104 protein-coding genes and 1 tRNA gene are annotated in these 114,952 nt (G+C 32.3%); 62 read left to right on the forward strand and 43 right to left on the reverse strand.

Going from position 1 to position 114,952, the window contains the following annotated elements:
- Positions 1–73: 73 nt before the first annotated feature.
- From OIU80_RS07450 to OIU80_RS07460, 3 genes are read left to right on the forward strand one after another with little or no spacing between them, the layout of a single operon-like run.
- Positions 74–1,186, forward strand: coding sequence for an NAD(P)/FAD-dependent oxidoreductase (locus OIU80_RS07450; RefSeq protein ID WP_264286408.1), 1,113 nt, complete (start codon positions 74–76; stop codon positions 1,184–1,186).
- Positions 1,186–1,947 (forward strand): monofunctional biosynthetic peptidoglycan transglycosylase, encoded by a 762-nt coding sequence (gene mtgA / locus OIU80_RS07455; protein ID WP_264286409.1) that lies wholly within the window; start codon positions 1,186–1,188, stop codon positions 1,945–1,947. The genes OIU80_RS07450 and mtgA overlap by 1 nt, the downstream gene beginning before the upstream one ends.
- Positions 1,944–2,891, forward strand: coding sequence for a lipid A deacylase LpxR family protein (locus OIU80_RS07460; RefSeq protein WP_264286410.1), 948 nt, complete (start codon positions 1,944–1,946; stop codon positions 2,889–2,891). Before mtgA ends, OIU80_RS07460 begins: the two co-directional genes overlap by 4 nt.
- A gap of 156 nt (positions 2,892–3,047) precedes the next feature.
- On the opposite strand, the gene OIU80_RS07465 is transcribed toward OIU80_RS07460, so the two are convergent.
- A complete protein-coding gene (locus OIU80_RS07465) occupies positions 3,048–3,443 on the reverse strand; it encodes a helix-turn-helix domain-containing protein (protein WP_264286411.1) in 396 nt (131 codons plus the stop codon).
- A gap of 721 nt (positions 3,444–4,164) precedes the next feature.
- Positions 4,165–4,238, reverse strand: a tRNA-Ala gene (locus OIU80_RS07470).
- Positions 4,239–4,344: 106 nt separating this feature from the next.
- Between OIU80_RS07470 and OIU80_RS07475 the strand changes: the two genes are divergently transcribed.
- Genes OIU80_RS07475 through OIU80_RS07490 form a run of 4 tightly spaced genes read left to right on the forward strand, consistent with a single transcriptional unit; the run spans position 4,345 to position 6,553 of the window.
- Positions 4,345–5,112 (forward strand): enoyl-CoA hydratase/isomerase family protein, encoded by a 768-nt coding sequence (locus tag OIU80_RS07475; protein ID WP_264286412.1) that lies wholly within the window; start codon positions 4,345–4,347, stop codon positions 5,110–5,112.
- A 5-nt stretch (positions 5,113–5,117) separates the two neighbouring features.
- Entirely contained in the window at positions 5,118–5,294 is a 177-nt protein-coding gene (locus OIU80_RS07480) for a hypothetical protein (protein WP_264286413.1), read from the forward strand.
- A 32-nt stretch (positions 5,295–5,326) separates the two neighbouring features.
- A complete protein-coding gene (locus OIU80_RS07485; protein WP_264286414.1) occupies positions 5,327–5,779 on the forward strand; it encodes a 6-pyruvoyl trahydropterin synthase family protein in 453 nt (150 codons plus the stop codon).
- A 15-nt stretch (positions 5,780–5,794) separates the two neighbouring features.
- Entirely contained in the window at positions 5,795–6,553 is a 759-nt protein-coding gene (locus tag OIU80_RS07490; RefSeq protein ID WP_264286415.1) for a UDP-2,3-diacylglucosamine diphosphatase, read from the forward strand.
- 117 nt (positions 6,554–6,670) lie between these two features.
- Here the strand turns inward: OIU80_RS07490 and OIU80_RS07495 are convergent, their stop codons facing one another.
- The 6 genes from OIU80_RS07495 to OIU80_RS07520 form a co-directional block, all read right to left on the reverse strand.
- The gene (locus OIU80_RS07495) at positions 6,671–7,027 is read right to left on the reverse strand and encodes a PH domain-containing protein (protein ID WP_264286416.1); all 357 of its coding nucleotides are present in this window, start codon (positions 7,025–7,027) and stop codon (positions 6,671–6,673) included.
- Positions 7,028–7,255: 228 nt separating this feature from the next.
- Positions 7,256–8,536 carry an MFS transporter gene (locus OIU80_RS07500; protein ID WP_264286417.1) on the reverse strand — a complete coding sequence of 427 codons (1,281 nt, stop codon included), beginning with the start codon at positions 8,534–8,536 and terminating at the stop codon, positions 7,256–7,258.
- Position 8,537: 1 nt separating this feature from the next.
- Positions 8,538–10,226, reverse strand: coding sequence for a single-stranded-DNA-specific exonuclease RecJ (gene recJ / locus OIU80_RS07505; RefSeq protein WP_264286418.1), 1,689 nt, complete (start codon positions 10,224–10,226; stop codon positions 8,538–8,540).
- A gap of 384 nt (positions 10,227–10,610) precedes the next feature.
- Positions 10,611–10,955, reverse strand: coding sequence for a HopJ type III effector protein (locus tag OIU80_RS07510; protein ID WP_264286419.1), 345 nt, complete (start codon positions 10,953–10,955; stop codon positions 10,611–10,613).
- Positions 10,956–11,075: 120 nt separating this feature from the next.
- Positions 11,076–11,807: a 16S rRNA (cytidine(1402)-2'-O)-methyltransferase gene (rsmI, locus tag OIU80_RS07515; RefSeq protein ID WP_264286420.1), complete on the reverse strand. Its 732-nt coding sequence runs from the start codon at positions 11,805–11,807 to the stop codon at positions 11,076–11,078.
- A gap of 104 nt (positions 11,808–11,911) precedes the next feature.
- A complete protein-coding gene (locus OIU80_RS07520; protein ID WP_264286421.1) occupies positions 11,912–12,967 on the reverse strand; it encodes a hypothetical protein in 1,056 nt (351 codons plus the stop codon).
- Between the two features lie 244 nt (positions 12,968–13,211).
- Here OIU80_RS07520 and OIU80_RS07525 point away from each other — a divergent pair, with 244 nt between their 5' ends.
- Entirely contained in the window at positions 13,212–13,802 is a 591-nt protein-coding gene (locus tag OIU80_RS07525; protein WP_264286502.1) for a thymidine kinase, read from the forward strand.
- 48 nt (positions 13,803–13,850) lie between these two features.
- A complete protein-coding gene (locus tag OIU80_RS07530; RefSeq protein WP_264286422.1) occupies positions 13,851–14,288 on the forward strand; it encodes a hypothetical protein in 438 nt (145 codons plus the stop codon).
- A gap of 77 nt (positions 14,289–14,365) precedes the next feature.
- Here the strand turns inward: OIU80_RS07530 and rpoN are convergent, their stop codons facing one another.
- The 4 genes from rpoN to OIU80_RS07550 form a co-directional block, all read right to left on the reverse strand.
- Positions 14,366–15,829, reverse strand: a complete 1,464-nt coding sequence (rpoN, locus tag OIU80_RS07535; protein WP_264286423.1) for an RNA polymerase factor sigma-54 — start codon at positions 15,827–15,829, stop codon at positions 14,366–14,368.
- 139 nt (positions 15,830–15,968) lie between these two features.
- Positions 15,969–17,417: an asparagine--tRNA ligase gene (asnS, locus tag OIU80_RS07540; protein WP_264286424.1), complete on the reverse strand. Its 1,449-nt coding sequence runs from the start codon at positions 17,415–17,417 to the stop codon at positions 15,969–15,971.
- A 368-nt stretch (positions 17,418–17,785) separates the two neighbouring features.
- A complete protein-coding gene (locus OIU80_RS07545) occupies positions 17,786–18,472 on the reverse strand; it encodes a zinc metallopeptidase (protein ID WP_264286425.1) in 687 nt (228 codons plus the stop codon).
- Between the two features lie 336 nt (positions 18,473–18,808).
- The gene (locus tag OIU80_RS07550; protein WP_264286426.1) at positions 18,809–21,919 is read right to left on the reverse strand and encodes a leucine--tRNA ligase; all 3,111 of its coding nucleotides are present in this window, start codon (positions 21,917–21,919) and stop codon (positions 18,809–18,811) included.
- Between the two features lie 269 nt (positions 21,920–22,188).
- Between OIU80_RS07550 and OIU80_RS07555 the strand changes: the two genes are divergently transcribed.
- The 8 genes from OIU80_RS07555 (at position 22,189) to OIU80_RS20900 (ending at position 28,988) form a co-directional block, all read left to right on the forward strand.
- On the forward strand, positions 22,189–22,536 hold the full coding sequence (locus tag OIU80_RS07555; protein ID WP_264286427.1) for a winged helix-turn-helix domain-containing protein: 348 nt from the start codon (positions 22,189–22,191) through the stop codon (positions 22,534–22,536).
- A gap of 262 nt (positions 22,537–22,798) precedes the next feature.
- A complete protein-coding gene (locus OIU80_RS07560) occupies positions 22,799–24,799 on the forward strand; it encodes a TonB-dependent receptor plug domain-containing protein (RefSeq protein ID WP_264286428.1) in 2,001 nt (666 codons plus the stop codon).
- Between the two features lie 17 nt (positions 24,800–24,816).
- Complete coding sequence (locus OIU80_RS07565) at positions 24,817–25,413, forward strand: molybdopterin-dependent oxidoreductase (protein ID WP_264286429.1); 597 nt, start codon at positions 24,817–24,819, stop codon at positions 25,411–25,413.
- A gap of 291 nt (positions 25,414–25,704) precedes the next feature.
- Entirely contained in the window at positions 25,705–26,580 is an 876-nt protein-coding gene (locus OIU80_RS07570; RefSeq protein WP_195736032.1) for a cell division protein FtsX, read from the forward strand.
- 48 nt (positions 26,581–26,628) lie between these two features.
- Positions 26,629–26,880 carry a DUF3098 domain-containing protein gene (locus tag OIU80_RS07575; protein WP_195736033.1) on the forward strand — a complete coding sequence of 84 codons (252 nt, stop codon included), beginning with the start codon at positions 26,629–26,631 and terminating at the stop codon, positions 26,878–26,880.
- An 87-nt stretch (positions 26,881–26,967) separates the two neighbouring features.
- The gene (locus OIU80_RS07580) at positions 26,968–27,765 is read left to right on the forward strand and encodes an undecaprenyl-diphosphate phosphatase (RefSeq protein ID WP_264286430.1); all 798 of its coding nucleotides are present in this window, start codon (positions 26,968–26,970) and stop codon (positions 27,763–27,765) included.
- A 2-nt stretch (positions 27,766–27,767) separates the two neighbouring features.
- On the forward strand, positions 27,768–28,469 hold the full coding sequence (gene truB, locus OIU80_RS07585) for a tRNA pseudouridine(55) synthase TruB (protein WP_195736123.1): 702 nt from the start codon (positions 27,768–27,770) through the stop codon (positions 28,467–28,469).
- 243 nt (positions 28,470–28,712) lie between these two features.
- Positions 28,713–28,988: a type II toxin-antitoxin system RelE/ParE family toxin gene (locus OIU80_RS20900; protein ID WP_404827361.1), complete on the forward strand. Its 276-nt coding sequence runs from the start codon at positions 28,713–28,715 to the stop codon at positions 28,986–28,988.
- Positions 28,989–29,396: 408 nt separating this feature from the next.
- On the opposite strand, the gene OIU80_RS07590 is transcribed toward OIU80_RS20900, so the two are convergent.
- On the reverse strand, positions 29,397–29,999 hold the full coding sequence (locus tag OIU80_RS07590) for a thioredoxin family protein (RefSeq protein ID WP_195736035.1): 603 nt from the start codon (positions 29,997–29,999) through the stop codon (positions 29,397–29,399).
- A gap of 197 nt (positions 30,000–30,196) precedes the next feature.
- On the opposite strand from OIU80_RS07590, the gene pyrH reads away from it, so the two are divergent.
- The 3 genes from pyrH to OIU80_RS07605 all read left to right on the forward strand — a co-directional run bounded on the left by pyrH (position 30,197) and on the right by OIU80_RS07605 (position 34,152).
- The gene (pyrH, locus tag OIU80_RS07595) at positions 30,197–30,904 is read left to right on the forward strand and encodes a UMP kinase (protein WP_129540656.1); all 708 of its coding nucleotides are present in this window, start codon (positions 30,197–30,199) and stop codon (positions 30,902–30,904) included.
- 75 nt (positions 30,905–30,979) lie between these two features.
- Positions 30,980–31,543, forward strand: a complete 564-nt coding sequence (gene frr, locus OIU80_RS07600) for a ribosome recycling factor (protein WP_264286431.1) — start codon at positions 30,980–30,982, stop codon at positions 31,541–31,543.
- Between the two features lie 107 nt (positions 31,544–31,650).
- Positions 31,651–34,152, forward strand: a complete 2,502-nt coding sequence (locus OIU80_RS07605) for a DUF5686 and carboxypeptidase regulatory-like domain-containing protein (protein WP_264286432.1) — start codon at positions 31,651–31,653, stop codon at positions 34,150–34,152.
- A 44-nt stretch (positions 34,153–34,196) separates the two neighbouring features.
- Here OIU80_RS07605 and OIU80_RS07610 read toward each other — a convergent pair whose 3' ends face one another.
- The 5 genes from OIU80_RS07610 to OIU80_RS07630 all read right to left on the reverse strand — a co-directional run bounded on the left by OIU80_RS07610 (position 34,197) and on the right by OIU80_RS07630 (position 40,631).
- Positions 34,197–36,467 carry a cation:proton antiporter gene (locus OIU80_RS07610; protein ID WP_264286433.1) on the reverse strand — a complete coding sequence of 757 codons (2,271 nt, stop codon included), beginning with the start codon at positions 36,465–36,467 and terminating at the stop codon, positions 34,197–34,199.
- A gap of 112 nt (positions 36,468–36,579) precedes the next feature.
- A complete protein-coding gene (locus OIU80_RS07615; protein WP_264286434.1) occupies positions 36,580–37,299 on the reverse strand; it encodes a LytR/AlgR family response regulator transcription factor in 720 nt (239 codons plus the stop codon).
- A complete protein-coding gene (locus tag OIU80_RS07620; RefSeq protein ID WP_264286435.1) occupies positions 37,265–38,023 on the reverse strand; it encodes a sensor histidine kinase in 759 nt (252 codons plus the stop codon). Before OIU80_RS07620 ends, OIU80_RS07615 begins: the two co-directional genes overlap by 35 nt.
- Positions 38,024–38,027: 4 nt before the next feature.
- A complete protein-coding gene (locus OIU80_RS07625) occupies positions 38,028–38,357 on the reverse strand; it encodes a DMT family transporter (RefSeq protein WP_129540661.1) in 330 nt (109 codons plus the stop codon).
- Positions 38,358–38,360: 3 nt separating this feature from the next.
- Positions 38,361–40,631 carry a cation:proton antiporter gene (locus tag OIU80_RS07630; RefSeq protein ID WP_264286436.1) on the reverse strand — a complete coding sequence of 757 codons (2,271 nt, stop codon included), beginning with the start codon at positions 40,629–40,631 and terminating at the stop codon, positions 38,361–38,363.
- 198 nt (positions 40,632–40,829) lie between these two features.
- On the opposite strand from OIU80_RS07630, the gene OIU80_RS07635 reads away from it, so the two are divergent.
- Positions 40,830–43,196 (forward strand): efflux RND transporter permease subunit, encoded by a 2,367-nt coding sequence (locus OIU80_RS07635; RefSeq protein ID WP_264286437.1) that lies wholly within the window; start codon positions 40,830–40,832, stop codon positions 43,194–43,196.
- A 156-nt stretch (positions 43,197–43,352) separates the two neighbouring features.
- Entirely contained in the window at positions 43,353–44,057 is a 705-nt protein-coding gene (locus OIU80_RS07640; protein ID WP_264286438.1) for a JAB domain-containing protein, read from the forward strand.
- Between the two features lie 212 nt (positions 44,058–44,269).
- Here OIU80_RS07640 and OIU80_RS07645 read toward each other — a convergent pair whose 3' ends face one another.
- From OIU80_RS07645 to OIU80_RS07665, 5 genes are all read right to left on the reverse strand, one after another.
- The gene (locus tag OIU80_RS07645; RefSeq protein ID WP_264286439.1) at positions 44,270–44,812 is read right to left on the reverse strand and encodes a hypothetical protein; all 543 of its coding nucleotides are present in this window, start codon (positions 44,810–44,812) and stop codon (positions 44,270–44,272) included.
- 4 nt (positions 44,813–44,816) lie between these two features.
- Positions 44,817–45,590: a hypothetical protein gene (locus tag OIU80_RS07650; protein ID WP_264286440.1), complete on the reverse strand. Its 774-nt coding sequence runs from the start codon at positions 45,588–45,590 to the stop codon at positions 44,817–44,819.
- Between the two features lie 347 nt (positions 45,591–45,937).
- Positions 45,938–46,408: an Lrp/AsnC family transcriptional regulator gene (locus tag OIU80_RS07655; protein WP_229989717.1), complete on the reverse strand. Its 471-nt coding sequence runs from the start codon at positions 46,406–46,408 to the stop codon at positions 45,938–45,940.
- Positions 46,409–46,883: 475 nt separating this feature from the next.
- Positions 46,884–47,633 (reverse strand): uroporphyrinogen-III synthase, encoded by a 750-nt coding sequence (locus tag OIU80_RS07660; RefSeq protein ID WP_264286441.1) that lies wholly within the window; start codon positions 47,631–47,633, stop codon positions 46,884–46,886.
- 15 nt (positions 47,634–47,648) lie between these two features.
- On the reverse strand, positions 47,649–48,317 hold the full coding sequence (locus OIU80_RS07665) for a DUF4271 domain-containing protein (protein ID WP_264286442.1): 669 nt from the start codon (positions 48,315–48,317) through the stop codon (positions 47,649–47,651).
- Between the two features lie 105 nt (positions 48,318–48,422).
- On the opposite strand from OIU80_RS07665, the gene OIU80_RS07670 reads away from it, so the two are divergent.
- Genes OIU80_RS07670 through OIU80_RS07680 form a run of 3 tightly spaced genes read left to right on the forward strand, consistent with a single transcriptional unit; the run spans position 48,423 to position 50,973 of the window.
- Entirely contained in the window at positions 48,423–49,148 is a 726-nt protein-coding gene (locus OIU80_RS07670) for a polyprenol monophosphomannose synthase (RefSeq protein ID WP_264286443.1), read from the forward strand.
- 10 nt (positions 49,149–49,158) lie between these two features.
- A complete protein-coding gene (locus OIU80_RS07675) occupies positions 49,159–50,499 on the forward strand; it encodes a dihydroorotase (protein ID WP_264286444.1) in 1,341 nt (446 codons plus the stop codon).
- Between the two features lie 3 nt (positions 50,500–50,502).
- A complete protein-coding gene (locus tag OIU80_RS07680; RefSeq protein WP_264286445.1) occupies positions 50,503–50,973 on the forward strand; it encodes a DUF4296 domain-containing protein in 471 nt (156 codons plus the stop codon).
- A gap of 13 nt (positions 50,974–50,986) precedes the next feature.
- Here the strand turns inward: OIU80_RS07680 and OIU80_RS07685 are convergent, their stop codons facing one another.
- Positions 50,987–51,988: an NAD-dependent epimerase/dehydratase family protein gene (locus tag OIU80_RS07685; RefSeq protein ID WP_264286446.1), complete on the reverse strand. Its 1,002-nt coding sequence runs from the start codon at positions 51,986–51,988 to the stop codon at positions 50,987–50,989.
- 132 nt (positions 51,989–52,120) lie between these two features.
- On the opposite strand from OIU80_RS07685, the gene tyrS reads away from it, so the two are divergent.
- The gene (gene tyrS / locus OIU80_RS07690) at positions 52,121–53,413 is read left to right on the forward strand and encodes a tyrosine--tRNA ligase (RefSeq protein ID WP_264286447.1); all 1,293 of its coding nucleotides are present in this window, start codon (positions 52,121–52,123) and stop codon (positions 53,411–53,413) included.
- A gap of 54 nt (positions 53,414–53,467) precedes the next feature.
- On the opposite strand, the gene OIU80_RS07695 is transcribed toward tyrS, so the two are convergent.
- The 4 genes from OIU80_RS07695 to OIU80_RS07710 all read right to left on the reverse strand — a co-directional run bounded on the left by OIU80_RS07695 (position 53,468) and on the right by OIU80_RS07710 (position 59,189).
- A complete protein-coding gene (locus tag OIU80_RS07695; protein ID WP_264286503.1) occupies positions 53,468–54,448 on the reverse strand; it encodes a LuxE/PaaK family acyltransferase in 981 nt (326 codons plus the stop codon).
- 85 nt (positions 54,449–54,533) lie between these two features.
- Complete coding sequence (locus tag OIU80_RS07700) at positions 54,534–54,872, reverse strand: T9SS type A sorting domain-containing protein (RefSeq protein WP_264286448.1); 339 nt, start codon at positions 54,870–54,872, stop codon at positions 54,534–54,536.
- Positions 54,873–54,983: 111 nt separating this feature from the next.
- Entirely contained in the window at positions 54,984–56,174 is a 1,191-nt protein-coding gene (locus tag OIU80_RS07705; protein WP_264286449.1) for a hypothetical protein, read from the reverse strand.
- Between the two features lie 255 nt (positions 56,175–56,429).
- Positions 56,430–59,189: a TonB-dependent receptor gene (locus tag OIU80_RS07710; RefSeq protein ID WP_264286450.1), complete on the reverse strand. Its 2,760-nt coding sequence runs from the start codon at positions 59,187–59,189 to the stop codon at positions 56,430–56,432.
- A 232-nt stretch (positions 59,190–59,421) separates the two neighbouring features.
- Here OIU80_RS07710 and OIU80_RS07715 point away from each other — a divergent pair, with 232 nt between their 5' ends.
- The 3 genes from OIU80_RS07715 to OIU80_RS07725 all read left to right on the forward strand — a co-directional run bounded on the left by OIU80_RS07715 (position 59,422) and on the right by OIU80_RS07725 (position 62,747).
- Complete coding sequence (locus tag OIU80_RS07715; RefSeq protein WP_035617332.1) at positions 59,422–60,105, forward strand: response regulator transcription factor; 684 nt, start codon at positions 59,422–59,424, stop codon at positions 60,103–60,105.
- A gap of 74 nt (positions 60,106–60,179) precedes the next feature.
- Positions 60,180–61,259 (forward strand): sensor histidine kinase, encoded by a 1,080-nt coding sequence (locus OIU80_RS07720; protein WP_264286451.1) that lies wholly within the window; start codon positions 60,180–60,182, stop codon positions 61,257–61,259.
- 168 nt (positions 61,260–61,427) lie between these two features.
- Positions 61,428–62,747 carry a porin gene (locus OIU80_RS07725; RefSeq protein ID WP_264286452.1) on the forward strand — a complete coding sequence of 440 codons (1,320 nt, stop codon included), beginning with the start codon at positions 61,428–61,430 and terminating at the stop codon, positions 62,745–62,747.
- A gap of 19 nt (positions 62,748–62,766) precedes the next feature.
- On the opposite strand, the gene OIU80_RS07730 is transcribed toward OIU80_RS07725, so the two are convergent.
- From OIU80_RS07730 to OIU80_RS07750, 5 genes are all read right to left on the reverse strand, one after another.
- Positions 62,767–63,837 carry a glycosyltransferase gene (locus tag OIU80_RS07730; protein ID WP_264286453.1) on the reverse strand — a complete coding sequence of 357 codons (1,071 nt, stop codon included), beginning with the start codon at positions 63,835–63,837 and terminating at the stop codon, positions 62,767–62,769.
- Positions 63,838–64,002: 165 nt separating this feature from the next.
- A complete protein-coding gene (locus OIU80_RS07735) occupies positions 64,003–64,560 on the reverse strand; it encodes a hypothetical protein (RefSeq protein ID WP_264286454.1) in 558 nt (185 codons plus the stop codon).
- Positions 64,561–64,623: 63 nt separating this feature from the next.
- A complete protein-coding gene (locus OIU80_RS07740; RefSeq protein WP_264286455.1) occupies positions 64,624–68,055 on the reverse strand; it encodes a hypothetical protein in 3,432 nt (1,143 codons plus the stop codon).
- 646 nt (positions 68,056–68,701) lie between these two features.
- A complete protein-coding gene (locus OIU80_RS07745) occupies positions 68,702–69,961 on the reverse strand; it encodes an aspartate kinase (protein ID WP_264286456.1) in 1,260 nt (419 codons plus the stop codon).
- A 31-nt stretch (positions 69,962–69,992) separates the two neighbouring features.
- Positions 69,993–70,466, reverse strand: coding sequence for a GNAT family N-acetyltransferase (locus OIU80_RS07750; RefSeq protein ID WP_264286457.1), 474 nt, complete (start codon positions 70,464–70,466; stop codon positions 69,993–69,995).
- A gap of 174 nt (positions 70,467–70,640) precedes the next feature.
- Between OIU80_RS07750 and fbp the strand changes: the two genes are divergently transcribed.
- Positions 70,641–71,648, forward strand: a complete 1,008-nt coding sequence (gene fbp / locus OIU80_RS07755) for a class 1 fructose-bisphosphatase (protein ID WP_264286504.1) — start codon at positions 70,641–70,643, stop codon at positions 71,646–71,648.
- A gap of 168 nt (positions 71,649–71,816) precedes the next feature.
- Here the strand turns inward: fbp and OIU80_RS07760 are convergent, their stop codons facing one another.
- Positions 71,817–72,248: a TerB family tellurite resistance protein gene (locus OIU80_RS07760; RefSeq protein WP_264286458.1), complete on the reverse strand. Its 432-nt coding sequence runs from the start codon at positions 72,246–72,248 to the stop codon at positions 71,817–71,819.
- A gap of 194 nt (positions 72,249–72,442) precedes the next feature.
- On the opposite strand from OIU80_RS07760, the gene OIU80_RS07765 reads away from it, so the two are divergent.
- The 5 genes from OIU80_RS07765 (at position 72,443) to OIU80_RS07785 (ending at position 75,864) form a co-directional block, all read left to right on the forward strand.
- Positions 72,443–73,036, forward strand: a complete 594-nt coding sequence (locus OIU80_RS07765; protein ID WP_264286459.1) for a HupE/UreJ family protein — start codon at positions 72,443–72,445, stop codon at positions 73,034–73,036.
- 2 nt (positions 73,037–73,038) lie between these two features.
- On the forward strand, positions 73,039–73,470 hold the full coding sequence (locus tag OIU80_RS07770) for a deoxycytidylate deaminase (RefSeq protein WP_264286460.1): 432 nt from the start codon (positions 73,039–73,041) through the stop codon (positions 73,468–73,470).
- A gap of 81 nt (positions 73,471–73,551) precedes the next feature.
- Complete coding sequence (locus OIU80_RS07775) at positions 73,552–75,129, forward strand: S41 family peptidase (protein ID WP_264286461.1); 1,578 nt, start codon at positions 73,552–73,554, stop codon at positions 75,127–75,129.
- A 16-nt stretch (positions 75,130–75,145) separates the two neighbouring features.
- A complete protein-coding gene (locus OIU80_RS07780) occupies positions 75,146–75,511 on the forward strand; it encodes a nuclear transport factor 2 family protein (protein ID WP_264286462.1) in 366 nt (121 codons plus the stop codon).
- 41 nt (positions 75,512–75,552) lie between these two features.
- Positions 75,553–75,864, forward strand: a complete 312-nt coding sequence (locus OIU80_RS07785; RefSeq protein WP_264286463.1) for a hypothetical protein — start codon at positions 75,553–75,555, stop codon at positions 75,862–75,864.
- A gap of 172 nt (positions 75,865–76,036) precedes the next feature.
- On the opposite strand, the gene OIU80_RS07790 is transcribed toward OIU80_RS07785, so the two are convergent.
- From OIU80_RS07790 to OIU80_RS07800, 3 genes are all read right to left on the reverse strand, one after another.
- The gene (locus OIU80_RS07790) at positions 76,037–76,642 is read right to left on the reverse strand and encodes an NAD(P)/FAD-dependent oxidoreductase (protein ID WP_264286464.1); all 606 of its coding nucleotides are present in this window, start codon (positions 76,640–76,642) and stop codon (positions 76,037–76,039) included.
- A gap of 2 nt (positions 76,643–76,644) precedes the next feature.
- The gene (locus OIU80_RS07795) at positions 76,645–76,848 is read right to left on the reverse strand and encodes a hypothetical protein (RefSeq protein WP_264286465.1); all 204 of its coding nucleotides are present in this window, start codon (positions 76,846–76,848) and stop codon (positions 76,645–76,647) included.
- Between the two features lie 127 nt (positions 76,849–76,975).
- The gene (locus OIU80_RS07800; RefSeq protein ID WP_264286466.1) at positions 76,976–77,554 is read right to left on the reverse strand and encodes a MarC family protein; all 579 of its coding nucleotides are present in this window, start codon (positions 77,552–77,554) and stop codon (positions 76,976–76,978) included.
- A 255-nt stretch (positions 77,555–77,809) separates the two neighbouring features.
- Between OIU80_RS07800 and OIU80_RS07805 the strand changes: the two genes are divergently transcribed.
- The 14 genes from OIU80_RS07805 (at position 77,810) to queA (ending at position 92,587) form a co-directional block, all read left to right on the forward strand.
- Positions 77,810–78,379 (forward strand): DUF3109 family protein, encoded by a 570-nt coding sequence (locus OIU80_RS07805; protein ID WP_264286467.1) that lies wholly within the window; start codon positions 77,810–77,812, stop codon positions 78,377–78,379.
- A 342-nt stretch (positions 78,380–78,721) separates the two neighbouring features.
- Positions 78,722–79,711, forward strand: coding sequence for a ribonucleotide-diphosphate reductase subunit beta (locus OIU80_RS07810; protein WP_264286468.1), 990 nt, complete (start codon positions 78,722–78,724; stop codon positions 79,709–79,711).
- A 281-nt stretch (positions 79,712–79,992) separates the two neighbouring features.
- The gene (locus tag OIU80_RS07815; RefSeq protein ID WP_264286469.1) at positions 79,993–82,407 is read left to right on the forward strand and encodes a ribonucleoside-diphosphate reductase subunit alpha; all 2,415 of its coding nucleotides are present in this window, start codon (positions 79,993–79,995) and stop codon (positions 82,405–82,407) included.
- Between the two features lie 243 nt (positions 82,408–82,650).
- The gene (locus OIU80_RS07820) at positions 82,651–83,097 is read left to right on the forward strand and encodes a Panacea domain-containing protein (protein WP_264286470.1); all 447 of its coding nucleotides are present in this window, start codon (positions 82,651–82,653) and stop codon (positions 83,095–83,097) included.
- Positions 83,098–83,496: a hypothetical protein gene (locus OIU80_RS07825; RefSeq protein ID WP_264286471.1), complete on the forward strand. Its 399-nt coding sequence runs from the start codon at positions 83,098–83,100 to the stop codon at positions 83,494–83,496. It begins immediately after the preceding gene.
- A 316-nt stretch (positions 83,497–83,812) separates the two neighbouring features.
- Positions 83,813–84,652 carry a prephenate dehydratase gene (locus tag OIU80_RS07830; protein WP_264286472.1) on the forward strand — a complete coding sequence of 280 codons (840 nt, stop codon included), beginning with the start codon at positions 83,813–83,815 and terminating at the stop codon, positions 84,650–84,652.
- An 87-nt stretch (positions 84,653–84,739) separates the two neighbouring features.
- Complete coding sequence (locus OIU80_RS07835; RefSeq protein ID WP_264286473.1) at positions 84,740–85,885, forward strand: pyridoxal phosphate-dependent aminotransferase; 1,146 nt, start codon at positions 84,740–84,742, stop codon at positions 85,883–85,885.
- A gap of 84 nt (positions 85,886–85,969) precedes the next feature.
- Positions 85,970–86,827 carry a prephenate dehydrogenase gene (locus OIU80_RS07840; protein WP_264286474.1) on the forward strand — a complete coding sequence of 286 codons (858 nt, stop codon included), beginning with the start codon at positions 85,970–85,972 and terminating at the stop codon, positions 86,825–86,827.
- 12 nt (positions 86,828–86,839) lie between these two features.
- A complete protein-coding gene (locus OIU80_RS07845; protein ID WP_264286475.1) occupies positions 86,840–87,922 on the forward strand; it encodes a bifunctional 3-deoxy-7-phosphoheptulonate synthase/chorismate mutase type II in 1,083 nt (360 codons plus the stop codon).
- Between the two features lie 212 nt (positions 87,923–88,134).
- The gene (gene rsgA / locus OIU80_RS07850; RefSeq protein WP_264286476.1) at positions 88,135–89,112 is read left to right on the forward strand and encodes a ribosome small subunit-dependent GTPase A; all 978 of its coding nucleotides are present in this window, start codon (positions 88,135–88,137) and stop codon (positions 89,110–89,112) included.
- 181 nt (positions 89,113–89,293) lie between these two features.
- Complete coding sequence (gene dtd, locus OIU80_RS07855; RefSeq protein ID WP_264286477.1) at positions 89,294–89,746, forward strand: D-aminoacyl-tRNA deacylase; 453 nt, start codon at positions 89,294–89,296, stop codon at positions 89,744–89,746.
- A gap of 26 nt (positions 89,747–89,772) precedes the next feature.
- Positions 89,773–90,099: a nucleotide pyrophosphohydrolase gene (locus tag OIU80_RS07860; protein WP_041518431.1), complete on the forward strand. Its 327-nt coding sequence runs from the start codon at positions 89,773–89,775 to the stop codon at positions 90,097–90,099.
- Positions 90,100–90,179: 80 nt separating this feature from the next.
- Positions 90,180–91,409 (forward strand): 3-phosphoshikimate 1-carboxyvinyltransferase, encoded by a 1,230-nt coding sequence (locus OIU80_RS07865; RefSeq protein ID WP_264286478.1) that lies wholly within the window; start codon positions 90,180–90,182, stop codon positions 91,407–91,409.
- Positions 91,410–91,537: 128 nt separating this feature from the next.
- Positions 91,538–92,587 carry a tRNA preQ1(34) S-adenosylmethionine ribosyltransferase-isomerase QueA gene (gene queA / locus OIU80_RS07870; protein WP_264286479.1) on the forward strand — a complete coding sequence of 350 codons (1,050 nt, stop codon included), beginning with the start codon at positions 91,538–91,540 and terminating at the stop codon, positions 92,585–92,587.
- A 66-nt stretch (positions 92,588–92,653) separates the two neighbouring features.
- Here queA and OIU80_RS07875 read toward each other — a convergent pair whose 3' ends face one another.
- Positions 92,654–93,388: an SIMPL domain-containing protein gene (locus OIU80_RS07875; protein ID WP_264286480.1), complete on the reverse strand. Its 735-nt coding sequence runs from the start codon at positions 93,386–93,388 to the stop codon at positions 92,654–92,656.
- 125 nt (positions 93,389–93,513) lie between these two features.
- On the opposite strand from OIU80_RS07875, the gene kynU reads away from it, so the two are divergent.
- Together kynU and OIU80_RS07885 are read left to right on the forward strand one after the other, a co-directional pair.
- Positions 93,514–94,788, forward strand: coding sequence for a kynureninase (gene kynU / locus OIU80_RS07880; RefSeq protein WP_264286481.1), 1,275 nt, complete (start codon positions 93,514–93,516; stop codon positions 94,786–94,788).
- A 165-nt stretch (positions 94,789–94,953) separates the two neighbouring features.
- Complete coding sequence (locus tag OIU80_RS07885) at positions 94,954–95,388, forward strand: glycine zipper family protein (RefSeq protein ID WP_264286482.1); 435 nt, start codon at positions 94,954–94,956, stop codon at positions 95,386–95,388.
- A gap of 109 nt (positions 95,389–95,497) precedes the next feature.
- Here OIU80_RS07885 and OIU80_RS07890 read toward each other — a convergent pair whose 3' ends face one another.
- Both OIU80_RS07890 and OIU80_RS07895 read right to left on the reverse strand, forming a co-directional pair.
- Positions 95,498–97,297 (reverse strand): hypothetical protein, encoded by a 1,800-nt coding sequence (locus tag OIU80_RS07890; protein ID WP_264286483.1) that lies wholly within the window; start codon positions 97,295–97,297, stop codon positions 95,498–95,500.
- Positions 97,298–97,403: 106 nt separating this feature from the next.
- Entirely contained in the window at positions 97,404–98,966 is a 1,563-nt protein-coding gene (locus OIU80_RS07895) for a hypothetical protein (RefSeq protein ID WP_264286484.1), read from the reverse strand.
- A 122-nt stretch (positions 98,967–99,088) separates the two neighbouring features.
- Here OIU80_RS07895 and OIU80_RS07900 point away from each other — a divergent pair, with 122 nt between their 5' ends.
- Positions 99,089–101,476 carry a penicillin acylase family protein gene (locus OIU80_RS07900; protein ID WP_264286485.1) on the forward strand — a complete coding sequence of 796 codons (2,388 nt, stop codon included), beginning with the start codon at positions 99,089–99,091 and terminating at the stop codon, positions 101,474–101,476.
- A 262-nt stretch (positions 101,477–101,738) separates the two neighbouring features.
- Positions 101,739–103,079 (forward strand): FAD-dependent oxidoreductase, encoded by a 1,341-nt coding sequence (locus OIU80_RS07905; RefSeq protein ID WP_264286486.1) that lies wholly within the window; start codon positions 101,739–101,741, stop codon positions 103,077–103,079.
- Positions 103,080–103,174: 95 nt separating this feature from the next.
- Here OIU80_RS07905 and OIU80_RS07910 read toward each other — a convergent pair whose 3' ends face one another.
- The gene (locus tag OIU80_RS07910) at positions 103,175–104,689 is read right to left on the reverse strand and encodes a DUF853 domain-containing protein (RefSeq protein ID WP_264286487.1); all 1,515 of its coding nucleotides are present in this window, start codon (positions 104,687–104,689) and stop codon (positions 103,175–103,177) included.
- 378 nt (positions 104,690–105,067) lie between these two features.
- On the opposite strand from OIU80_RS07910, the gene OIU80_RS07915 reads away from it, so the two are divergent.
- The 7 genes from OIU80_RS07915 (at position 105,068) to OIU80_RS07950 (ending at position 111,529) form a co-directional block, all read left to right on the forward strand.
- Complete coding sequence (locus tag OIU80_RS07915) at positions 105,068–105,889, forward strand: MotA/TolQ/ExbB proton channel family protein (protein WP_264286488.1); 822 nt, start codon at positions 105,068–105,070, stop codon at positions 105,887–105,889.
- A 45-nt stretch (positions 105,890–105,934) separates the two neighbouring features.
- Entirely contained in the window at positions 105,935–106,546 is a 612-nt protein-coding gene (locus tag OIU80_RS07920) for an ExbD/TolR family protein (protein WP_264286489.1), read from the forward strand.
- Positions 106,547–106,565: 19 nt separating this feature from the next.
- Positions 106,566–107,123 carry an ExbD/TolR family protein gene (locus OIU80_RS07925; RefSeq protein ID WP_264286490.1) on the forward strand — a complete coding sequence of 186 codons (558 nt, stop codon included), beginning with the start codon at positions 106,566–106,568 and terminating at the stop codon, positions 107,121–107,123.
- Between the two features lie 39 nt (positions 107,124–107,162).
- Positions 107,163–107,957, forward strand: a complete 795-nt coding sequence (locus OIU80_RS07930) for an energy transducer TonB (protein ID WP_264286491.1) — start codon at positions 107,163–107,165, stop codon at positions 107,955–107,957.
- Between the two features lie 232 nt (positions 107,958–108,189).
- Positions 108,190–109,110, forward strand: coding sequence for a PstS family phosphate ABC transporter substrate-binding protein (locus OIU80_RS07940; RefSeq protein ID WP_264286492.1), 921 nt, complete (start codon positions 108,190–108,192; stop codon positions 109,108–109,110).
- Between the two features lie 16 nt (positions 109,111–109,126).
- Complete coding sequence (locus OIU80_RS07945; protein ID WP_264286493.1) at positions 109,127–110,794, forward strand: tetratricopeptide repeat protein; 1,668 nt, start codon at positions 109,127–109,129, stop codon at positions 110,792–110,794.
- Between the two features lie 102 nt (positions 110,795–110,896).
- Entirely contained in the window at positions 110,897–111,529 is a 633-nt protein-coding gene (locus tag OIU80_RS07950; protein ID WP_264286494.1) for a 7-carboxy-7-deazaguanine synthase QueE, read from the forward strand.
- 150 nt (positions 111,530–111,679) lie between these two features.
- Here OIU80_RS07950 and OIU80_RS07955 read toward each other — a convergent pair whose 3' ends face one another.
- Together OIU80_RS07955 and OIU80_RS07960 are read right to left on the reverse strand one after the other, a co-directional pair.
- Complete coding sequence (locus OIU80_RS07955; RefSeq protein ID WP_264286495.1) at positions 111,680–112,228, reverse strand: YfiT family bacillithiol transferase; 549 nt, start codon at positions 112,226–112,228, stop codon at positions 111,680–111,682.
- A 15-nt stretch (positions 112,229–112,243) separates the two neighbouring features.
- Positions 112,244–112,951 (reverse strand): class I SAM-dependent methyltransferase, encoded by a 708-nt coding sequence (locus OIU80_RS07960; RefSeq protein ID WP_264286496.1) that lies wholly within the window; start codon positions 112,949–112,951, stop codon positions 112,244–112,246.
- 74 nt (positions 112,952–113,025) lie between these two features.
- Here OIU80_RS07960 and OIU80_RS07965 point away from each other — a divergent pair, with 74 nt between their 5' ends.
- Both OIU80_RS07965 and OIU80_RS07970 read left to right on the forward strand, forming a co-directional pair.
- Positions 113,026–113,520, forward strand: coding sequence for a YkgJ family cysteine cluster protein (locus tag OIU80_RS07965; RefSeq protein ID WP_264286505.1), 495 nt, complete (start codon positions 113,026–113,028; stop codon positions 113,518–113,520).
- Between the two features lie 102 nt (positions 113,521–113,622).
- On the forward strand, positions 113,623–114,858 hold the full coding sequence (locus OIU80_RS07970) for an ABC transporter permease (protein ID WP_264286497.1): 1,236 nt from the start codon (positions 113,623–113,625) through the stop codon (positions 114,856–114,858).
- The last annotated feature ends 94 nt before the right edge of the window (positions 114,859–114,952 follow it).

Consider the following 114,952-nt stretch of genomic DNA (forward strand, 5'->3'; position numbering starts at 1 on the left):
TAAAAGGCTTAATCTGTAAAAGTCTTCTTATTGTAAATACTCAAAAAAACACTATTTTTATAAAAAATATCAAATGGAATTAAGTTATTGGGAACTTAAAAATTGGTTTACTAATGTAGACTTTACTATTGTTGGTAGTGGAATTGTAGGCTTGCATGCAGGATTACGCTTACGCGAAAAATTTCCCAAAGCAAAAATTCTGATTCTCGAAAGAGGAATGTTACCCCAGGGAGCAAGTACAAAAAATGCTGGTTTTGCTTGTTTTGGAAGCCTGTCGGAAATAGTTGATGACTTAAAATCGCATACCGAAGAAGATGTAATCAAGCTTATAGAAAAACGTTGGAAAGGATTGCAATTATTACGTAAACGATTGGGAGATCATGCAATCGATTTTAAACCTTATGGAGGATATGAATTATTTTTAAAAGAAGATGAAAAAGGATATAATGAATGTTCGAGTAAATTACCTTTTGTAAATGAAATCCTTAAGCCTTTTTTTAAGACAGATGTTTTTGCTAAAGAACTAGATTGTTTTGAGTTTAAGGGCATTCATGAGTATTTGGTTTTTAATCCTTTTGAAGGACAATTAGATACTGGTAATATGATGCAAGCATTGTTGAAAGAGGCAATTGAAGCTAATATATTGATTTTGAATCAGCAAACTGTTACTTCCTATTTTGATAAAGGAAATCTTGTTGAGGTTGCGTTAGGAGATTTTATCTTCACTACAAATAAAATTCTTTTTGCGACTAATGGGTTTGCAAATAAGCTTACAGATGTAGCAGTGAAGCCAGCAAGAGCTCAGGTTCTTATTACTGAACCGATTCATGATTTAGAAATTAAAGGCACATTTCACTTAGATAGAGGATATTATTATTTTAGAAATGTGGGTGATAGAATTTTATTAGGTGGTGGTCGAAATCTGGATTTTGAAACAGAAACAACAACCGAATTTGGACATACAGAAATAATACAAAATAAATTGGAAGATTTATTGAAAAATGTAATTTTACCAAATCAAAAAATAGAGATTGCTCACCGATGGAGTGGAATAATGGGAGTAGGAGATAGTAAAAACCCAATTGTAACCCAATTATCTGAAAACGTATATTGTGGCGTTCGATTAGGAGGAATGGGAGTAGCAATAGGTAGTTTAATAGGAACAGAATTAGCAGATTTAATATAATGGCGACTAAAAAAGCAGCACCAAAAAAAACAACAACAAGTAAAGCAAAACCAACTTCTAAAAAGAGTAATAGGTCGTTTGGCAGTAAAATAATCCGTTTTTTTTGCAAATTACTTTTGTGGTTCTTTGGAGTTTCAATATTTTTTGTGGTGCTTTTTAAATTTGTTCCTGTCCCTTTTACGCCTTTAATGGTAATTCGTGGTATTGAAAATAAAATAGCAGGCAAAGAGAATTATTTTAGTCACGATTGGGAGCCAATTGAGAATATATCCATGAATTTACAAAAAGCAGTTATTGCTAGTGAAGACGGAACTTTCTTGAAACACAATGGTTTTGACTTTAAGGCATTACAAAAAGCATATAAAAGTAATGAACGCGGTAGAAGAATAAGAGGAGGAAGTACCATATCGCAACAAACTGCCAAAAATGTTTTTTTATGGCAAGGAAAAAGTTATTTCCGTAAAGGACTTGAAGCTTATTTTACAGTCATGATCGAATTAGTTTGGGGAAAAGAACGTATTATGGAAGTATATCTTAATAGCATCGAAATGGGAGATGGAGTTTATGGAGCCGAGGCTGCAGCGCAACATTGGTACCGCAAGAGCGCAAAAAGTCTTACACCTATACAAGCTGCTGGAATTGCTGCTATCTTGCCAAATCCACGTAAATTTAAAGCAACTGGATCTTCAAGCTACATTAATAAAAGGAAAAATAAGATTGTAAAAGTGATGCGCAGCGTTGGTAAAATTGATTATGAATGATACCAAAAAAAGCATTAAGCATCATCTTGATTTTTATTGTAACTTTTGGTTTTGCTCAAAGCAGAACTCAAGAGATAGGTCTTGTTACAGATAATGATTTGTATACATCATCTAAAAATGATAAGTATTATACAAATGGGCTGGAGCTTTTTTATAGATTTTTATCTGAAAACAATAATGAAAAAGTAAATAAAAAAATCACTGAATTTCGATTAGGGCAGTATATTTATAACCCGCATACTATAAACGCTGATGACATTGCTTTAAACGATAGACCATTTGCAGGCTATCTTTTTGCAGGAGTAGGTCGAAATACCTTTTATCAAAATGAGTCTGTATTAAAGGTTGATTTTCAATTGGGTTTTGTTGGTAAAAACTCATTTGGGAAAGAGATGCAAGAGCAATTTCATAATTTTTTCCAATATAGAGCAGTTCATGGATGGCAACATCAGATTCAAAATGCTTTAGCAATTCAAACTCATTTTTTATATTCTGCCAAGTTGTTTCCAAAGGCAAATTACAACTATATAGATTTTAATTTTCAATCAGAAGCTAATCTGGGGACTATTTTTACAGGAATAAAAGCAGGGTGGATGACAAGGATTGGTTTTAAAAAACTACTACCAATTTATGATTCCAATCTTCATGGAGCCTCAATGAATGCTAATCCAGCATTGAAACAAAGCGAATTTTATTTTTATGCAATTCCTAGTATTAATTGTCAAGTGTATGACGCTACAATTCAAGGAAGTTTGTTTAATGATAATAGCCCAGTAACATATAATTTAATTCCGCTTCGTTTTAATGCCGAAGCAGGCTTGAAATACAGAAAGAACAGTCTTAATTTATCTTATGCATTTGTTTACAGAAGTAAAGAATTAAAACATAAAGATAATATGGGATATTTTTATGGTTCAATACAAGTATCGTATTTGTTGAAATAGGATGTTATTTTTAAAGTATATAATTAATTTAGATTAGACTTTGTTCTGTAAAATAGTATCAAAACGACCTTAAACAGAATTTAACAAAACTCTAAACCAAAAAAGCCATTCTAACAATTCAGAATGGCTTTTTTGATTTTATTTCAAATATAAATCTTATTTCTCCTTTAATAATTTCTCTAAGTATTCCACTTTTTCTTTTTCAGCCTGAACCAAACGTTCGTAAAGCTCAACTACTTTATCAAGAGGATTAAAGTTACAGATAGAACCATTAGCAAAGTGTCCAAAATTTCCATGACTATCTGTAAAAGTATTAAAATAGTTAATCATATTTTCTTCTGAAAAATTTGTTATTGCTTCGGTAGTTATACCAAGGGCATTTGCAATTTCTAAAAGTTTTTCGTCATCAATCGTTTCACTTCCTTCAATATTAGAAATAGATTGTTGACTTATGCCCATTGCCAGAGCAAGTGCTTCTTGTTTCATTCCTTTTAGCTCTCTGATTCGGCCGATATTTCTGCCAATATGTTTTGGTTTTGTTGCTGTGCTCATAATTCAAAGGTATTTAAAATTCTTTTACAAAATAGTTTTTAGTAAAAAGAGGTTGCTTCGATACAATATAATTTTTGATACAAGTATTGTAAGATGAAAGTAGTTTCTTTTTATTATTTTGCCAAATATATCAGGATTATTTAATTGTCGTTTTGTAAAAGCAATAAAAAAAACCGCAATCGCAATTTAAAATTGGATTACGGTTTAACATTTGTTTTTCTTTTATTAAACACTTTTTATGGTGTTTATATTTCCACTTACTAATTCAGAAATATATTTAAAATATGTAATATTTTATTCGAAAAACAAATATTTTTCATTTGTGGTTTTCATAGGATTCTATTGAATCAAGTTGGTTAGTTGGTATAATCTTAATGTTGCTATTATCTCTTTAAATAAACTTTTTGTTATAATATAAAGTGTACTGATTGACTTGTAAACTTTAATAAAAATCAAAATTAGGTATTTTTTCTTATATTAAAAAGTAAAAAGTTATTAATTTGTAAGTTTATGATTATTTTTTACGCAATCATGTGTTGTTGTTTGTGCTTTTATGTTTTTGTTGTTTATGGGAGATATTATTTAAACTCAAAAAGTAATGTGATTTTGTGAATAAACTTACGTTTAGGGAGAATGGGGTTAAGTCGGAGGCAATAAGAGTTTTTTGTCATAAAAATACCCCTTGTAAAAACTGATTTACAAGGGGTATTGTTTTATTGTGTGGAGAATATCGGATTCGAACCGATCACCTCTTGCCTGCCAGGCAAGCACTCTAGCCAAATGAGCTAATCCCCCAATTCGATAGCAAATAAAGTCATTTAATTGGCAAAAAGCAAATTTCAAAAGGCATCACCTTAAAATAGTTGCCAAAATTGTAACTTTACATTCAAAACTAATTTTTATGAGTTCAGAAAATCAATACGGTTCACTTCATACCATAATTCAAAATAATATAGCAACAGTTGAGTTTGGTCATCCGGCAAGTAATTCTTTTCCTAGAACATTGCTTAATAAACTAACTGCCGAAATCGATAATTTGAGCAAAAATGATGCGGTTACGGTTATTATTTTAAGAAGTGAGGGAAATGGTGCTTTTTGTGCAGGAGCTTCTTTTGATGAGCTTCTGGCAGTTGAAAATGAAGAGCAAGGAGCTGAATTTTTTTCAGGATTTGCGCATCTTATCAATGCAATGAGAAATTGTTCTAAAATAATTGTCGGACGTATTCATGGTAAATCTGTTGGAGGAGGAGTTGGTATTGCAGCAGCTTGCGATTATGCTTTTGCTACACAAGAAAGTGCAGTAAAACTCTCAGAACTTGCTATCGGAATTGGACCATTTGTTATAGAACCAGCAGTTTCTAAAAAGATTGGAAAAACAGCTATGACTGAGTTAACTCTTGCTGCCCATGAATGGAAATCGGCAACTTGGGCAAATCATAAAGGGCTTTTTGCAAAAGTGCTTGAAAATGAAGTCGAATTAGACGAAGAATTATCTCATTTTGCATTAAGATTGGCAGGTTACAATCCAGAAGCATTAGGGGAGATGAAGAAAATTATTTGGCAAGGCACTGAAAATTGGGGTTCATTACTTTTGGAACGTGCTCAGATTTCGGGAAAATTAGTGTTGTCTGATTTTACAAAATCAGCGCTATTACAATTTAAAAAATAATTAATATGAATGTTATTTTATTCTTTCAGCAAATAGATGTTGCAGAGAAAATGAAGACCGCTCCTGATGGTAGTTATCAAATAGGAGTAGTGATAGGTTCGTTTGTTCCATTTGTTATTTTGGTTGGAGTTGCGTACTGGATGTATAACCGAGCTAAAAAAAGAGACCAAAACGGTTTTTAATTTAGTAAATTTGCAACCTAAAATACAACTCGATGAGTAATATCAGAATTACAAAACAATTTAGTTTCGAAACAGGACATGCACTTTATGGTTATGATGGAAAGTGTAAAAATGTTCACGGACATAGTTATAAACTATCAGTAACAGTTATTGGTTCGCCAATTACAGACCGCGATAATGTAAAGCACGGAATGGTAATCGATTTTTCGGATCTAAAGAAAATTGTAAAAGAAGAAATCGTAGATCAGTTTGATCATGCTACGGTTTTTAATGAAACAACACCGCATATAGAATTGGCAAATGAACTAAAAAATCGTGGACACCATGTGATTTTAGTTGATTATCAGCCAACAAGTGAGAATATGGTTGTCGATTTTTCAGAAAGAATTATCAAAAGATTACCAACAAACATTTCTCTTTTTTCTTTAAAACTTCAAGAAACTGAATCATCATTTGCAGAATGGTATGCAAGCGATAATTTGTAATCGAAATATATTTTCATGCAATTACCCAATAATAAAAAAGTTTATTTTGCTTCCGATCAACATTTTGGAGCACCTACACCCGAATTAAGTTTTCCCAGAGAACAAAAATTTGTTGCGTGGCTCGATGAGGTAAAAAAAGATGCTGAGGCAATTTTTTTATTAGGTGATTTATTCGATTTTTGGTTCGAATATAAAACGGTTGTCCCAAAAGGATTTATTCGTGTTTTGGGTAAATTGGCAGAAATTCGCGATAGCGGGATTCCGGTATATTTCTTTGTAGGAAATCATGATTTATGGATGAATGATTATTTTGAAACAGAACTTAATATTCCTGTCTATCATGATAATAAAGAATTTACTTTTGGAGGAAAAACATTCCTGATCGGTCATGGAGACGGAAAAGGTCCTGGAGATAAAGGGTATAAAAGAATGAAAAAAGTCTTTACAAACCCATTCTCGAAATGGATTTTCAGATGGCTTCATCCAGATGTTGGTGTGAAATTAGCACAATATTTATCAGTAAAAAATAAATTGATTTCTGGAGCCGAAGATGTGAAATTTTTAGGTGAAGAAAATGAATGGTTGGTATTATATGCCAAGCGTAAATTAGAAACTAAACATTATAATTACTTTGTTTTTGGCCACCGTCATTTACCTATGATTCTTCCTGTAGGTGAGGATTCTAATTATGTGAATCTTGGTGACTGGATAGGATATTTTACCTACGGAGTTTTTGATGGAGAAACTTTTGAACTTAAAGAATTTGGAAAATAATCTGTTAGAGAAAAACAGTTAGACTCACAATCTTATTTAATAGTACAATAAAAATGTTAGCTATGTAAGTTATGCAACTCCCTTATTTTTAAAACATTTAAAAATAAGGGAGTTGTATTAATTTAAACCAACTCCATAGACATATTCTTCTAGCTGAATTTTAAATAAAGAGCCTTTTACCAAATCTTCAATCGCTTTTAATTCGTCCATAGAAACGGCCAAATCTATTTGAGTGCAAGGAGTTTTTAATAAAAATTTATGGCATTTATTTTTTAAGGCGCATTCGTCGCAACAAGCATTTGTCATTAAGCTGTCCTCAATTAAATCATCAAAATCTTTTAATTCGGATACAGAAAAGTAAAATCCAGTTTCTTTAAATATCAATTGTATTTTATCAAATAGAGTTTCATTATGGCTCTTCCAATAAAAAGAAATTCCGAAGTCGTTATGATATATTTGTTCTATTTCTCTCATGATCATCAATTATAGAAACAAATATAATTATTATTTATATCAATTCTAAATAAAAAAATCATAAAATAGGTTAATTTTTGTTAACGACAGAGGTAACCTAAATTTAGACTAGCTTATCTACATGAATCTTTATGTGAACTTAGTTTGCTTATAGGGTTTAATGAAGTCAAATTTTGAGCTTTAGCCAGTTTAGTTATGGTATTTTGTTTTCCAACAATACTTTATTTATTAGTTCATATTTTGATGGTCTTCCATGTCTTTTTGTAAATCTAGGTTTCTAAAAGTTGGTGACTTTATTCCAAAGCCTAAAACAGTTAAAAGTGTCATGCTTCCTCCAAAAACAACCGAAGTAACAGTTCCCATAAGACGGGCGGTTAAACCACTTTCAAAAGCGCCAAGTTCATTAGAAGAACCTACAAACATAGAGTTTACAGCAGCAACACGACCACGCATATGATCTGGAGTTTTAAGTTGTAGAATGGTTTGACGTATAACGACTGAGATTCCATCGGCTACACCACTTAAAAATAAAGCAGCAACCGAAAGCCAGAAAATAGTAGATATACCAAATGTAATTATACAAAGTCCGAAAATAAAAATTGCAGCCAAAAGTTTCATTCCTGCTTTTTTATATAAAGGAACATAGGCAGAAATTAGCATAGTGATAAAAGCACCTACTGCAGGAGCAGCTCGTAATATACCAAAACCTTCGGGGCCAACTTTTAAAATATCTTGAGCAAATATGGGTAACAAAGCTACAGCTCCACCAAAAAGAACGGCTACCATATCAAGGGACAATACACCTAAGATAGTTTTGTTATTAAATACAAACTTGATTCCTTCTTTTAAACTTTCCATAACTGGCTCCCCAATTTTTGGATTCAAAATAGGTTTTTTGCTAATTTGTGATAGTGCGATTAATGCAAAAAGTGAACAGGCAAAAACGGAACACATAGACCAATGAACACCGATGTAGTTAATTGAAAATCCTGCAATAGCCGGACCCAAAACAGAACCTACTTGCCAAACCGAACTGCTCCAAGTAGCAGCGTTAGGGTATAATTTTTTAGGTACAATTAAGGATAAGAGAGAGAAAATTGTTGGACCTAAAAATGCTCTTACTAATCCACCTAAGAAAACCAAAAAATAAATAGAGTATAAAATGGCGTCTTTAGAAAAACCACTTACTATTTTTGGCCATGTTAGTAAAAATAAGCCAAAACTAATAACCGAAAAGCCCAGAATACATTTTACTAGTAGCCCTTTTTTTTCCTTTTGATCTACAATATGACCAGCAAATAAAGCCATCGAAACAGCTGGAATTACTTCCATTAAACCGATAATTCCTAACGAAAGTGGATTTTTGGTTAAGCTATATACTTCCCATTCGATAACGATAAATTGCATAGACCAGGCAAAAACCATGGCAAAACGCAATAGTAAAAAAACATTAAATTCTCTATAACGCAGCGCAGCGTATGGGTCGTTTTTTTTGATTTTATCTGTCATCTTACTGAATGTCTTTTAACATTAATTGAGTAGAAATAGTGCCATTCCATTCATTTTCTGAGATGCAATAAGCGGCTTGAAATGATTTTTGATGCGTTACAAGGTCTAGTTTTTTTCCTAAACCAAATCCTATTGCCGAAATTCCTTCGGAGTTGTTTTGCTTTACAAAAAGTTTAAGATGGTCTTCATCTGCTCCCATCGCTTTTGCATAACCTGTATCTTTTATGTTTTTTGTCATAAAAACAGGAGTCATGTTGAGAGGGCCAAAAGGTTCGAACTGTTTTAAAATCCGAATTAGCTTTGGCGTAATATCTGTAAAATTAATCTCGGCATCAATTTCGATTTCGGGAGTTAACATTTCGGGTAGGATCGTTTTTTCTACCTGTTTTTCAAAGGCTTCTTTAAACGTTGGATAATTTTCTTCTTTTAGAGTCATTCCTGCTGCATACATATGTCCTCCAAATTGTTCCAAATGTTCAGCACAGGCATCGAGAGCATTATATACATCAAAACCTTTTACAGAACGAGCAGAAGCAGCGTATTTATCACCACTTTTTGTAAAAACAAGCGTTGGTCGGTAATACGTTTCTATTAATCTAGAAGCTACAATACCTATGACTCCTTTATGCCAATCCTCCTGAAAAACTACAGTTGAAAATCGATTCTGTTCTTGATTTTTTTCTATTTGCTGAAAGGCTTCTTTAGTGATTTGTTTGTCCAGATCTTTACGATCAGCATTGTATTTTTCTATTTCGGATGCAAATTGTTGCGCTTGTTCAAAGTTGAATTCAGTCAACAATTCTACAGCATGATTACCATGTTTAATACGGCCAGCTGCGTTAATTCGTGGAGCTATAATAAAAACGACATCGGTAATGTCAAGTGATTTTTTCTTTACTTGGTGAACCAAAGCTTTGATTCCAGGTCTTGGATTACTATTGATAACTTGTAAGCCATAATAGGCTAAAACTCTATTTTCGCCAGTCATGGGTACAATATCTGCAGCAATTGCAGTTGCAACTAAATCTAAGTAAGGAAATAAATCATGAATAGTTTCATTGCGATTAGTTCCTAAAGCCTGAATTAATTTAAAACCTACACCACAACCACATAACTCATCATAAGGATAAAAACAATCCTCTCTTTTTGGGTCTAAAACTGCAACTGCATCAGGAAGAGTATCTCCAGGGCGGTGGTGATCACAAATAATGAAATCGATATTTCGTTCTTTTGCGTAAGCGACATGGTCAATAGATTTTATACCACAATCTAGCGCAATAATGAGTGAAAATCCATTATCATCGGCAAAATCAATTCCCATAAACGAAACTCCGTATCCTTCGGCGTAACGATCCGGAATATAGGTTGCTACATTTGGATAATATGATTTTAAATAAGAAGAAACTAAGGAAACAGCAGTTGTACCATCGACATCATAATCTCCAAAAACGAGGATGTTTTCCTGATTAGCAATTGCTTTCTCTATTCGGGAAACAGCTTTGTCCATATCTTTCATCAGATAGGGATCATGGAGATGTTCTAACGACGGACGGAAAAAATTTTTAGCATCATCAAAAGTTTCAATTCCGCGTTGGATTAAAAGTGTTGCAACAAAGTTTTCTACATTTAGTGCTTGTGCTAAATGGTTGATTTTATCTTCAGAAGGTTTTTCTTTTAATGTCCAGCGCATTTAGATTTCAGATTTTAGGTGTTGATTTTATATTTGTCAAAGTTTTGAGCCAAGAGTGAAAGGAATTTCATAAAAGTTCAAGTTTAAAGCAGGTTTTACACAAACTTGTCATTTCGACGAAGGAGAAATCTCCACGAGTAGCTCGACAATTTAAGAAAAAAACTGTGAGTTAGTTTCTTACGAAGATTTCTCCTTCGTCGAAATGACAAGTTTGGGACTGTTTTGTGTAAAACTAAAGTTTCTTTCAGTCTTGGTTTTGAACTTTGACAAAGATTATGAATGAGAATATTGTAAACTTTGTCAAATCGAGCGGAGTCGAGATTCTTTATTTAACTAGAGCAGTTTCGACTCCGCTCAATCTGACAAAAGTAAATACCTGTTTTTTTATTTCAATTCCAAAGCAGTTCCTTCAAACTTAATTCCGTTCCAACCAGTGTTTATGAAATTACGTATGTTCTGATGATTGGTTCCGTTTGGATCTCCAAGAACTTCTTCGAAGTAATAAGCACCAAAGCAAGCTAAGGTTTCTTGTACAGACAGATTTTGTAATTGTGCGAAAGCAAATAGTTTACAAGAACCTGAGTTTTCACCTGCAGCATTGTGTTGCGTTCCGTTTTGGAAAGCAGCTGGAGTAAATGTGTAGTTTTCTTCGATTACTGCAATAGTTTCAGGAAAAGTTATTTCGGTTGGAGTTTGTTTTAGTTTTTCTAAAAAGGCTTGTATACTCATATTATGTTGTATTAATATCTTTAAAATGATCTTAATTGTCTGTTCGAGCGGAGTCGAGAACCAATTGCTGCATCTCGACTTTGCTCGATGTGACAAAATGGTATTTGAACTAACATCGTGTTAATTTTCTTCTTCTTCTTCTGTATCCTTAGAAAATTTACTTTTCTTAGGTTCTTTTATTATTGTTTTTCCAGCAACTACTACGACAATTTCTCCGCGTGGTGCTGTTTTTTCAAAATGAGCTACTACTTCTTTAGCAGTTCCGCGAACATTTTCTTCATGTAGTTTTGATAATTCTCTGCACACGCAAACTTGTCTATCTTCGCCAAAATAAATGATAAATTCAGCCAGTGTTTTTACTAATTTATGTGGAGAAACATACAAAATCATGGTTCTGGTTTCTTCGGCAAGAGCCAAATAACGAGTTTGTCTTCCTTTTTTATCAGGCAAGAAGCCTTCAAAAACAAACTTATCATTTGGTAATCCGCTATTTACCAATGCAGGAACAAAAGCCGTTGCGCCTGGTAAACATTCTACTTCGATTTTATTTTCGACACAAGCACGAGTAAGCAAAAAACCAGGATCGGATATTGCAGGAGTTCCCGCATCCGAAATTAAGGCAATGGTTTCTCCAGCTTTTAATCTTGCAATTAAATTTTCGGTAGTTTTATGTTCGTTATGCATGTGATGGCTGTACATATGGGTACCGATCTCAAAATGTTTTAAGAGTTTGCCACTTGTACGAGTATCTTCGGCTAAAATTAAATCTACTTCTTTAAGAATGCGAATGGCTCGAAAAGTCATGTCTTCTAGGTTGCCAATAGGCGTGGGAACGATATATAATTTAGACATATTTTTTTTTAATATTTAAATACAGATTGCAGGAATTAGCACGAATGATTAGAATGTTAAAAATTTCGTGAAAATAAATTAGTGTGAATCTGTGAAATTCGTGTTTATGAGAATTTTTTCTCGATAATACCTACGAAACGTTCTGCATATTCGTCTTTTCCTTCCCAGTTGTTATAATCTGGTTTTACCATGCTTTCAAGAAATTCATTGGCTTCACCAAAACTATCAAATGTGATTAATTGATTTAAAACACGATTATAGTCTTCGGGACTATTTCCAAAAAGATGTTTTGTAAATGCAATACGGTCATTAAGATCAATATGAAATCCCTTAGAAAGTTTTTCGTTTAAAGAAACAGGTTTAGGTTCTTCTAAAACTGCTGTTGTGGCTACTATCTCTTTCTTTTTTTCTTTAAATTCTGTTGGAGCAGGCGGAGTTGGAGCAGGAGATACTGCTTCAAAACTATCTACTTTTACAAATTGTGCATTGCTATAATCGATCCCCATTAAATCTTCGAACGAAATATGAACAACATCTGATTTTTCTGGAGTTTCGTCTTTTACTTCTGGAGTAAAATCAAATGAAGGAATGAAATTTGCAATTGGAGTTTCTGCTTCTTCAATTTTTTCTTCTTTAACAGATTCTTCAATAGATTTTTCAACGGCTATTGGTTCAGGAGCTTCTACGACAACTTCTTCAATAATTTCTTCTGTTTTACTTTCGACTGTTTCTTTTAAAAAGGGCTCAGGAATCTCTTCTGTAGATTCTGGGATTTCTGCAATAACCTCTTCTTCTATAATCTCTTCAATTTTGCTTTCGATTACTTCATTAACTACTGGTTCAGGAATCTCTTCGATAGGAGTTTCTAGAACTTCATTTACAATGATTTCTTCTTTTGCAATTGGTTCTTCAATTATAATAACTTTTTCAGATTGAATTACTTCTTCTTTTTCAAATGCAGTTTCAATTGTAGCATCTATCTGACCGCGACCAATAGTTGGTTTAGTATCTTCAAAATTCTCATCAATAAATTTTAAAACGGCTAATTTTTCATATAATTTCTGCGTTTCAAGATATAATTGATTGATATCGGACTTATTTTTAAGTTTTAAAATTCGATGTGCAATGCTGATTAAATCGGCTTCCAATTTTTTTTTCATAACGTTTGAAAATTATAATGAGTTAGGCATGTTTATTAATGTGTATTCTTTTGAATGAAATCAAAAAATGAAAGAAACATTGTGCAATATTCTTTTTATTTATTTAAATATTTGCTCTTGAATCTTCGATTTGATAAAAATTTTCTACTTTTGAAAAAACGTAAAAGCATTGAATTTTTATGTTGATTTATTACTTGTACAAAGTAATGAAAACTATTCATTTTTAAAGGTAGAAAAATACAAAATGTTTCTCGAAAATACAGTAAATCACAAAGAACAATTTGGTTGGATTGAAGTTATTTGTGGGTCAATGTTTTCGGGTAAAACCGAAGAGTTAATCCGCAGATTAAAACGTGCTCAATTTGCCAAACAAAAAATCGAAATTTTTAAACCTGCTATTGATACCCGCTATCATGACGAAATGGTTGTGTCGCATGACGCAAACGAAATTCGTTCAACACCGGTTCCTGCAGCAGCCAATATTGCTATTCTTGCACAAGGCTGTGATGTTATTGGTATTGATGAAGCTCAGTTTTTTGACGATGAAATTATTACAGTCTGTAATGACCTTGCTAATCAAGGAATTCGTGTAATAGTTGCAGGATTAGATATGGATTTTAAAGGAAACCCGTTTGGTCCGATGCCAGGACTTATGGCAACTGCCGAATATGTGACCAAAGTGCATGCGGTTTGTACAAGAACAGGAAATCTTGCTAATTATAGCTTTCGTAAGACAGATAATGATAAATTGGTCATGTTGGGTGAAACCGAAGAATATGAGCCATTAAGTCGTGCAGCATATTATAATGCAATGAAAAAAAATCAGGAAAAATAAGATTGTTTTTTTTGATATTCTGAATAATGTTTTAAACTAAAAGAGGCAATGCAAGAAAAAGAGAGTAAAAGAAAACAGAATATTTGGTTATTAGTTACAATTGGTATTGCAGTTGTTTTGGTGGGCTTCTTTCAATTTTATTTTTATGAAAGTGCCGCTGAAGTAAAAACAGAAGTAAAAGAATTGGTAGGTAAGTATAATAAAAATTGCCCTTTAACAATTCAAGAAGGAATTCGTTTAGACAGTGTAAGTTTACATGAGGAAAAAGTTGTTCAATATAATCTAACATTGCTAAATGTGGAAAAAGAAACAGCTGATGTTGCGGTTATACATGAAGAAATTGAAAAAAGTTTGTTGAGTACAGCCAAAGCAAATTCAGGGCTTGAAGTTTTTAGGGAAAATGATTTCACATTGGTTTATAGTTATAATGACAAAAAGAAAGCGTTTTTGTTTAAAGTTACAATTCTGCCAAGTCAGTATAAATAAGTAATTTTTATATAAGAAAAAACCCGACAGGTTCTTGAAACTTGTCGGGTTTTTTTATGTTTTTAAAATATAAATAATTACATTTTCTTACGCATTCTCGCTACAGGAATATCAAGTTGCTCACGGTATTTTGCAATAGTTCTTCTGGCAATAGGATATCCTTTTTCCTTTAGAATTTCGGCAAGTTGATCATCTGGAAGCGGTTTCTTTTTATCTTCTTCTTCAATTGTATTTTGTAAAATTTTCTTGATTTCCAAAGTCGATACATCTTCACCCTGATCATTCTTCATCGCTTCCGAAAAGAATTCTTTTATCAGTTTTGTTCCATAGGGAGTTTCTACATATTTGCTGTTGGCAACACGCGAAATAGTCGAAATATCTAACCCAACCATATCGGCGATATCCTTAAGAATCATCGGTTTTAGCTTGGTTTCATCACCATCTAGAAAATATTCTTCCTGATAATGCATTATTGCATTCATGGTTACGTATAATGTTTCCTGACGTTGGCGAATAGCATCTATAAACCATTTAGCAGAATCCAGTTTTTGTTTTATAAATTGTACTGCATCTTTTTGTGCTGTCGATTTATCTCTGGAATCTTTATAGGTCTGCATCATTTCCTGATAATCTTTGGAAACATGTAGTGATGGGGCGTTTCTTCCGTTTAAGGTTAATTCAAGCTCGCCATCAACAATACGGATCGCAAAATCGGGAACTACATTCTCAGTAACTTTATTGTTTCCTGTAAATGCGCCTCCTGGCTTTGGGTTTAATCGTTCTATTTCATGAACTGCTTTTTTAAGCTGTTCATTCGAAACATTGTATTTCTGTAACAGTTTATCGTAATGCTTTTTGGTAAAAGCATCAAATTGATTTTCGATAATATCGATTGCCAATTCTACATACTCTGTTGGAGTTCTGTGTTTTAATTGTAGTAATAAACATTCCTGTAAATCACGTGCTCCAACACCTGAAGGCTCTAGTTCGTGTATTACATGCAACATTTTTTCAACCGTTGCTTCATCGGTATAAATACCTTGCGTAAAAGCCATATCATCTACAATGTCTGGAATACTTCTTCGTATGTATCCCATATCATCGATGCTTCCTACAAGGAATTCGGCTATTTCACGCTCTTCATCATTTAAGATAAAAGTATTTAACTGATTGATTAAATCTTGATGGAAGCTAACTGGTGATGCAAATGGAGTTTCACGCTCTTGATCATCATCACTATAGTTATTCGCCTGAGTTTTGTAATCTGGAGTATCGTCGTCGCTTAAATATTCGTCAATGTTAATATCATCTGCTTCGATTCTGTCTGATTCTGCGTCATCATAATCATCATATTCTTCATTCGCAAATTCATCCGCTTCGTACTCTTCTTCTTTTCCGGCTTCTAAAGCTGGATTTTCGTTCATTTCTTCTAATAAACGCTGTTCAAATGCTTGCGTAGGCAATTGAATTAACTTCATCAGCTGAATTTGCTGTGGAGATAATTTTTGAGATAATTTTAAATTTAAAAATTGCTTTAGCATAAAAAAGTGACTAAGTTACTAAGGCACTAAGGCGCTGAGTATCTTTATTATTGACGAATTAAATTCGAATTAAAATTATTTTTTCATTTCAGTTTTAAAAACTTAGAACCTTAGTACCTCAGTGACTGAGTGTCTTATGTTAAAATTCTGCATTTCCAGGAGTTCTTGGGAAAGGAATTACGTCACGTATGTTTGTCATTCCGGTTACAAACAATACCAAACGCTCAAAGCCTAAACCAAAACCTGAGTGTGTTGCCGAACCAAATCTTCTAGTATCTAAATACCATGATAATTCTTCTTCGTCGATTTCTAAGGCTTTCATTTTTTCGATTAAAACGTCATAGCGCTCTTCTCTTTCAGAACCTCCTACGATTTCTCCAATTCCAGGGAAAAGGATATCCATTGCACGAACTGTTTCTCTTCCTGGTTCAGTGTTGTCATTCAAACGCATGTAAAACGCTTTAATGTTTGCTGGGTAATCAAATAAAATTACTGGACATTTAAAGTGTTTTTCAACTAAATAACGTTCGTGTTCTGATTGTAAATCAGCTCCCCATTCGTTGATGATGTATTGGAATTTTTTCTTTTTATTAGGAGTTGAATCTCTCAAAATATCTATTGCTTCAGTATAAGAAACACGTTTGAAATTGTTTTCTAATACGAAGTTTAATTTCTCTAATAAAGCCATTTCGCTTCTTTCTGCCTGAGGTTTTGATTTTTCTTCGTCTAGTAATCTAGTTTCTAAAAATTTCAAATCATCCTGACATTTGTCTAATGCATATTTAATTACGTACTGAATAAAATCTTCAGCCAAATCCATATTGTCATCCAAATCATTAAAAGCAACTTCTGGCTCAATCATCCAAAACTCAGCCAAATGGCGAGAAGTATTTGAGTTTTCTGCTCTAAAAGTTGGTCCAAAAGTATAAATCTGGCCTAAAGCCATTGCATAAGTTTCTCCTTCTAGTTGTCCAGAAACCGTTAAGTTTGTTTCTTTTTCGAAAAAATCTTCTTTATAATTTACTTTTCCATCTTCTGTTCTTGGTGTGTTGTCAAAAGGCAAAGCGGTAACTTTAAACATTTCTCCAGCACCTTCAGCATCAGAACCAGTGATGATTGGTGTGTTTACATATACAAAACCTTTTTCTTGAAAATAGCTATGTACAGCATATGATAATACTGAACGAACACGCATTATTGCTCCAAACATATTGGTACGTACACGCAAATGTGCATTTTCACGTAAGAAGTCTAAGCTTGGTTTATTTTTTGGCTGTATCGGAAATTTTTCAGCATCTGAATCTCCTAATATTTCTAGTTTTGAAACCTGAATTTCAACATTCTGACCAGCACCTTTACTTTCTATCAAAGTTCCAGTTACTGAAACCGCAGCACCAGTAGTAACTCTTCTTAAAGTTTCATCTGGTGTATTCTCAAAATCAACAACACATTGTATATTATTAATGGTAGATCCGTCATTAAGTGCAATAAATTGATTGTTTCTAAATGTTCTCACCCAACCTTTTGCATTTACTTCCTGAAGCGTCTTTGTACCGTTTAGTAAGTCTTTAACTTTAGTATGTTTCATTTTAAGTATAAAATTGATATTAAAAATTGTCTTTCAATCGAATTGCAAATATAATCGAAATGTTTGTAAATGCCATAAGGAGTCAATTGTAATTAGAAAATGTGTCGATTTGGTATTTGGTTAATTAGAAAAAGGGAAATGTGTCAATGAGTAAATGTATCAATTTTATAAGGTTTCTTTTAATCTTGTATATATGATTAATTTTTGTTGCTATCTAGCTTATAAGATACTGTACCGTTATGCTAAGAGGTTTTTAATTGTATAACATAGTAAAAACAAAAACCTCAATAGATTTAAAAATCTATCGAGGTTTTATAAAATTAGTTCATCGAGCAATTATCTCATTTTCTAATTGGCACATTTTATCATTAGTTTCTTCTTCCTCCCATATAAATTGAGACATAATATAATAAAGTTGCAATTGAGCCAATAGCAGCCACTACATAAGTTCGGGCAGCCCATTTCAATGCATCTTTTGCACCAGCTTGTTCTTGTTGTGTAAGCATTCTTTTGTTTTCTAGCCAAGCAAGAGCACGATTACTTGCATCATATTCTACAGGCAAAGTCACAATCGAAAATATTGTTGTTGCTGCAAAAATGATAATTCCAATTAGTAATAATTGTGGAAAGCTACGAAGCATTAGGATACCTGCAAGCAAGATCCATTGCATATAAGTCGAAGCAACACTTACAATTGGCACTAATTTAGAACGCATTGTTAACCATTGGTAACCTACGGCATGTTGTACAGCGTGTCCACATTCGTGTGCGGCAACGGCAGCTGCAGCAGCATTGCGTTGGTTGTAAACGGCTTCACTTAAATTTACTGTTTTATCTACTGGATTATAATGGTCTGTTAACTGACCTGGTGTCGAAATTACTCTTACATCACGGATACCATTATCAGCAAGCATTTTTTCGGCAATCTCAGCACCAGTCATTCCGTTTTGTAATTGCAATTTAGAATATAGTTCGAATTTACTCTTCAGTCTTGAACTAACTAACCAGCTAAATAACATAATCGCTCCAGCAAGAATTAAATAACTCATTCCCATATCTTTTTGTTTTTTAGTTTATTGTTTAAAGTTACTAGATAAATAGCAATTTCTGAACCAAATTAAAAAAATGTCATTTTGTCATTTTTAAAATAAAAAAATCCAAATTCCAACATGCATTGGAATTTGGATTTTAAATATTGCATAATTAATTTTAACACATAGAAACATAAGTTTTGCACTCTCAGAAAAGGTGTTTCACTTGTTTTAAATGCACACAGTCAGCTATGTGAAAGAAATATATTTCTTTTTTTGCTCTTTTTTACACATAAAAGCTATGTTTCTATGTGTTAAATGAAATTTAAATGAATTATACCCAACGGGTTAATGTGCGTATTACCCAACTAAATTAATGATTTTTCCAGGAACGATAATTACTTTGTTTGGTGTTTTACCATCCAATTGTCTTAACGTTCTTTCATCTTTCATAATGATTTCTTCGATTTGCTCTTTGGTTAAATCTAAAGGCAATTCGATTGTGAAACGCATTTTTCCGTTAAATGAAACTGGGTATTCTTTACTGCTTTCTACCAAATGTTTAGGCTCGAAAGTAGGGAAAGCAACAGTTGCAATAGATGTTGTATGACCTAATAACGACCATAATTCTTCTGCGATATGTGGTGCATAAGGCGAAATTACAATTGCTAAAGGCTCAAGTATAGCACGAGAATGACAGTTTTGTGTAGATAATTCGTTTACACAAATCATAAACTGAGAAACCGATGTGTTAAAAGAGAAACTCTCAACATCTTCTACCACTTTTTTAATGGTTTTATGCAATGATTTTAAGTTGTCTTTTGTTGGCTCATCATTGGTAATAATTAAACCGTTATCATCAAAATACAAACGACATAATTTTTTCAAGAAACCAAATACTCCCGAAATTCCAGCAGTATTCCAAGGTTTAGCTTGCTCTAATGGTCCTAAGAACATTTCGTATAAACGTAAGGTATCAGCACCATATTCATTACAAATATCATCTGGTGTAACTACATTATAATATGATTTCGACATTTTTTCGACCTCACGACCTACAATGTATTTACCGTTCTCCTCAGTAATGAATTCTGCATTTTGGAAATCATCTCTCCAAGCTTTAAATTTTTCAATATCTAATTCATCAGAAGAATTTACTATTGAAACATCAGCATGAATAGCATTAGTGGTAATGTTAAATAAAGACATGTCTTCCTTTTTTAAATTACTTAATTTAGAACTTAAATTAGGAAACTCAATAATTAAGTGTTTTTTAACTTCATCAAAACTTTTTGAGATAACAATTTCGTCAATAATTTTTCTAAAATTATTTACATCATTATATTTTGCTGTAATAAAAAATGTTGGAATTTTTAATGACAGTCCCGTTAATCTTATATCTAAACTTTCAATATAGAAAAAAGGTGTAATTCTATAAACAAATGCACTAGTTCCCAAAATCATTCCCTGATTAATCAGTTTTTTGAATGGCTCTTCAGTTGGAGCAAAACCTTTGTCTTTTAGGAATTTATTCCAAAAACGAGAATATAATAAATGCCCAGTTGCATGTTCGCTTCCTCCAATATATAAATCAACACTTTCCCAATATGCTAATGCTTCTTTGCTTGCAAATTCGTTTTCGTTATGTGCATCCATATAACGCATCCAGTACCAAGAACTTCCTGCCCAACCCGGCATAGTATTCAATTCTAATGGAAATATAGTTTTATGGTCAATCAACTGTGTACTAACAACTAAACACTGTACACTGTCCCAAGCCCAAACAGTTGCATTTCCTAAAGGAGGCAATCCGTCTTCGGTTGGTAAATATTTTTCTACTTCAGGTAAAATAATTGGTAAATGTTGCGCTGCAATCATTTGTGGCAATCCATTTACATAATATACAGGGAAAGGTTCTCCCCAATAACGCTGACGTGAAAATACTGCATCACGCAAACGGTAATTGGTTTTTCCTGTTCCTTGATTTAGTTTTTCTAATTCTGCTATCGCTTTTTGAGTTGCCTCTTTGTAATTTAATCCGTTTAAGAAATCAGAATTTGCAATTTCAACATTGTCTTTTGAGCCGTAAGCAGCTTCAGAAATATCAACATTGGCAAAAATATTCTTGATTTCTGGCATTCCGTTTTGACCTTTAAAGAAATTGGCAAAAGCATAATCTCTTTCGTCTCCACAAGGAACCGCCATTACTGCACCTGTTCCGTATCCTGCCAAAACATAATCGCCAATCCAAACCGGAATTGGTTCTTTTGTAAAAGGATGTTCTGCATAAGCACCTGTAAATACTCCCGAAATAGTTTTTACGTCGGCCATACGCTCACGCTCAGAACGTTTTGCCGTTTTTTCGATATAGGCTTCAATCGCTGCTTTTTGTTCTGGAGTTGTAATCTCAGCAACCAAAGGATGTTCTGGAGCCAATGTCATAAACGTAACTCCAAAAATAGTATCAGGACGTGTCGTAAATACTTCGATAACAGAGTCTAAAGTCGAAGGTCCAAAGTCAGAAAGTGTAGCTTCACTTTCGACATTCGACTTTTGACTTTTGACATGAAATTTAACTAGTGCTCCAACCGATTTTCCAATCCAATTTCTTTGTGATTCTTTTATAGATTCACTCCAGTCGATATCGTTAAGACCTTGTAACAAACGTTCTGCATAAGCAGATATACGCATGCTCCATTGTGTCATCTTTTTACGAATTACAGGATAGCCTCCACGCTCAGAAACTCCGTTTACGATTTCGTCATTTGCTAAAACAGTTCCTAAACCAGGACACCAGTTTACTTCGGTTTCTGCTAAATAGGTTAATCTGTATTGTAATAGTATTTTTTGTTGCTCATCAGACGAGAATGATGTCCATTCGCTTGACGAAAAACTTGCTATATTATCATCGCAAACTGCATTTACAGTTGCATTTCCTTCTTTTTCAAAAACAGAAACCAAAGTCGAAATGTCTTCGGCTTTATCAGCATCTTTATTGTACCAAGAATTAAACAATTGGATAAAAATCCATTGTGTATGCTTGTAATAATCAGGATTCGAAGTACGAACTTCTCTGTCCCAATCAAATGAGAATCCTATTTTATCTAATTGTTTTCTGTATCCAGCAATTTGCTTTCCTTCTTTATCAACACCACCATCAATATTTACGCGAGTAGTATCTTCTGGACGTTGACCTGTTTGTATCGCATATTGCTCTGCAGGCAATCCGAAGCTATCGTAACCCATTGGATGCAAAACATTAAAACCTTGATGTCTTTTAAAACGAGAATACACATCTGAAGCAATATAACCTAGCGGATGCCCTACGTGTAAGCCTGCTCCAGATGGATAAGGAAACATATCTAGTACGTAATGTTTCGGCTTTTCGGAATTGTTTTCGGCTGCAAAAGTTTTATTGTCTGCCCAATATTTTTGCCATTTGGCGTCTATTTCAATCGGATTGTATTTCATTCTGTAAGGTTCAAAGGTTCAGAGTGACAAAGATTTTAAGGTTTTATCACTGAATTATAAGTTCGCAAATTTACGTTTATTGTGCATTGTACCAAAGTAATTTTTTAAGATATAAGTTTAATGATAAAAATCAGTATTTAAAAAAGTCTGAACACTTAAATTTGTGTTTTGCAGATAGAAATGATTTTTTTAATTTTTTAACATTTAGGCAATTGAAAGAATAATTTTACTTAAAATTTGAGTATTTTAGAGGCGTTTTTAAAAGATAAATGGGAGATAATAAAAAATATTCTATCGAGGTTAGACTTTGGATTGAAGAAGCCGAAGGTCCTTTTTTAGGTATTGGCAAAATTTGGTTATTAGAGAATATAAGAAAGACAGGCTCTATAACTAATGCTGCTAAAGAAATGAAAATGGCTTACAGGCAAGCCTGGCAATTGGTTGAAGAGATGAACCAGCGTGCCGAATCACCTTTGGTAGAAAAACTCTTGGGAGGAAAAGGTGGCGGAGGGGCACGATTGACAGAAGCTGGTGAAACTGCAATTACAGTATTTTATGAAATCGAAAGAAGAATTAAAGATTTTGCTCAAAAAGAAGTTCAAAATTTAAAGTTCTAAATTTTTTTAATAATCAGTGTTCATTTTAAAACATACTGAAAAAATTGACTAATAATAGCATTGAGGCTAATTGTTCTTAACAGATAGAGACATAGCTTTTATAAGTTAAAAAAAACAGGCGTTCCACTTATTTAAAATTCACATAGCGATCTATGTGTTGAATGTTTTTAGAAATTATACAAAACGGATTAATTGTAATCCAAAATAAAAACGCTAATCATCAGTATTCTTTTAAAAACATACTGAAAAATTATTGAAAATTATGAAGCTAAAAATTATAACGTTTCTATTATTTCCGCTCATTGGTTTATGCCAACAAAATAATTCGGTTGCAACCGATTCAGTAAAATCTTCTAATATGTTTATGCTTGGAGAAGTTATTATAAAAAATAATAAAAGCAAGGATACATTAAAAAGGGTGACGACAAAAAAAATGGAGTCGCAAAATAAAATGGATGTTTCGCAGGCATTAAATATGCTTCCGGGTGTGAGTTTAACGGCTTCGGGACCAAGAAATGAATCTATGGTTTCGATTCGTGGGTTTGATTTAAGACAAGTTCCAGTTTATATGGACGGTATTCCGGTTTATGTTCCTTATGATGGTTATGTAGATTTAGCTCGATTTACCACTTTTGACCTTGCTGCTATTGATGTTTCTAAAGGATTTTCATCAGTGCTTTATGGTCCAAATTCGCTTGGAGGTGCTATTAATCTTATCTCCAGAAAACCTTCGAGAATATTAGAATATGATGGTTCGCTAGGCATGATTAATTCAAACGGTTATAAAGGGAATATTAATATTGGTTCTAATCTGGGTAAATTTTATGTTCAGGGTGGCTATTCGTATTTGCATCGCGATTCATTTAGAATGTCATCTAATTATGTTCCTTCTAAAAACGAAGATGGAGGCGAAAGAGGTAATTCCTATCGTACGGATCAGAAAATTAGCTTTAAAGTAGGGTGGATTCCAACCGAAAAAAGCGAATATGCAATAGGGTATATTAATCAGCAAGGCAAGAAAGGAAATCCTGTTTATGCGGGAGATGATGTACTTAATTCGCTTTATGCAAAACCTCGCTATTGGCAATGGCCTAATTGGGATAAGGAGAGTTATTATTTTATCTCTAATTCAAATTTTGACGATAAGAACAGTTTTAAAACCAGAATATACTACGATAAATTTAAAAATAGGTTGAATAGTTATGATGATGATACCTATTCTGCCCAAACAAAACCGTATGCTTTTCAGAGTAATTATAACGATTATACGTATGGAGGAAATCTGGAATATGATACACAAATAATCCCTAAAAATAACCTTAAGATTGCATTTCATTTTAAAGAAGATGTGCATCGGGAAAATAACCTTGGCGAACCGGTACGTAATTTTGTAGATAATACTGTATTGATTGGGATTGAAGATGTTTATAAAATTTCAAGCAAGTTTACTTTGGTTCCCGGAGTGAGTTACAACATCAGGAAAAACAAAGAAGCGGAAGATTATAATAGCACGACAAAAGTAATTTCTGATTATCCAACGGCAGATGCAAGTGATGCCTTTAATGCGCAAATAGGATTTTTTTATCAACCAAATGAGAATCAAAAATTTGGAGCCACCGTTTCGCAGAAAACACGTTTTGCAACTATAAAAGATAGATACTCGTACCGAATGGGAACGGCAATTCCTAATCCTGACTTGAAGCCAGAAAAAGCGGTGAACTATGAAATAAATTATACAGCAAATCTTTTTAATAAAATAACTTTTCAAACAGCTGTATTCTATAGTTCGCTTACCGATGCGATTTTAAATGTAAGCAATGTTGCGCCGGGGAAATCGCAAATGCAAAACTTTGGTGAAGCCGAATACATGGGGATTGAAGCGCAACTGAATTATTTGCTTTTGCAGAATTTATCTTTTAATGTTAATTATACTTATATCGAAAGAAATAACTTAACGGATCCTACTATTCATTTTACCGATGTGCCAAATACTAAAGTTATGGGAACGGTAGAATATCAGCCAATAAAACGATTGAGATTAATCGCTAACTCTGAGTTTAATTCGTCTAGAATTAGCACTAGTTATGGCACGAGAGTTCCTGATTATACACTTTTAAATTTGTATGGTTCAGGTAAAATGGCTAAAAATTTCAGTATCGATGCTGGAGTAAATAACATATTTGATAAGAACTACAGCCTTGTGGAAGGATATCCTGAAGAAGGGCGTAATTTTTTTGTGACACTTCGTTTTTTTAATAACTAAATCAAAAATAATTTTATATGAAAACTCAAAATTACATTCTCATTTTTTTAATTGCATTTTCATGCACGATGTGTAATTCTTCTAAAAAAGAAAAAGCAGATGCCGTTTCAACTGAAAAAGTTTCAGAAACAGATAATGATAAACATCCCGTTCTTACACCAGCAGATAGTTTGAAATTGGTAAATCATCAAATTGAAGTAAAGGGAGAGGTTGAATTTCCGTTGCAATTAACTGTAGATTCGTTACGCAAAATGAAAGTGGCAACGATTACTGATTTTAAAGTAGTTTGCCAGAGTGGGGAAGTTAAAAAAGATGATAAAACGTGTAAAGGAGTTTTGCTAAAAGATATTTTGGAGAAAGCTAAAATTAAACAAAGCGGACATAAAGACCGTAATTTTTATATTGTAGCTAGAGCTTCAGATGGCTATATGGCAACGTTTTCGTGGGCAGAAATTTTTAATAACCCAACAGGAGAAAATGCGTATGTTCTTTTTGAAGAAAATGGTAAACCAGTAAAAAACGGAGAAATGATTACGATTTGTAAAAATGATATAAAAACAGGTCCACGCCATGTTTCTTGGCTTAAAAGTATCGAAGTTTATAAAGTGAAATAGGTTGAAAATAGGTTCAAAGATACAAAGTAGTAAAGGTTCAGAATTTTAACTGCTTTTTGAAGATCTAACCGCAAAGTGCGCTAAATTTTTGCTTACAGGACTTTATATAGACATAAAGCTTTGCGAACTTTGTGTCTATATAAAACCACACATTTAAAAAAAACTTTGCGCACTTTGCGGTTAAATCAACTTTTTATTCAATGTCTAATGTATAATTATAGTATAAAAGTTCGTTATTAGCTGTAAATAATGAAATTCTTTATTATTTTTACCACATAATTTAAGCAAACTATGAGTTCTAACTTTGATAAATTTCAAAAACGCAGGTTAATTTCCTCTTATTTTTCGGTAGTATTAAGTGTATTTCTGGTCTTATTCCTTTTGGGAGTACTAGGATTATTTATTATTAATTCTAAAAAACTAGCGGATGATTTTAAAGAAAAAATCGCAATGACGGTTTTCTTTAAGAACGAGGCCAATGATAGTATCATAAAGGCATTTAATGCCGAATTAAAAAGAGCTCCTTTTGCAAGATCATTTGTTTATGTTACCAAAGAAGAAGCTGCTAAGCAACATACAGATATTATTGGCGAAGATTTCTTGACGTTTTTAGGAGAAAACCCATTATTGAATTCTTATGATATTCACCTAAAAGCCGATTATGTAGTTAAAGATAGTATTGCTAAAATAGAAAACCGCTTACGCAAAAACACAATGATTTCGGATATTGTTTACGATAAACAATTGGTGAATCTGGTTAATGATAACATCAAAAAAGTAAGTATGTGGATTTTAATTGTGAGTGGATTTTTAACTGTAATAGCAGTATTACTTATCAATAGTTCATTACGATTATCAATACATTCAAATCGATTCATCATTAAAACAATGCAAATGGTAGGTGCTACAAAATCATTTATTCGTAAGCCATTTGTAATGCGAAGTATAAAATTGGGATTAATAGGCGCTGGTTTGGCAATTGTTGCTTTAATCGGACTTTTAATATACGTAGATACTAATTTCCCAGGACTAGGGATAATGGAAGATAAGGCATTAATCGGATTGGTCTTATTGACAGTTTTAGGAATTGGAGTTTTAATAACTTGGTTAAGTACGCATTTTGCAACACAACGTTTCTTGAATTTAAGAACTGACGATTTATATTAATAAAAATATATTTGCCTTCGACTTTGGTTAGGTGACAAAAAAATAAAAATGGAAAATAAAGAAGAACAAAATAAAAAGGAATTCCTTTTTGATAAAGTAAATTATAAAATTTTATTGATCGGAATTGGGGTAATTGGATTAGGCTTTATCCTGATGGCAGGCGGTGGAAGTAATGATCCAAATGTTTTTAATGAAGCTATCTTTAATTTTAGACGTATTCGTTTGGCTCCAACTACTGTTTTGATAGGTTTTGGAATTACAATTTATGCTATTCTTAAAAACCCTAAAACAGAACGTTAGATTGTTATAAAATTAGATTGTTAGATCCATGCGTTGGGTGTAATTATTGAAAAATCAAACAAACTAGTATATTAAAATCTAAAATTAATGAATACTTTACAAGCTATTGTTTTAGCCATTATTGAAGGAATTACAGAGTTTTTACCTGTTTCTTCAACTGGGCACATGATTATTGCTTCATCATTTTTTGGAATTGCCCATGATGATTTTACAAAGCTTTTTACAATTGTAATTCAGTTAGGAGCTATCCTTTCGGTAGTAGTTTTATATTTCAAACGATTCTTTCAGACGCTTGATTTTTACTTTAAATTATTGGTTGCATTTATACCAGCAGTTGTCTTAGGGTTATTGCTAAGTGATTTTATAGATGGTTTATTAGAAAATCCAGTTACAGTTGCAATTTCACTATTAATAGGAGGGCTTATTTTATTAAAAGTTGATGAGTGGTTTAATAAACCAAATGCAGCCGAAACTTCACAAGAAATAACATATTCACAAGCTTTTAAAATTGGATTGTTCCAGTGTTTGGCAATGATTCCAGGAGTTTCAAGAAGTGGAGCGAGTATAGTAGGGGGAATGTCGCAAAAATTGACAAGAACTACAGCAGCAGAGTTTTCATTCTTTTTGGCAGTTCCTACGATGTTTGGAGCTACCGCTAAAAAATGCTACGATTACTATAAAGCAGGATTCGAATTATCACACGATCAGGTTAATTTATTAATCATAGGCAATATTGTAGCTTTTATAGTAGCACTTTTGGCAATTAAAACTTTTATTGGATTCTTGACTAAAAACGGATTCAAAGTATTTGGATATTACCGAATTATTGCAGGGATAGTATTGTTGTTAATACATTTCTTTATTCATCCACTTACCATTATATAATGATTACTCCCGAAGATTTTTTAAACGGACAAGTTTTACTGATAGACAAACCTTTGAACTGGAGTTCTTTTCAGGCAGTGAATAAATTAAAGTATGCACTTATAAATAAGTTAGGGCTTCCTAAGAAATTTAAAATTGGTCATGCAGGAACATTAGATCCTTTGGCAACTGGATTATTACTTGTTTGTACAGGTAAGTTTACCAAAAGAATTACAGAGTTGCAAGGTCAGGCAAAAGAATATACGGGTACTTTTTTCATTGGTGCAACAACGCCTTCTTATGATTTAGAAACCGAAATCGATCAAACTTTTCCAACAGAACATATCGATACTGCATTGATTCATGAAACGGTGAAGCAATTTTTGGGCGAAATAGATCAAAAACCACCAATATATTCGGCTATAAAAAAAGATGGGGTTCGTTTGTATGAACATGCACGTGCTGGGGAGACTATCGAAATTGCAAGTCGAAAAACTACAATCCACGAATTTGAGATTACGAGAATAGCACTTCCGGAAATCGATTTTAGAGTAGTTTGCAGCAAAGGAACTTATATTCGTTCACTTGCCTTTGATTTTGGAAAAGCAATGAATTCAGGCTCGCATTTAACAGCTTTAAGAAGAACCAAAATTGGGGATTACGATGTAAAAAATGCAATTGATGTTACTTTATTTGAAGCTTCTTTAGGGTTGAACAAAGAATAAACTATTTCAAAAGAAATTTGTTTTAAATTTTTTAGTTTAACGTTACTAATATGAAAATCAAAAAAAAACAATTCCGATAATCTTGCGATACCTGGTAAACCAATGTCTCAAAAAAAATTTGCTTCAATGATTAAAGAAGCAGAAGGCGGAGTTTTTTATTCATTAGAAGAGTCTAAAAAACATTTTCAAGAATGGAAATCCCAAAGAAATAAGTAGTTATTTCTTTTTGTTGATCTTCCTTCAATTTATGAATATGGAACCGAAACTTTTGGTTTAAAACTTGCAGATTATTTTATTGAAGAAATATATTCTTATTTAGGTAATTTATCTAAAGATTACTTACTTCGTCCAGAATGCCATCATCTTAAAACTAAAACCAAGAAATATCGTAATGTTATCTTAGGTTCTTATCTAATTATTTATCGTATAAGACCTAATAGCATTGAAGTTTTAAGAGCTTTTCATGGAAGTCGTTCTCCTAAGACTATTGGGAAAATTAGAAAAATTACTATTGATTAAGTTGATATGAAATTTAAAACTCATAAATAAGTTATCTGTGGAAATTAAAGGTAAAAAAAAAGCACATTACATAATAGTAATGTGCTAATATCTCATTCTAGAGTATTGTTGTTCCATACTGTGCTTTTGGAGTTAATAATGAGATATATTTTTTCCTCCAAATAAAAATGTCGAAAAAAAATCGTAAAACCTTTCAAATAACTTTTTCATAATAGGGTATTTTTAAATTGTTAGACATTAAATAAACACCGATAAAAAAAGTAAGTAATAGAAATGGGATTCTTGTTACAAGGTACGAATTTTTTAGTTAAAAACAAATATTTCGAAAGCACTAATCATTCTTGTTCAGTTAGTTAGCTGTTTTGTGATTCATGAGGGGTTTGTTATAACGATTACAATCAATTGTGTTTAACAACTTTCCATTATTTCCATGATCTCGTTTTGAGTCGAAATTCCTTTATCGTGTAAATACCACAATTGTAAATTTGTTTTGATAGTTTCATCAAAAGCTCCAAATTCTTTTTTATAGTTATTGACTAATTCACTTGCACCTTTTGGACGAGGCCCCCAATCAGCAATAACTTCAAGTTTCTCTTTGTCAATTATAATTAATTTTGGGATTGCTTTTCCTCCATTAGTCAAGAATAAATTCATTAAATCAGGATTCTCATCACGAAGTACAATTTTTAGCTCAATCTTGTCATTAGATGCTGCTGCCATTTTATAAATAATGGGTAATAATTGTGCAGCGTCACCACACCAACCTTCAGAAATAAGAAGCCAGATATAATTTCTACGAACGTTTTGTAGCTTAGAAATCGTTGTTTCTGTAATTTTTATTGTTTTTTCTAACCGATTCATTCGAGTTTCATTCAAGCTGCTATAATGTGTCAGATCTTCAGATTGTTCGAGTCCTGTTGATTTTCCTTCAGCTAATAAATCAGTAACTAATTTTCTGTATTCGGTGTATGAATAGCTGTTGGACAGGGCATTGGTGATGCTTTTTTGCATAAATTTATTTTTTTATGTGGAATACAAATTTACAGATTTAAAAGAAATAGATACTGATTTTTGTCATATTGCATCCTAAATGTATTATTTAAATTGGGCTTTTTAGGTAAAAATTAGAAGATAAATTAATTTTTTTAAAACACTATTTTTAAAAATGAGAATATGTCTATATTTGCACAAACCAACGCAACATAGAAATGAAATACAAAAGAATTCTTCTTAAATTAAGTGGAGAAGCCTTGATGGGAGATTTACAATACGGAATTGACCCAAAAAGATTGGACGAATATGCTGAAGAAATTAAGCAAATTCATGCAAAGGGAGTAGAAATTGCCATTGTAATTGGAGGAGGAAATATTTTTAGAGGAGTTTCTGGGGTAAGTTCAGGAATGGATAGAGTACAGGGTGATTATATGGGAATGCTTGCTACCGTAATTAACGGAATGGCATTACAAGGAGCTTTGGAAAATAAAGGAATGTTAACACGTTTGCAAACGGCTCTAAAAATCGAATCAATTGCAGAACCTTATATTAAAAGAAGAGCAGTACGTCATCTTGAGAAAAACAGAATTGTAATTTTTGGTGCAGGTACAGGAAACCCTTATTTTACAACAGATACTGCAGCAGTTTTAAGAGGTATCGAAATTAATGCAGATGTTATCTTAAAAGGAACACGTGTAGATGGTGTTTATGATTCTGACCCAGAGAAAAACGCAGCCGCTGTAAAATTTGATTTTATCTCTTTTGAAGATGTACTTAAAAAAGGATTAAATGTAATGGATACTACAGCTTTTACATTAAGCCAGGAAAATAAATTACCAATTGTGGTTTTTGATATGAATAAAATCGGAAATTTATTGAAAATTTGCGAAGGTGAAAATATCGGAACTGTAGTAAATATATAGTATTCAGTTGCGGTTTAAAGTCGTAATTATTGACTTGAACTGATAACTGAGATTGAAAACTGAAAACTTAAAAATATGACTGAAGAAATCGAATTTATCTTAGATAGCACTAAAGAATCAATGGCAAATTCTATTGCGCATTTAGAAAAAGAATTTCTAAATATTCGTGCAGGAAAAGCATCTCCAGCAATGCTAGGAAGTGTTTTTGTAGATTATTATGGTTCAGCAACACCACTTTCGCAAGTAGCAAAAATTAGTGTTCCTGATGCAAGAACAATTACTTTGCAGCCTTTTGAAAAAAATATGTTGCAAACAATTGAGAAAGCAATTATGATAGCCAACATTGGTTTTAATCCAATGAATAATGGAGATTTGATTATTATAAGCGTTCCGCCATTAACTGAAGAGCGTCGTAGAGATTTAGCAAAACAAGCAAAATCAGAGGCAGAAGATGCTAAAATTGGTGTGAGAAACGTTCGTAAAGATGCTAACACTGATATTAAAAAATTAGAAAAAGAAGGAACTTCAGAAGATTTTTGCAAAAGCGCAGAAGAAGAAGTACAAAACCTAACCAACAGTTATATTAAAAAAATTGATGAATTATTAGCTAATAAAGAAGCTGAAATTATGAAGGTTTAATATTTTGTAACGATTAAAGAATCCGTCTTGTTAATTTTTATGCGAGACGGATTTTTTTATGCTTACTTTTGTGATATCAAAGCCTAATCTGTAATATTGTTTTCTGTATGAAGTTATTGTGTTTCTTAGTATTGTTTTTCACGCTTTCTATACAAGCGCAATTTCAGATAAACGGAATTGTAACAGAAAAAGGTACAAATAAGCCACTTCCTTTTGCAACAATCATTGCCGATGACGGGATGAATACTATTTCTGATGTTGATGGAAAATTTATACTCGAATCAACTTCTAGTATCGAGCATTTTACAGTTTCTTATATTGGCTATACCTCAGTTGTAATATATACCTCGGCTAGTAAAAAGTTTTATAAAGTAGGTTTAGTAGAATCTACAGCAGCTTTACAAGAAGTTGTTATCCCAAACGAAAATCCTGCTCTTGCGATTATAAGAAAAACAATTGAGAGCAAGAGTAAAAATAATCCGCAAAAAAAGCTAACCAGTTTTGAATACAAAACGTACAATAAATTAATTGTAACAGCTAATCCAGATTCGATAAACTCAAAACTAGATTCTATTTTTATACAAGAAGCTATAGGTCGTAGATTTGTTAAAATTGATTCGGCTAATTATAAATTCAAAGAGATTACTAATAAACAACATTTGTTTCAAACAGAAAAAGTATCACAATATCAATTTGGGAATAATAAACTAAAAGAAACTATTTTAGGAACAAAAATGGCAGGTTTCAAACAGCCCATTTATGAAGTTATAGCTCTTAACTTGCAATCTATTTCTATATACGACTCGAATTATGAACTTTTTGAAACGAAGTATAATAGCCCAATTGCAAAAGATGCTTTAAAAGATTACAACTACAAGTTACTCGATACAGTTTTGATAAAAGGTAGAGAAACCTATATGGTTTATTTTAAAAACCGAATGAAGAAATCAGAATTAGGCTTAGAAGGGGTTCTTTATATTGATCAGGACAGTTATGCTATTGCAAAAGCAATAATGCGAATTAAAGGCGTACTTGATATTAGTGGAATACATGAGTTTGATTATATTCCTGAACAGAAAATATGGTTTCCAAGGGGTTCTACTTTCAAAATAGTAAAAGGTAAGAATGATGATGATATTAAGATTCTTGGTGGAACAATTCAGTTTGATGGAGACGCAGAGCAGGAAGAAGATATACATAGAAAAAAAGAAGCTTCGGATTATACTTATCTAGTATCTGAGAGTAATAATTTTGATGTGCATTATAATACACCAATAGAAATAAAAAATCCATCTCTATATATTGAAATTAAAGATGATGCTATTAAAAAACCAGAAAGTTTTTGGAATAAATATCGAAAAGATAGTTTAGATATACGCTCTCAAAAAACGTATATGTTGCTGGATAGTATTTCTTTGAAGAAGAGAATTGAAAGTAAAATTAGATTTGGAAGAAAAATTATTAATGGTTATCTGCCAATAAGTGTAGTCGATTTAGATTTAAGAAAATTATTTAGCTATAATAATTACGAAGGATTTAGATTTGGTCTAGGAGGTGTCACTAATGAGCTTTTTTCAAAAAAATATAAGATTGGTGGTTATGCTGGATATGGAACCAAAGATGGCGGTTTTAAGTATAACTTAGATTTATCTACCCGAGTAGAACGATTTTCGAATACATGGGTAGGAGGATCCTATACCAATGATGTGAGAGAGATTGCGAGTACTGTTTTTGCAGTTGATAAAAGGGTATTTAAGCTGTATGATCCTAGACCTATAAATATTAGTACTTTTTATAAGTATGTTAGCTGGACAGGATATTTAGGGACGCGAATCGTCCCGAAAACAGAAAGTATTTTTGAAGTTTCACGTTCCTTAATAGAACCCAAATTTGATTATGCTTACAATTTAAACGGAAGATTGTATACTAATTATGTTATGACTACAGCAATGCTTTCATTAGCTTGGAATCCTTTTAGTGCTTATATGCAAACACCCAACGGGCGAATTGAGATTGAAAAAAGATTTCCAAAGTTTACGATACAATACACACAATCATTACCTAATGTAGCGGAAAATGATTTTAATTTCTCTAAAATAGATTTTAAAACTGAATATGAAAAAAAATATCTAAACGGACAAAAAACAAGTTTGCTTTTGCAGGGAGGATATGCAATGGGAGATGTACCGATTACACATTTGTATAATACTTCACCAAATAATATTACCAAAGAAACAATGATTCAGAGGATAACATTTGCAGGTAGAAATAGTTTTGAAACAATGTTTTTTAATGAATTCTTTTCAAGTAAATATGCAATTTTTCAGGTTAAGCATGGTTTTAACCGATTTAAAATAATCAAAAAAGTAAGACCATCTTTAGTATTGGTTTCGCGGATGGCATGGGGAAATATGGAAAATCCAGAGCAACACGTCGGGATTGATTATAAGACATTAAATAAAGGGTTCTTTGAATCTGGTGTAGAAATAAATCAGATTTTCAGTGGATTAGGATTAAGCGGATTCTATCGCTATGGGCCAAACCAGTTACCGAGATTTGAAGATAATATAGCCGTTAAATTGAGTTTTGTACTTGATTTAGGTATTTAAAGAAAAAATCCCATCTGCTGTAGTAGATGGGATTTTTAAATTTATTATGGTTTAAGAATTAAAACCGATGGCGTATTATTAAGCCATGTACTTTGCGATTCAATTAGTTTTTTCCAGCTGTCTAAACTAATAATCATTAAATCCTGATTCTCTAAAAACTCTTTTTTAATAATTCTATCGTGCATTAGCATGATATGGTTAGGGGCAATTTGTTCGATAGATCGGATAGATTCCTGCATTTCACGATTGTTCTTTAATTCACCACTTGCATCTAAAATGGTAATTTGTGAACCATTGTTGTTAATTAATTTTTTAGCATATTCGATAAGGAAAGCATCTTCTTTGCTAAAAATAGGTATGAAAACCTGATTTATTTCTTCTAGTTCCTTATCAATAAAAATCCCAACAGGCATTTTACTTTTTGTAATAACATGTCTTGTTCTTTCGTCAAAAGGAGAGTTTTCGAATAGACCTTCCTTTCCTGTAAATTTATCGATTAAACGGTCTGGATTTACGATTCTAGTTGTGAATCCAAGGATCTTACCTAATAAAGTTCCGTCGAAAATAGATTGTCCTAAACTAACCAATAATAAGTCGTATTCGCCTTGATTTGCTGTTTCGGTTATATCGCCATCAATATCATTGGATAATTTAAAAATACTAACCATGTTTTGATTTAAAATTTCAGATTCAGAAATAACAGGTAAAAGCATCTCTCTTTCGTAATCCTTTACTTCAAACGGATGCAGCTCTGAGCTTAATGATAAATGCATTGCAGTTACAATGGTATTGTCAGGTTGTTTTTTAGTCAGGCTATTTGCAATTCGTAATAATGTTTTTCCTTTCTCGGGAGTATCAAATGAAAATAGAATTTTGTATTTGCTTTTGTTGCCTATTTCTTCTGGGATGATTGTTTTTTTATCTTTAAAAATGAAATTGATAAAATCTAGAGCAGGCCCAGTCATAAAGGTGGTAACTAATGCCATAATTACCATCATGGTAAAAATCTCGGTAGATAAAACACCTAAATCGTATCCTATATTTAAAACAACCAATTCCATTAAACCACGAGTATTCATTAAGGCACCTATGGCGAGACTATCTTTCCAGTTTTGTCCCACAAATTTGGCTGCAAGGGCGCTTCCAAAGAATTTACCAATTACTGCTACTGCAATAATTACTCCAGTGACTTTCCATAAATACGGATCGTTTAGCAAACCAATTTGGGTACGTAATCCTGTAAAAACAAAGAATAAAGGAAGCAAAAGTATAACAGATACATCTTCTACCTTTTCGATGAAAATATTACGGAATTTGTTGTTTGCAGGCATAATTGCTCCTGCTAAAAAAGCACCAAATAAAGCATGGATTCCTATTAACTCTGAAGCATAAGAAGAAAACAAAAGTGTTAAAAAGAAAATGGCAACAACAGGTTTGTTTAAGCTTTCGCGAGTTGAATTTAAGTCACCTACACGTTTTAAAAATGGGCGAACTATTTTAAGCATGATAATTACATACACTATTGCTAATCCGATTACATATAATGAACTAGTAAAAGAGCCTGCTTTTACAATAGCAATTACTACAGCCAGAATACACCAAGCGGTAATATCATCTGCAGCAGCACAAGTTATGGCAATAGTTCCGAGTTTAGTTTTTTGTAAACCTCGTTCCTGAACAATTCGAGCTAAAACAGGGAATGCAGTGATACTCATAGCAATACCCATAAATAGTCCAAAAGAAGAAAATTCAACTCCTATAGGGGCAAAAGTATGATAAATGAAATAAGCTAAAGTTAGTCCTAATGCAAACGGAATTACGATGCTGGCATGACTAATTACAACAGACTCATGGGCTTTATTTTTAAGAACTTTTAAGTCCAGTTCCATACCAATTACGAACATAAAAAGAATTAAACCAATCTGACTTAAGAACTGTAAGTTTCCTAGAGATTCTTTTGGAAATAAGGTAGCCGAAAATTCTGGAAAATACATTCCGATAAGCGATGGCCCTAAAACAATACCAGCAACCATTTCTCCTATTACAGATGGTTGACCAATTTTTCTGAAAACCCATCCGAAGAAACGTGCTACTAAAATAATTGTAATAATTTGAGCAAGTAAGATAGCAAGCGGATGTTGCAGGTTTTCAATCATTGCTGAAAGAAAGTCATTCCAATGGCTATTCGCTGTTTTTTTTACAACGATATCTCTTCCTATTTCTAATGATTTTCCCTTTGAGATTACCAAATAAATTAAAGCAGAAAATCCACCAATAATTATGAGATAAAATAATGAGTTTTTGATGTTTTTCATATCACGTCATTTTGATTTATTGTGCAAATATGAGAAGTGACTTTTAAGGAAAAAAGAAAATCGTAAGCTAATTCTAATTAGATGTAATAAGATGGGGAAATTTTGTAATAAGTTATATTTTTACCTTAAGCAAAAAGTCAGATCGGTATGTTTCACTCAACGAAAGGGTAATGTTTTTTCCGTTTTTTCTTTGATGATGCAGTACAATTTCATTGTGATTGAAAAATTGAATAGCACTCATTGCAATGATTTCCTTTTTATTTACCCGACAAAAATGAGTGTCTGGTAATTGTTTTAATAACGAATCAAAGTTAATGTTTTTTAAGATGAGTAAGCTCCCGTCTGTAAGAAGTACGGTTTTGTCGCGACTATCTGTTGTAGCTGTTTTTATGTATTGAATTTGATTAAAATACAATAAGGTTTTTCCTTTATTTGTATTTAAATGCATGAAGTTTTTGACAGCTTTGGGTTTGTTGAATTGCTCAAGCGCTTTGAAAACAGCTTTTTCTAAACGTTCTAATTTTACAGGTTTTGTAATATAATCTACAGCATCAATATTAAACGCTTCAGCAGCATATTCTTTGTAAGCGGTACAAAAAACAACTAATTTTCCGTCAAGTAAGCTGGCTAAATTCAATCCGTCAATTCCAGGCATTTCGATGTCAGATATCAATAAATCGAAATCTAGATTTGGAATTTCAGACAATAATTTTTCGGGATTATTAAACGCTTTTACAATCTCTAATGCTGGAATTTGCTCACATAGCATTTTTAGATAAGTTAATCCGGGTAACTCATCATCCAGTAATAAGCATTTGAGTTTTGTATTCAAGTAGATTAATTTTTAAATGAGCAATGTAAGTATCGTTCTCTACAAATTTATCAAGTTTGAATTGATTTTTATAGATAATTTTTAATCGTTGTTCTAATGTAGTATTTCCTATGCCGCTTCGCTCTTTCTTTAATACCTTTTTATCCGAAATTTTATTAGACACTGTTAGAGAAAAATGATTGTCTTTTAATTCAAATATTATCGAAATAAAGGCATCTGCATTTTGTATATCAGCATGTTTAAAAGCATTTTCGATTAAATCGATAGAAATTAAAGGGGCGAGCAATGGTTGTTCATATAGTTTTTCGTCTTCTCCAATAATAGTTTTTACTTTTAATTCAAAAAGCGGACTAATTTTAATTTTGTTGATTTCGATTAAATTCAGTGCAAATTCAATTTCTTCCTTTGGAGTTACGAACTTTTTTTTGCTTTCGTAAAGGATATAATCTAGCACATTGGCCAATTTATCTAAAGCAAAATAAGTTTGATACGCATGCGATTGAATCGAATTAAGGATATTTTTGAAAAGATGAGGATTAAGTTTAGATTCTAATGTTTCCAACTGTAAATCATTTACCTTCATTTCTAGCAGGTAAAAATTCTTTTCGGCTATTTCTTTGGCTTTTCTAGATTGAACCAATTGATAAACAATATAACCAATCAGGGCTACTAGCAAAAGAATTATTGCTAGTAGAAGATTAGTTATAGTGGTGCTTGTTTGCATGTTATTAATGGCTAGAAACAAATTTTAGCCCAATAATTGAAGCTATTAAAGTTGTTAAGAAAAATATTCTCCAAAATGTTGCTGGTTCCTTAAATATAAGAATTCCAACCAAAACAGTTCCTACGGCACCAATACCAGTCCAAACGGCATAGGCAGTTCCTATAGGTAAAACCTGAGTTGCTTTGTATAATAAAAGCATGCTTATTGTAAGGCATACAAAAAATCCAATCATCCAGTAAGTGGCTACCATTCCAGATGATTCTTTGGCTTTGCCAAGACAAGAGGCAAAACCTACTTCGAATAGCCCAGCTATTACAAGTAAAATCCAATTCATTTTTTAGGGTTTAATAATTAATACAGAAGGCACATTGCTTAACCAAGTGCTTCTAGAGTCGACTAATGCTTTCCAACTTTCAAGGCTAATAATCATTAGATCTTGTTTGTCTAAAAATTCTTTTTTGATGATACGATCGTTCATCATCGATATATTTTTAGGAAATTTTTGCTCCAAGGTACTAATCGCACTCTTAATTACAAAATTTGTTTCTATGTTTCCGTTTACATCCAGAATCATGATGTGTGAATCATTATTGAATATTAATTTCTGAGCATAGTCTATTAGGAACGTATCTTCGACATTAAATATTGGAATGAATACTTGATTTACACTTTGTAATTCTTTGTCGATTAAAATTCCTAAAGGCATTTTGGTTTTCGAAACTATCAGTCGTGTTCTTTCATCAAAAGGAGAATTTTGGAACAATCCTTCTTTTCCTGTAAACTTATCTATTAGTCGATCAGGGTTAATGATTCGGGTTGTAAAACCAATTACTTTCCCTAATAATGTTCCTTCAAAAATAGATTGTCCTAAGCCAACCAATAATAAATCGTAGTCGCCTTGATTGGCAATGTCAGCAATATCGGTTTCAATATCTATAGTAGCTTTAAAAATAGTAGTGATTTCCTGTTTAAGAATATTAGATTCTTCGACAATCGGGATAAAGCTATTTTTTTCTTTATCGTCAATGTTAAAAGCATGCATTTCATCACTTAAGGATAAGTGCATTGCTGTGACTTGAGAAGTGTTTTGTTGTTTTTTGACAAGACTATTTGCTAATCGCAAAAGGGATTTTCCTTTTTCATTGTTCCCAAAAGAGATCAAAATTCGGTATTTACTGCTAATTGATGGTGTTTCGAGAACAGGAACTTCTTTATCTTTAAATATATAATCAATTAGATCTAATGCCGGGCCAGTCATAAAAGTGGTTACCAATGCCATTATTACCATCATTGTAAAAACCTCGGGAGTTAAAACTTTAAGTTCAAGACCTATGTTTAGTACAACTAATTCCATTAATCCTCTGGTATTCATTAAGGCTCCAATGGTTAAGCTGTCTTTCCAGCTTTGTCCTACGAACTTGGCTGCAAATGCGCTACCAAAAAATTTACCAACAACTGCTACCAAAATAATCATTCCGGTTATGGTCCATAAATAAGGATCGTTTATAAGTCCGATTTCGGTTTTTAGACCAGTAAAAACAAAGAAAAGAGGTAATAGTAAAATCACAGATACATCTTCGACTTTCTCAATAAACATAGTTCGGAATTTAGGAACATCTGGCATGATTGCACCAGTCATAAAAGCTCCAAAAAGAGCATGAATACCGATAACTTCGGTTGCGTATGAAGAAGCAATAAGAGTAAGTACAAAAATGGCAACTACAGGTTTGTCGATGCTGGATTTAGCTCCGTATAGATCACCAATTCTTTTCAAGAATGGTTTTACGATGTATAACATTGCCAAAACATAAATGACAGCCAGAAAAATGATATATATCGAGCTTACAAATGAGCCTGCTTTTACAATAGCAATAACCACAGCAAGCAAACACCAAGCTGTAATATCATCGGCTGCAGCACAAGTAATAACAATGGTACCTAATTTGGTTTTATGAATGCCTCGTTCTTGAACAATACGTGCTAAGACAGGAAATGCAGTAATACTCATGGCAATTCCCATAAATAAACTAAAGGATAGAAATTTTACACCTTCGGGAGCAAATCGGTTGTAAACAAAATAAGATAATCCGATACCTAGTGCAAAAGGAATTACTATACTGGCATGGCTTATTACAACGGCTTCATTGGCTTTATTTTTTAATGCTTTTAAATCAAGTTCCATTCCGATTACAAACATGAAAAGAATCAAACCAATCTGACTTAAAAATTTTAAATTACCCAATGACTCAACAGGAAACAAGGCCATAGAAAACTCAGGAAAGTACAAACCTAATAAGGAAGGACCTAAAACAATACCAGCAATAATTTCGCCTATAACAGATGGTTGTCCGATGCGTTTAAAAACCCATCCAAAAAAACGTGCTACAAAAATGATTGTTATTATTTGGGCTAATAAAATGGCAAGAGGATCTTGAAAGTTAGATTGCATCGAAGCAATAAAATCATGCCATGAACCTTTTCCGGTTCCTAAAACTTCTATTGTTTTATTGGCTTCAAGGTATTTTCCTTTAGTGATAATCCAGTAAATTAAAGCGGTAAAACCTCCAGTTACTCCTATATAAAACAATGCGTTTTTGTAGTTTTTCATCCTGTATTTTAAATAATGTAATTATTTTCTCAAAAATAATACAAATATCAGAAAAGGGAGCTAAGAAATCGTATCAATTTCAATTAACTTATTGTAAAAAATTAACGGTAATTTATACATCTGGCAACATAAAAGTTTAACCAAAATTTATCCTTTCCTGTGTTTTTCATTACATTTGCAACCATTTTTAAAATTTTTATGAAAAAGAAATCGAATGTAGGTTTTTGGGAATTAATTGCTAGAATTATACTCAAAAACAGGATTGTAATTTTAGGGATTATTATTGCAATTACACTTTTCCTTGGTTATCAATGGAAAAACCTTGCTATGACATACACAGAGGCTAACTTGCTTCCGAAGGATCATATAGCAAATAAAGAGTATCAAAAATTTTTAGATAAGTTTGGAGAAGAAGGAAATCTTATTGTAATAGGCTTTAAAGATCCAGCTTTTTTTACACCAAAAAACTACGCCGCCTGGAATGAATTAATGACAGGTTTAAAGAAATCTAAAGAAGTAGATTTAGTGGTTTCTTTAAATGATTTGAAGAAATTAGAAAAAGATACTGTAAACGAAAAATTTGTCCTGGCTCCATTTATTGATCAAAAAAAAGCACTAGATCCCGAATATTTAAAAAAGGTACAATATGATTTGTTTCATAATTTGCCATTTTATGAAGGGCTATTGTTTAATAAAGAAAGCGGAAGTATTCGATCTGCGGTTTATATGAACAAAAAGCTTGTAAATACAGCTGAGAGAAAAACGTTTATTCTTGAAAATTTAGTTCCTAAAATCGATAAGTTTGAGAAAACAACCGGAATCGATTTGCGTGTTTCTGGAATGCCTTACATTAGAACTATCAATGCAGATAACATGAAAGGCGAAATTGGACTTTTTATAGGTGCAGCTTTGCTTACTGTTTCTCTGATTTTCTTTTTCTTTTTCCGTTCATTTAGAGCTACTTTTATATCTGTTTGTATATTAATTGTTGGGGTGATATGGTCTTTTGGAACACTCGGATTATTTCATTATAAAATCACGATTTTAACGGCAATAATTCCGCCTTTAATAATTGTAATCGGAATTACAAATTGTATTTTCCTGATTAATAAATACCAACAGGAGATAAAATTGCATAACAATCAGGCAAAGGCATTGCAGCGTATTATTTCTAAAATTGGAGTTTCGACTCTTATGACGAATCTTACTACTGCAGTAGGATTTGCAACTTTTATGATTACGGGCAATGATTTACTTTTTGAATTTGGTTTAGTAACATCAATAAATGTTATCTCGGTTTATTTGCTAACGCTTTTAATTGTGCCAATTGTGTACAGTTTTATGTCGATTCCAAAAGAAAAACACTTACATCATTTAACTAAAACCTATATTTCGGTACTGTTAGATTGGGTAGAAAGTATAGTAAAAAACAAACGAAAAGTTATTTATACCATTTACGGATTGCTTTTGTTGTTTAGTATTATTGGAGTTTCGCAAATGAAAGTTTCGGGAAGTTTAATTGGCGAAATGCCAAAAAGTGCTTCTTTCTTTAAAGATATCTTATTTTACGAAAAGGAATTTAATGGAGTGATGCCATTGGAAATTATGATTGATACCAAACATAAAAAAGGGGTCATGAAATTATCGACAATGCGCAAAATGGATGAGTTGCAGGCTACCATCGAAGGAATGCCAGAATTGTCTAAACCAGTTTCTATAGTAAATTTGGTTAAGTATTCAAAACAGGCTTTTTATAATGGTAACCCAGAATATTATCAATTGCCAACTTCGCAAGAGCAAACATTTATTTTAACGTATGCCAAAAATGCGACAAAAAACAGCAAAGACAATTTAATGAAAAGCTACGTAGATTCGACAGGACAATATGCTCGAATCACGACTTTTATGAGAGATATTGGTACAGATGAAATGGCTAAAGTCGAGAAGAAACTTCATTCCAAAATAGATGAAATTTTCCCGAAAGACCGTTATGAAGTTACAGTAACAGGTAAAGCATTAGTTTTTCAGAAAGGAACTTCATATTTGGTAGATAATTTAATTGAATCACTAATTTTTGCCATTTTTGTTATTGCAGCACTTATGTTGTATTTGTTCAGATCGTTTAAAATGGTTTTTGCTTCGGTTATAACAAACATATTGCCACTTTGTATTACATCAGGATTAATGGGATATTTTGGGATTCCGCTTAAGCCATCAACGATATTGGTGTTTAGTATCGCATTTGGAATATCTGTAGATAATGCAATTCAGTTTATGGCAAAATACCGACATGATTTGTTGCAGAATAATGGAAAGGTAAAAAAATCAGTTTTCAGTGCACTGAGAGAAACCGGAATAAGTACTTTTTATACTTCGGTTGTATTAATTTTAGGGTTTGCGACTTTTACACTTTCAAGTTTTAGCGGAACAATTGCATTGGGAGGATTAATTTCCTGTACATTGGCATTTGCAATGTTTGCAAACATATTAGTCTTGCCAGCTTTGGTGTTGACGTTTGAAAAGAAAAAAACTAAAAAAGAAGATGTTATAGAAGGAGAGATTTAATCTCTCCTTTTTTTTGGAATTAAATAAGCACTACATTTTTTAATGCAGAGATTGTTTGTAGGAACATTCATAAAAGGATTCATTCGAAGCATAGGAACGAAACAGTCAAAATTGATTAAGTTTGTATGTCTTACTAAATTTAAAAAGAGTAAAAACATGAATGTCAATATAACAGATAAGGATAAGATTGAAATAGGAGGTTCTCGTGATTTATACGGAATCATGCAGCGTATTTTATTACGCGAAAATGAAATAGACCGTGAGAAAGAACATTTCTGGATGATAGGGCTTAATCTGGCAAATACTATTCTGTATATAGAATTAGTGAGCATGGGCAGCGTAAGAGCTACGCAAGTTGAACCGATGAACGTGTATAGAGTAGCTGTGCTAAAAGGTGCAACAAGTGTACTAGCGGTGCATAACCACCCGAGTGGAAGAATGACTGCATCTGAAACCGATAAAGATATAACAGATCGATTGATACAAGTAGGTAAGATTTTGAATATAGAGTTTCTAGATCATCTTATTATTAGTCCAGAACGATACATGAGTTTCGTAGATACCGGATTAATGGCTCAATTAGAAAAAAGCCTAAAATATGTTCCTACTTATCAAATAGAAGAAAGAATCCGCAAACAAGAACTAGAGATAAGAGAAGAAAAGGAAAAAAAGGATGAATTTAAAGAAACGGCTCAAGCAGAGAAGGCTTTAAGAGTTGAGACTGAAAAACAAAAAGAAGCTATTAAGATAACTGTAGTAACTAATCTGTTAGATAAAAATATGACAGTCGAAGAAATAGCTGCTATTTTGAATCTTACCCCAAAGGAAGTGGAACAGCTTAGTAAAGATAAAACAGCATAATAGCTATAAGAGTTCTTTGTTTTTGCATATAGTTTCTTCACTATCTCTTTTTCTCTTATTTGCAGAGTCATAATCTCCAAAATCTACATCTTTTAAACCTTCTCCAAATATTTTTTAGCTGTTTTATTTTCTATGCCAGGGTTTTTACAAAATAGTATTTCATTTGTTTTTATTTTATATTTAATTTTTATTTTTTCATTGTTTATAATACTCTAGGTTCTTTTGGCTTTTTGTATTTTCGGAGTTCCTTTTTTTTGATGTTTATCAATGACGATTACTCTTTTAGTAATCCTAGTTTCATGGGTGATTATTCGAGTCATAGGTTCACCTTTGTTATTTTTAGCTCCATTTTCAATCATCACTTCATCGTTAATTATGCCATCAATATAATTAACGCCTAACTTATCGAATCGAATACTGTATATGGGAATTAGTCTATTGTTTTCTGCAATACATGTATCATTAACTATCTTTTTTAGATGCTCATCGTTATAATTGATGTCTTTAGTTGTTATGAGAGTAAATCGAAGAAATCTAGTGTTTTTTTGTAATTTCCGAATTTCAGTTGTTAAGGTGTCTAAATCATTTTTATAGTTTATTTTGCCGTTATACCACGTATTTATATACACAGTATCTGGGAAAATAATGCTTATTTCACGACTAGTAATTTTATTCTTTTTTGTTGTCTTTTTCTCTTCTTTACAAGAAATTAGTACTAAGAGTATCGTTGTTAAAAATAAGGCTGTTTTTCTCATTATTTTATTGTTTATAATAATCTAGCTGTTGTTGAAGTTTTCGATTCTTTGCATCTCTTTCTTTTTCTGCTTTTTTGCGATTTTCTTCATTTATTCTATTTATAGCCGCCTTTTGAGAGACTTCTACAGTTGTATCTTTTATTTTGTTTTCATGAAGTTGAGAAGGATTCCTGCCAAAAGCGTCGGTAGCACCATAATTATATAATGCCATTATATGCATTTCTGGATCAGACGAAACTGTGGCTTTAGTATCGGACGATTGCGGTTTAGGTGTGCCATATTTTAATCGAAGTTGAAATTCTAAAAGCCACGGATACATCATTGATGGGTTCGGAAATAATTTACCTAATAAGTAACTAAGATCAAAAAGACCATTATAAGTATGTCTTGGATGACTAATTGACCCCCTGCCTCTGTCATTTTTTATATTCCCGCTTCCTGCAACTGCATCTCCACCTAATGCCCAGATGTTTAGACCATCTTGGTTAATAATTGTAGCAAATAAATGTTTAATTATCACAGGCTCCAATTCTGTAGCTTCAGTCCAAGTGCCGTTCATGTTTCCTCTATAGACTTTATTATGAATTTCATCAAAATAAACTTCATCTCCAATAGCTATTCTGTTTGGAGGATTAGAAAAAATAGAATGATGATGGTTTGTAGTTTGTCTTTCTCCTAACATTTTATTCAATGCATTTGGTCTGTCCCAGATATCATCTTGCGTAAAATTATTATAATCAAAGAGTTTTTTTTTATCGGAATCGAATTGTTTATACATAATATAAGTATTGTCTTCTACTGGTTTTTATTTTGTAACAATCGTAAGTTATATGCGATATGTGACAAGTAATAATAGTAAATATACTATATATGATTCACAATTTGTTTTAATTTGTAGGTTTTTTATTTTGATAAAAAAGCACAAACATTGCTTAACGGGTCTTAGTTATAGGAAAAACGCTATTTTTAATGGTTTTGAATATATTTTCCGAAGTAAAATAAATGTCGCAAAATTAAACGATAATACAGATAGTTTATAAAACAGAGTAAATACTCTATTTGCTTTAAGAATAATAAAGCATAAAAATAAATGGGGTAATTTACATAATAGTATTATCTATAAAATTATAGCTGAATTTGTCGGTCTATTTGTTGGTCTAAAGAAATAAAGGTTTCTGTTCTAGAAACGCCTTCAATTGCCTGAATTTTGGTGTTTAATAACTGCATGAGGTGTTCGTTGTCACGACAAATTATTTTAATTAATATCGACCAGTTTCCTGTTGTGTAATGACATTCCAGCACTTCAGGTATTTTTTTTAATTCCTTTACAGCTTCAGGGTTTCGAGCCGCTTTATCTAGATAAACACCTACAAAGGCCATCGTGTTGTATCCTAATACTTTATTGTTAACAGTAAATTTTGAGCCAGATATTACGCCAGATTGTTCTAGTTTGCGTAATCGTTGGTGAATGGCTGCGCCAGAAATCCCAATTTTATTAGCAATCTGCAATATTGGTTTTCGAGCGTCTTCCATTAGGTGTCGCAAAATTTCTTTGTCGATACCGTCTATTTCAATAACCAGAGAATTAATTTTCATATATTTCGATTTGAAACTGATTTATGTAAAACAGTTTAAATTATAAATCAAATCTAATGATAAAACTTCAAAAAAGTATCTAATTTAAAAGTTTTGTCAAAGTTTAAAACCAAGATGGATGTAGGGAACTTTAGTTTACGCAAGACAATTCCAAACTTGTCATTTCGAGGAACGAGAAATCTCCGCAAGAAACTAACTCACAGTTTTTCTTTTTTCTTAAATTATCGAGCTACTTGTGAAGATTTCTCGTTCCTCGAAATGACAAAAATACGCAGACCAACCTTAAACTTGAACTTTTATCAAAGTTCCTTACACCCTTGGTTTTAAACCTTGACAAAGATAGGGTAGGGCAAAAATGATTTTTTGGGAGAGAATAACTAAGTAGAAAAAGGATTCTTATTTAAGAAAATTTATAAAAGTATGGGCATAAAAAAAGCCGCGAAATTCGCAGCTTTTAGTTATTTGTGTAAAAGGATTATTTTCCTTTATTTGCTTCAGCAATGTATTTTTCTAATGCCATTGTCATTGATGGAGTTTCTGGAGTTGGAGCAAGAATATCTATTCTTAAACCATAGTCTAAAGCCTCTTTTTGAGTAGTGCTTCCAAAAACAGCTATCCTAGTTTCGTTTTGTTTGAAGTCAGGAAAGTTTTTAAATAATGACTTTATTCCAGTTGGACTGAAAAATGCTAAGATGTCATAATAAACATCAGCCAAATCAGTTAAATCGCTCATTACAGTTTTGTAAAAAATTGCTTGAGTCCAATCTACTTTTAAATTATTTAAAGTGATAGGAGCATCTGCATTTAATTGATCAGAAGCTGGTAGTAAGAATTTTTCGTCTTTGTACTTTTTGATTAGTGGAGATAAATCTGCAAAATCTTTAGCGCCAACGTAAATTTTACGTTTTCTGTACACTACATATTTTTGTAGGTAAAAAGCAACTGCTTCCGATTGACAGAAATATTTTAATCCTTCAGGGACTTTGTAACGCATTTCTTCTGCTACTCTAAAAAAATGATCAACAGCATTTCTACTTGTTAATATGATTGCAGTGTAATGATTAAGGTCGATTTTTTGAAGTCGAATCTCTTTCGCGTTTACCCCTTCCACGTGAATGAAAGGTCTGAAATCAATTTTTATTTTGTGTTTCTGTTGGAGCTCAAAATAAGGGGAGTTTTCCACTTTAGGTTCAGGCTGTGACACCAAAATTGTTTTCACTTTCATAAGTTGTAATATTTTCTAAGCCCTCCCTTTGGTAAACCAATAATATATAAAATAATAAGGGGCTATTTCAAGAGTGCAAAGATACAAAATAAAATAAAATAACTTACTCAATATTACATTTTGATAGGTTTTTATTGAAATAAAATAAGAGAATAAGCTGATGCATAGCGAAATAGCTAGTATTGTTAACGGCACATTTTTTGAAATATCATCATAATAGAACAAAATTGCGTTGATTGGTAGTATTAAAATACCGATATATGCTCTATAAGTTACTTTTTGTAAGTTAAAGTGCTCGATAAATTCATCGATATTGAATGAAGTAGCGACTATTTTTTCTACTAAATACTTTGATAAAATAAAGAATGCTAATAAGGTTACGATTTGAATATATAGTACCCAATCAGTTTTTGAAGCATATCCAAAACTACTAAGGGTAAGTTGTATAAAAAAGGCAAACGAAATGATTTGTAAGAAGAATAAAGCAATCGTGAAACCGCTTTTTATATGACTGCTGTCTCGATATATTTTGGCATATTTGTCAGAGAAAATCAATTTTGTAAAGTCGCCAAAACGACTTTCATAAATAGACTTTGTTATAGCAATAACAGCAAAGCACAACACAAACAAAAGTGTTGCCCAGTCTTTATTTTCAGTAATTCTTGGATGAAGGTGTTCAATCATAGCGATGCAAAATTAGTAATTTTTTATATCAATACTTTTATTATAACTTTATTATGAATGAAATGCTATAAAAAGTTTACTTTTGCGTTGAAATTACTCAGAAAAATGAATGATTGTATTGTTATAATTCCCACTTACAACGAAATTGAAAACATAGAAAGCATTATTAGAGCTGTGCTTTCGCAACATAAACCTTTTCATCTTCTTATTGTCGATGATAACTCGCCAGATCACACTGCAGTCAAAGTTGTTATGCTTCAAGAGGAGTTTGAAGGAAGATTGTTTATAGAAAACAGAGCTAAAAAAGCTGGATTAGGAACTGCTTATGTTCATGGGTTTAAATGGGCTTTGGATCGAAAATATAATTATATATTCGAAATGGATGCCGATTTTTCACATAATCCAAATGATCTCGAAAAACTTTTTGATGCTTGTCATTTTGGAGGAGCCGATTTGGCTATTGGATCTAGATACGTAACAGGAGTAAATGTTGTAAACTGGCCATTGAGCCGAGTATTGATGTCTTATTTCGCATCAGTTTATGTAAAATTCATCACAGGAATGAAAATACATGATGCTACAGCAGGATTTGTTTGTTACAAAAGAGAAGTTCTGGAGGCTATTAATCTTAACAAAATAAAATTTGTTGGTTATGCTTTTCAAATTGAAATGAAGTATAGAACATATTGCAAGAAATTTGAAATTACCGAAGTTCCTATTATTTTTACAGATAGAACAAAGGGAGTTTCTAAAATGAGTAATGCTATTATCAAAGAGGCAATTTTTGGAGTTATAGCGCTTCGACTAAAAAAATTAGTCAATTCTTTATAAAACAATTAGAATGAATAGGATATTAATAAAAAACGCTAAAATCGTAAACGAAGGGTCAATTTTTGAAGGCGATTTGTTAATCGAGAATGATTTAATTGTAGAAATTTCAGATAGTATAAGTCTGAAGTCTTCTAACTGTATTGTTATTGATGCAGAAGGAAGTTACCTAATGCCAGGAGCAATAGATGATCAAGTACATTTTAGAGAACCAGGATTAACGCATAAAGGAGATATCGAATCAGAGTCTAGAGCAGCTGTTGCTGGAGGAATCACTTCGTTTATCGAGCAGCCTAATACGGTTCCTAATGCGGTAACTCAGGAAATATTAGAAGAAAAATACCAGATAGCTTCAAAGAAATCATATGCGAATTATTCGTTTATGATGGGAGCTACCAATGATAATTTGGAGGAGGTTCTAAAAACAAATCCAAAGAATGTAGCGGGAATCAAAATATTTTTAGGTTCATCAACCGGAAATATGCTGGTAGACAATGAAGCTACACTCGAAAAGATATTCTCAAGTACTCCATTACTTATCGCAGTACATTGTGAGGATGAAACAACGATACAAAATAATCTGGAAAAATATAAAGAAGAGTATGGCGAAGATGTTCCTGTTACGGCGCATCATTTAATTCGTAGTGCCGAAGCTTGTTATATTTCTTCATCAAAAGCTATTGCATTAGCGAAGAAAACAGGAGCGCGTTTGCATATTTTTCATCTTTCGACAGCAAAAGAAATGGAATTGTTTACAAACAAAATTCCTTTGGAAGAAAAGAAAATTACAGCCGAAGTTTGTGTTCACCATTTGTGGTTTACAGATGAGGATTATAAAACTAAAGGAAACCTTATAAAATGGAATCCTGCTGTAAAAACTGCCGATGATAGAAAAGCACTTTGGGAGGCTTTACTTGATGGTCGAATAGATGTAATTGCAACAGATCATGCACCACATACAAAAGAAGAAAAGAAACAATCGTATTTAAAAGCTCCATCAGGAGGTCCTTTGGTACAACATGCCGTTGTGGCTATGTTTGAAGCACATCATCAAGGAAAAATCAGTATTGAGAAAATCGTTGAAAAAATGTGTCATAATCCTGCTAAGATTTTCAAAATCGAAAAAAGAGGATTTATCAAAGAAGGTTTTTATGCCGATTTGGTAATTGTAAACCCGGGTTTGCCTTGGAGTGTAAATGCAGATAATATTTTGTCTAAATGCAAATGGTCTCCATTTGAAGGTTATACTTTTAAATCAAGAATCACGCATACTTTTGTAAACGGACAATTGGTTTACAATTCTTTTAAAGTAAAAAATGTTCATGCGGGAAAAAGATTATTGTTTGATAGATAGAATATGAAAAAAATAATCATAATTATTTCGGTATTACTCCTTGCAGTTGGCTGTAAAAAAGAATTGGTCAAAAAGCCAGAACGACTTGTTGAGAGGGATAAAATGATAGATATTATGTATGATTTATCATTATTGGAAGCAATAAAATATCAAAATCCAATATCGCTAGATTCTTGTGATACTAATCCGACTAGGTTTATATTAAAGAAATATAAAGTGGACAGTTTGCAATTTGTGAAAAGCAATATGTATTACGCTGCCAATTATAATGATTATAAAATCATGTTTGATGAGGTTGGTACACGTTTAGAAAAAAATAAAAAGAAAATCGATTCAGTAATTAAGATAGAGGAGAAGAAAAAGAAATTACTTGAAAAAAAGAATAAAGCTGTTAAAAAGGACTCTGTAAAAGTTAAAGAGGAATTGCTAAAAGCAAAACCAGATTCGATTAAAAGAAAATCTAAGCTAAAATAAGATTTAAGTGTTTTTATAAAGTCGAAACTTCTTTAATGTATTCATGAATGTTTTTGAAGTCGGTTTTTAAAGTCGTTTTTATTTTCTCATTCGAATAGATATCTTTTGTATAAGACGATTTTGCTGTTGCTTTAGTAATCTGTCTTTTCTTCAGGAAAAAAGTAGATAGAAACCAATCTATTCTCCATATTATTTTCATAAGTAAAGGACTTGCATGTTTTGTAGGTCTTTTTACTTTTAATGCATCTGCGATTGTGTTTAATACATCTCGAAAAACGATATTGTCAGAGATTAGAGTAAACCGTTCGTTTTTTATTTCGCTCTTCATCAAAGTAACTGCAATTCTCACGACATCGTCTACACTAACAAATCCGGTACTGCCTAGAGTGTAAAACGAAAGTCCGTTGGCTACTTTTGTGTAAAGTTCAGCGCTTCCTTGTTCATTGGATTTAGATTTTGGAATAGGTCCCATAATAACACCCGGATTTATAATAACAACATCTAAACCTTCTTGCCAACCGCGCCAAACTTCCATTTCGGCACCATATTTAGATATGGCATAGTCGCTGTGTGGTTTTTCGGGATTCCATTCGATTTCTTCAGTTATAATAGTCTCATGGGGAGCAAGATCTCCAAGAGCAGCAATTGAACTCACAAAACATAATTTTTTAACTTGCTTTGCAATACAAAAATTAACAATGTTTGCTGTGCCTTCAATATTAGTTTTTCGAACCAAGTTTTCGTCCTTCGGATCAAAGGAAATTAGAGCGGCACAATGATAAACATATTCCACATCAATAAAAGCAGTTTCTAAGGAAGGAACGTCAAGTATGTCGGCCTCTATCCATTGTATTGATTCAAATAAATGTGATTTTTTATATAAATCAAAAACTGACTTCGTTCTTTCTATTTTTTTCTTATTTCGGTAAATTGCCCGAACGTTATCCCCATTTTCGATTAAATGAAGTAATAAATGTGCGCCAACTAAACCTGTTCCTCCTGTTACTAAAACCATTTTGTAAAGATAATTAGAATGTTGGATTCCTTCATTTTTAGTTTTCTTATTTTTTGAACATTCTTAATTTAAATTCATTTTTGAGATTGCAACCGACAATCGTTATATTTGTAAAAATTATTTTAAAAAGAAATGAAAAATTTTATTGAAGAAGTGACTTGGAGAGGAATGCTTCACGACGTTATGCCAGGCACAGAGGAACATTTGATGGAACAAATGAGAGTGGCATATGTGGGAATTGATCCAACTGCGGATTCATTGCATATAGGGCATTTAGTTGGGGTAATGTTATTGAAACATTTTCAGTTATCAGGACACAAACCATTGGCGTTAGTTGGTGGTGCAACAGGAATGATTGGAGATCCATCGGGAAAATCGAATGAAAGAAACTTACTTGATGAAGCAACATTGCGTCATAATCAAGAAGCAATAAAAGGACAATTGTCTCGATTTTTGGACTTTACTTCAAATTCAGCCAATGCTGCCGAGTTGGTAAATAATTACGATTGGATGAAGGAATTCTCATTCCTTGATTTTATTCGTGATGTAGGTAAGCACATTACGGTAAACTATATGATGGCTAAAGATTCTGTAAAGAAAAGATTAACATCAGAGGCTGCCGAAGGAATGTCATTTACAGAGTTTACCTATCAGTTAGTTCAAGGGTATGACTTTTTGCATTTGTATAAAAACAAACAATGTACCTTGCAAATGGGAGGAAGTGACCAATGGGGCAATATTACCACGGGAACTGAATTGGTGAGAAGAATGGAAAGCGGAAAAGCGTATGCTTTAACTTGTCCATTAATTACAAAAGCAGACGGAACAAAATTTGGAAAATCGGAAGGTGGAAATATCTGGCTAGACGCTGCAAGAACATCTCCATACAAGTTTTACCAATATTGGTTAAATACTTCAGATGTTGATGCTGAAAAATATATTAAAATTTTCACTTTCTTATCAAAAGAAGAAATTGAATCTTTGACAATCGAACATAGAGAAACGCCTCATTTACGTATTTTACAAAAAAGACTGGCTGAAGAAATTACTGTAATGGTGCATTCTGCGGCTGATCTAGAAAATGCAATTAAGGCTTCAAATATATTATTTGGAAATTCTACATCTGATGATTTAAAACAATTGGATGAAGCAACTTTCTTAGATGTTTTTGATGGTGTACCTCAGGCAGAAATTACAAAATCGGATCTTGAAAACGGATTAGAGATTATAATAGTTTTGAATGAGAAAACAGGATTCTTTAAATCAAATGGAGAAGCAAGACGTGCTCTTACGGCTAACTCTATTTCTGTAAACAGAGAAAAAATAACAGAAGAGTTTGTTCTTTCTAACAAAGATTTAATAAATAACCAATTTGTATTGTTACAAAGCGGAAAGAAAAATTATTTTGTGGTTAGAGTGGTTTAATTACTTAATCGGTGATTTGTTTAATCGATTTAAGAAAAATAAACAGATTAATTTTTAAAGCACCATTAAATTACAACCTCTAATATCAGAGTTATCAAAACGTCCCAATACCTCGAAAGAGTTGTTGGGATATTTTTTGCCCAAATCTTGCGTAGCAATAAAAGAACAAGAATTAATGTTGGCTAGGTCGATTACGTTTATACCACCTGTTTTACCTTCTTTTACGTAAGTTAAAGCGTCTTCTGTATCTCGAACAAGGATTTGTATCCACGAAGGACATTCAAATATTCCTTCTCCCAGAGAATAGGCTTGCGATAATAATTCGGTCATGCCATATTCTGAATGTATTGCTGAAACACCAAAACCTTCACACAATTGGTTGTGCAATTCTTCACGAATCATTTCTTTGCGTTTGCCTTTCATTCCACCAGTTTCCATAATGATGGTATTTTGTAGTTTAAACGAGTTTTTTTCGATTAAATCTAATAAAGCATATGTTACACCAATTAAGATAGTATTTTGCCCTGATTGGTCTAATTCGATTAGCTTCTGAGTAAGTTCTTCGTGATTGTGTAAATAAAACCCGCTTTCTGGATGATTTGATAATTTGATTAAATCCTCAACCATATAAATAAGCGAAGATCCATCTCGTTCTAAATAGGATGGAAGCAAAGCTAGTACGGCATAATCTTCGATATTGCCATAAAATTGAGAAAAGCCTTTGCGGTAGCTTTCTTCATATAAAGAAACGTCGGTTACAATATGTTTGCTAGTAATCATTCCTGTTGTACCACTGCTGGTAAAAGTAACCTGTGCAGGATCAGAATTTGAAACCACAGCATGGCTCTTAAAAAACTGAATTGGTAAAAAGGGAATTTGTTCTAGCGATTTTACTTTTTGAGGATCTGTTTTAAGGTGATCACAAAACGTTCGATATACTAGGTTATTTTCATATTGAAAGCGAAATACTTTCAATGCTATTTTTTCAAATTGCTTTTGATTGGAAATTGTAAATATATCAGTTGTTGTAATCAAGATTTTTTTTTGCAAAGGTAATTTATTTAAAAGAAAAAAGCTCCAATATTACTTTGGAGCTTTTTTATGTTTTTATTTTGAAAATTTACCTGACAATTAGTTTTCTAGTTGCAGTTGCATTTTCTTCATTTATTTTTATGATATAAACACCAGGTGAAAGATTGGATATATTAAGTTCTCTTGTGCTTAATTGTGTCTGTAATACTTTTTTTCCTAGAATGTCAAAAATAATTATTTCTTTTTCTAAATCATTTTTAGATGATATATATACTTTACCATTACTCACAGGGTTTGGATACAAACTTAAGCCCTCTATTACGGTGCCGTCTGTTTTTGGCTGTTGTTTACTGTCTTGTGCTGAAACACTTGCAGTAATAAAGAAAAAAGCCAATAAGAGTGTAATATAAAAGTAGTTTTTTGCCATCGCTTAATTTTAGTCTAGTAAATATACTAAAAAAAGTTTTCAAAAACTACGCCAAAAAAAAACATCCTAAAATTTTAGGATGTTTTTAACAATTAGATTGTATTTTCTTGATTAGAAACCTACTGACCAACCTGTAGCCCATGTTGGTTGTGTAATACCATTTCCAGCTCCTGTAGCAGAAGTAGACTCAGTAGCAACAGCTGTAACGTCAGCAGTAGAAGCATCTGTTTTCTTACCTTTTGTTTTTACAGATACATCAGAGATGTAGTTTACGCTAGTTACTTTTAAAGCTGTTCCAACAAAAGCAATAGTTTCGTCGTTTTCAACATCAATACCAGTTTTCCATCCGCTTAAAACTACATTTGAAATAAGACCTTTAGTTCCTCTTCTAAATTTTATAGCTTGGTTTTCTGTGTAAATAGTTGCATCAGCAGCACTTCCAGGTCCAATAAGAGTCATATTTGTAATAGTAGGGTTAGCAATTGGAGTGTTTGCAAATCCTAATTCGAAGTTATCTGCTTCAATACCTCTGTTTCCTTTTCCGAAATTTAATTTTCCGTACCAGTTTGTGTTTTTCCCATTCCATCCTTCAGTCCAGTCAAATTGATCATCTTCGTTACCGATAGCGATTAAATTTGTAGTGTTTACAGAACCTCCGAAGAATTCAAATCCATCATCAGCACCGTGAAAAGCTTGTACATTTTCAACAACTGTTCCAGAACCAACTCCAAAGAAAGATACTCCGTTGAATTCTTTTTCAGTGTTATAAGCAGCTCCTGCGTATTCGATTCTTAAATATTTGATTGAACCAGAGTTGTCAGCAGATATAGTTCCACCATAAGTTAAATCTGCTACTTCTGATTGAGCTGTACTTGCTCCACCAGTAACACGGTTTATAGGTGCTCTACCACAAATAACCAATCCACCCCAATCTCCAGCACCTTTAGTAGGTAAACCACTTGTCATTATAACTGGTTTTGCAGCTGTACCATTTACATTAATTTTCCCTCCTTGCGCAATTGCAATATAAGCTTTTGTTCCACCAGTACCTTGAATAACAGTTCCTGCAGGAATTGTTAAAGTAGCTCCATCATTTACTTGTAGTTTCCCTGTTAATTTATAAACAGTACTAGCGTCAAGTACTACTTCACCATCACTAATGATTCCTTTAAAGTCGTTAGCATCTGCAACAAATGTTGAAGTTGGTTTTTTGCTGTCGTTATTGTTATCGCTTGAACAGCTTGTAAGTAAGCTAGTTGATAAAGCAATAATTCCAAATAGTTTTACAATTGATTTTTTCATGGTTGTTTTGATAATTTTTTTGTTTAATATCTTAATGCAAAGATGGATTAGAAATCTTTTACGAATGTTAAGTAAGTGTGATTGTTAGTTTAATAAAAACCTATTTTAAGATTAAATTAATGTTACTTAGTTGTTAACTAAAGTTCTGATTTATAGATAATATAGGGTAACGAGTTGTGTGTTTGTTTTTTAAATTAAAAAAGGATCAACAAAATTTAATGCTGACCCTTTTTTAGTTCTGTTTTTGATGTAGTCTTAAAAGCTGTAATTAAGTTTGAAACTTATTCCTAATCCTTTTTTGTATGATAAAACGTTTACATCTCCAGAGCTATTTTCTTGAACTCTATTGATTGAAGGATCTAGGATGTTTTTTACAACAAAATCTAATCCTAGATTTTTATTTAGTTTGGTTTTAGCGATAAAGTCTAATGAACCAAATGCTTTGTCTACTAAATCACCTCTGCCATTTGTTCCAATAGCATTTATTCTATCTGAGAAATAAGAGTATGCAATAGTTGTATTTAAGCTTTTGTCTTTATTGCTCCATTCTGTTAAATAAGAAAGATCGGCATTTAAAAGTAAATCAGAAGCTCCGGTAAATTGACTCTTTTTGTTTGTAAAGTCAACTTGGTAATCTGTTTCTCTGTTAACTTTTTCAGAATTTAATTCTTGATTACTATATAAGTAAGATGCATTAATACCTGCAGTAAGTTTTTTTGAATTAACATCACCAAAACTAAAAATCTGTTTGCGGTATTCAACTTCCCCTCCGGCAACATATCCATAATCACCAGTGTTAATATAAGAGACGTCATTTGAAGAAGATGCAATTGTTACTTCATTCATTGGGTTAAGGATGTATTTACCAAAAGCAGTAAACGAAATTAATTCATCACTTTTAGGGAACATTTCCCATTTAAGGTCTAAGTTGTAATCATCTGATTCATATAAATATGGGTTACCTACTTTTACTTGTAGAACTTCTTCATAAACAAATAGTGCTCTTTCTTTAAATTGTGGTAAAGTGTATGTTTTGCTAAATCCTAAACGTAAATTTTGTTTTTCGTTTAATTCATATTTCATTGTTAAACTTGGTAAAAAAGCCAATTTATCTAATTTGTCACTTCCAATATCGCCTAATTGTGTATTCCAGTCAACATCTTGAATTAATGATTCTAAACGAAGACCTAAAACAGCTGTTAATTTAGGATTGAATTTGTATTCTGTATTAACATAACCGCCAAGGATAGTTTGTTTACCATTATAAGTTTGAGGATCTAAAGCATCACTAATTTGGGAGTTTCCTCTAAATGTTGAAATATTAAAATATCCATTGTTAAAGTTATCATTGTTGTAAAACAAATCCAGATTGTTTGGGTCAACAATAAAGTTTCTATAACCATCATTTGATTGAAAGTTGAACTGAGTAGCTTCAAATTTTCTGTTTTTGATTCTTCCATTTCCTCCTAAAGTGATTTTTCCTTTAAATTCATCATCACTATTTTTATTGAATTTATAATCAATAGAAGCATTTGCTGCTAATTCATCTTCTCTTAGTTTTTGAAAGTATCTATTGTTTTCGGGTCTTGAAATGGTAGATAGTACATATCCATTTGGCTCGTTTCTAAAAGTATTTTGAACTCTGTCAGGCATAGATCCGTCAACGATATTGTATGAAGCTCCCCAGTTTAATTTTGATCTGTCTGTTAGTTTGTGATCTCCTAATAATTGATTTACCCAAAGGCTATTTTTTTCATAATTGAAACGACGAATTAATCCATTTCCATTATTAGCTATATCCACTATGTAACCGTAATATTCTTCTTTAGATTGAGTAGAGCTATTGATGTAAAGTGTGTTAAAATTAACTTTGTTATTTGTGTTAATTTTATATCCGATATTTAACAAACCAGTAGAGTTAGTTTGGTAACTCATGTCTTTGTAAGTATGAAAGTCTTTAAATGCAACTCCAGCACCGTTTACACTTCCTTTTGCTGTGCCATTTTTAATAGCATTGTATTCATTACTGAAATTTGCGGTTGCAAAAAAACTTAATTTACCTTGTTCACCTACGTTAAAAGTTTTTCCTCCTGATATACCAATTGATCCAGCAAAAGGTGCTTTTTTGTCAGTTTGTAAAGTATTGAAGTTGTATTGAGTAAGTGGATTGTTTGGAATTTTTGGGTTTGAGAACCCAAAACTATTAATACCTTTTTGTAATCTAAAGTCATCTTCGGCTAATGCGTTTGTATTAACATTAGATCCTATTTCGATTTTAAAGAAACCATTTCCTTTGTAATCTTTAGATGCTATGTCTACGTTTCCTCCAGCAAAATCTCCATATAATTTGCTGCTGTAAACTTTATCTACAGATACATACTCAACAATATCTGTAGAAAAAATATCTAAGCTAATGTTTTTCTTCTCAGGATCATTTGATGGAATTGGTAATCCGTTCATGGTTGTAGAGTTGTAGCGATCTCCTAAACCTCTAACAAAGATATTACCGGTTCCCTCTTGTTTTGTAATACCTGTAGTTTTGGTAACTGCTGTTGCTACATCGCTAACTCCTTTTCTCGAAAGCTCTTGAGCTCCAATAGATTGTTTTATTTCTACAGCATTTTTTTGTTCTAAAAGTAAAGCAGATTCTTTTTGTTTACTTACAGATGATGCTTTTACTACAACATCTTTTAGAGTATAACTCCCTGAAGATAATGTTTGATTACTAGTTGTAGTTTCGTTTGCTTTAACAATTACTATTGCTTCTATAGTTTCATACCCCAAGAAACTATAAATTACAGTGTAGCTACCAGGAGCTATGTTTATCGAATATTTACCATCGATATCAGTATTTGCACTGTTGTTAGTTCCTTTAATAAGAACGTTTGCAAATGGAAGTGCTTCATTATTAGTTTGTTTGTCGGTTAAAACCCCAGAAATTGTACCTTTGGTCTGAGCCATAGAAACAGCACAAATAAATAATGTAATAAATAGAAATTTTAAGTTGAATTTCATTTTCGTTTGTTGTTTGTTTATTTTTTTGCAAATAAAGGATGGCTTTGTAAAGTTGATGTTAGCTACTTGTTATTCTTTTGTCTCTAATATATTATGAAATTGTTATGAGATTAAATTACGGTTAACACGACTTTTTAACAGTTGATTTATTATTATCTTTACACTCGCAATTAGATTCATTGAATGTTATATAGTATAAGTATCAATGAGATAACCCAATTTTTGCTATTTTATGAAAAAAACACAAACTAAGATTTTACTAGTAGATGATGAACCGGATATTTTAGAAATTGTTGGATACAATCTTTCTCAGGAAGGGTATCAAATAATTACAGCTTCTAATGGAAAAGATGCAATTGCAAAAGCACAAAAAGAATTGCCAGATCTTATAATAATGGACGTTATGATGGCAGAAATGGATGGTATGGAAGCTTGTGAACATATTCGAAAAATTCCCGAACTAAATAATGTTATTATTACATTCTTAACAGCAAGAAGCGAAGATTACTCTCAAGTTGCTGGTTTTGATGCTGGAGCAGATGATTATATCACTAAGCCTATTAAACCAAAATTGTTGGTAAGTAAGGTAAAAGCATTGTTGAGACGCTTAAAAGAACAAGAAGTTAGTAGTGATACATTAAATGTAGGTGGTATCGAAATTAATCGTGAAGAATATAAAATCGTAAAAGATAATATTGAGATTGCTTTGCCTAGAAAAGAATTTGAATTGTTTTATTTATTGGCTTCAAAACCAGGGAAAGTATTCAAGCGTGATGAAATTCTTGATAAGGTTTGGGGTAATGAAGTAGTTGTAGGCGGAAGAACGATTGATGTGCATATTCGAAAATTGAGAGAAAAAATCGGCGAAGATTTATTTAAAACCATCAAAGGAGTAGGATACAAATTCGAGGTTTAAAATAAAGATTACCAAACAAAAGCATAATGCAAAGAAATCAGAATTATCTTTGTATAAAGCTATCCATGAATTAAATGAAAATAAGTTTTAAAAAAACCTATAAGTTTGCTGTAAAGTCAGCACTATATATAAGTCTCTTTGCTACAGGATTCGTAGTAATTCTAGTTTTATTATTCTTCAAAAATAAAACAGAACATCTGGTATTATTTAGCCTTGTTTTTCTTGTGTCCGTATATGCATTCTCATTTATGGTTTTGCAATACCGTGTAGAACGTTTTATTTATCGAAGAGTAAAGAAAATCTACGATGAAGTTTCGTTGCTAGAATCCAGTACACTTATCAACCAACCGATTACTACGGATATGGAAACGCTTTCGCGTGAAGTCAAAAAATTTGCAACCGATAAAAAGTTAGAAATCGAAATGCTCGAAATTCGTGAAGAATACCGTCGAGAATTTCTAGGTAATGTTTCGCATGAACTTAAAACCCCCTTGTTTACTGTTCAGGGGTATATTTCGACATTATTGGATGGGGCTATGGAAGATAAAACCATTCGAAAAAAATATCTTAAACGTGCCGAAAAAGGGGTAGAGCGATTAATTTATATCGTTGAAGATTTAGATATGATTACTAAATTAGAAACAGGCGATTTAAATTTGGTAATTACTAATTTTGATATCATTGAACTTATTCAAAATGTTTTTGATTTATTGGAAATGAAAGCCGATAAAAAGAAGATAAAACTAACTTACGAGAAGAAATTTCTTCAGCCTATTTTTGTAAAAGGAGATAAAGACAGAATTCAGCAAATATTAGAGAATCTGATTGTGAATTCTATCAAATATGGCAGACAAGGAGGAACTACCGAAGTTGGAGTAGTAAATCTTACAAAGAAAAAAGTACTTATTCGTATTAGCGATAATGGAGAAGGAGTTGAGAAACAAAATATACCAAGACTTTTTGAACGATTTTATAGAGTAGATAAAAGTGGTGCCCGTTCAGAAGGAGGTTCTGGATTAGGACTTGCCATAGTTAAACATATTATCGAAGCTCATAAAGAGAAAGTATATGTAGAGAGTGAGTTTGGTATAGGTTCAGAGTTTTCATTCACATTAGAAAAAGCATATAAAAGCACTAATGCTGAAGTTAAATAAATGTAATCTTAATATCTTGATTAGGCATAAAATACTCCCCTTTTAACACCAATTTAAAACTGCCGATCTGCGCTTAATATTAAATTCTTATTATGATAACATCTTGGTAACGTTATGTTAACTTTGATGGGTGATTTTTGCATTCTGAACGGGAGTTAAAAAAATAAGATGAGAAAATTTTTAGTTGTAGTTTTATCTTTAATGGCGAGTGGGATCCATGCACAAGAGGTAAACAAGGAGGAGATCAAGAAAGAGGTTGTTCGTATTTTAGACTCTATAAATAAGGCAAAAGAAACTGCAATAATAGCGGAACCAAAGATTGAACCTGCTCTTCAAAAAGAAGAAAAGGAACATTGGTATGAAAAAATCTCATTACGAGGTTATGCACAAATAAGATATAACGGATTATTATCTACCAATGATAAAGTTTCATGTGAACAATGTGATAGATCTTGGGGAACAACTTCAACAGAGCCAGATGCAAAATCTAACAATGGATTTTTTATAAGACGTGCACGATTAGTATTTTCAGGGCAAGTACATCCTAACGTGTATTTTTACTTCCAACCCGATTTTGCAAGTTCACCAAGTACAGGAATTAACAATTTCGTTCAAATTAGAGACATATTTTTTGATATTTCTTTTGATCCTAAAAGAGAATATCGTGTTCGTGTAGGACAAAGTAAAATTCCTTATGGTTTCGAGAATATGCAATCTAGTTCTGTTCGACTTACTTTGGATAGAAACGATGCAATGAATAGTGCGATATTGAATGAACGTGATTTAGGAGTATTTTTTTATTGGGCACCAAGCAAGATAAGAGAGCGTTTTGAAATGTTGGTAAAAGACGGCTACAAAGGCTCAGGCGATTATGGTGTTTTTGCTTTTGGAGTATATAATGGTCAAATTGCAAATAAGCTAGATAGTAACAGAGATTTAAATGTTGTAGCTAGAGTAAGTTATCCTTTTGTAGTAGGAGGTCAAATTATTGAGCCAGGAATTCAGGCTTATACAGGGAAATGGGCATTTACCACCGAGATTTCACCAGGAGTGCCAGTAAATGCTAATAAACAATATGTAAAAGATCAAAGAGTAGGGGCTACTTTTGTTCTCTATCCGAAACCTTTTGGAATTCAAACGGAATATAACATAGGTAAAGGACCTCGTTATAACAAGGAAACGAATAGTGTTGATGTAACAAATATAAATGGTGGTTATGTTTTATTAAATTATAAATGGGATTTAGGAAAGCAGCTATTATATCCTTTTGCAAAATTTCAATATTATGATGGAGGGAAAAAATATGAAAAAGATGCCAGAAGTTATGTCGTTAGGGATTATGAAATTGGAATAGAATGGCAACCATTAAAAGCATTAGAGTTTACCGCAGAATATGTTATTGCAGATAGAACTTTTGAGGATAGCGTATTACCAAATAACAGACAACAAGGAAACCTATTGAGGATACAAGCTCAATTTAATTTCTAAAAAAATATAGAGATGGAGTTTATTGTTTTTCGAAAACGGAAAATAATGAACTCCATTTTGCTTTCTTTTTATATTGAGGCAATCCTTTATACTCGTCGATTTTTGCAATATCTTCAATTTTAAAATCATCTTGTAGCGCATAAGGCACAAGACCTTCTTCTTGTAATTTTTCAGCGAGATATAGTTGTTCATATTGACCAGGAGTTGGTATAAAAAAAGCTTTCTTCTCTAATTTAACCAAATCCATTACAGTTGTATAGCCAGAACGACATAAGATTTGTTCACTTTCGTTAAAAGTTTGCTCTAGTTGGCGTGTGTTCATGAAATTGTAATAGGTAACATTCTCAACGACTTCCTTTTTTTGGTCCTTTTGGACAATGCCTTTTACAAAAACAACTTTCCCTTTGTAACGAAGTACTTCTTTCTTCAATTTCTCTTCAAGATAGCCTCGTTGAGGTTCTGGTCCGGATAAGATAACCATTAAATCATATACTTTTGGCGTTTCTTTCTTGCGCATTCTGCTTAAAGGGCCAATGTATTTTAACTTAAGTTTTTTGGTTTTTAGATGACCTAATTCACCAGTTAGATTAGGTTTCTTTTTTATGTCTGGAACCCAGCATTCAGTATATTTTTTTATAAAGTATTGATGACATTTACTAGTAAACCAAGTAGTATTTCCAGTCATCACATTTAATTGGTGTGTAATAAAAACCGAAGGTATATTTTTAGAGTAAACCCCTAAACGATTATCAGAAATAATACCGTCAATGCCATATTTTTTTATCCAGGATCTTACCATCTTTTTTTCGTCGAGGATAGCTTCAATCATTTTAGGACAATTTTTGATTAATTTCCATTTGAAGTTTTTACCATTTTTTGCGTATTCTATTTGGTAAGAAGGCAATTCAAGGGTTTGAATATAAGGAAACTCTTTTCGTAATAATTCTAAAGCAATTCCATCCGAGGCAATTATTGGTATATAGTTGTTTTCTTGTAGTGCTTTAATTATAGGAATACATCTTGTAGCGTGACCTAAGCCCCAATTTAATGGAGCAATAAGAATGGTTTTATTGGTTGAATCTAAATTCATATAGAATTGGGTTATGTTAAGTTAACCCAGCGAAAGTTACAAATAGTAAGTGTTTTCCTTATTTATAAATGATTACTAAAATATTAAGTTATTATTTTAGTAAATACAAAAAGGTTAGACATTATAAGTAGTCTAACCTTTTTTAGTTTATCAAGAACAAGTTATTTAGTCTTGAATGTAAGTTTTATTTCCGTTAGAATTAATGTAGTATTTACCACCTCTTGGGCCAGTATATACCTTTTTACCATTATATTCCCCCGTAATTTTATCAGCTACTTTAGGAGCCTTTTCGTTAGTTTCTTTAACCTTTTTTGTAGTAGTCTTTGATGCTGCTTTAGTATCAGCCTTAGCTTTGTCTACTTTTTCAGTAGCAGCTTTAGTATCTGCTTTGGCTTTAGTTACTTTTTTAGTGGCATCATCAGTTGTACTTTTAGCATCTGCTTTAGCTTTGGCAGCTTTTTTTGTAGCAGACTCTTCTGTTTTAGTAGTTTTAGCTTTAGCATCACTTTTTGCTTTTGCAACTTTATCATCTACACTTTTAGTAGCAGTTGCTTTTTCTTTAGTTGCTTTTTTCTCTGCTGTAGTTTTAGAGTCGGTAGCCTTTTTTTTCTCTTTAGCAGCTTCTGTTTTAGCTTTGGCTTTAGTCTTTTTTACAGCAGTTTCCTGAGCGTAAAAATTACTAGAGAAAACGAACATAAAACAAAGTAATAATAGTTTTTTCATGTCTTAAAGTGTTAAAATTCATAATAAAATTAATCAATTTATTGTAATGTTTTTTAAAATACATCAAAAATAAGCTCTTAGTTGAATGTTTCCTGTATGGATAGTAGTTCCCGTTTCGCCTTTTCGCCCTTGATAGTTTACATTGACATCCAAAAATTGTGTAATATTTTTTTGTAATAACAATCTCCATACCAAATTCTGCCCTGTTTGTAAGCCTTCCAGCATTTGAAAACCTACAGATGAAAACTCATTGCCTGTGAATTTATTCTGGTAAAAAGAGAATTCTCCATTTAGGGTTATTTTTTTATCTCCTGCATAAGAGAATGATGTTCCTAATCGGGTTTGTTTTAAGGTTTCTTCATCGCCAATTTGGTTGTCTTTGTTTTGAATCTCATAAAAGAAATCCAAGCTTGTACTTTTAGAAAACAAATAACTAATCTTTGGTGCTAGTTGATAACCAGTAAGTTTATAGTTTTTTTCGGGAAAACTTTCAGAAATAAGATCAGTTTGAATGGTTTTGGTAAAAAAGCTTAATAACCAGCTTTTATCATATAAATGAGAATATTGTAATTGATGCGAACTGTTTGTAGCTTGCTGAGACCCTATTGTAAGTAAGTTTCTGCTTTTGTTTTGTAAATAGGTATAAGTTGTTGAATGTTTTTGTTTGCCTCGATTATAGAATAGACTGTTTCTGAAACTAGAGTTTAAACCCAACACATTTTCATCTGAAGAATTAAAAGGATTTAATTCAAAGCGATCACCATTACTTTTTACTTTTCGATCTAATATAAATGAGGTTTGATTATAAAAATAAGAGATTATTTTTTTTATACCAGTTTCATTTAACCATTGATTTGGATTCAAGGTTACTGATTGAGAAAATTTATTTTGATTTGTTTTTATATAAATCCGATTAGGTAAAAAGATTCGAATGTATTTTGCCTGATCAATAAATGCAGCGACTTCAAATTCCTGTAATTCCTGAATTCCATTGTTGTTATAATCGTTCCAAGTATAAACTCCTTGTCCTACGGGAACTTCTATGTATGTATAGTCTTGTTGAGGCATCGTTCCTGAACTGGTTTCGTATGCTGTAGTAGTTTGAATAAACTGATTAAAAAAGCGATCGTTATATAGAATTCTTGAATTTAAAGAAGGTTCTCTTTTTTTAGTAACATCTTCAAAGTTTAATACTCTATAGCTTGCATATACAGATAAATCACTTTTAGTGGTTTGTATCAATTTTGACTTCAAGTAATATGTTTGAGAATTGTTTACACGTTGTAATAATCCGTTTTGCAAACTATCATTGCTTCGTCTTAAAAATCCCAATTCTACAAAAACTTTGGTGCTATCACCACGTCCCACAAATAGACCATATTCATTAAATCTTTGGCTTAAAGCCGAAAACTGATTAGTGACTTTATTTTTTTCCTGATTATCTTCAAGTTGTATCGTACCTCCGATCCAGTTTTTCTTAAAATGATAGCGGGCTTGGGTTTGGTTTCTTAAAAACTTAGATGTCGATAGGGTACTGCTGCTATTAAGCAAGCTGCCTTGGTTCTGAAAAATCCAATTTTTTACTTTAAAAATCCCATTAACTGTATGTCGGCTTCCAGAGTAGTTTTTGGTAAAATCTAAATTTTCAAATTGGTAGGTAACCAATCCTATATCTGATGATTTTTTTTGAGGAAATAAATCGAAGTTTAATCCTGAAATTAGCAAACTCTGATTTCCAAACCGTGTTGCGGGAAGATTCCAATCCCGATCAAACTCAATATTATAAAGTCGTTCAACTGATTTGAAATTTTCTTGAATAAATTGATAATTTATAAAGGCATCCAGATTCCAGCTTTTAGAAAACAAACGCTGTTTGGCATTTATTTTGGTAGCGATGCCTTTATTATCGCTGTCTTGTACATTCGAAAATAAGTTTGCATCATTGTTGCTAACTCCTACTTCAAAATCAAAATTTGTTTTTTCGGTTGGGCTATATTTACCCAAAAAAGTAGCTACTTGTAGTTTTATTGGAGCAATAAGTTTAATAATTGGAGCATAATTTCCCTGCGGAATACCATTTATAGGTGCAATATATTCATAAATACGATCGATAGTATTTACGTTCTTAAGGATATAGTCTCCAGACTGAGCGCCTATTAAATTGAATCTTACATTGTATAGTTCCTCTTTGGGATCATTGGAGAATTCGTATATTTCCTCTCCATTTAGTATTATTTTTTTATAGAGAATTTTATTGTCTGAGTAAGTATCTGCATATGCTGAGGGAGCAATCATAGCATTTGTATCATCTCCTGCAGTACTTAATGTTTCAACCTGTTCCTTGGTTAAATTTTGTTGTAGCGGTTGGTTTTTTAAATCATTTTCGGAGTATAAATACCCTCCAAAGCTCCATTTTTTATTTTCATGAGTAACACCAGCATACGTTACAAATCGGGTATAATTTTGATTTGAATATTGATATTCTACGCTTATTCGCATTTCTGAAGTAATGGTAAATAGCGAAGTAAAAGTAATTTCGCCGGCATTATAATCGATAGTATAATCTTTATTTTCACCTCGTTTTAATAAAACACCATTTACATATACCCTTTCAGAACCCGAGATAACTAATATATATAACTCACCATTCTGTCCAGTTAGTTTATATGGACCTTGATTTCCTTCTTGTCCTGTAATGTTGCTTTTAGCATATTGACCTCTTACTAGTGCAGCCGAGGCAAATACATTGGTTTTACTTTCTTCATCGCCAAAATTAAAATTAACGGCAAGTCCTTGAACCTTTTTATCAAAATTAAGGAATTGAGTTTTTTTGTTCTCAAGAAAAATATCTCCAGCTCGTAATGCCCAATTATTGCTAAATAGTTCTATAAATATATTATCGAATTGATCTAGCTTTTGAGAATAACCACCGTCTTGTAGCGGAATATTATTGTCTTGTAATGAAGCACGAATACTTACATTATCGGATATTTTTCCTGTAATTTGAAGGTCAAGATTGGAGTTTAATACCGTGTTTTGATTGTTACCAATGGTGATTCCGCGAGTAATACTTCCCGAAGTAGTTAATCCATCAAAAGGAGTAATTGTTTTGGCATTTTTGGGTTGTATTTGGTATAGCGATTCAGCCGTTGCGCCATTGCTTACAATTCGATTAGAGTCGTAAATTTTATATTCTTTGGTTAGTATATCAGGAAGTTTTAAATACTCAACTATTAGGGAATCAGTACTCGAAGTTAGTTTTTCGTTTATAAGTAAGGTTCCTTTTTGGAAGTTAATTTTGTATAAACTGCTGTCAATAAGTATTTTGTTGGTGTCGAAAAGCTGAAAAAAATTAGAATTGATACTAAAATTTTCTAAATGAATAGTATCTCGAGAGGTACCAATTCTTTTGGTTTTATAGTACGAGTTTATTTCCTGAGCATGAAGCCCAGAACAAAAAATAATTACAATCCAAAAGAGTAATTTTTTAATCATAAATACTTTAACTCCAAAACCTCAAAAGTAGTATTTATAATTGGGAAATTTAGGTAAGGTTGATAGTGATGAATTAAAGAATATTATAAAGACGCATTTTATAAATTTTGATAAGATATAATGTCTAAAATTAAGTTATCCAGAAAATAGAATATTTATTCATCTCATTAATTTAAGTTGATTTTATTTTGAAGGAGGATATTTAGTACAATATAATATTCCAACATGTATAAAAAGTGCTGATAAAAATGCATATAATAAAACGATATACATTTTTATGTCTTTATGATGTTTATATATACTACTCCAACTAAATTCTTTATCACTAAAGAAATATGACCAAAAAAACATTACTGTTGTTATAAAAATTAAAAAAATAAACTGACGTATGCCTGTTTTACGTATTTTTTTAAAGATTTTCATTTATTCTAGTGTAAAAGTTAATGAAGCATTTTGGGTGCTTCTAATATAGAATTAATAAATTTAATATTTTCTAATCTTAATTTTAAACGGTCTTTGGGAAATTTTTCGAATTAGTGTTTTATATTATAAAAGCAATCTGCTTCAGACATAAGAAAGGCTTCACTTTTTTTAAGTGAAGCCTTTCTTATTATGGGAATTTTGTAATTAACTTTTTTAAAGAAAACTAATTCAAGTCTTTTGTTACCACTTGCATGGTTTCGCGGCTTACTTGTTTTAGTAAAACTACTTTGTTTTCTTCAACGGCTTCGGCTGCTTTATCATCAAAATGACGAATAGTATATAAGGTAACATTTTCGCTAAAATCAACTTTAAATTTTTTCGAAAGTATAGCATTCAAGTCATTGAAATTTTCAAATTTATCTTCTACACAAACAGAAAAACTAATCGCTGAGTTTTGAATTAAATTAACTTTTATTTTAAACTCGTGGAATAAGGCAAAAATCTCACTGATATTTTCTTCCATAATAAAAGAAAAATCTATTGAAGAAAGTGAAATTAGAAGTTGGTTTCTCTTTACAATAAAACAAGGTAAATAAGGTTCTAAATCAACACCCTTAGAAACGCTTGTTCCTTTTAACAATGGGTTGATAAATGATTTTACATATAGCGGAATCTCTTTTTTCTGTAAAGGCTGTAATGTTTTTGGATGAATAACCGTTGCTCCGTAAAAGGCCAATTCGATAGCCTCACGATATGAAATTTGATTAAGCAAGCTTGCATTTTCAAAATAACGAGGGTCAGCATTCATTACTCCAGGAACGTCTTTCCAAATGGTAACACTTTCGGCATTTAAGCAATAAGCAAAAATAGCAGCAGTGTAGTCAGAACCTTCACGGCCCAAAGTTGTTGTGAAGTTGTTTTCATCGGCACCTAAAAAACCTTGAGTTATGTTCAGCATATTTCGCTTTACATTTTTACCAATATTTTTTTGGGTTAACTCCCAATCTACTTCAGCATCTCTGTAAGTTGCGTTAGTTTTTATGAAGTTACGTACATCAATCCATTGGGTCTGAACACCCATGAAATTCATGAAATGACTTAAAATAGTAGTCGAAATTAATTCTCCAAAACTTACAATTTGATCATAAACAAAGTTATAGTTAGGCGATTTATTATGGGCAAGAAAATATTCTAATTCCGAAAAGAACGCATTTACAGCAGTAAAAACTTCATGTTTTTCATTCTCGAATAAATCCAGCAATATCTGGTTGTGGTATTTTTTTACTTCTTGAACAGATGCATTTAACTCGCCCGATTTTTCAAAATAATTCTTTATTACAACTTCTAGAGCGTTTGTGGTTTTTCCCATAGCCGAAACTACAAGCAATACATCTTCATAACCTACTTTTTGTAAAACGTCATATACGTTTTTAATTCCTTCAGCATCTTTCACTGAGGCACCACCAAATTTGAATACTCTCATTATTTATTATTATATATTGTGTCTTAAATTTTTATTTTTTCTCTAAAAAAGTATTAATTCCAGCTTCATCCATTTGAACAACACGCCATTCATCGAAGACTTTGGCTCCAGATTTTTCATAGAATTTAACTGCAGGAGTATTCCAATCGAGTACATTCCATTCGACTCTTCTTACTTTATCTTTTTTTGCCTGCTCCATTATTTTGGAGTATAATGCCATTCCTAAACCAGATCCGCGCATTTTATCTTTAACAATTAAATCTTCTAAATGTATTGTTTTGCCTTTCCAGGTTGAGAATCGGTAATAGTATAAGGCGATTCCAACTATTTCGGCATCTACCTCGGCTACAAATACATGAAAAAGAGGATTTTCTCCAAAGCCATCACGAACTAAATCGCTCTCCGTAACCAAAACTGCATCTGGTTCATTTTCGAATATGGCTAGTTCCTGAATCAAGCCTAAAACAGCTTTCATATCATCAGGGTTTCCTTTTCTAATATTCATAAATTCTTATTATTAATGTATTTATATCTAAAATAATGGTTTTTTCGAACTTGATTATTGCTTTTGATTAACAAATATACAATACGGACAAACTAACTAAATAATTTTTAAATCAATTTCACAAAAAAGGCGATATTTGTGACTTCAAAAAAAAATCTACAACGATATAGTATAATGGAAGAACGCAATAAAACACTAGGAGAGTTTATTATTGAGAACCAAAAAGCATTTCAGTATTCGTCGGGAGAGCTTTCCCGAATTATCAACTCTATACGATTGGCGGCCAAAGTCGTTAATTATAAAGTAAACAAAGCGGGTTTAGTTGACATCGTTGGTGCAGCTGGAGAGCAAAACATACAAGGAGAAGATCAGCAAAAACTAGATGTGTATGCAAATGAGGTTTTTATTCAAACCTTAATTAATCGTGAGATTGTTTGCGGAATCGCTTCAGAAGAAAATGATGATTTCATTACTGTACAAGGAAGTGATAATAGCCATAATAATAAATATGTGGTTTTGATGGATCCACTTGATGGTTCGTCTAATATTGATGTGAATGTTTCTGTGGGAACTATTTTTTCAGTTTATAGAAGAATTACGCCAATAGGAACACCAGTTACACTTGAGGATTTTTTACAACCAGGAGTTAACCAAGTTGCGGCAGGATATGTAATTTACGGAACTTCGACAATGTTGGTTTATACAACAGGGCATGGTGTAAATGGATTTACCTTAAATCCTGCAATTGGAACATTTTATTTGTCACACCCAAATATGAAATATTCAAAAGATGGAAATATTTATTCTGTAAATGAAGGAAACTATGTTCATTTCCCGCAAGGAGTAAAGGATTATATTAAGTATTGTCAGCATGAAGAAGATGACAGACCTTATACTTCGAGATATATCGGAAGTTTAGTTTCTGATTTTCATCGAAACATGATTAAAGGAGGTATTTATTTGTATCCAACAAGTAGCAAGGCACCAAAAGGGAAGCTTCGTTTGTTGTATGAATGTAATCCAATGGCATTTGTAGCCGAGCAAGCTGGAGGAAAAGCATCTGATGGTTTTAATAGAATCATGGAGATTAATCCAACCGAATTGCACCAACGCGTTCCGTTCTTTTGTGGAAGCTATAATATGGTCGAAAAAGCAGAAGAGTTTATGCTTAATGCAAAATAATAAAAAAATAAAACCCGACTTGAAAAAGTCGGGTTTTATTTTTTAAGTACCAGTTTCAGTGTTCAGTTTCAGTTTGAAAACTGTAAACTATGACTGTAGACTTTTTTAAGTACCAGTGTCAGTTTTAAGTACCAGTTTGAAAACTGAATACGGCGACTGCAACCTTTTTTATTTATTCATATTTTGCATTTCGAAAGTAAAAGTATCTAAATCTACTTTTTTATCTACTAACGAAAGTGCTTTTGCAATAATGTAGTTTACGTTTCCAGGAGTAAATCCTAGTGCAAGTCCAAGTCTTCTTAGCATGATTTCCTGACTGTCTCCCATGTGGTGATCTACGTGTACCATACGAGCCAAATCGTATAAACGCTCTAAACGTTGTGAATACAAATAAGGCGCATTTATAGGGTGCTTGAATGGATCTGCAAGAATCTCTTTATACTCTTCGTCCGAAATTTCTAATCTAGAAGCTAACTTGTCTAAAAAAGCTTTTTCTTCTTGATTTGTTTTTCCGTCTGCAAGAGCTACGCGAACAATAGCCGAAAAATGACCTTTATTTCTTAGTTTAAATTCGCTATCAAATAAATCTGAAAATGACATAATTAATTGGTTTTTTGTATCACAAAGATAAATCTATTTTTAAATTATTAATTTTAATTTTCTCATAATTTTTATAATTGCAAAAACTGTAATTTTAACTTATTTTTATTTAATGATTTTAGAATAGCAATCTACCATTTTCAAAATTAATCGTAAGTTTACACACCCTTTATCAATTTTAAATTAAAATACCCATGTCAGATTTTTGGATTTATTTTCAAATAGGATTAAAACACGTTCTAGATATTCATGCATACGATCACGTAATGTTTTTAATGGCTTTAACTATTCCTTATTCATTTAAGGATTGGAAAAGAATTTTATTGCTTGTAACTATTTTTACTGTTGGTCACACATTGGCTTTACTGCTATCAGTTTATGGAATAGTTACTATTAAAGTAAATATCGTCGAATTTTTAATTCCGATAACCATTTTAATAACTGCTTTTTTTAATTTTTTTACAGCAGGGAAATCATCTAAAACGGAGAGTATTAATTTAGTGTTTTTTATAACACTTTTCTTTGGGATAATTCATGGTTTAGGATTCTCTAATTATTTCAGAACAATATTAGGAGGTAGTCCAACATCAAAATTATTGCCCTTGGGAGAATTTGCATTAGGGATTGAGGCAGCTCAAATTATTGTAGTTTTTGTAGTTTTAATAATCTCATATATTGTTCAAACAATTTTCCGTTTTTCAAAACGTGATTGGACTTTGGCTATGTCGGCTTTTATAATAGGAGTTGTAATCCCGATGGTTATTGAGAGCGAAATATGGAGTAGATAAAAATGGAAAAAGAAAAATTAAATAGATACGACAAAGCTTATTTGCGAATTGCAAAAGAATGGAGCATGTTGTCGTATTGCAAGCGTAAGCAAGTTGGTGCAATTATCGTAAAGGATCGGATGATTATTTCTGATGGTTATAATGGTACGCCAACAGGATTTGGGAATTGTTGCGAGGATGAAGAAGGATTAACGAGATGGGATGTTCTGCATGCCGAAGCCAACGCTATTTTAAAAGTAGCAAGGTCAACCCAGTCTTGCGAAGGAGCAACCTTGTATATAACACTCTCACCTTGTAAAGAATGTAGTAAATTAATTCATCAATCGGGGATAAAAAGAGTAGTCTATCAAAATGGATATCGTGATGATGCTGGAATCCAGTTTTTAATAAAGGCAGGTGTAGAGGTCGTGAATATTCCTGTATTAGAAGAGTAGAAGCTTGCAGTAATTTCAAAATATAGGGTTGCTATGAAGAATAACAATAGTATATTCTCATAAAATAAATATTAGCTACATATGAAATTCAATACAAAATATTTGCCAATAGTTATTGGAGCAGCTTTAGCTCTGGGAACTGTACTTGGAAGCTTATTAAGCACTCCGGCACAGGATCAGTTCTTAGCTAAAAATAACTCTAAAAATAAACTCAACAAATTAATTGATTTCATTAATAATGAGTATGTAGATAGTATAAATACAGATTCTATAGTTAATCTTACGGTCGATAATATTTTGTCAAAATTAGACCCTCATTCCGTTTATATTCCGCCAAGTGAACAAGCAGAAGTTGCCGAAAGTATGAAAGGTGATTTTGTTGGAATTGGGGTGAATTTTTATATGTATAAAGATTCGGTTGCAATAATAAAACCAATAGAAAATGGCCCTTCGGCAAAAGCAGGAATTCAGGCTGGAGATAGGATTTTATATGTAGGAAAGACCAAATTATTCGGGCGAAAACTTCCGTCAGATAGCTTGTTTGCTAAATTAAAAGGAAAAAGAGGAACAGAGGTAGAGCTTACTGTTTATCGAAAATCAGAACAAAAGAAATTAAAAGTTAAAATAAAAAGAGACATTATTCCTATAAAAAGTGTTGATGTTTCGATGTTATTGGATAAAAACACTGGATATATAAAGATAAATCGTTTCGCCGAAACAACTTATGCCGAATTTAAATCAGGTTTAACGAAGTTAAAGCAAAAGGGAATTCAGTCACTTATTATAGATCTTCGAGATAATGGAGGAGGCTATATGGAAGAAGCTGTTGCAATTGCAGATGAATTTCTGAAAGATAAGCAGCTTATTGTTTTTACAAAAAATAAGAATGGAGAAACTGAAAAGACGTATGCTACTGGAAGCGGAAGTTTTGAGTCTGGAAAAGTATCTGTATTAATTAATGAGAATAGTGCTTCGGCTAGTGAAATTTTAGCAGGGGCAATTCAGGATAACGATAGAGGAAACATAATAGGTCGTCGTTCTTTTGGAAAAGGATTGGTTCAGCGCGAAATGGATTTTAATGATGGATCAGCAGTTCGATTAACGGTTGCTAGATATTACACACCAACAGGGCGCTCTATCCAGAAGCCATATAGTCATGGAAACGAAGACTACTTTAAAGAGTCGGATTCACGTTTTAACAACGGAGAATTATATAGTAAGGATAGTATTAAAGTTATTGATACATTAAAATATAAGACACCAAAGGGTAAAATTGTTTATGGTGGAGGTGGTATTGTGCCAGATGTTTTTGTGCCTATCGAAATAGAGCATGGTAGTGAAGGCTCAGCTTATTTGTTGCAAACGGGAATTGTTGGACATTTTGTTTTCGAACAATTGGATAAAAATCGTAAAGCATTTACAGGGTTAAATTACCAAGAATTTATCGCAAAAATGCAGTCAACAGATGATTATTTTAAATCTTTTCAGAAGTATCTTTTTAAGAATGGCTTAGATTTGAAATTAGAAAAAAATAAAGCGATCATTAATCGTTATATTACAGCTGAATTTGCCAGACAATTGTATGGTGAAATTTATTACTATGATGTGATTCTTAAAAATGATGCAATGATTAAGGCAGTTTTAAATCAGAAAAAATAATTCTAATTTTTTTAAAATGGAAATAAATACTATTGTAAATGCTGAAATCGAGCTATTAACTGCGATCAAAAATGCAGATGTTTTAGCTTTAGAAAAATTTCTTCACGATGATTTACTGTTTAATTTACCAGATGGACAAACAATCACTAAGGAGTTCGATTTAGATCAGTATCGTTCAGGTAAAATAAAAATCGAAGTATTAGAAGCTTCAGATCAAATTATTAGTGTAATTGATGATACTGCTGTTGTGGGAGTTACTATTTTGTTAAGAGGGGAATATAATAATGAACCCTTAGATGGTATTTTTAGATATAGTAGAGTTTGGAAGCAATTTGATGAGAATCTAAGAGTTATTGCAGGAAGCTGTGTGCAATTAAAATAAGTTATACTGGCTTACAAACTTCGCGGTTAAAGAATAAATAAATGAAAAATCTAAAAAGAATAAGTTTTCTATTAGTCTTAATGGCTTTTGTGATTTCTTGTGCATGTATGAAGGATAAGAACGTGATTTCAGGAAAAGTTGTATCGATAGAGTTTGGTAAAGACGGATATACTGCAAAAGTTAAGACCGAGAAAAACGAAATTTATTATGCTACAATTAGTATTGTAAATGTGGGCGGTCCTGAAAACTATAAGAAATTAAAAGAAGGAGATGAGGTTTCCTTAAAAGGAGAAATCTGGAAAACCGACACAGAGAAGCATATAAAAGTAAAAGAAATTGTTTCTGTAAAATAAGTTAATGCTAAAACATTAAGATTTTTGAACCATTAAGACATTAAGTTTATTGAGCTTAGTCTAATGGTTTTTCTTTTTTACTACTAAAAGATTAAGTTTATAAAGTGTCTGAAGCTTAACTTTTTTTAATCTCTTAATGGGTAAAATAAAAAAAAACTAATGTTTTAAAAAGTTATCGAGTACTATCGTGCGCATGAGTTTGTACGCCATTATTCCATACCGTTAAGATATCGGTTGCAACGGCAGCACCACTTCCTGCGGCAATTGCAAGTTGACTTCTCCAGCCAGCCAGAGTGCCAATAACATAAATACCTTCAGTGACTTTGTGATCGATGTTTTTTAACTGAATTCGTTGTTTTTCGGGTAGCGCTTTTTTATGAGGCTCAATGTATTGTGTCAAGCCTTCGATAGCAAAAGTATTCGCAGAACCAATCCCTACAACTATTATTTTAGTTTTGTATGTGTTTTTGTTGGTAGTAATTAAAAATTCAGGATATTCACCTTCAATCTTTATTACTTTCTCGTTTGGTATTTGTTCAATATGAGGATATTCTTGGCTTAAATGTTCGGTACTTTCCGATAGCAATTCAGAGCCTAATTTTCCAGGAGTAATCCCGTAAGCATTATTGAAAAGAGCCTCTTGAAGAGAAGAGTTTTTTTGATGCGTAAAAACCCCAATTTTTTTATCAATTACAAAAGGTTTGTTTTGTGCAGATCCAAGGACAAGTGCACAGGACATACTTGATACGCCTCCGCCAATAATCAAAACGTCAAACATACTTATTGTTGATCGTTCATTTTTTCTTCTATCTTTTTAGAAATTCTAAAAATTAAAAGAATTAGTACGGCACAAAACGCAGCTGCTATTCCAATAAACGCTACCATGCTATCTCCTTGTAGAGGATTTTGAAAGTCAAGCAAAGTAATATTGAAAATAATCAAAGCTAATGCTAAAAGCACTAATATGGAAGTAAAAATTTTCATAGGATAACTATTTATTTCTAAATGATTAAAAGAAATAATTAAAAATGAAATGTTATTTGTGGTTGTTCCGCAAACGAGTATTTCGGCTTTTAAGTATTTCTAGTGGGTAAATTTATGAAAATTAATTTTAGACAAACAAACCTTTAACATTAGCTGCGAATAATTTAACAGCAATAGCCAAAAGTACAACTCCAAATGTCTTTCTAACCACGCCAAGTCCGTTTTTTCCTAGCATTTTTTCAATTTTTGAAGATGATTTTAAAACAACATATACAAGGGTTATATTGAGGATAATAGCAATTACAATATTTATAGTGTGAAATTGTGAACGTAGCGAAAGTAATGTTGTCATGGTTCCTGCTCCAGCAATTAAAGGAAAAGCTAGAGGCACGATAGAGGCAGAGCTTGCTTCTTCATCACGATATATATGGATTCCAAGTATCATTTCTAGAGCAAGAAAAAATAACACAAAAGATCCAGCTACCGCAAAAGAATGTACATCGATACCAATTATTTTCAGGAATCCTTCTCCAATAAATAGAAAGATAATCATTATCAATCCAGCAACTATCGAAGCCTTTTCGGATTCGATGTGTCCAACCTTAGATCTTAGGTTAACAATAATAGGAATAGAACCAACGATATCAATTACAGCAAAGAGTACCATTCCAACAGTAATTATTTCTTTTAAGTCTATTTCTAACATATGTTTTTATTTAGGAGTTAAACGTGGGTAAAGGTAAAAAATAAATAGCTTTTTTTAACATTTTGACGTTAATCTGTGATTTTTTGTTATAAAAATATGTTTTAATGACTCTTGCGTGATGTTTGTAACAAAGTGTAGTTTTATTTGGCTAATCTATTGAGTGGAATTAAAGTCTGTTTTTTTGATTCAATTTATCTGGTGGGCATCGAAATAGATTGACTATCTTTGCACTTTATAATTCAGTACTCTATTATCATGTTTCAATTAGGAAAAACTATTATTTCTGAGGATATTCTTGAAAAAGAATTTGTTTGTAATTTATCTGCTTGTAAAGGCGCTTGCTGTGTTGATGGAGACGCTGGAGCTCCCTTAAGTGAGGAGGAGACAAAGATTTTGGAAGAAATTTATCCAAAAGTAAAGCCTTTTTTGCGAAAAGAAGGAATTGCTGCAATTGAAGCACAGGGAACTTGGATTAAAGGTACTGATGGTGATCTCGAAACACCATTAATAGATAATAAGGATTGTGCATATGTAATTTTTGATGGAAAAACTGCACTTTGCGGTATCGAACAAGCATACAATCAAGGAATCGTAAGCTGGAAAAAACCAGTGTCATGTCATTTATATCCAATTAGAGTAAAAGACTTCACTGAATTTGCAGCCGTTAATTATGATAAGTGGGATATTTGCGATGCGGCCTGTTCTTTGGGTCAGGAGCTTGAGGTTCCAGTTTATAAATTTGTCAAAGAAGCGTTAATTCGCAAGTTTGGAGAAGATTGGTATATGGAGCTTGATAAAGTTGCAGAAGATTTGAAGCGCTCTTAAAAATTAATCTGTTTTTCATAATTAAAATCAATCTGAGATTGTAATAAAAAATCTTCCAAATGATTGCTGAAAAAGATTTTTAAAATTTATAAAAAAGTCTTGTATTTTATTTAAAAAACCTTATAGGTTACGGTTGTTGAGTGAATTTGAGTAGTTTTAACTGATTCATTTTCAGAAAGTTGATAATTGTATGAAAATTATTCTGTTTTTGCACCTTTGTTAAAAACTAGAGCCGATTGTGAATAAGTTTGGCTTTTATTTTAGCCAACAAATGACAATCTTTGTAGTCTACAGAAATGGATGAAAATTCATTGAAATTATTTAAAATAAAACACAACAATAATGTCACAAGTCGAACCAATTTTACAAGAAAATAAGAACCGTTTCGTAATTTTTCCAATTAAACATCATGATATTTGGGATTGGTACAAAAAGATGGAAGCGAGTTTTTGGACTGCTGAAGAAATTGATTTGCATCAAGACTTGAATGATTGGAACAACAAGTTGTCGGATGATGAAAGATACTTCGTTAAACATATATTAGCATTCTTTGCTGCATCAGATGGAATCGTAAATGAAAATCTTGCTGAGAACTTTGTAAACGAAGTACAATATGCTGAAGCTAAATTTTTCTATGGTTTTCAAATCATGATGGAAAATATTCATAGCGAAACATATTCGCTGCTTATTGATACTTATGTAAAAGATGAAGCTGAAAAAGATCAGTTATTTAATGCATTAGATGTTTTTCCTGCTATTGCAAAGAAAGCGAATTGGGCATTAAAATGGATTGAATCTGATTCGTTTGCTGAGCGTTTAATAGCATTTGCTGCAGTTGAAGGAATATTTTTCTCAGGTGCTTTTTGCTCTATTTTCTGGTTGAAAAAACGTGGTTTAATGCCAGGTTTAACATTCTCAAACGAATTAATTTCTCGTGACGAAGGAGTTCACTGTGATTTTGCAGTGCATTTACACAATCACCATTTAATAAACAAAGTTCCAAAAGATAGAATTAAAGAAATTATTGTTGATGCTTTAGACATAGAAAGAGAATTTGTTACAGAATCTCTTCCGGTAAGTTTAATTGGTATGAACGCAGTTTTAATGACACAATATTTAGAATTTGTTGCCGATAGATTACTTGTTGAGTTAGGTTGCGAACGTGTTTATGGCTCATCAAATCCATTTGACTTTATGGATATGATTTCGCTTCAAGGGAAAACTAATTTCTTTGAAAAAAGAGTTTCAGAATATCAAAAAGCAGGAGTTATGAATAGTAGCTCAGGCGGAGATAGTGATTCTCAGAAAATTAGCTTTGATGCAGATTTTTAGACAACAAAGTAAGTTTTAGTGATTACCACGACGCTAAAATAAAAAAATTAAGAAACGAAGGTTTCTATAACAAAACAATTTAAAGATTGAATCTCTTTTCCCAAATCGAAGATTCAAAGGTATTATTGACTAATTTTTGATCTATATATTAGATTGAGGAGAGGCTAACTATTGGAAAGCTACTAATTCCGAAATTAAAAATAAAACACACAATGTTTAAGTGCTGGAATTCGTTATTTCAGTGTCTTTCATTTTTTCAATAACAATAAAAAAGTAAGCTTATGTATGTAATAAAGAGAGATGGACGTAAAGAGCCAGTAATGTTTGATAAGATTACAGACAGAATCAAAAAATTGTGTTACGGGTTAAATGAACTTGTAGATCCTGTTAAGGTAGCCATGCGCGTTATTGAGGGATTGTATGATGGAGTTTCGACTTCGGAATTGGATAATCTTGCTGCAGAAACTGCTGCTTCTATGACTATTGCGCATCCAGATTATGCACAATTAGCTGCTCGTATCGCCGTTTCTAATTTACATTCTAATACGACAAAATCTTTCTCAGAGACGATGTCAGACATGTATAATTATGTTAACCCAAGAACAGGTAAAGAGGCGCCATTGTTAGCAGATGATGTTTATGAAGTAATTAAGAAAAACTCACAGGTACTGGATTCAACAATTATCTATAACCGTGATTTTAATTATGATTATTTTGGATTTAAAACTTTAGAACGTTCTTATTTATTAAAAATAAACGGGAAAATTGTTGAGAGACCACAACATATGTTGATGCGTGTTTCTATAGGAATTCATAAAGATGATATTGAGTCTGCGATTGAAACGTATGAATTAATGTCTAAAAAATTCTTTACTCACGCGACACCAACATTGTTTAATGCGGGAACACCGAAACCTCAAATGTCATCTTGTTTCTTATTAACAATGAAAGATGATAGTATTGATGGAATCTATGATACATTAAAACAAACAGCCAAAATTTCACAGTCTGCTGGAGGAATTGGTTTAGCAATACACAATGTTAGAGCAACTGGATCTTATATCAGTGGAACTAATGGAACTTCTAATGGAATTGTTCCGATGCTGCGTGTATATGATATGACAGCTCGTTATGTAGATCAGGGTGGAGGAAAACGTAAAGGTAGCTTTGCGATGTACATAGAGCCTTGGCATGCTGATATTTTTGATTTCCTTGATTTGAGAAAAAATCATGGTAAGGAAGAAATGAGAACGCGTGATTTATTTCTTGGAATGTGGATTCCAGATTTATTCATGAGAAGAGTTCAGGAAGATACAACTTGGACTTTAATGTGTCCTAATGAATGTCCAGGATTATCAGATGTACACAGTGAAGAATTCGACGCTTTGTATTTAAGTTATGAGGCAGCTGGAAAAGGAAGAAAAACAATTAAGGCAAGAGAAATATGGGAAAAAATCCTTGAATCTCAAGTAGAAACTGGACTTCCGTACATGTTGTATAAAGATGCAGCAAACCGTAAATCAAACCAAAAGAATTTGGGAACAATCCGTTCATCAAACTTATGTACTGAAATTATTGAATATACATCTCCGGATGAAGTTGCAGTTTGTAACTTGGCTTCAATATCATTGCCAATGTTTGTTGAGAATGGAAAGTTTAATCACCAAAAATTATTTGATGTTACCAAACGTGTAACATTCAACTTAAATAAAGTAATTGATAGAAATTATTATCCAGTAAAAGAAGCAGAAAATTCTAATGTGCGTCATAGACCAATTGGTTTAGGAGTTCAAGGACTTGCAGATGCTTTTATTATGTTAAGAATGCCATTTACAAGTGATGATGCAAAACAATTAAATCAAGAAATTTTTGAAACATTGTATTTTGCTGCAGTAACTTCATCTATGGAATTAGCTAAAGTTGAAGGGGCATATTCTACATTTGAAGGATCTCCAATGTCAAAAGGAGAATTCCAATACAATATGTGGGGAATGAAAGATGAAGAATTGTCAGGACGTTGGGATTGGGCTTCATTGCGTAAGGAAGTTGTAGAGCACGGTGTTCGTAACTCTTTATTAGTTGCACCAATGCCTACAGCATCTACTTCTCAGATTTTAGGAAACAACGAAGCTTTTGAACCATATACTTCAAATATCTATACAAGAAGAACGCTTTCAGGAGAATTCATCGTAGTAAATAAACATTTACTTCATGATTTAGTAGAAAGAGGTTTGTGGAACGAAACATTGAAGCAAGAGATCATGCGTCATAACGGATCAGTTCAAAATATTGATGGAATTCCAGTTGATCTTAAAGAATTGTATAAAACAGTTTGGGAAATGTCTATGAAAGATATTTTAGATATGTCGCGTCAAAGAGGTTATTTTATTGACCAGTCGCAATCATTAAACTTGTTTATGCAAGATGCAAACTATTCTAAACTTACATCAATGCATTTCTATGCATGGCAATCAGGTTTAAAAACAGGAATGTATTACTTGAGAACAAAATCGGCTGTAGATGCAATTAAATTTACATTAAACAACGATAAAAAAGAAGAAATTGCACCAGTAGCTAAAGCATCAGTTACAGTTTTAGCTCCAGAAGTAGAGCCAATAAACGTAGAGGATTATAAAGCAATGCTATTAAAAGCTCAAGCTGCAGGTCCAGATGATTGTGAAATGTGTGGAAGTTAATTAGAAGAAATAAAATAGAGCAGAGAGAATAGATTTGTTCTTAATTTAATAGAAAGCAGTTATCGTAATGATAGCTGCTTTTGTTTTTTACTCAGTCTGGTTATTCTTCGTAATAAAAGATTGTGAGAAGTGTTATTAGATGGATTTCTTTGTAGGATATTGTTTTACAGCAAAAAATTATGAAATAATTGTACTCTATAAATGGAAGAAAATAATTGTTTAAATTTGTAAAAAAGAATAGTAATGAGTTATCCGGTTTTACAAATTGCACATAAAATTATTGCACATACAGACGCTAGTCAGGGAGAAATTATTTCAAATTTAAAACTGCAAAAAATACTTTATTATATGCAGGGTTTTTTTATTGCAGTATATGATAAGAAATTATTTGAAGAAGAATTTGAAGCTTGGCAATATGGTCCTGTTGTGAAGGATATGTTTAACCATTTTAAAGATTTTGGTTCAGGTGCCATCACTCTAAATGAAGATGTACAAATTATTGAATTGACTGAGGAAGAAAATGAATTGTTTAAGGAAGTAATGGCCGAATTTGGACAATTTTCTACCATAAAGTTGATGGAAATGACACATGCAGAATTGCCATGGAAGAAAATTTTTCATGAAAACCCTCAAGGAGAAATTTCTTATGATTTGCTGAGAGAGTATTTTAAAACTCAAATCATCGAGTAGATGGGGAAAATTAAAAAGAGAGATATTAAGGAAAGTAAAATAACTGTTCCTAATCAAAATAATACCGAATTAAACTATCCAATTTTTTGTTTCAAGTATTTGCAGACAGAACCAAATAAAGATTTTAAGTTTTATGCTGATTTTATAGAGAGATTAAAAAAGCTGTCTAATCTTACTTGGAATCAGATAAATGTGGCCCAAAAACATGGTTTTGGAACCGAAAAAATACCTGTTGGACAAATAAAACCAGATTTACCTAAATTTGTTTCACCAGATGTAACTGATTTAATCGTTTTTAGAGCAAATGGGGATAATAGACCTTTTTTAGGTTTAAGAAATCAGAATGTTTTTCATATAATATTCTTGGAAGAGAAGTTTGGAGACATCTATAATCACTAATTGGTAATTAGTTAAATCGCATTTTAAGGCCGATTTATTTAATTATCTTACAAAATTGAGCTTATTTGTTAAGAAATCCTTTTTTGTTTCATAAAAAGCATTATTTTTTTTGGTGCGGTAAAAATAATTTATACATTCGCAAAGAATTTATTGAAAAACACAAACAAAATGTCAAGCAACCGTTTTTATTTTAGCAACTCTTTTTATTTCTTCTTTAGTAGAAGTGAGGATTGTGCTATGGTTATTTGAGAAAATTTAAAAGACAAATAAAACTAATATACAATCCTGATGCAAATCAGGATTTTTTTTTGAGTATATGACAACAAAAATTGCAATACAAGGTATTAAAGGTTCATTTCACCATCAGGTAGTGAATGAGTATTTCTCTGAAAATGTGGATATTGACGAATGTTTGTCATTCGAAGAATTAATTGACAGCGTACTTTCAGGAAAATCAGATCAGGCTGTAATGGCTATCGAAAACTCGATTGCGGGACCAATTATTCCGAATTATGCGTTGATAGATAAGAACAATTTACACATAATTGGGGAGCATTATTTAAATATTCATCAGAATTTAATGGCGCTAAAAGGCCAAAAAATAGAAGATATTACAGAAGTTCATTCGCACCCAATGGCACTATTACAATGTATGGATTTCCTAAAAAAATATCCAAATATTAAATTAGTAGAGGATAAAGATACTGCCGAAACAGCAAGAAGAATCCAGGAGAAACAATTAAAAGGTATCGCAGCAATAGCAAGTAAAACAGCTTCGGTGATGTATGATTTAGAGATTCTGGCACCAGAAATTCAGACAATCAAAAACAATATGACCCGTTTTGTGATTATCAAGAAAGAGAATTCTTTTTTACCTACAACTGAAATCAACAGAGCATCGATTAAATTCGAATTAAATCATAAAAGAGGAAGTCTGGCAGCAGTTTTAAACGTAATGAGCGATTGTAAACTGAATTTAACAAAGATTCAATCGTTGCCAAAAATAGAAACACCTTGGAAATATTCGTTTTTCGTAGATGTAACTTTTGAAGATTACGAAGATTATGCAAAAGCAAAACGATTAACAGAAATAATGGCTGAGTATTTTAAAGTTTTGGGAGAATATAAAAATACCAAACCTTTAAGCGGGTCATAAGATCAGAAAATCGAAAGTTAGAAAGTCAAAAGAAAAGCATAAAGCTTTCGGCTCAAAGCCTAAAGCTAAAAATTATAAAATAGAACCATGATTACAACAGCAAAAAGATTAGATGTCGTAGAGGAATACTACTTTTCTTCAAAGCTTAGAGAAGTAAGACAACTACAATCAGAAGGCAAGCCAATTATCAATATGGGAATTGGAAGTCCAGATTTAAATCCTTCTAAAGCAGTTATCGAAGCAATAGTTTCGGCAATGCAAGATGAGAATGCACATCAATATCAAAGTTATCAGGGATTGCCAGAATTGAGAAAAGGAATGGCCGATTTTTATCAGAATAATTATGGTGTTGCCTTAAATCCAGCTAATGAGATTTTGCCATTGATGGGATCTAAAGAAGGAATTATGCATATTTCATTGGCTTTCCTAAATGAAGGAGATCATGTTTTGATTCCGAATCCAGGATATCCAACATATACTTCGGTAACCAATTTGGTTGGAGCAGTTCCAGTTTATTATGATTTGAAAGAAAATACTAATTGGGAGCCAGATTTTGAAGCCTTAGAAAAATTAGATCTTTCAAAAGTAAAGATTATGTGGTTGGGTTATCCTCACATGCCAACAGGAGCAAGAGGAAGTTTGGAGTTATTTGAAAAATTGGTTGCTTTTGCTAAAAAACATAATATTTTATTGATTAATGATAATCCGTATAGTTTTGTTTTGAATGATAAACCAATGAGTTTGTTGCAGGTAGATGGGGCAAAAGATGTAGCATTAGAACTGAATTCATTGAGTAAGACCTTTAATATGGCAGGATGGAGAGTTGGAATGGTTTTAGGAAATCCTGCAGTAATTGATGCAGTTTTGAAAGTGAAAAGTAATATGGATAGTGGTATGTTCTACGGAATCCAGAAAGGAGCAATTGCAGCATTAAATTGTGGTGAATCATGGTTTGAAGAGCAGAATGTGATTTACAGACGCCGTCGTGAACTTACCAATAAGCTAGCCGAAAAATTGGGTTGTAAAGTATATGCTGAGGGAGTTGGATTATTTGTTTGGGCAAAATTACCAGAAGGTATAGCATCGGCAGAAGATTTTATCGACCAGATATTATATGAGAAACATATTTTTATTACACCAGGAACCATTTTTGGTAGTAATGGAGAAGGATACATAAGGTTTGCGCTTTGTGTTAAAGAAGAAAAAATACAAGAAGCAATAGATAGATTTTAAATCTAAAAGTTGTTAAAAATGAAAAGATACAGTCAGGGAGCACGTCCCGATAGTTATCGGGAAGCTTCAAATAAAAAATAAAAAATGAATATACACGTAATAGGAATAGGGTTGATAGGTGGTTCAATGGTTTTAGATATCAAAGAATTATATCCTGAAGCTACTATTTACGGAATTGATAATAACGAGGCACATCTGCAAGAAGCAATTGCCTTAGGAGTTATTGATAAAGCGTCGACTTTTGATGATTTGGGAACTGCTGATTTTGTGATTGTTTCGGTTCCTGTAGATGTTGCGCTTACCGTTTTACCTAAAGTTCTGGATGTAATTGGTGAAAAGACAATAGTTTTTGAAGTAGGTTCTACCAAAAAGCCAATTTGTGAAGCAGTAGAAGATCATCCGAGAAGAAGAAATTTTATAGCAACACATCCAATTGCAGGAACAGAATTCTCTGGACCTTCAGCAGCAATAAAAGGACTTTTTAAAGGTAAAACGAATATTATTTGTGAGGTAGAAAAAACTACTTTTAAATTACAGGAAAAGGCTTTACAGCTTTTTACAGCAATAGGAATGCGCATACGATATATGGATCCAACATCGCATGATAAGCATATTGCTTATGTATCGCATTTGTCTCATATAAGTTCGTTTATGCTTGGAAAGACAGTTATTAATAAGGAGAAAGACGAACAAGATATTTTTGATATGGCGGGAAGTGGATTTGAAAGTACCGTTCGTTTGGCAAAAAGTTCACCAGCAATGTGGACACCAATTTTTAAACAAAATAAAAAACAGGTGATTGAAACCCTGGAAGAATATATATTAAATCTTACCCAGTTTAAAGATTTACTGGTTGCAGATGATTATAATGCCATTTATGAGGAAATGGAAAGTGTGAATAAAATAAAAGAAATATTAAACGGAATTACTATTAAAAAATAAACTAAAGAAAAGATGGAAAATAAGAAAGAAATGAGAAATTGGTTAGAGGCATTCAAATTAGATCATCCACTAGTAATAGCAGGACCTTGTAGTGCTGAAACTGAAGAGCAGGTGTTGAAAATTGCACATGAATTAAAAAATTCTGATGTGAGTATATTCAGAGCAGGAATCTGGAAACCAAGAACGCGTCCAGGAGGATTTGAAGGTGTAGGTGAAATTGGTTTGAAATGGTTGCAAAAAGCTAAAAAAGAAACTGGTTTATTAATGGGAACAGAAGTTGCAACTGCTGCTCATTGTAAATTGGCTTTAGAGCATGATATTGATGTTTTATGGGTTGGAGCTCGTACAACAGCAAATCCATTTGCAGTTCAGGAAATTGCGGATACTCTTAAAGGAACAGATAAGATCGTTTTGATTAAAAACCCAGTAAACCCAGATTTATCTTTGTGGTTAGGTGGTGTTGAACGTTTGCACATGGCCGGAATCGAAAAACTAGGGGTAATACACAGAGGATTTTCGACTTACGAAAAAACAAAATACAGAAACATTCCAGAATGGCAGATTGCTATCGAATTACAAAATAAATTCCCTGATTTACCTTTAATCATTGATCCATCTCATATTACAGGAGACCGTAAAATGATTCTTGAAGTGACGCAAGAAGCTTTGGATTTAAATTATGATGGTATGATTATCGAAACTCATACTGATCCTGATAATGCTTGGAGTGATGCTGCACAACAAGTTACACCAGATGCTTTGAAACAAATTTTCAAAGATTTGAGAGTAAGAAAGACTGATGATAAAACAGATGAATATAGCCAGAAAATGTCGAAATTAAGAGCTAATATCGATGTTCTAGATGCTAATTTATTAGATTTATTAGGAAAACGTATGAAAGTTGCAGACGAAATTGGTCAGGTGAAAAAAGATGCAAACGTTGCTATTCTTCAAAACAACCGTTGGAACGAAATTTTAGGAAAAATGATTCTAGAAGGTGAGAAAAAGGGATTGTCGGAAGAATTTGTACTTAAAATGTTTAAAGCAATTCACCAAGAAAGTATTAGTCACCAAGAAAGAATTCTTAACGCATAATTTGTTTTGAATCATATAAGTGGTATAAGTTCATATAAGGATTTGTAAGCATTAAACTTAAATGTATTTATAGTACTTAAATGGTTAATAATTCTCGAAAATAGAATCTCCATCGCTTTTAAGAAAGTGGTGGAGATTTTTTAATTTATACTTGAGGTCAAAAACTTTGAACTTTAAACTTTAAAGCTGAAACAAAATTTTATCTTTGCAGTATGACAGGAACCGTTTACAAATCTACAGGGAGTTGGTACACCGTAAAATCCGAAAGTGGTGATTTTATAGAGTGTAGAATGAAAGGAAAGTTTAGGATGAAAGGCATTAAGAGTACCAATCCTATAGCTGTAGGCGACGTTGTGGATTATGAGCTCGAAGAAAGTTCGGATATAGTGACAGGAACAATTCATAATATTCATGAAAGAAAGAATTATATCGTTCGTAAATCCGTGAATTTATCTCATCAGATGCATATTATTGCATCTAATATTGATTGTGTATTTTTATTAGTAACAATTAATAATCCGCCAACAACATTTAATTTTATCGACCGTTTCTTGGTTACAGCCGAGGCATATGGTATTGAAACTATTTTGATTTTTAATAAAATTGATACTTTTGATGAAGCCACGCTTGATGAGCAATTGTATATGCAGTACGTATATGAGCAAATAGGATATAAATGTTTGCGTATTTCGTCTACAGAAGGGAAAGGTGTTGAGGAATTAAAAGGAATGATGATTGGTAAGGTAACGATGTTCTCGGGGCATTCAGGGGTTGGTAAATCAACTCTTGTAAATGCGATGGAGCCTAGCTTGCATCTAAAAACGAAAATGATTTCTACAGCGAGTAAACAAGGACAGCATACAACAACATTTGCAGAAATGTTTGACTTGTCTTTTGGTGCACGTATTATTGATACACCAGGGATTAAAGGTTTTGGTATTGTTGATATGGAAAAAGAAGAAGTTAGCGGTTATTTTCCTGAATTTTTTAAATTGAAAGATCAGTGTAAATTTAATAACTGCTTGCATAAAGATGAACCTCATTGTGCCATAAAAGCTGCTCTGGAAAGAGATGAAATTGCTTGGTCACGTTATAATAGTTATCTTAAAATCTTAGAAGGCGAAGACGAGCATTACCGTACAGATATTCATAACGAAGATCGCGCTGCCAGTGATGAAACGAGGAAATAATTATTAATTGTGAATGGTTAATTGTTATTTCAGTCAGATTATTTAAATGAAACACGATTTAAATCTATAAAATTTGATATTGTAGAAATAAATAAAATTTTAGCTTCTATATTAATTGCTACTAAACAAAATGTATCAACGTAATGAATTCACAATTTATAATTTATAATTCACCATTATCTTGAGAGTTGTTCTTCAAAGAGTTTCTTCAGCTTCGGTAGTGGTTGATGGTAATAAAGTAGCCGATATCCAAAAAGGGTTACTTGTTTTTGTTGGGATTGAGGATGCCGATACACAAGAAGATATTGATTGGTTGGCTGGAAAAATAACCAAAATCAGAATTTTTAACGACGAAAATGATGTCATGAACTGCTCGGTTCAGGATGTTCAAGGAGAAATCATTGCCGTAAGCCAGTTTACACTTCATGCTGGTACTAAAAAAGGAAATCGTCCTTCATACATAAAAGCGTCAAAACCCGATATTGCAATTCCACTTTATGAAAATTTTGTAGCTACTTTGGAGAAGGAATTTGGAAATAAAATTCAGACTGGAATTTTTGGTGCAGATATGAAAATCAGCCTGTTAAATGACGGTCCTGTGACAATAATAATGGATAGTAAGAATAGAGAGTAAAATTTACTTCTTAAAAGAATATAAAAATGGATTTAAAAAACGCCCAACTAGATGTTGATACTTGGATAAAAGAACACGGAGTTCGCTATTTTAACGAATTAACAAATATGGCTCAACTTACAGAAGAGGTAGGGGAAGTAGCCAGAATTATTGCACGTCGTTACGGAGAACAATCAGAAAAAGAAAGTGATAAGAATAAAGACCTCGGTGAAGAATTAGCTGATGTGGTTTTTGTGGTTTTATGCTTAGCAAATCAAACAGGAATTGATCTTCAGGCAGCTTTTGATAAGAAAATGGATTTGAAATCTATTCGGGACAAAGACCGTCATAAAAACAACGATAAACTAAAATAATGTGATAAGTTAGAGCAAAGCTTTGGAGTATCCTTTTTTTAAAATAAATTTGCCAAAACGCATAAAATAATCACCCTACAATGAATTTACTATTAAAAACATCACAAGCTAATTTACAAGGACAAATTGCAGTAACTGGCTCAAAAAGCGAAACCAATCGATTGTTATTGTTAAAAGCTTTGTTTCCGAATATTAGTTTGGCAAACACATCTAATTCAGATGATAGTGAAGTAATGCAAAAAGCATTACTAGGTAATGAAGAAATAGTAGATATTCATCATGCAGGAACAGCAATGCGTTTTTTAACAGCATATTTTGCTGTTAATGAAGGGAGAGAAGTTGTAATGACAGGTTCAAGCAGAATGCAAGAACGACCTATAAAGATTCTTGTTGAAGCTTTGGCTCAGCTAGGAGTGGAGATCTCATATCTAAAAGACGAAGGATATCCTCCAATTCGTATTAAAGGAAAGAAAATAACAGCTTCAAAAGTTACATTAGCAGCCAATGTGAGTAGTCAATATATCTCGGCATTATTGCTTGTGGCGCCTAAATTAGAAAATGGTTTAGAGCTTACATTAGAGGGAGAGATTACTTCTATACCTTATATAAAAATGACTTTGGCTTTGCTTAATGATTTAGAAATTAAAACTAGTTTTGAAGGAAATGTAATCAAAGTATATCCAAAAGCAGAGGTAGTTACAAAAGAAATGGTTGTAGAGTCTGATTGGAGTTCAGCTTCATATTTTTTTAGTTTGGTAGCTCTTGCCGATACGGCCTCAATTACACTTAGTAGCTACAAAGAAAATAGTTTACAAGGGGATTCAGCATTGGTATCACTTTATGATAAAATGGGAGTTCAAACTACATTTCAGGATAATAAAATGACTTTGGTTAAACAGTCTGATTTTAAATTTGAAACAGTAAATTTTGAACTGAACAATACTCCAGACATTGCGCAAACTATTGTAGTTACTTGTCTAGGTTTAGGAATAGGCTGTCATTTAACAGGTTTACATACTTTAAAAATTAAAGAAACAGATAGACTTGAAGCTTTAAGAATTGAGCTAACTAAATTAGGAGCTGATATTTTGGTTACTAATGATAGTTTAACGCTTGTTGCTACAAATGAGATTAATCCAAATGTGAAAATTGCTACATACAACGACCATCGTATGGCAATGGCATTTGCTCCACTAGCATTAAAAGTACCAATAATTATAGAAGATGCAGGGGTGGTTTCTAAATCTTACCCAGATTTTTGGAAAGATTTAACAAATTTAGGATTTGAGACAACAGAAATAGTTGCGTAATAATCAATGTTTACGGCTAAAATCACGAAAAAAATTTGAAGTTTACAATTTTAAACTAAATAAAAGCCAAAAGACTTGACAACGCCTATCTCACAATCGTATATTTGCACTCTAAATAAATAGACTACATGAAATTATCTCATTTTCAATTTAATTTACCAAAAGAACTTTTAGCTGAATTTCCAGCTGAAAACAGAGATGAGTCTCGTTTGATGGTAATTGATCGTAAAAAACAAACTATAGAGCACAAAATGTTCAAAGATGTAATCAATTACTTTGATGATGGTGATGTTCTTATTTTAAATAATACTAAAGTTTTTCCTGCACGTTTGTATGGAAACAAAGAAAAAACTGGAGCAAGAATTGAAGTTTTCTTATTAAGAGAACTTAATTCAGAGCAACGTCTTTGGGATGTTTTGGTTGATCCAGCTCGTAAAATCCGTATCGGAAATAAATTATACTTTGGTGATGACGATTCGTTGGTTGCTGAGGTTATAGATAATACTACTTCTCGTGGTAGAACATTACGCTTCCTTTATGATGGTTCTTATGAAGAATTCAGAAATAAATTAACAGAACTTGGAGAAACTCCAATCCCTAAATACATCAGTAGAGATGTAACTCCAGAAGATGCAGAAAGATATCAAACGATATATGCTAAAGAAGAAGGAGCTGTTGCAGCGCCAACTGCTGGATTGCATTTCTCGAAGCACCTTTTGAAAAAATTAGAAATTAAAGGAGTAAACTTTGCAGAAGTAACACTTCACGTAGGTTTAGGAACTTTTAATCCTGTTGAGGTTGAAGATTTATCAAAACACAAAATGGATTCTGAAGAGTTAATTATTACTCAGGAAGCTTGTGATATTGTTAATAATGCAAAAGCAAACAAGAAACGTATTTGTGCAGTAGGAACAACTTCAATGCGTGCTATTGAAAGTTCAGTTTCATCACAAAACACATTAAATCCTTTTGAAGGTTGGACAAATAAATTTATTTTCCCTCCTCATGATTTTAGTATTGCAAACTGTATGATTACAAATTTCCATACACCAAAATCAACATTATTAATGATGATTTCTGCGTTTTGCGGACATGATTTAATGAAAAGAGCATATGACGAAGCTATAAAAGAAGAATATAAATTCTACTCTTATGGTGATGCAATGCTTATTATCTAAGAAATATACAATAAGGTTAATTCATAAATCTCGCTATTAAAATAATAGCGAGATTTTTTTTTTAATTTAATTAACCTGATATACCAGTTTCACTGTAATATTAGCAGTTTTATTTTTAGAAGTTGTATTAAAAGAACCTCCATAAGAAAAATCTTCAGATGAATTTTGTCCAGTTATTTGAAAAACACCCATGTCAGATTTTTTTAATCTTCCTAAAGTAGCATCTGCATTTTCGGCAATGCTTTTGGCTCTGGAACTAGCATCTTTAGTTGCCTCAGCAATCATTTTTATTTTGAGTTCCGCTAGTTTGGTGTAATAATATTCAGGAGGATTAGAATAGAATTCGACTCCGGAATTTATTAGCTCACTAGATTGTCTGGAAATTTCCTCAATTTTATTTACTTCTTTAGATTGGATGGTTACATTTTGTGTTAATGTAAATCCTGTGAAAATTTGCTGTTTTGGAGTTCCGTTTTCATTATAAGAAGTATCAAAATCCTTATTGAAATTCACAGCCGAAAAAACCATTTCTGAATTTTGGATTCCTTTACTATTTAAATAATTTTTTATTTTATCTCGATCATTATCTAATGAAGCATAGGCTTCTTTTAAGGTAAGGCTCTTTTTAGAAAACGAGCCACTCCAAACAATTAAATCAGAAACAAAATCTGTTTTTCCTAAACCAGTAACGCTAATAGTGTCGCTACCTTTATTTCTATTTTGAAATGCATTAGAAAATAAATAAGCAGAGATAACCACCGCTAAAGAAAGGATAATGATATTTAAATTATGTTTCAACATGGCATGTAATTTTAAATTAAATCAAATATATCGAATTAATTGTATTTATTTTTAACATAGGCTTATACCTTTCTCCTTTTGTCTTAGCCCTTTTTTTTCTACATTTACCAAACAAAACTTTAACAATGACTTTCGAAAACACCCGTGAATTTGCACAAAAACTTGATTCACAAGATATATTGCGTAAATACCAAGACGAATTTATTTTTCCTGAAGTGAATAATAAAAAGGTTATTTATTTTACAGGAAATTCTTTAGGATTACAACCTAAACGTACAAAATCATACGTTGATGAAGTAATGACAGATTGGGCAAATCTAGCCGTTGAAGGGCATTTTTATGCCGAAAAACCGTGGTGGGATTACCAAGAACGTTTTGCTAATCCGCTTAGTAAAATTGTGGGCGCTTTGCCAAGTGAAGTTACTGTGATGAATACATTAACAGTTAATCTTCACTTATTGATGGTTTCTTTTTATAGACCAACAGCAACTAGATATAAGATTATTTGCGAAGAAAAAGCATTTCCATCAGATCAATATATGTTTCAAAGTCAAGTACATTTTCATGGCTATAAGACAGAAGATGCTATTGTAGAAATTAAGCGTCGCGAAGGAGAACACAATATCCGATTAGAAGATGTTTTGGCAAAAATTGAAGAAGTTGGAGATCAATTGGCTTTGGTATTAATTGGTGGAGTTAATTATTACACAGGACAAGTTTTTGATATGAAGACGATTACTGCAGCTGGACAAAAAGTAGGAGCTAAAGTAGGTTGGGATTTAGCTCATGCAGCAGGAAATATAAAATTAGAATTGCACGATTGGAATGTAGATTTTGCAGCTTGGTGTAGTTATAAGTACATGAATTCAGGACCAGGAAATGCATCTGGTTGTTTTGTACACGAAAAGCATCATAATAATCCAGATTTACCTCGTTTTGCAGGTTGGTGGGGACATAATAAAGAACGTCGTTTTAAAATGGAACCTAATTTTGATCCAGTACATGGAGCAGACGGTTGGCAAATAAGTAATTTACCGATACTTTCTTTAGCGCCTTATTTAGCATCGGTAGAAATGTTTGATGAAGTAGGAATGGATGCTTTGATTACCAAAAGAGATAAAATAACAGCTTATCTTGAGTTTATCTTACATGAAATAGATAAAGAGGTAAAAGGGAATTTTGAGGTTATTACTCCAACTGACCCTAAAGAAAGAGCATCACAATTATCTGTGTTGTTGCATGGAGAAGGGCGTAGTTTATTCGATTATTTAATGAAAAATGGAGTTATTACTGATTGGCGCGAACCTAACGTTATTCGTTTGGCTCCAGTTCCTTTGTATTGCTCTTTTGAAGATATGTATGAATTTGGACAAGTTTTAAAAAGAGGAATTTTAGAATAATCTAAATTTAAATAAAATATTTAAAGTCAGCTAATTCAGCTTGTTATGAATTAGCTGACTTTTTTGCATAGTTTAATTTTATAACGATCTCTTGAAATTATGTAATTGCATACAAAAAGTTTAAACTTTACTTTGTTATGTTATAAAAACCTAAAATTTAGAATCATGAAAACATTATATTTAATAGTATTCTCTTTTGCGATTATCTCGTGTCAGAATCAAGGGAAGATGGATATTCAAAAAGCTAAACAAGCGAGTATTGACTCTATGAAGGTTGAAATCAATAAGCAAAAAGTTATTGATTCGATGAAAACAGAGATGGCAAAAGTTAAGGAAGAAAATGAGAAAGCTCAAGCAGAAGCAGTACCTCAAAAGGTAGTTGTTGTAAATCAGCAAGCGCCAGCTGCTGCGGCTGCACCAAAGAAAAAAGGATGGAGTTCGACTGCAAAAGGGGCTGTAATTGGTGCTGGAGTAGGAGCAGTTACAGGAGCAATTATCAGTAAGAAAAAAGGCGAAGGTGCAATAATAGGAGGATTAGCAGGTGCTGGTGTAGGTGCAGGAACTGGAGCAATTATAGACGGAAAGAAGAAAAAAGAATAGAGAGACCACTATTCTTAGAATAAGTGTTAGTTATATTCAAATAGAAAAACCACCTCAGATTAATTTTAGAGGTGGTTTTTTGTGTAATAAAGAAATGGTAGTAACTCTCTTACACTGGAATAGCTATAGCAATAAGCTTCGTTCTATAATCATTAAATTGATTTTGAATATTTTCTTTGTCCATTTTAAAATAAGAAGAAGCTGCAAGCAGATTTTCGTAATATGCAATTCCGCTTAAAAGATTGTCTTTAAAAGCTTGTAATTTTTTAGTTTGTGCAGCTGTTATTTCTGCCGAAATATTTTCGATATCTTTCTTAAAATAATCCAGATACATCTTTAATTCTTTCACAAATAAATTCGGACGATTTGTAACACGTATAACAGACTTGTTTCCGTAAATGTGTTGCACCATGTCATTCAAAGATACTTCTTGGTCAAAATAGGCCATATTTGGACCAGGGCATATAACAACACCTTGAGCCTGTCCTTTTATTTTAATATCGTTCTCTATATAAGAAGCGTTTGCTAGTCCGACACATAAACATGATTTTTCGGTAATAGCAGCTTTTGATCTTTCAAAAGATTCAGGAGAGACAGTATTTTTTATAGTTTCTAATTCGGCCAATTTTAAATCTTGGTATTTTTTGGAAGCCGAACAAGTTCCTTTTGGGTCGTATTCTTTACTCAATGCTAAGAATTTCTTTGGGCAAGAACTTCCAGCTTTATTATCGTGAATACGTTTTTGTTTAAGAATTTCGTTAGAGGTTCCTCTTAAGGTATTAAATGGTACGCCTAAAGGAGAAATATGACTTAAATATAAATCTTCTTCTTGGGCTTTCATTAATAAGTTCCGAGTAGACTGGTCAACAGATGTTGCTTCTGGAACTAGTAAAAAAGGAGTTCCCCAACCTACAGAATCTACGCTATAATTATCTAACAAGAATTCGTGTTCTTCAGCAGTTCCTACACCTCCTTGTACAGTGATTCTAAGAGGTAAAGGATTTTCGGGAACTAAAAATTGTTTTTGCTGTAATGCTTTTACCATTAAATCATGAGCAGATTGAATCAATTGGTCTTTTTTCTGCTTGAATTCTTCCAAGATAGGACCTAGTAATAAACCTTCGGTAGCAAATGCATGCCCACCACAATTTAATCCTGATTCAATACGATATTCAGAAACCCATAGTCCTTTTTTTGCCAAAAAGTTACCTTGAATCATTGCTGATCTAAAGTCACTTACTTTAAGTATGATTTTCTTTTTAAGCTCATTATTGCTATTTGGAAAAAAATCCGGAAAATTCTCAAAGTAACTATACAATCTAGGATTCATACCTGCAGAAAGAACTAAAGAAGATTCTAGATTGCTGTTAGCAAAACCGCGAAGGGCTGCATGAGCGTCATTAAATTCAATAGGTAATTGTTCGTCTTTGATAAAATTATCTTTATCTAGTTTTGTCATTATATTTACATCGATCGCACCAGCAGAAAGATGTGATTCGATGTAATTTTGGATGTTTTCTTTAAAAGAAATACCATCTTCCATTAAGTTTAAAATCCCTTTTTTTATCTCAGAACTATTAGGTAACATCGAGATGTAGTTCTCTAAAGCTTGTTTGCTTTCAGATAATTCGGTTTTAAAACTTTCAAATTTTTGCTTCACGATTTTGTCCACTAAGTTTAAGTAGGTTGTAATACGTTTAGCTCTGTAATCGTGAATTTTTTGGCTTATTTCCTGATAAGAAGAATTGAATTTTTCAGAATAAAAAGCAGTCATCTTTTCAATTAATTCATCATCAGCAATCGAAATTACCGATGAAATACCATATTTAGCTATTCGAATCGGACTGTCAATAGTATAAGCGAGTCCCATTACAGGAATATGAAAAGAGTGTATAGGGATTTTTGTCATTTGCTATTATTGTAAAAATTTAATAAGTGACAAATGTTGTAAAATAATTTTATTTAAAAACTGATATATGTCATGTTTATAGTGGGTTAAGTTTTTTTTTAGATAATCAAATCAAAATCTTCTTGAAAGATTCTGCTATAGATCTCCATAAAAAATTATAAAAAGACTTTTCCTGAATTCGATCTAATTCTATTTGGGTCTTTTTAGCTTCATTATCAGAGTCTTTTTTAAGAATTAAATTAGCTAGGGAGCTCTTTAATTTTGCTTCTTTTTCAGGGTTTTTCTTTTTGTATAAAGTAATTTTTAAGTCCTTGTATTTTAAGCTGGCATTACCTGTTGCTTTCTTATCATTTCCGGTAATATCAAAATGGTAATCATCAAAAGTGCCTTTAAACGAAGTATTAGTATATGGTTTTGTAAAAGCATACATTGCCTGAACGTCAAATTTTGCAATAGTTCCTTTTATATGAAAACTATCGTTTTTATCTAATACATTTAATGTCCAGTGTATTCTTAAAGGAGAGTTTTTCATAAAAAGACAATTAACTTTAATGTCTAAGTCGGCTGCTTTTTTTAAACCAAATCCACTCTGAAGATTCGTGGCGTTTAAGTTAAAACGACTAAAAGTTAATATTGCAGGACCTTTCTGAAAATTGATTTCTTCTTCATAAACTAGTTTTGAATTTCTAACGGAGAGGGTGTCAATTTTTAAAGGAAACGGAATATTTCGAAGCAAGGCATTATATAATGGTTTTTTGCTTAAATCATCTTCGGGTATTTTATTTCGATAGATATTGGCATCAACATAATCCAGAACAAGTGAATTTGCATTAAAGAAAAACACATCGTTTTTAAATCCCCAATTCATCGAATTGACATTTATATCTGCAGCTTTTATGGTGAAAAGGTCTTTTTCTTTTGTTATTTTCTGTACAAATTGATGGCGGGAAAATAAAGGAATATAACTGAAGTTTTTTACTTTTAAAGAATGATTATTAGTTGTTATTTGCGAAGCATTAATGGTATAAAACGGATTGGGTTTGTAATATATGCTATCACAATTTAGAGCGTATTTTTGATATGAAAAAGGAATTTTCTGTTTAAGAGTTTCATCATTGATAATAATTCCTTCTAATACAATGGCGATATTTCGAGTGTATAAAATGGGTTTATTTGTTTTGGTAGACATAATATCTAAACTCGTTTTATTGAGATAGATATTAGAAACAATAATAATTTTTTGAAAAGGTTCGATTACTTGTGTACGGATGCTATTGCTATTGTCGATTGCCTTTTCATCGTTTTTGTATAAGATTACTCGAGCATGATCAATTGTGATGCTTTTTGCGCGTAAAACATCATTAAATATGAGATTCCAAATACTAAAATCAGTTATAGCGACTGTACCGATTTTAGAATAAATTCCAATTTTGGTAGCACTATCTTTAGGGGCGTTTTTTGGATTGATAACAATGTTAGAGGCGTAGATATCTGCTGACCAGAGATCAATTTTTATATCTTCATATGTAATTTGATATGGCGTTTTATTATTGTCCTGAATGATTTTAGGAAGCTGTTTTTTTACCCAAAAATTTAGCCCTGAATTTATTAAAAACAAGAAGGCTAAAAAGGAAACGATTCCTATGATTATTTTTTTATTTAAAGACATTTAGTGCATATTTTATTTTAAATATATAAATTTAAAGACTTAAAAGGAATAACTTTTAGATACAATTGTGATTTTAATAATAATACATTTCGTTAAAATATTTATTTATACAATTTAGAAACATGAAAAAAATCAAAAAACTACTGTTTGTTTTATTCTTATTGCTTGTTGTTTTAGGAATCGGTTTATGTACTTATATTTTTCATTTAAAACCCAAATATGAAGGAGAAGTAAAACTGAAAAACATTCAAAAAGAAACAACGGTATATTTTGATGACTTTGGAGTACCTCATATTTATGCCAATTCTCAAAAAGAAGCCATGACTGTTTTGGGATATGTACATGCTCAGGATCGTATGTGGCAAATGGAGTTGATGCGTCGTATTGCATCAGGACGTTTGTCTGAAATTTTTGGTTCGGTAATGTTAAAAAATGACAAGTTTTTTTCTGGATTGGGAATAGAAGAGGCTTCGGCTAAAGCAATCGCGCAATTAGATAAAAATAGTCCGAGTTACCAATTAACAATGGCTTATCTGGATGGGATTAACCAATATATGGATGAAGGAGTTACACCAATAGAATTTCAGTTGGTTGGCGTGAAAAAAGAAAAATTCACAATAAAAGACGTTTATAATATTTTCGGATATATGTCTTTCAGTTTTGCAATGGCTCAAAAGACAGATCCTTTAATGACTGATATTCGTAATAAATATGGAAATGAATATTTAAAAGATTTAGGTTTAAATGGCGAATTTAATACCACACAAATAAGAAGTGCAAAAGAGAACCCTGAAGAATTTGCAGCGATTTCAAAATCGGTTGCTTCGCTTCTTGAAAAATCCCCTATTCCGCCTTTTATAGGGAGTAATAGCTGGGTAATAGCTCCTCAGAAAACAAAAAATGGTAAAGTTATTTTTGCCAATGACCCGCATATCGGATTTTCACAGCCAGGAACTTGGTACGAGGCTCATATAGTAACTCCAGATTTTGAATTGTATGGATGTTATTTGGCAGGAACACCATATCCTTTATTAGGACATAATAGAGATTATGCCTATGGATTAACAATGTTTGAAAACGATGATATTGACTTTTATCAAGAAGAAGATAAACAAGGGGACACTAATCAGTATAAAACACCAAATGGTTTTGAAAAATACCAGACCAGAAAAAAAATTATAAAAGTCAAAGATTCATCAGATGTTGTTGTAAATGTAAAAATAAGTCGACATGGCCCTGTTATGAATGGCTTAATAGAAGATTTGAAGAGCAGCAATAAACCAATAGCAATGTCTTGGATTTATACACAGCAGCCAATAAAAATTCTAGATGCTGTTTACGGTATTTCACATGCAAAAAATAAAAATGATTTTAAGAAAGCAGTTGGACTTATTGCTGCTCCTGGATTAAATGTAATGTATGGTGATGCAAAAGGTAATGTAGGATGGTGGGCAACAGGAACATTATACAAACACAATAAAGGAGTAAATCCTAATTTTATTCTTGATGGAGCAAGTGGTAAAGAGGATATTGTTGAATATTTGGATTTCTCCAAAAACCCGTCAGCTGAGAATCCAAAATGGGGTTATGTATATTCAGCAAATAACCAGCCAGAAGCTATTGATGGATTTTTATATCCAGGATATTATTTACCCGAAGATCGCGCCAAAAGAATTACGCAATTACTTGATGCAAAATCAGATTGGGATAAAGAAGCGATTAGTAAAATGATTTTTGATAATACGTCTTCAGTTGCTCCAACAGTGGTTCAGAATTTACTTTTGAATGTGAAAAATGAGTCGCTTACAGCAAATGAAAAGCAGGCGTCATCAATTCTTAAAGATTGGAAAGGAACCAATAATGTGCAAGATGTAGCGCCTACGATTTACAATAAATGGGTGTATGCATATTTAAAAAACACCTTTGAAGATGAATTGGGAGAAGCAAATTTTAAAAATTTATTAGAGACGCATCTTGTAAAACAAATTATAGCAAAACAAATACAGAATGAAAACTCAATTTGGTGGGATAATATATTAACCAAAGATGTAAAAGAAACTAAGAGAGAGATTTTGATAAAATCATTTCATGAAGCTGTTGCAGCTTTAGAAAAACAATTGGGGAATAATGTTCAAGATTGGAAATGGGAAAAGGTACATACAGTAGAGTATCATCATCCATTAGGGCAAGTAGCTGCTTTACGAGGTATATTTAACGCAGGACCTTTTGCAGTTTCGGGATCGTCGGAAGTAATTAATAATCAATTTTTTGATTTTACAGATAAAGGAATTTATGATGTAAAAGGTGGTCCATCGACAAGAAGAGTTATTGATTTTTCGGATATAGAAAATAGTTGGAGTATTTTGCCAACTGGACAATCAGGAAACCCCTTTAGTAAACATTATACAGATCAGACAGAACTTTATAATGCAGGAAAGTTCCGAAAAATGAAATTAAACAAAGATGAAATTATAAAAACGTCTACTAAGTTGATTTTTAAGCCTAAATAGAAAAATGCAAGGTTTTGTGTTTTGATTTATTACATTATGTAATTGATTGCGTGAAAGATTGAAGTGAAAATCCTTTTTTGAGGAACAAAAAAAAGATTACTTCACAAGTTAATATTTATTGGAGTTCAGTGAATTTCATTTGTAGCGAAAAGCCTGACCTGACCTTTTGGGAAGGGCATGCCCAAACATTTCTTTGATTTATAGCCTATTCTATAGATTATATACTTATTTTTACGATTCGTATAATTACATTTTTTCTTTAATGCAAACTCCACTTAAAATTGCTGTTGTAGGTTCTGGATTAGTTGGCTCATTGTTGGCAATTTACCTTAAAAAAGAAGGGCATGAAGTTCATGTTTATGATCGAAGCCCAGATATTCGTAAAATTAATTTTTCAGGGCGATCGATAAATTTAGCTATGTCCAATCGAGGATGGAAAGCACTCGATGGTGTTGGTGTTGGAGATGCCGTTCGTGAGATTGCTATTCCGATGGATAAAAGAGCCATACATTTAGTGGATAAACTTAATTTTCAGAATTACGGTCAAGAAGGCGAAAGTATTTATTCAATTTCAAGAGGAACGCTGAATCGCAAAATGATTGATTTAGCAGAAAATGCTGGAGCTGAGTTCTTCTTTGAACAAAAAATATGGGATGTCACATTAAGCGATGCTACATTACATATTGGAGAAACAGAAAGAGGAGAGTGGGAAGAAAAAAAATACGATATGGTCTTTGGAGCTGATGGAGCTTTCTCAAGAATTCGTCATCGTATGCAACGTCAAAGCATGTTTAATTATTCGCAAGAATTTTTGAATATGGGATATAAAGAATTAAATATTCCTGCAAATCCAGATGCAACACATAAACTAGATAAAAACTCTTTTCATATTTGGCCACGTGGGGAATATATGCTTATTGCATTGCCTAACTTGGACGGTAGTTTTACATGTACTTTATTTATGCCTTTTGAAGGAGAAAATTCTTTTGATTCGCTAAAGGATAGAAAACAGGTTGAAGACTTTTTTGAGAAAAACTTCCCAGATTCTATAGAGGTTATACCAAAATTAGCCGAAGATTTCTTTAATAATCCCACAAGTACATTGGTAACAATGAAATGCTTTCCTTGGACTTATAGCGATAAAATTGCCTTAATAGGAGATGCTTGTCATGCGATTGTACCTTTTTATGGACAGGGAATGAATGCTGGTTTTGAAGATATAACGGTTTTATATGAAATGATGCTTAAATACGGAGACGATTGGAAGACGGTTTTCTCTGAATATGAAATTTCACGTAAACCAAATGCAGATGCAATTGCAGAACTTTCGTATCGCAATTTTATGGAAATGAGTACCAAAACTGCCGATGAAAAATTCTTATTGCAAAAAAAGATAGAAAAAGCTTTTTCAGATAAGTATCCAGATAAATGGATTCCGCTTTATAGTCGTGTTACTTTTAGTGAACGCCCTTATGCCGAAGCACTGGCAATTGGAGATCTCCAAAATACGATTATGGAAGAAGTTTTAAGAATGGAGAATATAGAAAACATTTGGAACACTCCTGAAATAGAAAATAAGATTCTGGAGTTGTTGCAAAAATAATTACAATATAAAAAATCAATATCAATGTAAAAAATCAATAGTATTTGCAATTTAAAATTGTAATTGATTTTTGACATTGATATTGTGATTGTTTCTTACTTCTTGAACATTTTTGATAAAACGCCAAATACACCTCTTATAAAGGTAGCGCTAGTTACTACTTTTAATACTGATTTGCCAACGACACTTGCAGTACTAGGTTCATTGCTTGTTTTCCTCAGAGATTTCTCTTCTTCTTGTGAGGAAGCAGCTTGTTCAGCATCGTTAATTTTTTTGGTTAGCATTTCGTAAGCACTTTCGCGGTCGATTACCTCACTATATTTTTTAACTAATTTTGATTTCTGATTGATTTCCTGGATTTCACTTTCTGTTAGTACGTCCATTCTGCTCATTGGGGCTCGCATCATAGTTGCTACCAATGGTGTTGGAACACCTTTTTCGTTTAATGCAGTTACCAAAGCCTCTCCGATACCTAAACTTGTAAGCAGTTCATCAGTTTTGTAATATTTAGATGTAGGATAGTTGTCGGCAGTTTTTTTGATAGCTTGTCTGTCATTTGCAGTAAAAGCTCTCAGAGCATGCTGAATTTTTAATCCCAATTGAGCTAAAACACCACTCGGAACATCCATTGGGTTTTGAGTTACAAAATAAACCCCAACACCTTTTGAACGAATAAGTTTTACAATAGTCTCAATCTGCTCTAATAATACTTTGCTGGCTTCATTAAAGATTAAATGCGCTTCGTCTATAAAAATGACTAGTTCAGGCTGGTCAACATCGCCCTTCTCTGGCATTTGTTGGTATATCTCTGCGAGAAGGCTAAGCATAAAAGTTGAGAACAATTTAGGTTTATCCTGAATATCTGTTAAACGAATGATATTTACATATCCTTTTCCGTTTTCATCGATACGCATTAAATCATCAATTTCGAATGATAATTCGCCAAAAAAGATATCTGCTCCTTGCTGTTCAAGCTCGATTATCTTTCTTAAGATTGTTCCAGTTGTAGCAGTAGATATTTTACCATAACTAGCTGCAATTTCGTCTTTTCCTTCTTCAGTAATATAATTAATGACCTTTTTAATGTCTTTTAAGTCAAGTAAAGGCATTTTGTTATCATCACAGTATTTAAAAATCACAGAGATAACACCCGATTGTGTGTCGTTTAATCCTAGTATTCTAGAAAATAAAACAGGTCCAAATTCTGAAACAGTAGCGCGTAATTTCACTCCGCTTTGCTCAGAAAGAGTCATTAATTCTACAGGGAATTGTGACGTTTTATACGGAATGTCAATTTTAGCATGACGCTCAGTAATAAAGGGTTTTTCTTCCCCTTCTTTTGCAATACCACTAAAATCACCCTTTATATCCATCATTAAGACAGGGATTCCAGCTAGAGAAAGTTGCTCAGATAATACCTGAATTGTCTTTGTTTTTCCAGTTCCTGTAGCCCCAGCAATTAATCCGTGACGATTTAATGTCTTTAAAGGTATTTTTACGTGTGCATTCAGAGGCTCACCATCATAGATAGCTCCACCAAGAATAATACTTTCTCCCTTGGTTTGATAACCATCATTTATACTTTGAATAAATTCGTCTTTTTGGCTCATATTTATGTAACATTAATTCAGTTGCAAGATATCGTTTTTTTCTTAAATCGTTTAATTCAGAGATGTTAGCGTAAAAAAAATCTGTTTTTGTTAAAAATAAAAGTAAAAAATATTTTCTTAACATATCATGAAGATTTTGGCAGATTGTGTTTCTTTTTACTAAAACGTTGTAAATTTTATTATAAATAATTATTTTTTAACTTCGATTTTATCTAAAATTCAATTAATACGATTAGATAATTTTGTGTTTAGGTTAAATTAATTGGAATAAAACTGAAAAAAGTTTTTTTATTTAAACTAAAAATATAAATTTGCTCCACTACAAGTTTATTATAACTAAAAAATAAAAATTATTTAAAACTATTAAAATTAAAAAAAATGGCAAACGTTAAAGTTAAAAAGGAAAGTACTTCAAATGGCGGAGGAATGGTGTCAGGATTGATTATTGCAGCATGTATTTTTGTGGGTTGGTGTATTTGGAATTTCTTAATGGGATCTCCTTCGAATTTTGAAGGTGGTACTGTTGAAGGGCATCCATTAAATATATTAGGTATGGTTTACCATGGAGGTATTATCGTTCCGATTTTGTTAGGTATGTTGTTAATGGTTCTTGTATTTTCTATTGAAAGATATACAGTTATCTCTAAAGCTGCTGGAAAAGTAAACTTGGATAAATTTATGAAAAGTGTACAAGGAAGCATTAAAGAAGGTAACATCGATGCAGCTATCGCTTCATGTGACAAACAACAAGGTTCAGTTGCAAATGCAATTAAATCAGCTTTAATTAAATACCAAGAAGTTAAAAAAGAAGGATTCAACAGTGAAGAAGCTTCAGAAACTATTCACAAAGAAATCGAAGAGGTAACTTCATTAGAAATGCCAATGTTAGAGAAAAACATGACAATTATCTCAGCTTTAGTATCTTTGGGTACATTAGGAGGATTGTTAGGAACAGTATCTGGTATGATTAAAGCATTTAGCGCGTTAGCTTCTACAGGTACTCCTGATCAAGCTGCACTTGCAAATGGTATTTCTGAGGCACTTGTAAATACTGCAACTGGTATTAGTACTTCTATCTTTGCAATTATTGCTTACAACTTCTTTACATCTAAAATTGATGATTTGACTTACTCTATTGATGAAGCAGGTACGACTATCGTAAATACTTACAGACATTTCAGAGGAAGTTTAAGACAATAAATAATTTTTTAGCATGATTATTGCTAAATTTAAAAATAAAAGATAATGGCAAAAATAAAAATGAAAAAAAAGTCAATGTCTACGGACATGACTGCCATGTGTGATGTTGCGTTTCTTTTGTTGACATTCTTTATTTTGACTGCTACTGCAAAAGTGCCTGAGGCACTTCCTGTAGACACGCCTTCATCTACTGTACAAACTAAATTACCTGAAACGGATTTAGCTACAATTACAATAGGAAAAGGAAAAGTATTTTTTGATTTGAAAGGAAGAGAAGTTCGTAGAAGAACTTTGGAGCTAATGTCAGATAAATACGGTGTAGCTTTTACTGATGATGATAAAACTGAATTTTCTTTGATGGAAGGATTTGGAGTTCCGATTACAAGTTTGAAACAAATCATTGAAATGAAAGCGGCTGATAGAAGTAAAGCTGGTCAACCTGGTATTCCTAAAGATTCTTTAGATAATCAGTTAAAAGAATGGATTTACAATGCACGTATTGCTAATATTGAAGTTGCTGATAAAGAATTGCAATTCGCTATAAAAGGTGACGCAAAGGAAGAATATCCTGCGATTCGTAAAGTGATGGACATCTTGCAAGATCAAAAAATCAATACCTTTAACTTGGTTACTGGTTTGAGAGGAAAAGACTTTTAATTAAAAAACATACACTAAAATGGCTGAATTAAATACCGGCGACGGTGGAGGCGGGAAAGGTGGTAAAGTAAGAAGTAAAAAGCAAAACGCAAAAGTAGATTTAACTGCGATGGTGGATTTAGCTTTCTTATTGATCACATTCTTTATGCTTACCACAACGTTGTCAAAGCCTCAATCGATGAGCTTGGGGTTGCCAGATAAAGAGAAAGATCCTAAAGATAAGAATGATATAAAAGTTGATGAAAATCGTACAATGACTTTGTTGTTAGGAGACGATAATAAATTAACTTATTATATGGGATTGTTAGCAACTCCTATCGCTGGACCTAAAGAAATTGCTTATGGTAAAGACGGGATTCGTAAAGAATTGTTAAGCAGAAAAAAATCTGTTTTAGAATATTCTGCTGGAATTGGTAAACCAAAAAATGGGATTATTGTAATCATTAAACCGACTAAAAAATCTACTTATCGAAATTTGGTTGATATTTTGGATGAAATGGCTATTACTGGTGTAGAAACCTATGCGATTGTTAATGATTTTTCACCAGAGGAAACAAAATTGGTAGATAAAAAATAAGAGCAATCTTATCTTTTAACACCCTAATAATCAAGAAAAATGAAATTAGATATTATAAAAAACCAGTGGCTTGATATCGTATTCGAAGGGCGTAATAAGATATATGGTGCATATGAGTTAAGAAAATCTAACCAAAAGACTACGGTAAGAGCACTTATCATTGGATCTGTTATTTTTTCGCTTCTTATTGCTGCGCCAGTTATTGCGAGCCTTTTGCCAGATTCTAAAACAGAGGAAGCAAATAAGGATATTAAGATTACCACTGTAAAGTTACCGCCTAAAAAAGAGGAGGTAAAACCTAATCTTCCACCACCTCCACCACCACCACCAAAAGTGGATCAAGTGAAGTTTGTGAAGCCGGTTGTAGCAAAAGCTGATGAAGTAACTGAAGAGCCACCAAAATTAGTGGAGCTTAAAGAGAAAAAAATTGGTGCTGAAACTATTAAAGGAGACCCAGATGCAGTATTAACTGTAGAACCAGTAGGTACTGGAACTGCGGCAGTAGTAGAAGAAGATAACCAAGTGTATAACACTGCTGGTATCGAAGTTAAACCAGAATTCCCTGGAGGAATTGAGAAATTCTACAAATTCGTAGGAAATAATTATAGAACTCCAGAAGAAGAAGGATTAAAAGGTAAAGTATATGTTACTTTCGTAGTTGAAAAAGACGGTTCATTAACCGACATTAAAGTTTTAAGAGATATAGGTTATGGAACAGGAACCGAAGCGATTAGAGTTTTAAAGAAATGTCCAAAATGGAACCCTGGTGAGCAAAATGGTAAGAAAGTTAGAGTATTGTACTCTCTTCCTATTACTATCCAATCTGCAGACTAATGTTGAAACAACTGCTTGATAATATTAAGAAGAAATCGCTAAAAGAGCGATTTCTTCTTGTTTTAGGAATGTTCTTCTTCCTAATGTATTTCGTGATAGGTTTAGCGATTATTTTTTGGAAAACTTTACCAATTGCGATGGAATATAAGTACAGAGTTGCTTTTGGTATATTATTAATTGTATATTCGTTTATAAGATTTGTTAGATTTTTTAATTCAAATACAGATTAGGCATGCTTAAGAATAGTAAAATTTTGTTATTAGTGATGTTTGGTTTCTTGTTCGTTACTTGTAATCAGAAAGATAAGAGTAAAGAAGAAAAAGAAACGATACTTAAAGGAACTATGGATATTGCAGTGGACGAAACATTGGTTCCCATTGTTGAGGATCAGGTAGCCGTTTTTGAAGGGACTTACGATGCAAAAATTACTATTAAGCCAAAATCTGAAGCTGAGATTATTAATGATTTATTAAATCAAAAAGCTACAGTTGCTTTTACTGCAAGAGATTTAACTAAAGAAGAGAGAGAAGTTTTTAATAAAAAGAAAATAGTACCTAAAGTAACACCAGTTGCTATAGATGCAATTGCATTTATTTCGAACAAAGGCAATAATGATACTTTAATTGCGTTGAAAAGTATAATTAATTTTATGCAAGGTAAACCCGAAGCAAATATCAAAGGGTTAGTCTTTGATAATCCAAACTCGAGCACAGTACGATATTTAAAAACGTTGGCAGGAGTTAAAGATATTCCTAAAGAAGGTGTTTTTTCATTTAAAACGAATGAAGAAGTAATTAAATTCGTGTCCGAAAATAAGGGAATGATCGGAGTTGTTGGAGTAAATTGGTTATCACAACCATCTCCTGAATTAAAAGATTTTGTAGCTAAAATAAATGTGTTGAGCGTAAAAGGACTTAAAAGCGATAAATTTATTGCTCCAACTCAAAACAACATAGCAGAAGAGACTTATCCTTTGGCACGTGATTTGTATATTATAAATTGTCAGGGATACTCTGGATTAGGTATAGGGTTCGCTTCTTTTGTTGGAGGGGATATTGGACAAAGAATAATTCTAAAATCTGGATTATTACCAATACGAGTTCCAGGAAGAAAGCTCAATATTAGAAATGAAATTATTAAAGAAAAAGAATAAATTAATTATAATAGAGATGAATAAATTTAAAATTTTTAGTGTTGCATTAATGGCCACTGCTGCGGGAGCTTATGCGCAAGATATAAGCCAGGCTAAAAAAGCTATCGATGCAGAGCAATTTGAAAAGGCAAAAACAGTTCTACAATCAATTATTAAAGCTAAACCAACAGATGGTGAAGCTCCATTTATATTGGGTAATGTATACTTAAGTCAACAAGTTGCTGACTCAGCTAAGATATATTATCTTAATAGTGTAGCGGCGTCAAGCCGTGCTAATCTTGGTTATATTGGTTTAGGTCAATTAGATTTAGATAATAAAAATACAGCGGCAGCTCAAGCTAATTTTGCTACAGCTATAAAGCCGATGAAAAGAAAAGATGTAGAAGAGTTTATCTACATTGGTAGAGCGTATATGAATTCTGTTAATCCAGATTACAAAAATGCTTTAACTACTTTAAACCGTGCATTGGCATTAGATCCACAAAATGCTCAAGTGCTTTTGGCACTTGGTGATGCATATTATGGAGATAATAATCAAAATGAAGCTTACAAATCATATCGTAACGCATTCCAAGCAGATCCTACTTTGTTGAGAGCAAAAATGCAACTTGGAGTTTTGTTAAAAGGAGCAAAATCATATGATGAGGCTATTAAAGCTTTTAATGAAGTTATCGCTTTAGATGCTAATTATGGTCCTGTTTACAGAGAATTAGCTGAAACATATTACAAATGGGCAAGAAATAAGCCATCTACAAGAGAAGCTAATTACCAAAAAGCAATTACTAATTACGAGAAATATTTAAGTCTTACAGATTATTCTATTCATTCAAGAATGCGTCATGCAGATTTCTTAATCTTAGTAGAAGACTACAAAGCATTAGAAAAAGAAGCTAATGAAATGATTAAGTTGGATAAAGTTAATCCAAGAATTTTCAGATATTTAGGATATGCTGCTTATGAAAATGGTAATGTAGATGTTGCTATTAAATCTTTGGAAGATTATACTAAAAACCCGAATAATAAAATTATTGCAAAAGATTACTTGTACTTAGGATTTGCAAAAATTAAAAAAGGAACAAGTGCTGATGGAGCTACAATTGATCCAGCTGCATTCGAAGCAGGTTTAGTAGAAATCAGAAAAGCAGTAGCAATGGAGCCTTTGGCAGTTCAGGATTTAGGAGATCTTGGAAAAGTATTGTTTGGTAAAAAACTATATAAAGAAGCGGCTACACTTTTTGAATTTGGTACTAAAGTTCCAGAGTCTACAACTTATTTAGATGATAATGTTTATTATGGATTGTCTATATTCTATGATAACAATAAAACTAATGTTAAGCCAGATGCAATTGCTTTGCAAAAAGCAGATGCTGCGTTTGTAAATGTACTTACAGCTTCACCAACATATCAAGAGGCTTACCTTTACAGAGCAAGAACAAACAGATTGCTTGAAAATGATGAAGTGATGACAAAGAACTACGAAGAGTATATTGCAAAATCTACTGAAAAGGGAGCTGAAGAGCTTGCTAAACCAGCAGTTAAAGCAAAATTTGTAGAAGCTTACAACAATATAGCAGCAAGTTATGCAAATACAGATAAAGCAAAAGCAATTGAGTATTTCAATAAAACGTTAGCATTGGATCCTACTAATGCATACGCAACACAGTCTTTGAATACTTTAAAATAATTTTAAAGATTAATACTATTTTAAAACCGGTAGCTCTTTGAGTTGTCGGTTTTTTTATTGTTCCATTTTTTATTGACTATCTTTGCACTTTAAATTTTAGTAATGTTATCAAAAGAAATACAATTAGAAGTAAATAAAGGTGCGATGTTACCCTTGATGGAAGAATTTTACACGATTCAGGGAGAAGGATTTCATACAGGAACTGCAGCTTATTTTATCCGTATTGGAGGGTGTGATGTAGGTTGTCATTGGTGTGATGTTAAAGAAAGCTGGAATGCAGAATTGCATCCGCCAACAAGTGTTGATTTAATTGTAAAGAATGCAAGTAAAGAAGCTGATACAGTTGTTGTTACAGGAGGTGAGCCATTAACATGGGATATGACTGTACTGACGAGGGAATTGAAAAATAAAAATTTGAAAGTCCATATCGAAACCTCAGGAGCTTATCCGCTTACAGGGACGTGGGATTGGATTTGTCTCTCGCCAAAAAAGAATAAATTGCCTACACAGACAGTTTATGATAATGCCCATGAGTTAAAGGTAATTATTTATAATAAACATGATTTTATCTTTGCCGAAGAGCAAGCTGAATTGGTAAATGGTAATGCAATATTGTTTCTTCAGCCAGAATGGAGTAAGAAAGAAGAAATGACACCACTTATTGTTGAGTATGTTATGAATAATCCAAAATGGAGAGTATCACTTCAGACCCATAAATATTTAAATATTCCTTAATAAAGGGGAATATTTATAATAAAACAAAAGCCTTTTCGTACATGAAAAGGCTTTTGTTTTTATTATAGAATTATATAAAAGACAATATGGGTAAAAAGTACACGCATTGAGTAAAAAAGTTTCAGTTTGTATTTAGTTACTAATGTCTTTTTAGGGTTGCCATTCTTTTTGTTTCTTCAAAGTTGTAATATGGGCCAAGTGATGATTTCCATGCCAGGCATAAGTTCCGATTATCTGTTTAAGAGAAACTATTGAATTATTTTCAGGATGAGTAAATGTTTTCTCAAGATCAGCCTTAGAAAGATTTTTCAAGATATAGCCTAGGCGAAAATGCAAACCCTCGAGTAAAGACAATGTTGGTTGTATTGGCATTGTTAGATTGTCAGGTAATTCAGCCCATAGATCTTCATGATATGCTTTTATTATTGGATTGTCTTCGGTCAAAGCCCATTTTATTCTTATAAAGCAATTCATATGACTTTCGGCACAATGATGAATGAGTTGTCTTACGGTCCATCCTTCTGGTCGGTATGAGGTGTCAAGTTGTTCGTCGGATAAATTAATGACTTCTTTTTTTAATCTTTCAGGAAAAGAAGAAATCTCTTCGATTTTGTTCGAAATATAATTTGGAGTATAAGTATCGGGTGCTATAAATTTTCCAATTGGGTATTTTAATTTCTCTAAATCTAAATTTTCCATTTTTAGTTTATTTGTTTAAACAGTAAGTCTAGCTAAATAGTCATAATGTTCACCTTCTAAAACAAGTTCGCATTTAAAGCCATTTGCTGTGGCGGCATTTTGAAGTGTGTTATAATCTAGGTATAGCCATTCAAAAGCAGATTCTTTTTCTCCTTTATAAGAGATGTTAAAAATAACTTCTCCATAGTATTCAGTGTCAGATGGAATCCATTTTCCGCCATCTTCATCTTCGTCAAACATATATATAATATCTGAGCTATCTAGTAAAATTTGTCCACCAGGATTTAAGAGTGATTTTAGCTTAGATAAAAATTTATTGCAATTTTCTAGCTTCCCAAAAATCCCAACACCATTCATTAAAGAAATAATTGTATCGTATTTTTCTCCTTCAAGAGTTAATACATCTTGTACTTTGGCATTATTTACACCGCGGAGATTACAGGTTTCGATAGCTTTTTCAGAAATGTCTATAGAAGTTACGTCAAGTTTCTTCTCATTTTGCAAATACAAACTATGGCTTCCTGCTCCGCAACCTACATCAAGTATTTTTTCTTTAGCAAGTTCCAGTGCTTTTTGTTCGATTTTAGGCATTTCGTCAAAGGAACGAAATAAATAAGCAACACTCATTTCATCAGCTTCAGAGATGGTAGTTTCAGTAATTAAATCTTCAGGCGAATTGTTGGTCTGGAAATCTAGCATTGCTTTCCCGAAAAGGTCTTTCATTGTATTTTAGTTCAAAGTTTAAGGTTTCAAGTTTAAAGTTGTTTAATTTTGCAGTTCAACTTTAAATCTTGAACTTGAAAGAAATTTTAAACAACTTAACTAAGTTGGCCAAAGATAAGCATATCGAAAATAAAAAGTATTTCGATAAGCTTAAAAAGAAACAACCTAAGAATCTAGATTATGTAATGCAGGAATTACATGATGCAGAATTTAAAAAAACAGATTGCCTTAAATGTGCTAATTGTTGCAAAACAACAGGCCCGTTATTTACGGCTGCAGATATTGAGCGTATCTCTAAACATTTGCGACAAAAGCCACAACAGTTTATTGAGCAATATCTCCGAATAGATGAAGACAAAGACTATGTTTTGCAAAGTGTTCCGTGTACATTCTTGGATAATGAAAATTACTGTATGATTTACGATGTGCGTCCTAAAGCTTGTCGTGAATTCCCGCATACAGATCGTAAAAAATTTCAGCAAATTTCAGACTTAACGCTTAAAAACGTAGCAATGTGCCCGGCAGCATTTAATATTGTCGAAGCCATGAAAAAGCGCATGCCTTTATAAGGAAGTCTTTTGCCTTAAATATTTCGTAATTGTTTTTACGAGTAATTTAAGTTTGCTTATTAAAACGTATTTTTGAACTTATAAAAAGACAACCCAATCAATTTGAATCTAGAATATTTTATAGCCAAAAGACTTATCACTGCCAAAGATTATAAAAGCAGTATTTCCGCACCAATTATAAAAATTGCAATCTCGGCTATTGCAATCGGAATAATTATGATGTTAGTTTCGGTAGCAACAGGAATTGGATTGCAACAAAAAATTCGCGAAAAAGTTTCTGCATTCAATGGGCAAGTAATTATTTCGAATTACGATAATAACCAATCTGAGGTAACCATTAGCCCGATTTCTATAAAACAAGATTTCTACCCTAAGTTTACTTCAGTTCCAGAGGTAAGTCATATTCAGGCAATAGCAAGTAAGGCAGGAATTATAAGAACCGAAGCCGCTTTTGAAGGGATTATATTTAAAGGAGTTGGCGGCGATTACGATTGGAATAATATAAAGGAGTATTTGGTTGATGGAAGGGTTCCAGATTTTTCCAAAACTATTAATGAAGATGTATTACTATCTAGATTTCTTGCTGACAGATTAAATCTAAAGGTAGGGGATCAGTTTAATACATTTTTTATAAAAGAAGATCAGAATAAATTGCCAAATGTTCGTAGGTTTAAAATTGCTGGAATTTTCAATTCAGGATTTCAGGATTTTGACGCTACCTATATAATAGGAGATATTCGCCATATACAACGTATTAATAAATGGGCTCCAAATCAGGTTGGAGCTTTTGAAGTTTTTTTGAAAGACTTTAAGAATATAAAGGAAACAGGCGAAGAAATCTACCAGCAAACTTCATCAACACTCGATACTAAAACTATAATTGAGAAATATAGTTATATTTTTGATTGGTTAGAACTCTTCGATTTTAATATAGTAGTTATTCTAGGTATCATGATTGTTGTAGCAACAATAAATATGGTAGTTGCATTGCTGGTTTTAATATTGGAGCGTACACAAATGATTGGTATTTTAAAAGCATTAGGCGCTAATAATTGGGTCATTCGAAAAATATTCCTTTATAATGCTCTCTACCTTATATTGCGAGGATTGTTCTGGGGGAATCTTATTGGGATTTCGCTTTTGTTAATTCAACAGCATTTTGGAGTAGTCCAGCTTAATCCAGAAAACTACTATGTTAATCAAGCGCCAGTTTATCTCAATTGGGGTTATGTATTATTATTGAATCTGCTTACTATAACAGTTTGTTTTCTGGTGTTATTGATTCCTTCATATATAATAACGAAGATTTCTCCCGTCAAAGCAATACGATTTGATTAATTTCTAGGAGCTATTACCTGCTATTCGCTTCAATCTTGCCCTTTTTAAAGGAAAAAGGCCAAGGATTTCCGCTGTTATCAGGGCTAGGGGCTTC

The sequence above is a fragment of the Flavobacterium frigoritolerans genome, assembly GCF_025847275.1.
Taxonomy (GTDB): Bacteria; Bacteroidota; Bacteroidia; order Flavobacteriales; family Flavobacteriaceae; genus Flavobacterium; species Flavobacterium frigoritolerans.

Excerpts from the sequence above, each read along its gene's own strand:
- OIU80_RS07725 (WP_264286452.1), top strand. The coding sequence starts at position 61,428 with ATGAGAAAATTTTTAGTTGTAGTTTTATCTTTAATGGCGAGTGGGATC.
- OIU80_RS07490 (WP_264286415.1), top strand. The coding sequence starts at position 5,795 with ATGCAATTACCCAATAATAAAAAAGTTTATTTTGCTTCCGATCAACAT.
- OIU80_RS07795 (WP_264286465.1), bottom strand. The coding sequence starts at position 76,848 with ATGAAAATTTTTACTTCCATATTAGTGCTTTTAGCATTAGCTTTGATT.
- OIU80_RS07460 (WP_264286410.1), top strand. The coding sequence starts at position 1,944 with ATGATACCAAAAAAAGCATTAAGCATCATCTTGATTTTTATTGTAACT.
- OIU80_RS07500 (WP_264286417.1), bottom strand. The coding sequence starts at position 8,536 with ATGACAGATAAAATCAAAAAAAACGACCCATACGCTGCGCTGCGTTAT.
- OIU80_RS07810 (WP_264286468.1), top strand. The coding sequence starts at position 78,722 with ATGTCACAAGTCGAACCAATTTTACAAGAAAATAAGAACCGTTTCGTA.
- OIU80_RS07735 (WP_264286454.1), bottom strand. The coding sequence starts at position 64,560 with ATGAAAAAACTATTATTACTTTGTTTTATGTTCGTTTTCTCTAGTAAT.
- OIU80_RS07610 (WP_264286433.1), bottom strand. The coding sequence starts at position 36,467 with ATGAAAAACATCAAAAACTCATTATTTTATCTCATAATTATTGGTGGA.
- OIU80_RS07705 (WP_264286449.1), bottom strand. The coding sequence starts at position 56,174 with ATGAAAAAATCAATTGTAAAACTATTTGGAATTATTGCTTTATCAACT.
- OIU80_RS07665 (WP_264286442.1), bottom strand. The coding sequence starts at position 48,317 with ATGATTGAACACCTTCATCCAAGAATTACTGAAAATAAAGACTGGGCA.
- queA (WP_264286479.1), top strand. The coding sequence starts at position 91,538 with ATGAAATTATCTCATTTTCAATTTAATTTACCAAAAGAACTTTTAGCT.
- OIU80_RS07865 (WP_264286478.1), top strand. The coding sequence starts at position 90,180 with ATGAATTTACTATTAAAAACATCACAAGCTAATTTACAAGGACAAATT.
- OIU80_RS07550 (WP_264286426.1), bottom strand. The coding sequence starts at position 21,919 with ATGAAATACAATCCGATTGAAATAGACGCCAAATGGCAAAAATATTGG.
- OIU80_RS07930 (WP_264286491.1), top strand. The coding sequence starts at position 107,163 with ATGAAATTAGATATTATAAAAAACCAGTGGCTTGATATCGTATTCGAA.
- OIU80_RS07480 (WP_264286413.1), top strand. The coding sequence starts at position 5,118 with ATGAATGTTATTTTATTCTTTCAGCAAATAGATGTTGCAGAGAAAATG.
- OIU80_RS07955 (WP_264286495.1), bottom strand. The coding sequence starts at position 112,228 with ATGGAAAATTTAGATTTAGAGAAATTAAAATACCCAATTGGAAAATTT.
- OIU80_RS07520 (WP_264286421.1), bottom strand. The coding sequence starts at position 12,967 with ATGAAAAAAAAATTGGAAGCCGATTTAATCAGCATTGCACATCGAATT.
- recJ (WP_264286418.1), bottom strand. The coding sequence starts at position 10,226 with ATGCGCTGGACATTAAAAGAAAAACCTTCTGAAGATAAAATCAACCAT.
- OIU80_RS07565 (WP_264286429.1), top strand. The coding sequence starts at position 24,817 with ATGAAAACTCAAAATTACATTCTCATTTTTTTAATTGCATTTTCATGC.
- OIU80_RS07730 (WP_264286453.1), bottom strand. The coding sequence starts at position 63,837 with ATGAATTTAGATTCAACCAATAAAACCATTCTTATTGCTCCATTAAAT.
- OIU80_RS07895 (WP_264286484.1), bottom strand. The coding sequence starts at position 98,966 with ATGTCTTTAAATAAAAAAATAATCATAGGAATCGTTTCCTTTTTAGCC.
- OIU80_RS07530 (WP_264286422.1), top strand. The coding sequence starts at position 13,851 with ATGCAAGAAAAAGAGAGTAAAAGAAAACAGAATATTTGGTTATTAGTT.
- OIU80_RS07840 (WP_264286474.1), top strand. The coding sequence starts at position 85,970 with ATGAATATACACGTAATAGGAATAGGGTTGATAGGTGGTTCAATGGTT.
- OIU80_RS07800 (WP_264286466.1), bottom strand. The coding sequence starts at position 77,554 with ATGTTAGAAATAGACTTAAAAGAAATAATTACTGTTGGAATGGTACTC.
- OIU80_RS07925 (WP_264286490.1), top strand. The coding sequence starts at position 106,566 with ATGGCTGAATTAAATACCGGCGACGGTGGAGGCGGGAAAGGTGGTAAA.
- OIU80_RS07675 (WP_264286444.1), top strand. The coding sequence starts at position 49,159 with ATGAATAGGATATTAATAAAAAACGCTAAAATCGTAAACGAAGGGTCA.
- OIU80_RS07770 (WP_264286460.1), top strand. The coding sequence starts at position 73,039 with ATGGAAAAAGAAAAATTAAATAGATACGACAAAGCTTATTTGCGAATT.
- OIU80_RS07700 (WP_264286448.1), bottom strand. The coding sequence starts at position 54,872 with ATGGCAAAAAACTACTTTTATATTACACTCTTATTGGCTTTTTTCTTT.
- kynU (WP_264286481.1), top strand. The coding sequence starts at position 93,514 with ATGACTTTCGAAAACACCCGTGAATTTGCACAAAAACTTGATTCACAA.
- OIU80_RS07475 (WP_264286412.1), top strand. The coding sequence starts at position 4,345 with ATGAGTTCAGAAAATCAATACGGTTCACTTCATACCATAATTCAAAAT.
- OIU80_RS07890 (WP_264286483.1), bottom strand. The coding sequence starts at position 97,297 with ATGACAAAAATCCCTATACACTCTTTTCATATTCCTGTAATGGGACTC.
- OIU80_RS07760 (WP_264286458.1), bottom strand. The coding sequence starts at position 72,248 with ATGTCATTTTCAGATTTATTTGATAGCGAATTTAAACTAAGAAATAAA.
- OIU80_RS07845 (WP_264286475.1), top strand. The coding sequence starts at position 86,840 with ATGGAAAATAAGAAAGAAATGAGAAATTGGTTAGAGGCATTCAAATTA.
- OIU80_RS07605 (WP_264286432.1), top strand. The coding sequence starts at position 31,651 with ATGAAGTTATTGTGTTTCTTAGTATTGTTTTTCACGCTTTCTATACAA.
- OIU80_RS07685 (WP_264286446.1), bottom strand. The coding sequence starts at position 51,988 with ATGGTTTTAGTAACAGGAGGAACAGGTTTAGTTGGCGCACATTTATTA.
- OIU80_RS07775 (WP_264286461.1), top strand. The coding sequence starts at position 73,552 with ATGAAATTCAATACAAAATATTTGCCAATAGTTATTGGAGCAGCTTTA.
- OIU80_RS07645 (WP_264286439.1), bottom strand. The coding sequence starts at position 44,812 with ATGAGAAAAACAGCCTTATTTTTAACAACGATACTCTTAGTACTAATT.
- OIU80_RS07815 (WP_264286469.1), top strand. The coding sequence starts at position 79,993 with ATGTATGTAATAAAGAGAGATGGACGTAAAGAGCCAGTAATGTTTGAT.
- OIU80_RS07940 (WP_264286492.1), top strand. The coding sequence starts at position 108,190 with ATGCTTAAGAATAGTAAAATTTTGTTATTAGTGATGTTTGGTTTCTTG.
- OIU80_RS07920 (WP_264286489.1), top strand. The coding sequence starts at position 105,935 with ATGGCAAAAATAAAAATGAAAAAAAAGTCAATGTCTACGGACATGACT.
- OIU80_RS07545 (WP_264286425.1), bottom strand. The coding sequence starts at position 18,472 with ATGGGAATGAGTTATTTAATTCTTGCTGGAGCGATTATGTTATTTAGC.
- OIU80_RS07715 (WP_035617332.1), top strand. The coding sequence starts at position 59,422 with ATGAAAAAAACACAAACTAAGATTTTACTAGTAGATGATGAACCGGAT.
- OIU80_RS07915 (WP_264286488.1), top strand. The coding sequence starts at position 105,068 with ATGGCAAACGTTAAAGTTAAAAAGGAAAGTACTTCAAATGGCGGAGGA.
- OIU80_RS07560 (WP_264286428.1), top strand. The coding sequence starts at position 22,799 with ATGAAGCTAAAAATTATAACGTTTCTATTATTTCCGCTCATTGGTTTA.
- OIU80_RS07745 (WP_264286456.1), bottom strand. The coding sequence starts at position 69,961 with ATGAGAGTATTCAAATTTGGTGGTGCCTCAGTGAAAGATGCTGAAGGA.
- OIU80_RS07875 (WP_264286480.1), bottom strand. The coding sequence starts at position 93,388 with ATGTTGAAACATAATTTAAATATCATTATCCTTTCTTTAGCGGTGGTT.
- frr (WP_264286431.1), top strand. The coding sequence starts at position 30,980 with ATGACTGAAGAAATCGAATTTATCTTAGATAGCACTAAAGAATCAATG.
- rpoN (WP_264286423.1), bottom strand. The coding sequence starts at position 15,829 with ATGCTAAAGCAATTTTTAAATTTAAAATTATCTCAAAAATTATCTCCA.
- OIU80_RS07680 (WP_264286445.1), top strand. The coding sequence starts at position 50,503 with ATGAAAAAAATAATCATAATTATTTCGGTATTACTCCTTGCAGTTGGC.
- OIU80_RS07620 (WP_264286435.1), bottom strand. The coding sequence starts at position 38,023 with ATGCAAACAAGCACCACTATAACTAATCTTCTACTAGCAATAATTCTT.
- OIU80_RS07910 (WP_264286487.1), bottom strand. The coding sequence starts at position 104,689 with ATGAGCCAAAAAGACGAATTTATTCAAAGTATAAATGATGGTTATCAA.
- OIU80_RS07590 (WP_195736035.1), bottom strand. The coding sequence starts at position 29,999 with ATGCAAAAAAGCATCACCAATGCCCTGTCCAACAGCTATTCATACACC.
- OIU80_RS07820 (WP_264286470.1), top strand. The coding sequence starts at position 82,651 with ATGAGTTATCCGGTTTTACAAATTGCACATAAAATTATTGCACATACA.
- OIU80_RS07670 (WP_264286443.1), top strand. The coding sequence starts at position 48,423 with ATGAATGATTGTATTGTTATAATTCCCACTTACAACGAAATTGAAAAC.
- OIU80_RS07720 (WP_264286451.1), top strand. The coding sequence starts at position 60,180 with ATGAAAATAAGTTTTAAAAAAACCTATAAGTTTGCTGTAAAGTCAGCA.
- OIU80_RS07905 (WP_264286486.1), top strand. The coding sequence starts at position 101,739 with ATGCAAACTCCACTTAAAATTGCTGTTGTAGGTTCTGGATTAGTTGGC.
- OIU80_RS07900 (WP_264286485.1), top strand. The coding sequence starts at position 99,089 with ATGAAAAAAATCAAAAAACTACTGTTTGTTTTATTCTTATTGCTTGTT.
- OIU80_RS07625 (WP_129540661.1), bottom strand. The coding sequence starts at position 38,357 with ATGAATTGGATTTTACTTGTAATAGCTGGGCTATTCGAAGTAGGTTTT.
- OIU80_RS07860 (WP_041518431.1), top strand. The coding sequence starts at position 89,773 with ATGGATTTAAAAAACGCCCAACTAGATGTTGATACTTGGATAAAAGAA.
- OIU80_RS07655 (WP_229989717.1), bottom strand. The coding sequence starts at position 46,408 with ATGAAAATTAATTCTCTGGTTATTGAAATAGACGGTATCGACAAAGAA.
- OIU80_RS07630 (WP_264286436.1), bottom strand. The coding sequence starts at position 40,631 with ATGAAAAACTACAAAAACGCATTGTTTTATATAGGAGTAACTGGAGGT.
- OIU80_RS07450 (WP_264286408.1), top strand. The coding sequence starts at position 74 with ATGGAATTAAGTTATTGGGAACTTAAAAATTGGTTTACTAATGTAGAC.
- OIU80_RS07740 (WP_264286455.1), bottom strand. The coding sequence starts at position 68,055 with ATGATTAAAAAATTACTCTTTTGGATTGTAATTATTTTTTGTTCTGGG.
- OIU80_RS07555 (WP_264286427.1), top strand. The coding sequence starts at position 22,189 with ATGGGAGATAATAAAAAATATTCTATCGAGGTTAGACTTTGGATTGAA.
- OIU80_RS07510 (WP_264286419.1), bottom strand. The coding sequence starts at position 10,955 with ATGAGTATACAAGCCTTTTTAGAAAAACTAAAACAAACTCCAACCGAA.
- OIU80_RS07485 (WP_264286414.1), top strand. The coding sequence starts at position 5,327 with ATGAGTAATATCAGAATTACAAAACAATTTAGTTTCGAAACAGGACAT.
- OIU80_RS07570 (WP_195736032.1), top strand. The coding sequence starts at position 25,705 with ATGAGTTCTAACTTTGATAAATTTCAAAAACGCAGGTTAATTTCCTCT.
- pyrH (WP_129540656.1), top strand. The coding sequence starts at position 30,197 with ATGAAATACAAAAGAATTCTTCTTAAATTAAGTGGAGAAGCCTTGATG.
- OIU80_RS07765 (WP_264286459.1), top strand. The coding sequence starts at position 72,443 with ATGTCAGATTTTTGGATTTATTTTCAAATAGGATTAAAACACGTTCTA.
- OIU80_RS07640 (WP_264286438.1), top strand. The coding sequence starts at position 43,353 with ATGAATGTCAATATAACAGATAAGGATAAGATTGAAATAGGAGGTTCT.
- OIU80_RS07710 (WP_264286450.1), bottom strand. The coding sequence starts at position 59,189 with ATGAAATTCAACTTAAAATTTCTATTTATTACATTATTTATTTGTGCT.
- OIU80_RS07830 (WP_264286472.1), top strand. The coding sequence starts at position 83,813 with ATGACAACAAAAATTGCAATACAAGGTATTAAAGGTTCATTTCACCAT.
- OIU80_RS07465 (WP_264286411.1), bottom strand. The coding sequence starts at position 3,443 with ATGAGCACAGCAACAAAACCAAAACATATTGGCAGAAATATCGGCCGA.
- OIU80_RS07835 (WP_264286473.1), top strand. The coding sequence starts at position 84,740 with ATGATTACAACAGCAAAAAGATTAGATGTCGTAGAGGAATACTACTTT.
- OIU80_RS07785 (WP_264286463.1), top strand. The coding sequence starts at position 75,553 with ATGAAAAATCTAAAAAGAATAAGTTTTCTATTAGTCTTAATGGCTTTT.
- OIU80_RS07635 (WP_264286437.1), top strand. The coding sequence starts at position 40,830 with ATGAAAAAGAAATCGAATGTAGGTTTTTGGGAATTAATTGCTAGAATT.
- OIU80_RS07790 (WP_264286464.1), bottom strand. The coding sequence starts at position 76,642 with ATGTTTGACGTTTTGATTATTGGCGGAGGCGTATCAAGTATGTCCTGT.
- OIU80_RS07575 (WP_195736033.1), top strand. The coding sequence starts at position 26,629 with ATGGAAAATAAAGAAGAACAAAATAAAAAGGAATTCCTTTTTGATAAA.
- OIU80_RS07950 (WP_264286494.1), top strand. The coding sequence starts at position 110,897 with ATGTTATCAAAAGAAATACAATTAGAAGTAAATAAAGGTGCGATGTTA.
- OIU80_RS07580 (WP_264286430.1), top strand. The coding sequence starts at position 26,968 with ATGAATACTTTACAAGCTATTGTTTTAGCCATTATTGAAGGAATTACA.
- asnS (WP_264286424.1), bottom strand. The coding sequence starts at position 17,417 with ATGAAACATACTAAAGTTAAAGACTTACTAAACGGTACAAAGACGCTT.
- OIU80_RS07660 (WP_264286441.1), bottom strand. The coding sequence starts at position 47,633 with ATGAAAGTGAAAACAATTTTGGTGTCACAGCCTGAACCTAAAGTGGAA.
- OIU80_RS07805 (WP_264286467.1), top strand. The coding sequence starts at position 77,810 with ATGTTTCAATTAGGAAAAACTATTATTTCTGAGGATATTCTTGAAAAA.
- OIU80_RS07750 (WP_264286457.1), bottom strand. The coding sequence starts at position 70,466 with ATGAATATTAGAAAAGGAAACCCTGATGATATGAAAGCTGTTTTAGGC.
- OIU80_RS07945 (WP_264286493.1), top strand. The coding sequence starts at position 109,127 with ATGAATAAATTTAAAATTTTTAGTGTTGCATTAATGGCCACTGCTGCG.
- OIU80_RS07495 (WP_264286416.1), bottom strand. The coding sequence starts at position 7,027 with ATGAGAGAAATAGAACAAATATATCATAACGACTTCGGAATTTCTTTT.
- tyrS (WP_264286447.1), top strand. The coding sequence starts at position 52,121 with ATGAAAAATTTTATTGAAGAAGTGACTTGGAGAGGAATGCTTCACGAC.
- OIU80_RS07525 (WP_264286502.1), top strand. The coding sequence starts at position 13,212 with ATGTTTCTCGAAAATACAGTAAATCACAAAGAACAATTTGGTTGGATT.
- OIU80_RS07650 (WP_264286440.1), bottom strand. The coding sequence starts at position 45,590 with ATGTATAAACAATTCGATTCCGATAAAAAAAAACTCTTTGATTATAAT.
- fbp (WP_264286504.1), top strand. The coding sequence starts at position 70,641 with ATGGAAGAACGCAATAAAACACTAGGAGAGTTTATTATTGAGAACCAA.
- rsmI (WP_264286420.1), bottom strand. The coding sequence starts at position 11,807 with ATGTCTAAATTATATATCGTTCCCACGCCTATTGGCAACCTAGAAGAC.
- rsgA (WP_264286476.1), top strand. The coding sequence starts at position 88,135 with ATGACAGGAACCGTTTACAAATCTACAGGGAGTTGGTACACCGTAAAA.
- OIU80_RS07960 (WP_264286496.1), bottom strand. The coding sequence starts at position 112,951 with ATGAAAGACCTTTTCGGGAAAGCAATGCTAGATTTCCAGACCAACAAT.
- OIU80_RS07825 (WP_264286471.1), top strand. The coding sequence starts at position 83,098 with ATGGGGAAAATTAAAAAGAGAGATATTAAGGAAAGTAAAATAACTGTT.
- mtgA (WP_264286409.1), top strand. The coding sequence starts at position 1,186 with ATGGCGACTAAAAAAGCAGCACCAAAAAAAACAACAACAAGTAAAGCA.
- OIU80_RS07780 (WP_264286462.1), top strand. The coding sequence starts at position 75,146 with ATGGAAATAAATACTATTGTAAATGCTGAAATCGAGCTATTAACTGCG.
- OIU80_RS07885 (WP_264286482.1), top strand. The coding sequence starts at position 94,954 with ATGAAAACATTATATTTAATAGTATTCTCTTTTGCGATTATCTCGTGT.